The organism is Shewanella alkalitolerans, assembly GCF_019457575.1.
In the GTDB taxonomy this organism is placed as follows: domain Bacteria; phylum Pseudomonadota; class Gammaproteobacteria; order Enterobacterales; family Shewanellaceae; genus Shewanella; species Shewanella loihica.
Map to the genome: position 1 here is coordinate 748614 of NZ_CP080422.1, position 113967 is coordinate 862580.

The following is a 113967-nucleotide window of genomic DNA, read 5'->3' on the forward strand; positions in this document are numbered from 1 at the left end:
AACCCCCTATCAACACGAGTGGCTGGCGGATTTCTATCTGCTCTGGTCCTTGGCCAGAGCGGGCAAAGCCGAGACCCTGGCCTGGCAGCAGTATCACAGGCGTAACCTGGAGGTGTTTGAGAGCGTGACGGCCATCTCTCACTGGTCGACCCCTATGCTCGCACAGCTTCTGGACAGGTACAGCTGGCAGGCACTTGGGGCATTTGAAAATTTCGATTCGCTTATCGACGCCATCTACCCAGAGCTGGTCCAGTATGATCAGGAGACGGTCGATGAGTTTGCCAGCCTGCTCCACTGGCTGTTCGGCGCCGCGAATCAGGCTAAATTACCCCAGTATATGTTTTGGCGGAGATCTGAGATGGGGGCGTTTATCCGCCCGACCCTGAGGCAGCTAATGGGTGAACAGGCCGCCGATACCTGGATGACGGAGCAGGCGATGCAGGGAGAATAGTCGGCTAGTTTGCGATGCTAGAAAATAAAAAGGAGCCAGAGGCTCCTTTTTTTGCTTATTGCTTTCGAGGTGGACGGCGTTCGCGCAGGACGACATCTGGATGAAAGTCGATATCACCTTCGTCGTCAATGGTAGCGAGTTGATCTTCCTGTTTGGCGATAGCGGTACTCGTCGTTGGGGTTTGCCTCACAAAGAGCAGCTGATAACCAAGTTTCGCTAAGGTGTAGAAGGCGAATCGCTGCGCCGTCGTCAATCTGTCCCAATGTTCGTTAGCGTGAGCCTGAGAAACGCGCCTATCCTCGAAAGATAGCAGTCCATTATTTAGCACTTGAGTTTGCATTTTCAAAGCCTCTTTAGGAAACGCTAACATTGTTACATGATGATTATATAATCAGATGTTAATCCAATATGCAAGCGATTCACCCGGCCAAAGCGCGGCCTCTCAGGCTAAGTATAGCCGAAATGTTTAGATAACTTTCCACCAAAAAGCAAGGCGGTGGCGGGTAAAAAATAAACTGCAAACTAATCAATAAGATTTATCTAATTTTATTTTCAACAGGCAATAAAAAAGGCCGTTAAACGGCCTTTTTTTTCGATTTTGTGCGCTTAGTCCGCTTCTTTGAGGGACTGGGTCAGGTCGACAATCGCCTTCTTACCGTCGCCAAACAACATCAGGGCGTTGTCCTTGGCAAACAGCGGATTAGGCAGGCCGGCGAAGCCCGGGCTGAGTGAACGCTTGACCACCACCACGGTACGGGCCTTGTCGACGTTGAGAATAGGCATGCCGTAGATAGGGCTGCCCTTGTCTTCACGCGCCATAGGGTTGGTCACGTCGTTGGCACCGATGACGATGGCCACATCTGTCTGCTCGAACTGAGGGTTGATCTCATCCATCTCGATCAGCTGCTCATAGGGCACCTCGGCTTCGGCCAGCAGCACGTTCATGTGACCAGGCATACGACCGGCAACCGGGTGGATGGCGTAGAGTACCTGGGCGCCGCGCGCCTCCAGTACCGAGGCCAACTCGCGCACCGCATGTTGCGCCTGAGCCATCGCCAGACCATAACCAGGGACGATCACCACGCGCTCTGCGGTTTCCAGCAGCATGGCCACCTCTTCCGGCGAGGAGGAGGTCACCTTACCCGCATAGACCTCGTCGGCATCTACCGTCTCGCCACCTTCGGCCATGACGCCAAAGAGCACGTTAAACAGTGAGCGGTTCATCGCCTTACACATGATCTGAGTCAGGATGATGCCCGAGGCGCCAACCAGAGAACCCGAGACGATCAGTACTGTGTTGCCGGTGATAAAACCTGTGGTGGCCGCCGCGATCCCCGAGTAGGAGTTCAGCAGAGCGATAACCACTGGCATGTCTGCGCCACCGATAGGCACCACCAGGAAGAGACCCAGTAATAGCGATACGGCGACTAAGGCATAGATGAAGGTCGGATTGCTTGGTGTGGTGACCACGGCAACCGTCAGCACCAGGGCGGCGATCAACAGGCTAGCATTGATAAACTTGTTGCCCGGCACCCGGATTGGATTGCCCGAGATCAGCTCCTGCAGCTTAGCAAACGCCACGAAGGAGCCCGACAGGGTGACAGAGCCGATGAGCACGGTCAGACCGATAGAGATCAGCGCCACCACATGGGTTGCCGAATCGGGATCCAGGAAGCTTGCCAGGGCGATAAACAGCGAGGCGCCACCACCGAAACCGTTGAGCAGGGCCACCATCTGCGGCATGGCGGTCACCTGGATCTTGGTGGCCATCACGGCGCCTATGGCACCACCCAGCAAGATACCTGCGATGATCCACTCATAGCTTAAGATGCTCTTATCCAGCAGAGTCACCACCACGGCGATAAACATACCCAGGGCCGACAACTGGTTACCACGCACCGCGGTGCGTGGCTTGGTCAGCCCCTTGATCCCTAAAATAAACAGACTCGCAGCCACAAGGTAGGCGAGATAGATAATCGTCATACTCATGTTGGCTTATTTCCTTTTAAACATGGCAAGCATACGGTTGGTGACCATGTAGCCACCCACAACGTTGATGGTGGCCAGTACCACGGCGATAAAGCCCAGCATATTGACCCAGAGTCCCGCACCTGAACCTGCGGCGAGCAGGGCGCCGACCAGGGAGATCCCCGAGATGGCGTTTGAGCCCGACATCAGCGGGGTGTGCAGGGTCGGCGGCACCTTAGTGATCAGCTCAACCCCAAGGAATACTGCCACCACGAACAGGGTTAGTAGTAATAAAATTTCCATTATTGAGCCTCCTCTGTTGCCGCCAGTGGCGGCAGTGATAACAGGTCGCGTAATCTGGCGTTAGCCACCTCACCCTGATGGGCCACGACTGTGTCGCGGACAATCTCGTCGTCGAAATCCAGGTTTAACTGGCCTTCATTGTCGACGATCAGTTTGAGCAGGTTCTCTATGTTGGTGCCATACATCTGGCTGGCGTGGGTCGCGGCGCTGCCCGGCACATTTGATGGCCCGAGTATGGTAACGCCGTTATGGACAACTGTCTGGTCCAGCTCCGTCAGCTCGCAGTTACCGCCGGTTTCGGCGGCAAGGTCGACAATCACCGTGCCAGGTTTCATGGCATCCACCATCTCCTTGGTGATCAGTACGGGCGCCTTGCGGCCTGGGATCGCGGCCGTGGTGATGACGATATCCTGCTGGGCCAGCACATTGGCCATCGCCTGCTGCTGACGCTTGATAAAGTCATCGCTCTGCTCGGCGGCGTAACCACCCTTGGTCTCTGTGTTCTCGGTTTCCAGATCCAGCTCAACCGGTTTGGCACCTACAGAGAGGATCTGCTCCCGGGCGGCCGGGCGAATATCATAGGCTTCTACCACGGCACCCAGGCGTTTGGCGGTGGCACAGGCCTGTAGGCCGGCGACGCCGACGCCCATGATGAAGGCGCGGGCGGGTTTGAGTGTGCCGGCGGCCGTCATCATCATAGGGAACATGCGCGGCGCCTCATGGGCGGCCAGCAACACGGCCTTGTAACCGGCGATGGTGGCCATGGAGGAGAGGATATCCATGCTCTGGGCGCGGGTGATCCGCGGTACCAGCTCAAGTGCCAACGCGCTGGTGCCTGTTTGGGCCAGGGCGGCGGCATTTTCCGGTTGCGCCAGGGGATCCATCATGCCGATAAACAGCTGCTGGGGCTTTGCCTTGGCTTTGATCTCCTCGAACTGCTCACCCTTGAGGTTGACCAGGGTGATGATATCGGCGCCGAGTACCTCGTCTCTGTTGGCAATAACGGCTCCTGCTTCCTGATAGGCTTGATCGCTAAAGCCCGCAGCGAGACCCGCTCCGCTCTCCACGAGAATTTGGAGGTTTTTTTTGATTAACCGAGTCACATTGGCCGGGATCAACGCAACGCGTTTTTCGTCGGCATGGCTCTCTTTAGGTAGACCTAGTTTCACTGAGAAACCTCTTAGTTGGGGACAGACGTCGTTTGAATTGTTGGCTCGCTATTGTGGCGAGTCTGGACTTAGACACAAGCGCGAATTTTTCATAATCAGCGCTGGTGCACTGGTCGGAGCAAAAAGTTTGCGCCAGACCACAAAATTTCATTTCAAATTCTGTGGTTAAGGGCACAGCTTAAGCAAATATCGCTCACCACTCTCACTTTTGTAGCTCAAATTATGACCTTTGCATATTCCAAAAATGAATTAAAAATTAGATTTTATTCTTTTTTGCTTTTCTCTTAAGCCACTAAGCTAGGCTAATTACACTGTTATAGGGCCGTCTTCCATGCTGTTAAAAGAGCTTTCATCACTGGCTTCTCCTCTGTCTGCGACGCAGGTGGATAAGCTTAAGCAACTCACCGCTGAACTCAACGCCGTGCAACTCGCCTGGGTAGGCGGTTACCTGTCGGCCACGGCCGAACTGAGCGGCGTGGCCGGCGAGGTGCAGCAAGCGCCCCAGCAGACTATCACCATTCTCTACGGCAGCCAGACAGGTAACGGCCGCGGTATCGCCACCGAGCTGGCAGAGAAGGCGCAGGCCCAGGGCTATAGCGTCAATCTGGTCTCTATGGCCGACTACAAGACGCGCCAGCTCAAGCAGGAGACACTGCTGCTTGCCGTGGTGAGCACCCATGGTGAGGGCGAGGCGCCGGACGACGCCATCGAGCTGCACAAGTTCTTGGCCTCTAAGCGCGCCCCTCAGCTAGACACCCTCAACTACGCCGTATTGGCGCTGGGAGACTCCAGCTATGAGTTCTTCTGCCAGACGGGTAAAGATTTCGATGCGCGCCTGAGCGCACTGGGCGCCAAGGCGATTGTGCCGCTCACCGAGTGTGATGTGGACTACGAGAGCGCGGCCAGTCAGTGGCAAGAAGCCGTGCTGGGCGCGGTCAAGCCACTGGTGGGCACCGGCGCCAGCGTGGTCTCCATCGGCAGCGTAAGCAGCACAGTCAGCAGCTCAGCCTTCAGCAAGCAGAAGCCCTACAGCGCCGAGCTACTGGTGAGTCAGAAGCTCACCGGCCGCGATTCGGACCGCGACGTGCGCCATGTGGAGATAGACCTTGGCGAGTCTGGCCTGAGCTATAAGGTGGGTGATGCCCTGGGCGTCTGGTTCAGCAACAGCGATGCCTTAGTTACTGAGATCCTTGAGGGCCTCAAGTTAGACGGCGAGGCAGAGGTGACTCTGGGTGACGCGACCTTAACGTTGACCCAGGCGCTGAAAGAGAAGCGCGAGCTGACCCAGCTCTATCCTGGCCTGGTACAGAACTGGGCGCAGCTGAGCGGCAACGAAGCGCTACAGGCGATCAGCGAAGACAGAGAGCAGACCCGCCAGTTTATCCTCAAGCATCAGCTTGCCGACCTGGTGGCCAAGTATCCTGTGGATATCGGTGCCTTCCAGCTGGTGGAGCTGCTGCGTCCAATTACCCCAAGACTCTACTCTATCGCCTCGAGCCAGTCTGAGGTGGAGAGCGAGGTACATCTGACCGTGGCCTTGGTGGCAGATGAGCGCGACTCGGGCACCCGCTTTGGCGGCGCGTCCCACTTCCTGGCAAGCGCCGAGGAAGGCACCGAGGTCAAGGTCTATGTGGAGCCGAACAATCACTTCCGTCTGCCGGAAAACCCAGACACGCCTGTGGTCATGATTGGCCCTGGTACAGGTGTGGCGCCGTTTCGTGCCTTCATGCAGGAGCGTGTGGCCCAAGGCGCCCAAGGCGACAGCTGGCTCTTCTTCGGTAACCCGCACTTCGAGCAGGATTTCCTCTATCAGACCGAGTGGCAGCAGTATCTCAAAGATGGCGTGTTGACCCGCTTAGATTCCGCCTTCTCGCGGGACCAGGCCCACAAGATCTATGTGCAGCATCGCATCCTGGAGCAGGGCGAGACCTTGTGGCAGTGGATCGAGCGCGGCGCGCATCTCTATATCTGCGGCGACGCCGAGCGCATGGCCAAGGACGTGCATCAGGCGCTGATCGAGGTGATCAAGCAACATGGCGGCAAGAGTGAAGAGCAGGCCGAGGCCCTGCTGGAAAGCCTGCGCAGCGACAAACGTTACCAGAAAGACGTTTATTAATTGAGACAGGCGCCAGTCGCCGACAGATTAACTTGCATGGGCAGAGCCGGTGCAAAAGAGACAATAGGGCAGCAGCCATGAGCGACCAGAAATTATCAGTAAACGAGTACCTAAAGACCGACAGTAACTACCTGCGCGGCACTATCGAAGAGGGGTTAGACACCTCGCTGACCGGTGCCTTCAATGACGCGGATCAGCAGCTGATCAAGTTCCACGGTTTCTACCAGCAGGATGACCGCGATCTGCGGAACGAGCGTAAGGAGCAGAAGCTAGAGCCTCTCTACAGCTTCATGCTGCGCGCCCGTGTGGCCGGTGGTGTCTGTACGCCCAAGCAGTGGCTGGGGGTGGATAAGATCGCCTCGACCCTGACCAGCTCCAACAGCATTCGTCTGACGACCCGCCAGACCTTTCAGTACCACGGTATCCCTAAGCGTAACCTCAAGACGCTGATCCAGGATCTGGACAGAGAGGCGCTGGACTCTATCGCCGCCTGTGGCGACGTGAACCGTAACGTCATGTGTAACCCTAACCCGGTAGAGTCCAAGCTGCATCAGCAGGCCTACTACTGGGCCAAGAAGCTGTCGGACAACTACCTGCCACGCACCAAGGCTTACGCCGAGATCTGGCTGGGTGACGATAAGGTGGCGGTGAGCGAGAGCGAAGAGGTGGAGCCTGTCTATGGCAAGACCTATCTGCCCCGTAAGTTCAAGATGGCTGTGGCCGTGCCGCCGGATAACGATGTGGATGTGTACACCAACGACCTTGGCTTCATCGCCGTGGCCGAAGATGGCGAGCTGGTAGGCTTTAACATGGTGGCCGGTGGCGGCATGGGCTCGACCCATGGCGAAGTCGCGACCTTCCCGCGTTTGGGTGATGACTTTGGTTTCATCAAGGCCGAAGACTGCCTTAAATTTGCCGAGGCCGTGCTTAAGGTGCAGCGCGACTGGGGTAACCGCTCAGATCGTAAGCAGTCGCGCCTCAAGTACACCATAGTCAAGCATGGTTTTGAGGCCTTTAAGGCAGAAGTGGAGCAGCGCGCCGGGGTAAAATTTGAGCCTAAGCGAGAGGTGGTGATCGGCGATCGCGGCGATCGTTACGGCTGGATCAAGGGTGTGGATAATAACTGGCACCTGACCCTGTTTATTGAGGGTGGCCGTATCAAAGATCTGCCGGGACAACCGCTGCAGACCGGCCTGCGTGAAATTGCCCTAGTACACAAGGGTGATTTTCGCATGACGGCCAACCAGAACATCATCATCGCCGGTGTGGCCGAAGAAGATAAGGCGCAGATCGAGGCTCTTGCCCGCAGTCATGGCCTGATGGGTAAGTTGATAAGCCCGACTCGTGGTCATTCCATTGCCTGTGTGGCGCTGCCGACCTGTGCCCTGGCGATGGCCGAGGCCGAGCGTTACTTCCCAGATTTCATGACCAAGGTGGAGGCACTGCAGGAGAAGCATGGCTTCCTGGAGCAACCGATAGTGATCCGCATGACGGGCTGTCCTAACGGCTGTGCCCGTCCCTTCGCCGCCGAGATTGGCCTGGTGGGTAAGGCGCCTGGACGCTACAACCTCTATCTGGGGGCGAGTTTCGAGGGTACGCGCCTCAATAAACTCTACCGCGAGAACATTCAGGAAGCCGAGATTCTGGCGGCCCTGGACGAACTGTTTGCCCGCTACGTCAAAGAGCGTGAAGCTGGCGAAACCTTTGGTAACTTCACCGTGCGTGTCGGCGTGGTGAAGGCGGTTATCGATGCCGCTAAGGATTTCCATGGATAATTCAGTGATCTCTGCCCAGGCGCTGCAAGCATTGCTTAGCGCGCCCAAGGCGGAGCAAGACGCCGAGCTGGCTCGAGTCAACGCCTTCCTGGCGGGACTCACGCCCGCCGAGCGGGTGATCTGGGGCCTGGCTTACCTGCCGGGCACCCATGCGCTGTCGTCGAGCTTCGGTATTCAGGGGGCCGTAATGCTGCATCTGGTCACCCAGGTACAGCAGGATATCCCGGTGATCCTCACGGACACTGGCTATCTGTTTCCGGAGACCTATCAGTTTATCGATGAGCTGACCGAGCGACTCAAGCTCAATCTTAAGGTGTACCGCGCGCCTATGACCAGCGCCTGGCAGGAAGCCCGTTTCGGTCGCCTGTGGGAGCAGGGGCTGGATGGCCTGGAGCAATACAATCGCCTCAACAAGGTGACTCCTATGCAGACGGCGCTCAAGGAGCTGGAAGTAGGCACCTGGTTCGCGGGCCTGCGCCGGAGCCAGTCCAGCACCCGTGAGGATCTGCCGATTCTGGCGATCCACGGCGATCGCTACAAGTTGCTGCCGATCCTGGAGTGGAGTAACAAGGATGTGCATGAGTATCTCACCAAGCATGACCTGCCATACCACCCGCTGTGGGAGCAGGGCTATGTGTCGGTTGGCGATACCCATTCGAGTCGCCCGCTGGAGCTGGGGATGACCGAAGAGGAGACCCGCTTCAACGGCCTCAAGCGCGAGTGTGGCCTGCACTATGAGATCTAATGCTGCAGCGAAATTCGCTGCACTAGCGGTTTGATTCATTAGTACTTTTTTCTGATTTGTGCACTTTTTTTACACAGGGTTATGCACAGATCGGAAATTTGAACTATAGTGGTAAGTTCCCGTAGATGGTTTTGGATTGTTGTCTGTATCGGATCCCACTTGGATCCAGTCGCTTTCTCTTCCTCTTTGATGCGACAGGCAGAGCCGCCGACAAGATCGAAACCCAACTCGCTTGGCGAGAGCTAGATGTTTGATTGGTCTGCTGGCGCATGCTAATTAATAGCCATAGGCCCTGGATAGTCCGCTGCGGCTATCCAGGGATATCCCCGCTAATCTTATTTCCCTTTTTATTCATCTATATAGTAATATCGACCCCATTCTTTTCTTATACCAATCAAAGTAAGTCATTGATGGGTATTACGTGCTTGCCAGCTTGGGATAGGCCCGACTGCCGCGCGAATTAACAGGGAGTTTAGTGAATGAAGAAGGCATTAGTGGCGGCGGCGATCCTTGCCATAGGCGCGGGAGGCTACTGGGCGATGCAACAGACGCCTAAGTCGGTGGATAATCAGGTATTGGCCTATGTACCTGCCGATACACCGCTATTTTCCGCACAGTTTGAGCCTTTTCCCATAAAGGACTATATCGACGCGCTTCCAGAGGCGCAGAAGCAATATCCCGTAGAGATGAAGACCCTGCTGTCTGAGGATGATGATCCCAGAGCCCAGTTTATCTTCAGAGTGTTGGAGCGTTACTTCGACGCCTCTAAAGATGGCCAGCAGCTGATCGATACCTTCGGCCTGCCCGAGAAAATCACCAGTTATTTTTATACCCTAGGCGTATTGCCCGTGATCAAGCTGGATATCGCCAATCCAGATCATCTTTGGGCGGTGCTGGATAAGGCCGAGGCTGAAAGCGGCCTGACCCACACGGCGAAGCAGCTGGGCGAGGTTAAGTACCGTGCCTATCGTCTTACCGACGAGGGCGAGAACGAACGCGTTGATCTAGTGTTTGCAATCGACAAGGGCATGCTGACACTGACTCTGGAAACCAGCTTCCTCGAGCCTGAACTGCTTGAAACCGCTCTGGGGCTTAAGCCGGTACAAGACTCGCTGGCCAAGGCTGGCACGGTCGATGAGATCATCAAGAAGCACGGCTTTAAAAAGGACAGCGTCAGCTATATCAATCATCAGGAGTTAGTGAAGGCGATCACCACCCTGGATGCTAACCAGATGGCGCGTCAGCTGACCAAGATATTTAAGTTGATTCATGATGATCCCTTCGTTGAGCTACGCTCTCAGGCCTGTCAAAGCGAGCTGGCCGGCATCGCCGCCAACTGGCCACGCACAGTGATCGGTTATACAGATTTCGAGGTGAAGAACAAGCGGGCCAAGATAGGTTTTAGCACTGTTATCGAGAGCAATAACCAGGTGATCCTCGGCGCCCTGAGTCAGATGCGCGGCTTTATTCCGGCCCATACCAAGCGCATAGACGCTGGGGTGTTCTCCATGGCCCTTGGTTTGGATGTGAATCAGTTTGTGCCTAGCATCTCTAAGATTTGGGATGATCTGCTTACCCCAAGCTATCAGTGTGAGCCGCTGGCGCAGCTACAGGGTGAAATGGAAGGGCTGAGCCCGGCCATGCTCGGCATGTTTACCGGTATGGCCAACGGCGTGAAAGGGGTCTCCTTCTCGCTGCTGGATTACGCCCTGGAGCAAGATACCCAACAGATCTCCCTTAAGGATCTCGACGCCATCGCTACCCTAACGGCGGACGACCCGGCGACTCTGTTTAACATGGTGAAGCCGTTTGCCCCCGAGCTGGCCAATGTCAATCTGCCTAGCGACGGTAGCACGGTCGATCTCGGCGCAGCGCTGCAACTACCGCCATCCCTCGGGGTGCGGGCGCAGATGGCGCTTAAGGGTCAACACCTGACCATCTACACGGGCGAAAAGAGCCAGGCGATCGCCGATAAGCTTGCCGATGAGAAGCCGACGGCGAATGGCCTGTTTTCTATGACAGCCGATTACGCCAAGCTGTTCACCCCAGCCATGAACCTGATGGCCATGAGCGGCGAGCCTATTCCTGAGGAGCTGGAGGCGCTGAAAGACTATCGCACCCAGCTGAAGGTCGGGATGGATATCAATGCCAAGGGCATAGTCATCGACAGCCTGGTGGAGACCCGCAACGACTAAGCGTCATTCATCGTCGCAAATAAGTCATTGCACATAAGCCATAGCAAATAAAAAGCCCCGAGGCCTGAGCGCACGGGGCTTTTTTATCGCTACCTTTTGACTTACTCGGCCTTGGCGATGCCTAAGGCAGCCAGGTTGGCGGCGATATCTTCGGCGGCCGTCTTAGGATGAATGTCTTCATCTATCTTGAGTATGGTGCCATCCTCGCCTATGTAGAAGGTGACCCGGCTGGCGACGCGCACCAGATTGAGCACGTCATAGGCCTTGGCGGTCTCCTTGGTGGGGTCACTGAGCATAGGGAAATCGGCCTTCTGCTCCGTGGCAAACTTCTGATTGTCTTCGAGATCATCGACACTGGCCATCATGTATACGGCCTTGTACTGACGGATAAGATCGCCTTTCTCCACCAGAGATTTGCACTCAAGCGTACAGCCTCGGGTATTGGCCATGGGGTACCAGGCCAGTACCAGGGTCTGTTTGCCCAGGTAATCGCTGAGCTGATAATAGTGGCCGTCGGTGGCTTGTAGGCGGAAATCTGGCGCCTTGTCGCCCACCTTGAGATCGGTGGCGTTGGCCTGTGCGGCGAGAAGTAGGCTCAGGCCGAACAGGAGTCTGGTGACTAACTTATTCATGTGTGGTCCTTTTAGTGAGTTGGCTGTGTTAGTTGTAGGCTTGGTTATATTAGCTGCTTGTATTAGTTACTTGTATTAGTTACTTGTATTAGTTACTTGTATTAGTTGAAGTCGGCGCCTGGCTATTTGTATCCGGCGCAAACAGGGCGATCAGGTTTTCCCAAGAGACGGCGTCATCCAGCGGCTGCTCGATATCCGGCTGGGTCGGCACCCCCGACAGCGCCTTGCCCGTGGCGTCATATACCTGGGTGGCGTTGAAACTTATCTTAAAGCCACTGTTTGGCAGGGTGAGCTGCTGCTGTCTGCCATATTCCCCCCGCGTCGCCTCACCCACCACTAAAGTGTCTGGCCAGGTCTTGGCGAAGTGGGCTACCCATTGGCACTGCTGACGACAATCTGGGCCAATCAGCAGCATCAACTTACCTCGATTAGGGCGGGGAAGATACGACCAGGGTAGGCTGGCCAGGTGCCAAAACTTGGCCTGCCAGGGGCTAAAAGAGGGTTCCTCTTCGGGCAGGTGTGGGCGTAGTAGTTCCAGCTGTAACTGCTCCGCCTGACTCAGGCTAGCGGGTGGCAGGAAGCCTAGGGGCTTGAGGTAATCGCTGCGCAGATTAGGCCCCTTCTTGTAGCGCGCCACCGCCTGCAGGGAGTCTGGCCAGCCCGCCAGTAGCGGCGGTCTAATGTCCGGGCTGAATGCCTGGGCCAGCATTTTCAGCAGCTCATCGCCCGCGCCATGAGCCTGGCGCAGATCCAATATGGTGACAGGGCTGGTCAGCGAGCGCTTGAGACGCTGCCCGAGGGGGTTGCCTGGATTGAAGCTCGACAGGTCATGGAGGCTAAACACCCCTTGCAGGTCGGCACTGACCTGCTCATTGTCATTGCTACTTAGCGCCTGAGGTGGCTGGCTGGTCAGCGCCAGGTTAACTTGGTGGCCGTTGCCCTGCTCGTCGGTCAGGGTGAGGCGACAGTGCTCGCTGGGCGCCAGGCCTATCTCGCGCCTGAGCATGGCGATCATCTCAAGATACTTTGCCTGTTCGCTTACCATGTTGGCTAGGCTGGGGGGCAGAAAGGCTTGGGTGGCTGCTACCCAGAGGGCGATGGGCAGGCCATCGATATGGGTGATAAAGGGCGCCTCACTGTCCAGCGGGCGATTGTCCTGGGTCAGCGCCAGCCATTTATCGTCTAACTTGCGCAGCTTGATCGGCAGATAGGCCTGGGCGGTGACATCCTCGAGCCGGGCGCTGGGATCGTCAATGGCCGTCAGTACCTTAAGCAGTTGCTGGGCAAATAGCTGACGCTCACCGCCCAAGGGCAGCTGGCCCCGGGCCTTGCTGATCTGGGTCTCCAGGCTCACTAAGCGCTGGGGGGAAGCGGCCGCGCTGGCGGAATACTGGCTGAGATGCTGTTGCAGATAGTTAAGATCCGACTGCATCTCCCGCGCCGAGAGCTGCGGCTTGGGCGGCTCCTCGCGCAGGGCGATCACCGTCAGCTGAATACAGCTCAGCAGCATGATGAGGCCGAAGCCATTGATGATGCTCTGGTGTCCGAATTTCATTCTGCTTCCTAATGCGAGCGGCGAGCATAGCGCGCCGCCTATGGTTAGAGAATGTCGTTTATCGCGAAGCCTATGCCGATCCGCTGGGTATGGGCGTTGTAGTCGATGAGACTTTCGCCATAGCCATTAAAATATTGCGTATAGAGACGCAGATTGCCAATGATGGGATAGCTCCAGGTAAACTCCACCGCGCCGCGGTTAGGGCTCTCTAGGTTGTTGCGCAGCATCAGCGAGAACCTGTGTTTGTCTACACCATAGACCCCCATGAGCTCGAAGTTGCCCATGTAATCCAGGATATCCGGGTTATCGTCTCCCTTGGGTGAATCGGGCGTCTCTTTCTCATCTTCGGGAATCCGCCACCACACCTTGGCGGCGAGGGCGAAGGGGCCGCTATCGAACACCATGGTGCCATAGATACGGTTCCAGCTGCGGGAGAGGGAGCCTGAATTGCCGTTGGACTGATGCACGGCGCCGACGCCCCAGAAGGAGTTGGTCAGCGGGCCTATCTGCCAGTCGTTGTTGAACAGCATGAAGATCTCAGGCTCATGGTTGGTTTCGCGAAATGGCGAGGAGATATCCTTGTTATACACCTGCCAGTAAGACTGGTTGGTGTAGGCGAAAAACAGGTGGCCGTTGTCGCCGAACACGTTGTACATCAAGGGAAACTTAAAGCTAATCTGAAACTTGGCTTCCAGGTTGTCAATTTCCGAGTTGTTCTTGGACAGTTTCTCATCAAAGGGATCCCTATTGGGTGAGCTGTTATAGGTCACGGGCAAGATGTAGTTGACCTTGTGCGGTGTGATCACGAACGGCCTCTCCGAGGTGGCCAGCTCATCTTCGACGCGCTGGTCCAGTAGCGAGCTATCCTCTGTGGTTTTCTTCTCTTCTGTGGGCTCGGCGCCCAGGCAGGTTGCAGGCAGTGAACATAGGGTGATCAGGGGAAGCCATTTAAGGTATTGGGTGGTTTGCATCCTTGTTTCCTCTCGTGTCGCAAGCTTAGCGCGTCGTCTCCAATCTAGGCTATGTTGTAACATTTGCGCCAGCCGCGCGCACCTATTTTAATTCTGTCTACTTGATTTGTTTCATGAAAATTTCGCCAAACCCCACTAATAACTAAAAAGAATAAAACCTAATAAACTTCTATTTTTTATGGAATAAGAATGACGCTATATTAACCTCATCACTATTGTATGAGATGCGGATATGGAACTATTTACTCTACCCGGGCAACAGGCACAGGGCAAAGTCTGGCTTGTGGGCGCCGGTCCTGGCGACATTGAGCTATTAACGCTCAAGGCCTACCGCATCCTGAAGAAGGCCGATGTGGTCTTGTTCGACGCTCTGGTGAGCGATGAGATTTTGGCTTTAGCGCCGAAAGAGGCGGAGCTGATCGCCGTGGGCAAGCGCGCCGGTAAACACAGCGCCGCCCAGGAGGAGATCAACCAGCTGTTGGTGACCAAGGCTTATACCCGCAAGAATGTGGTGCGTCTCAAGGGGGGCGACCCCTTCATCTTCGGCCGTGGTGGCGAAGAGCTGGAGACCCTGGTAGAGGCCGGGGTGGAGTTCGAGGTGGTGCCTGGCATCACGGCGGCCAGCGGCACCTCTGCCTACGCAGGTATTCCCTTGACCCACAGGGATCACGCCCAGGGAGTCACCTTTATTACCGGTCACTGCAAGTTAGAGAGTCGTCCCATGGACTGGCAGTCCTATGCCAACAGCGCCAATACGCTAGTGGTCTACATGGGGATCCTTAACGCCGCCAGCATTCAACATGGACTTATCTCGGCCGGGCGTTCGCCCAAGACGCCGGTGGCGATTGTCTCCAAGGCAACCACGTCGGCTCAGCAGCGCTTTATCGGCACCCTAGGTGAACTGGCGGAACTGGCAGCCGATCCGGCACTGGAGATGCCAGCGCTGATGATCATAGGTGAGGTGGTTGGCCTGGGCGATAGCCTGCACTGGTTCAATCCAGAGACCAGCCCTAAGACCCTGGATGCGGCGCTGAAACAGTCGCTAGGTCAGTAATCCATTTTTCAGTAATCTTCTTTTCAGTAGTCTACTTTAAAGTCTTTCTTAAATAGTGCCTGCAGCGCGCGGGCATACTCTTCATCTGCCTTGGGGCGCACCAGCTGCGCCAATTCGTCGCCGGTCGGCGTCAGTCGATAATAGCTAAACACTAAGTGCCCGTGCTTGGGCGTCAGCGTCATGCGCTTGCCCGACAGGGTAAAGCTGATGGGGTTCTTGGCGTTGAGCTGTCCCGTCTCAAACTCGCTCCTGTGCAGCAGACCCGCATCCACCAGGGTGAGCACTGAGGAGTAGGGCAGGCCAAACTGCGACAGGGCGATCTGGGTGGTATCCGTCTTGCGAAACAGCTGCCCTATGCCGCCGGCGTGACGAAAGCCGATCACCAGCTTGAGTTTAGATTCGTTGTTGAAGGTGACAGCCATTCCCAGGGCCTTCTCGAACATCTGCGCCTCTTTGTGGGTCAGCTGCTTCAGGGTCGCCAGGCTCCTGAGGCTAAAGCTACCTGGGCTGGTGATCTCGTTGGCCAAGATCCGTCCCCACAGGGCCTGCATGTTACGGTTGTGGATCTGCTCCGCCAGCTGAAAGAACTGGTGAATCCAGTCGGGGTCGAGATCCGCCCCGGTCACATCCGATGGCGTGTGGGAGAGGGCGATGGCGTAGATGTTTTCCAGGTTAGCCTGATACTGGCTGGCGAGCTTGCGCAGACGATGGTCCGAGCGCTCGGCCACAGAGGCCTGAGAGGGACGGTAATCCTCGTCGCTGCCCAGACCGATCAGGCGCCCAAGCAGCAGGGCCTTGCGGCGGGCAGATACATCGGGTTGATTGGACCCTGAATTGGATAGCTTAACGATCTCGGCCATAATCTTTTCTTGTGAATAATCTTATCTTGTGTTGCTTTATCGTCCGATTCTATCTGAATTTCGCCCTAGGCCCTAGCTCCAACCCCTAGCTTCAGGCGTTGGCCGGCCAGTTGACATGCTTGTCCTGGGCCGGATGGCGCGGAATGTTGAAGGCTAGCACCAGTGAGCAGAGGGCGAAGCCTGCCCCGATAAAGAACACCCACTTATTGGAGTAGAGCCAGAGCATCCCCAGCAGCGCTGGGATCACCACGGCCGCGATATGGTTGATGGTGAAGCTGACCGACATGGTGGCGGCGATATCCTTGGGCTCGGCGATCTTCTGGAAATAGGTCTTGATGGCGATGGCCATGGCAAACAGTAGATGATCCAGCACATAGAGCACCGCCGCCATCTCGGCCTGCTGGACGAAGGCGTAGCTGGTGAAGATCACTATCAGACCCACATACTCTATCATCAGGGCGTTGCGCTCGCCGATGCGGCCGATAAAGCGGCCAATGGCGGGGGCGAACAGCAGGTTGACCACATAGTTGATCAGGAAGAGGGCAGTGATCTGGCTGACGCTATAACCAAACTTCTCCACCATCATGAAGCCGGCAAACACCATGAAGATCTGTCGGCGCGCGCCGGAGAAAAAGGTCAGCAGGTAGTAGAGCCAGTAGCGTCGTCTGAGGATCACCTTCTTGTGCTGCACCTCGCCCTGGGGAAACTGCGGGAAATAGAGGGTCAGGGCGATCACCATCAGCAGCCCGAGTCCACCTATGATGGCGTACATCCACTGATAATCTAGCTGTAAATAGGTCATCACCACCCAGATGCTGCCATAGCCTGTGAGGGCCGCCGCCGAGCGCCAGGCCAGCGCCTTGCCCATGAAGCCCGCGGTGTCGGCCTTGTCGACCCACTGCAGGGTGAGGGACTGATTGATGGTCTCGTAGTAGTGAAAGCCCACCGACATGAGTATGGTGGTCAGGTAGAGGCCCAGCACCTGAGGGAAGAAGCCTGTAATGCCCACCCCTATGGTCAGCAGGGCGAGGGAGACCAGGGCGAAGGTCTGTTCCCTGAGCAGCAGTAAGATGAAGATGGCGGTAAAGGCCAGAAATCCGGGTACCTCGCGCAGACTCTGTAATATGCCTATCTCGGCGCCGGTAAAGCTGGCCCGCTCGATGACGAAGTTATTCAGCAGCACCTGCCACACAGAAAACACCAAGGACATCACGAAGGTCATCAGCAGTAAGAGGGTTTGGGGGTTCTTCTTTAACATTCCATTGGCTTCCAGTCTTTCCCGGGGCGATCAGTCTACCCCATAGCTTGGGCGGCACAAACTGGTTTCAATCATTACGCCCTAGCATGCTTTGTCATCAATTTGTTATTAACAAATGTAAATTGTAATGCAAATTATTCTCATTTGAAATATTGTGCCCGCAATTTAATGGGGGATGCTGTTTATTCAGCATGGAGAGAAGATGACACTGAAATTAACCACCTTAGGGATGGCTATCGCTGGCTTGCTGGCGGGCAATGCCTATGCCGACACTCAACTAAATAACACAACCAATACCGCCACCAATACCGCGACCTTAGCCGAGTCGATCGCCAGGCAGGAGCAGGCGCTTATCCAGCTGAAAAAGGAGCTGGCCCAGCTTAAGGCGCAGCAGGCCGACAAACAGGCAGAGAAACAGGCCGAGCAACAGATTGACCGGCAGGTGCTGACCAAGGCGGTACAGGAGCAGGTTGCCCTGGAGGTCGCTAACAGCCCCTGGAGCCGGTTCAAGTTTGAATCCTACGGTAGCATGAATTACACCAGCGACGAGTATTTCGATAACGTGCAGGACACCTCGCCCGAGCGTCGCGGCCGTCTGGATCTGGAGCGGATCGTCACCGAATTTGGCTATCAGTTCAACGACGAGTGGGACATGGAGGTGGAGATCGAATATGAACATGGCGGCACGGGCAGCGCTCTGGAATATGACGGTTTCGACGAGTTCGGCGAGTTTGAGTCGGAGGTCGAAGCCGGCGGCGAGGTGATGATCGAGAAGGCCCAGCTCAGGTATCGCCCGAGTAAGGCCTTCGGCATCAAGTTCGGTAACATACACCTGCCCGTGGGGCTTTCCAGTGTGCTGCACAAGCCTAACCAATACCTGACCGTACTGCGTCACCGCAGCGAGGCGGCCATGTTGCCTGCCGTGTGGAACGAGACGGGTATCGGCATCTTCGGCGACCTGGGAGATTTTCATTATCAGGCTCAAATAGTTAGCGGCCTCAACTCTGAGTATTTCCGCACTTACGACTGGATAGCTTCGGGCCATCAGAAGCGCTTCGAGCACGTCAATGCCGACGAGCTGGCCTATGTGCTGCGCCTGGATTACGGCAGCTTCAAGCAGCCAGGCCTGGCCCTGGGCGCCGCCTACTACTATGGCAACACCAGCGGTAATCGCCACAAGAGCAACAAGCTGGCCGGTGACGGCAGCGTGAGCCTGCTGGCGCTGTCCGGTGCTTATGTGGACGGCCCCTGGATACTGCGCGGACAGTACCTACAGGGCACCCTGGATGATGCCGATGCGATCACTCAGGCCAACAAGACCACCCCAGGCCTCAAGCCGGGTAACTTCGCCCAGCTGGGCAGCAAGGCAGAGTCCTTCTTCGTCGAGGCGGGGTTGGATCTCAACCACTTCTTCTCTGTGCCGCTGACTGTGTTTGCCAACCTGGATTACGCCAACCCGCTGAGCGAGGTGGAAACCGGTACGGCCACCAAGCGTTATGAGAACACCTGGACCAGTGTCGGCATCAACTACTCGCCGATCCCCGAGATAGTGATCAAGGCCGAGGGCGGCCTGCATCAGGTGGCGGTGGCTGCCATCCCGGATACCCATTTCTTTGCCCTGGGCGTGGGCTATCAATTCTCGCTCTAATGGCCGACAACTTTGATTTTTATGGAGAGACAGATGAAACAATTTAAATATGGCGCGATCGCATTGGCACTGATTTCGGCCCTGGCGGCCTGTGGTGGTTCGGGCAGCGATGAGCCCGAGGTGGTGGTGCCCGAAACAGGTTTTAGTTTCGATGCCGACGCCCTGATCGTCAACCTGAGCGACGAGGTGATCGTCAAGGGTTACAGCACATTGGCGGATCGCGGTGAGGCGCTGCTGCAGGCTACCCAGACCCTGGTTGCCACTCCGACCCAGGCAAATCTTGAGGCGGCGCAGTCGGCCTGGAAGGCGGCCCGTCAGCCCTGGGAGCAGGGCGAGTCACACATCTTCGGCCCGGTAGACTCTCTGGGGATCGACCCACACCTGGATAGCTGGCCGCTGAACACCACAGATCTTAAGACGGTTTTAATCAACAGCAGCGGCTTCGATGCCGAGACCATCAAGGGCTGGAACGATGACGTGCAGGGCTTCCACACCATGGAGTTTCTGCTGTTCGGTGACGGCATAGACGACAACGTCAAGCAGATCGACGAGCTGACCGCCAATGAGCGCGACTATCTCATGGGACTGGCCGAGGTGTTTCGCGACTACACCAAACAGCTGGCCGATGCTTGGCTGGTCAGCCATGACGGCCAGAGTGGCAAGGCCTATGGCGAGTTGCTGAAATCGCCGGGCGTCGATGGCAACACCTTCTACAGCTCGCAGGTGGGCGTGTTGGAGGAGCTGATCAAGGGGATGATCGGCATAGTCGACGAGGTGGGTAACGGTAAGATCGCCGACCCCTTCGGCGGCTCGCTGGCCAGCGCCGACACCTCAAAGGTGGAGTCGCAATACTCTTGGAACTCGCTGACCGACTTTAGCGACAACATCATAGGGGTGCGCAACGTCTATCAGGGCGAGTTCACCGGCGAGGCCGACAAGCAGGGGATCATCGACTTCGTGCGCGCCGCCGACAGCGAGCTGGCTAGCCGGGTCGCCGCCGAGATAGACGCTGCCATCTTGCAGATCCGCGCCATCGAAGGCACAGACAAGATGCCGTTCCGTCAGGCGATAAAAGATGAGGCGGGCCGCGAGCGCATCCAGAAGGCGGTCGATGCCCTGGCTACCCTGCAGGCGAGCCTGGAAAATCAGGTGTTGCCGCTACTCAAAGAGTGGAAGGTATAAGGCCAGTTAAGAAGAGAGCCCAGGCTCTCTTTTTCTTTTCTATATAACCTCATAAAAACAAAGGCTAAATGGCAAGAGGCCCATTTAGCCCGACTGCAATAAAGTGTGATAAAGATGATGAATTGCTTAACCAAACCCTCCGCCCTGTTGGCGGCCTTGACCCTGGCACAGACATTGGCCTTGACCGGCTGTGGCGGCTCGGGTGATGAGATAGAAGTGCCAGAGCCCGAGAAGCAGTATCCCGACTATACCCAGGTGACGGCATTGGGCGGTGACACCACCACCTTCGATGCCTCGAGTTCGGGCCACGGCTACTCGACGCCGGCGCTGAATCTCAACCAGGCGCAGCTCGCCCAGCACCTAAGCGGTGACCTGAATTTTGAGACCGCCTTTACCACGGCGCCCAACGAGGATCATCCCGAACTCGATGGCCTGGGGCCAGTGTTCAACAACGCCGACTGTAACTCCTGCCATCAGCGTGACGGTCGTAACTCGACGCCCATAGTGCCCGCAGGGCAAGCGCGCATTAAGCTCGGCTCCGAGGCGGGGATCTTCCTGCGTATCAGCAAGGCCCCGGATCAGCCCTGCCTGCAAGGTACGCCTGAGAACAACTACTGCGCGCCTATTCCTGTGCCCAACTTCGGCACTCAGCTGTTTCACCGCGGGGTGCTTAAGGCCAGGGAAGACTGGCAGCAGAACCTGTTCGGCGGTCAGGCGGATGTCTACCTCTCCTACGAGCTAAAGACGGTAACCTATCCCGACGGCACTGAGGTGACGCTCAAAAGGCCACTGTTTGCGGTGGAAAATCCCTTCGATGCGCCGGGTGAGAGCCTCAACAGCAGCAACGTCACCTCTGAGCTTTTGCAGGGCGATGTCTTGATGGGCTGGCGTAACGGCATGCCTGTGTTTGGTCTTGGGCTGCTGGAGGCGATTCCCGAGGCGAGTATTCTGGCGCTGGTGGATGAAAACGATGCCGACGGCGATGGCATCTCAGGACGGGCAAACTATGTGTTCGACGCCGTCAAGGCGCAGCGCGGCGAGAGCCATCCCGTCTCTTTGGGACGTTTCGGCTGGAAGGCCAACACTCCCAGCGTACGGGTGCAGTCATTGGGCGCGCTGCGCGGCGATATAGGGATCACCAACCCCCTGTTTCCCGAGGAGAGCATAGCGGGCACCAGCATGCATGACAGTTACCTAACCCGCACTGGGTTTATCGATACCGGCAGCGGCGTCGACGGTGAGCCAGAGGCGAGCGCCGAGTTTAGCGACGACGTGGTCTTTTACGCCGAGACCCTGGCGGTGCCAGCGAGGCGCCAGGTGGATGATGTTAAGGTGAGGGAAGGGGCGCGACTGTTTGAACAGGTCAACTGCAGCGGCTGTCACCAGCCCAAGTTTGTCACCAAGACTAGCGGTGAGATTGGCGGCCTGCCCATGATAGATGCCCTCAAGGGGCAGACCATCTATCCCTTCAGCGATATGTTGCTCCATGACATGGGGGAAGGCCTGAGTGATGCTCGTCCCGACTTCCTGGCCAGCGGCAGTGAGTGGCGCACTCGACCGCTGTGGGGCATAGGCCTGACCCAGACGGTCAATCCCCAGGCGGGCTTCTTGCACGATGGCCGCGCGGCGAGTGTGGAGGAGGCGATCCTCTGGCATGGCGGCGAGGCCCAGGCCAGTACCGATAAGTTCATGGCCCTGACCCAAGCGGAGCGCTCGCAACTGCTGGCTTTCGTGATGTCCCTCTAAGGGTAAGAAAGACGATGAGGAGCGCGGCCTAGGCCGCGCTTTTTTATGACAAAATATATCTAGAAGGCAATTTGTGACCTCGGTAAACTTAAGCCGGATTTTGCCCTTAGTCCTCGTGATCTGTTTCAATTAAATATTGCCCGATTTCCCCTATCATGGTGCTATAGCAAGAATTAAGTCGACTTAGGGGCCTTCGTGAGCAAAATATTAATCATCTATTCCAGTGTGCATGGGCAGACCCGTAAGCTGTGCGATTTTATGCAGCGCGAGCTCGAGGCGCTGGAACATAGCGTCACCTGCGCCAGCATAGACAACCCGCCAGCCCTGGAAGGGTTCGATAAGATAGTCCTGGGCGCTAGCATTCGTCACGGCAAGCACAATCCCAGGGTGTATGACTTCATTCGCGAGAACATCAAGGTGCTGCAGGAGAAGGCCAGCAGTTTCTTTTCGGTAAGCTTAGTGGCGCGAAAGCTCGCCAAGAATACCCCGGAGACCAACCCGTACATGCAGGCGTTTCTGGCTAAGTCGCCCTGGCAGCCAAAGCTCTTAGCGGTGTTTGGCGGTAACCTGGATTATCAGGGTTATAACGCCCTGGATCGCAACATCATACGTTTCATCATGTGGATCACTAAGGGGCCGACTGCGCCGGATACCAAGGTCGAGTACACCGACTGGGACAAGGTGAAGCACTATGCCCAGCAGGTCGATGCGCTCTAGTATTGCGCGCTTTCGTAAAGTTCAAGCGTCAACATAGCGTGAGTCATATCAAGAGGACAGCAAGATGAAGACACTGACCAAGCTGCGCGAGGTGCTGGAGACCTATCAGCATCTGTTTGTCATCCTGTTAACCCTGTTTCTGGTGGGCACCAGCGGCTGGCTCATGATGGGGCGGGCGCTGCGGGCCAACGCCTCGGTCTGGGATATCCTGCATGTCTACCTTGGGCTGCTGGCGGGGATCTTCTCGGTCACCATGTTGGCGATCAACCTGATGCGCGGTCAGTGGCGACAATATTTTCCCTATCTGGTGGGCGACTTTACTCAGCTGAGTAACGATGTATGCGGCCTGAAGCGTGGCAAGTTGCCCCTGGCCGGTGGCCGCGGCCTGTTTAGCGTGGTCGAGGGGATAGGCATGCTGCTGTTTGTGGCGGTATCCGTTACCGGCCTGATGTGGTTTATCACCCAAGGCAGCAGCGAGGCCCTCAACTGGCGTAGCTATCATCACAGCCTGGCCCACGGTTTCATCGTCTTCATGGTGATCCACGCCCTGTTTGCCCTGTCGCACCTGCTGGACTTTATTCGCCGCTAGGCCAGGGCTCTAGGTTAGAGTTAGGCAAGTGTTAGCGCCCGCGAGAGTTTAAGCACCGCAAGACAAGGTCAGAGTTGATCACTCCTCATCGACCAACTGCTCGATAAACCAGTTGCCCGCCTGGCCCAGTCCCTCCTGCCAGATGAGATCTATGGGCCAGTGATTGCCCTGCTTACCATAATCGAAGTTCAGATCCTTAAGCTTGCCCTCCTCGATGAGCGGCTGGGCGAGCGCCTGTGGATACATGGCAAAACCACAGCCCGCCAACAGTAGCTCCCGCAGCTGATAGAAACGCTCGACGGTCACCAGCTTGCTGGAGTAGCGCATCACCTCGAGGTAATGGGGCAGTATGATGTTGCCCGCAGGCGGCATCAATTGGTGATGGTGATCGAAGTCTTCCAGTTCGGGGGCACTCCTTAGCTGTGCCAGTGGATGCTGGGGGGCACTCACCAGCAGCCATTTAATACGGCTGATGGTTTGTATGTTGACCCCCCTGAGGTTTGCCAGGCGATTGGGTGCGATGATGATATCGCACTGAAGATTCTGCCAGTCCAGGGTCTCCGCCTCGACTATGTTGATTTCCAGATCTGGGTAGCGCGCCGCCAGCTCGCCGATGAGCCGGGTGTATTCGGGGTAACAGGTGTAGGGATGCAGGCAGATGGAGAGCTGGCTCTCTATCCCTTCGCTCATCATCTGTGCCTGGCGCTCCATGGCGATAAGCTTGGGCAGTATCTCCAGCGCCTTCACATAGAGGCGTTTGCCCTCCTGGGTGAGCTGTGGTTTCTTACCGCCATGGCGCTCGAACAGGGTCAGCTCCAGATCAAACTCCAGATGTTGTATCGCCTTGTTGACCGCGGCGACGCTGACCCCCAGCTCCTTGGCGGCGCCGGAAAAGCTGCCAAGCTGGGCTACGGACACAATGTATTGCAATCTCTCTGTGGTGATGATCATCGGCGAACCTTTAACTTTAGGTTGATAGTTCTTAGCGTAGCACTTTTTTCGCCTTTGGTACGATTAACCCGTCAACGAATCAACATCCTTAGTTACGGAGATTGTTACCATGAAAAAAGTACTACTAAGCACCACTATCGCAGCCCTATTTGCCACTACTATGGGCGCCGCCATAAACGCCGAAGCCTGTTCTCGTCTGGTGACAGAGACCCAATACGGCACTATGTTAATGCGTACCGCAGACTGGGTGAGCACTGCCCCCTTCGACGGTCACATGTCTGTCTTCCCAGTCGGCACCGAGCGCACCATGCGCGGTCAAGTTGCCGAGTACCAGCAGGCCATGACTAAGTGGCAGACTAAGTACCACACTCTCTCTATCGAAGAGCATGGCGCCTTCAGTGGCTTGTCGGGTCAGACTTCTAACGAGAAGGGACTCAGCGTGATGGCACTATCTCAGCATGACAGCGAGCCTTATCTGAGCCAGCACAAAGATAATGGCGCGCCAGCGGTTAATACCGCCGACGTAGTGAGCTTTATCACCGAGCGTTATGCCACCACCGCCGAGGTGAAAGCGGCCCTGGATAATGGTGAGTTCCAAATCGCCTGGGCCTCTGCGCCAAATGGTATGGAGCACGCTGCGCCACTGCACTACTCTGTGGTCGATGCCGACGGTAACATTATGCTTATCCAACTGGTGAAGGGCGGTGAGCAGAAAATCTATCTGGGTGATGCCGAATCGGATCTGCGTGTCAAGACTAACGACCCGCTGCAGGAGAAGCACAGAGAGTATATGCAGCAGTTCGACCTTAAGGATCCTAGCGTTGCTACTAAGATGCCTTGGAGCATAGGCGGCCTGGAGCGTAACTCACGCCTGCTGGCCATGTCGACTCACATGGACTTAGAAGGGCTGAGCTACACAGAGACAGTTGCTCGTCAGAAGGGCACCTTCGATGCGGCGGCGCTGGTGCCATTTGGTGTGCAGGACCCTAAGACGGGCGAAGACTACCCAAGCTTCTTCAGCATGCAGTACAACCTGGATAACGGTGATATCTGGTTCCGCAGCCTGATGAGTGGCAAGGAGGTCAAGTTTAACCTGGAAGACACCAAGCAGTTCAAGACGCCAATGCATGCCGATATCATGGCTCAGGTAGATAAAGGCGCTCAGACCATCACCTGGTCTAAGATGTAAGCTAGGCGAATGCCTTAACAAAATGGGTTTAAAAAAGCGCGGCTTAGGCCGCGCTTTTTTTTATCTGCTCCTATGGCTAGTTGCCAGCTTGGGCGGCCGCCTCAGGTTCCTTTGCGGGGGCATTGCTAGGCGCCTCCTCTGAGCGCTTCTCATCATCCGTGCCCGTCTCATCAGTCAATTCCGTTTTATCGGTTGATCCCATCTCATGGTGCAGCAGGCTGAGCAGCAGGCCACCAATAATAATGGCGATACTGATAGAGATAAGGCGCACCAGCTGGGCATAGAGGGCATCGGATCCTATGTGGGTGATGATTTGATACACAAGCACCACAAAGTTGGTAAACAGCAGCTGATAGATGGCCTGGGGAGTGGCTCGCCTGATGGCAAAGCCCGCCAGTTGCAGGCCGCAGAAGATGGCCATTCCCAACACTACCCAGGTCGGCAGACCAAAGGCAAAGGTCAACATCACGGGGAAGGTGAAGAGGATACCTATGGCCGTGGTGATCAGACGATTCTGCTTGAAGCTCTTATGCTCCTTGGGATCCGCCAGCTTGATCATGCTGCCTATGGTGATAGCAATCAGCATGCTCTGGGAGCTGCCGATGCCGATCAGCGCCGCGAGTACTATGGTCATGGCGGTGGTCTTAAATAAGATGGTGCCCATATGGGTGCTGCTGCCATCGGCCTGGGTCTCATCGGGCAGTATGTCTTGCTCGTCGCCGGGAAACAGCAGGAAACTCAGATAGGTGAGGATCAGTGCCAGCACCGCCGATTTCATCAACAACCAGGGCAGCACCTCGATGGGCGCCTGCATCTGCTTACTCATGATGGTCATGATGATCACCACGATCAGCATCAGAGTGGCGAGCAGATCTTTGCCGTCGTTGTGGCTGCGATAGAAACTCCAAAACAGTAGCGACCAGCAGAACAACAGGTAACCGCTGGGGGAGTCCAGCAAGAGTCCGCCGATAAACACCAGCCCCAGGCTGACAAACAGGACGATCAGCAGCAGCTTGAGCATCAGGCTCAGGGGCGGACGCGAGGGCATCAGGGTGAGAAAGATCACCATGAACATGGGCGCCAATATGGCTAGCGGCGCCGCCTGGGACCAGAGGTAAAACAGCAGCGCTAGCGGGCCGAATACCAGGCGTATGATAGGGTTGGCTGGGCTATGAAACATAGGTCCAGATACTCACTATCTGCATCCAGATGCCGGCCAGGAACTCGCCTATGCTGCTCTGTTCTGTGTAGAAGGCCACTGTGGCCTGAGAGCCGTAGCGAATATTGCCTGGCGGCTTGGTGCCGGTGAAGACTATGTTGACCGGGTAGCGCTGGGCCTTGATGCCGTTGCTGTCTGCGGTGAGAAAACCTGTATTCTGGTCGATATTGTTGCTGCCGCCCGTGCCCCAGCCTATGCTGTCGACCTTGCCTTCTAGCACTCGTCCCGGCAGGGCGTCGAGGACTATCTCCACCTTGTTGCCCACCTTGATATGTTCCAGCGAGTTTTCTCTGACCAGGGCCGAGATCCACACGCCCCTTGGATCGATAAAGGTCAACATGGGCGAGCCGACGTTGGCGCGCTGTCCCAGGGTGAGCTGAAGGTTGGTGACCACGCCCTTAGAAGGGGCCTTGACCTGAGTCTTTTGCAGATCCAGCTGAGCCTTCTCCAGGTTTGCCATGGCCGCGAGGATCTGCGGATTGTCCTGACCCGCCGGGCCCAGGGCCTGTCTGGCCTGCACTAACGAGGCCTCGGCCGCTTCGAGATTCGCCTGGGTTCTGTCTCTGGCCTCGATGGCGTTATCCAGCTCTGCCTGGCTGAGTACTCCCTGTCCGGCCAGCTCGCTGACGCGCGCGGCCTGCTCCTTAGCGTTGTTGCGCGCCGCGATGGCATCTACCACCTTAGCCTGAGCCACCTCTACCGCCGCCGTGCTGGCACCGATATTCTGCCCCGCCAGCGACAGATTGGCCTGAGCCGATTGCAGGGCGAGACGATAGTTGCGCGGATCGATCTGAAACAGGGGCTCGCCGGCCTCGACGATCTGGTTATCTCTGACGCTCACCTCTGTGATGTTACCGGCGACCTCTGAGGCCACCCTTACCAGATAGGCATGCACCCTGGCATCGCTCGTCATGGGCGTTACCCTGTCGGCCCAAAGGCTATAGAGCCAGACCGCTAAGATTAAGCCTATGATGTAAAAACTCATTTTCCGTGATGATTGTTCCGCAGCAGACATGCCTTCGCCTCGATGAATAGAGATTGTTTCATGGTAAACCTCGATCCTGTTACCAGCAAGTAACAAGTCTCGTTTTAGTGGTGTTTCTATGACCTAGGTATCTAAAAAGGCGGGGAAAGTGGGCTAGCCTGATTTAGCCTAGGTCTTGGCAAGCTTATTGTGAAGGGCTAAGAGCAGAGCTAGGCATAGCCTGCTTTGCAGAGCATTGCGAGTATGTTAGCTTGGGAGCGTATCGCCATGGCGAGCGGATAAACGTCTTCGTCGGTGCGTGCAGGGAATGGGTCAATTCATGGAAGGCATCTGGGATCTCTCCTGGCAAATACACTCCTTCAGCAGTCTAGATTTACCGACATTGCCTAATGTTTTTCGCTAAAAAAATTAAAGGATTAATTAGATATGCCTAGATTGAGCAAGGTGAATTTGCTGTTTCTAATCGGCCTTGGCGGCTGCCAGGCCTCCCTTAACGGTATCCCTCCTATGCCCGAGGTGATCGAGCTAGCCGATGGAACCTATAAGGTGTTTGTTGCCCACCCCAGTAAGACACAGGTGGTGAAAACCTCTAAAGGATTCATGAATAAGATATGTAGTGATAAGGGACTGAGTTACGACATCATCTCTGAAAATATCGAGATGACGGGTGAAGCCATCGACCAAACCAAGAAATCTTCCTCTGTATCAGTCTTGGGCGTGAGCCGCACCGAATCAGAATATGAAACTAAACATATGCAGGAAGGGGAGGTGCATTTCAAGTGCGTCCCTGAGGATGAAGCGGCCTCAAGCCTGGTGCATCGCACGACGCCTTGAGCTGGTGCCTTACAATTAGCGCTTTAGTAAACGGATAATGCCAGAAATAATAATAGGAAAATCAAAATGTCAGGGAATATCTTTAAGTTTAAAGACGCGACGCAGTTAACCCACTGGGTACGCTACATGCTATATGCCCAGATAGTGGTTGCGCTAATTGCCATCGGCTCCAACTATCTGGAGTATCAGCTGCTGATGGACTATATCTCGGGGGACTACATCTCAGAGGCCCAGGCGGTTGCCGATGGTGAGGCCAACGATATGCGTCAGCTCGTGGTGGGTGTGCTCTATCTATTGGTCTTTATTGCCTCGGGCGTCCTGATCCTCAAGTGGATATACAGGGCGAACTTCAACGCGCGTCAGCTGGGCGCCACTGATATGAACTTCACTCCTGGCTGGTCCATCGGCTATTTTTTCATTCCCATCTTCTGCATCTGGAAACCCTATCAGGCGATGAATGAGATCTGGCAGGCGAGCCATGATCCCGAGAACTGGAGTTTGAGCGGCTTCAACTCCAGCATCAGCCTGTGGTGGCTACTATGGATCGTCAGTAATGCCCTGGGTCAGGTGGTATATCGATTAACAGATAAGGCAGAGGAGTTACAAGATTTCATTAATCTCAACATGCTAGCTCAAGTATCAGAGGTTTCCACTATCTTATTGGCCTTCGCTACCCTAAGTGTGATTAACACTATTTACCGGGCACAGACCGAGGCGTTGGCGCGGGGGGAGCAGCAGGCCTATCAGGGGGCGCATCAGGTGGTTGTCGGCTAACGCCACAAGGTTAAAGCCAGTGCGATTAATAACAACGAGAAACAAAAAAGGCGCCGTAGGGCGCCTTTCTTATGTCATTTTGCCAAGCTTATTTGTGCTCGACGGCCAGGTAGTTGATTAGATCGATCAGCTCACCCAGGGTGCGGATCTGGCTTAGGTTGACCGCGTACTTATCGTTAACGATAAAGGTGGGCACACTCTGAATGCGGAACTCACGTTGCTGGGCGCGCCACAGGTCGAGCTTGCCACTGACCGTCTTACCATCGGCGATCTCGTCATACTTGCTGATATCGATCCCCTGATCGGCGAACACCTTCTTGATGTCGTCGCGGGTATTAATAGCAGGTTTCTCATGGGCGCTATGGTCATGATCATGGCTGTGTCCGTGGCCGCCTTGCTCGCCCTGAATGGCGCTAAACATGGCGTGGACCATCTTGTCTTCGACGCCCAGCTCCTGGATCACCCCAAGTGAGCGCATTACCTCTGTGCCTATGTCTGAGTTCATGAAGTCCACATGCTTGCTGTCGAAGCTCACTCGCTTGTCCAGGTTAGCCTTGATGTCTCCCAGGAACTGAGTCTCCATGTTGAAGCAGTTGTGGCAGTAGAAGGAGTAGAACTCGGTCAGCTTAGGGCTGGCACTGGGGGCCTTGTCAGACACCGTCATGAAGTGTTGCCCCTCGACAAACTGGGCGGCAAAACTGGTGAGCGGCGCCACGGCTAGGGTCAGGGCGAGTGCGATATGTTTAATCATGATGATCCTTAAATTGATAGCGTCGTTGTGCAATCAATGGCTAACGTCAATCGACAATAGGGTTAGCCTAAATGCCAAAGCTTAATTATGACTGAAGGCGTGGTGAGAAACAGGGGCCAGAGTGTGACCTGAGCTGAAGTTCTGAGTATTGTCTGTCGGTAGAAAGGGCGGATCTGTGACGGGGCTAGCGCGACTCTCTCAGTGTCTGCCAGGCCTCGCAGACCCGCTTAAATTGAGTGGCGTCGCCGCCGTCACGGTCGGGGTGCCATTGCAGGGCCAATTTTCGCCACTGCTTGCGTATCTCTCTGTCGCTGGCGTCTTGGGGCAGCTCGAACACCTCCAGCGCCTGACGCTTGGGCAGGGCGTTGTGGCTGGTGCCGATATAGTCCTCATAGCGCTGCCAGAAGGATTCCAGCATCTCCTGAATGATATCCGGGCAGGTGTCGTAGTGCTGCCAGTCCTGATAGTAGCTTCTTAGGGCGTCATCCTGACTCAGCTGGCTATCTAAATTGCTGGGAGGGATGCGAAAGATCTGTATCTCCATCGCCCTGACCTGCAGGTAGCTGCCGGGCAGTAGCATGGCCTGTAACTCGAACAGGGCGTTCATCAGCAGGAAGTTCTGCTTAAACAGGGCCTTCTGTGGGTCTGTGTCCAGCGCGCGCATCAGGCCTTTCTCTTGTAGGGCGGCGGCCAGGTGATGCACCTTCCAGCTACGGTTGCTGCGCTGCAGCAGGGTGAGAAGCGGCCAGATGAGCGGGTTATCGCCTTTGATGGCGAAGCATTGGCTGGACGATGAGGCGTCTTGCAGCCTGGCGGCTGTCGGGGTCGATTTGGCAAGAAGCATACAGAGAGTCTCATCCGTGACTGGCGATAATTTCTACTATGACAATGGAGAAAATAGAACGCAAGTCTTATTGGTTAAGCCTGGGCTTGTCGGGCCTGCAACCAATGAAAAGGCGATGCATGGCATATGCATCGCCCTATGGCAGATCATGAGTTGAGACGCTTAGATCTCGGTGAAGAGCGTCTCGATAGGCAGGCGCGACTTAGGCAGCTTGGCATTAAAGTCATCCTCGCTGTGATAACCCAGGGCCACCACCACAGAGGCGGCGTAGCCTTTGGCCGGCAGCTCCAACACCTGGTTGAGCTTAGTGGCGTTGAAGCCTTCGATTGGTGTAGCGTCGATGTCCAGCAGGCTGGCGCCCAGCAGCAGGGTGCCCAGCGCCAAGTAGACCTGCTTCTCCATCCAGTGCTGGCTGTCTTTCAGCTCGATTCTGTGCATGTTGGCGAAGAAGGAACGTCCGTTGTGCTGGCCCTGTTTGGCGGCTTCGTCGGCGAAACGGCCATCCGCATCTTCCTGCTCGAGTACCTTTAATAGGTGGGCCTCATCCATGTTGGTCTTAGTGCAGAGCACCAGCACGTGGGAGGCGTTGAGGATCTTGGCGGTGTTGAAGGCGAAGTCGCTGGTGGCCTCGGCGATCTGCGCCTTACCTTCCTCGGTCGAGGCGAGGACGAAGTGCCAAGGCTGTGAGTTGGTCGACGATGGGCTCATGCGAAGCAGCTGCTTGATCTCCTCGATCTTGTCGTCGGCGATCTTGCGGCTTGGGTCGAATGCCTTAGTGGTGTAGCGCTTATTGGTGTAGAAACTGAGTTGTTGCATGACAAGCATCCTGTAATTGAGTCGATTCTTTATGTCGAGAGTGAGGCTGATTCTACGTGACTCTTTCACCGATAAAAACAGAGGAAAGTCACATATACTTTCAAAAATATATTGATAATAGGCGGTCGCCAGTCTGCAGAGGCCATTATGATCGCGAGGCATAACCCTTAGCGATTGCTCAACGGATAACAGTCGCATAAGTGAAGCTAATTACCTGACAAAAAAGATGATTTATGCTTAACTTTCAGAGCTGTCATCTTGAGTCGAGCGCTCCGCCCGACTCGCCTACGCCGGAGAAGAAAACATGGCTTTTCGAATCGATTCATCCATCATCGCCTGGCCCCTGATGGGGGCATTGTTGAGTGCGCCCGCCATGGCCTTGGACTGGCGCCTGGGCATAGGCGGACACGACTACTATGTGGATGAGGCCGACTCCCACACCTTAGGCGCGGGAGTGAGTATTGGCCTGACTCATCTTACCGAGAGTGAGATCAAGCTTACCGGCGAGCTGAATATCTTCGTGGATCATGATGTGGACGAGCTCGACCCCGACCATATTCCCGTCTGGTTTAGCTCTTACTACAGTGCCAGTGGCGACCTCTTCTCGCTATCCCAGCATTCTCGCCTCTTTTGGGACATAAGCCTGGGGGGCAAGCGTAATACCGTCAGCTCGGTGGAGAAACAGGTCAGGCTGTTTCCGGCCCTGGGTTATGGCTATCAGAGAGAGGGTTTTCAGGCCGACGTTAAGCTGGGAGGCGGTTACTACTTCCTGGAGATCGACGACGATGTGCCGCGCATGCGTGGCTATGACAGGGAAGATTTCCAGAATAAGACAGGCGCCTATACGCTGGCCGCGGTGACCCAGTTTGCCCTGGGCAAAGATTTCGATCTGAGCCTGGCGGCGCAGCAGTGGCACGATGGCAGCGATTGGCTGGAGAACCAGCTGGAGGCGCGCCTCAGCTATGATGCCGACCATTGGTCCTCTAAGAGTCAGCTCGTCTTCAGCGTGAAATATAACGAGTATAATCTGGATCCCTATGCCAGGGTGCCCGTGGACTCGCCGGACTATTTGCCGATCCTGCCCTGGAACAAAGATCTCTTCGTCAGAGTCTATTTCGACATGCCCTGGGGTTAAGCCTGGCTGCGCGTGAGACAGGAGATATGCGTAACTGTGCTAGCGGCAGGGCTTTTCTACTCATGATGGCTTTGCCGCGAGTAAGGGCTTTGCCGCTAGTATAGGTTTGGCCGTTAGTATAGGTTTGGCCGTTTGTATAGATTTGGCAGTTAGTAGAGGCTTAGAGGAGGGGACGTGACCCAAACGTCAGCAGCGGCGGGCCAGATACGAATCGCCAGTTTCAATTTGTACAACTTCATCGCGCCGCCCGACGCCTATTACGATTTTAATAACATCTACACTCAGGCCCAGTGGCAGCAGAAATGTGACTGGATAAGGCGCTACCTGGCGAGCCATGACCCCTGCGTCATCGGCTTTCAGGAGGTGTTTTCGATAGACGCATTGCAGGCCCTGCTGGCCGAGGCAGGCTATCCCTATTTTGTCACCGTCGACACGCCCGAGGTCAGCGACGACTTCATCTATCGCCACCCAGTGTTGGCCCTGGCCAGCAAGTACCCCATCCTTAGCTATGAGGCATGCGATATCGATCAAACGGTCGCCAGCCTCATGGGTATTGCCCCTGGTTTTCAATACAGCCGCCTGCCCTTGAGGGCGACCATAGCGCTGCCGCATCTTGGCCCCTGCGACTGTTATCTGGTGCATTTTAAGTCCAAGCGGGCTCAGTTTGAGCCTGAGCAGGCAATGACCCCAGACCCCGGGAGCGAGCCTGCCGCAATGGGGGCTCAGAGCGATGGCCTGACCATTGAGAAGCGTGGAGCCCTGTTTGCCATCGAGGCGGCGGCCAAGTGGGCTTCATCGCTGATACGCGGCAGTGAGGCGAGTCTGCTGCGAGTCGCCATCGCCAGGCGCCGTATTGATACCCGCTACCCTGTGATCCTGATGGGCGACTTTAACGATAGCCTGGCCGGTGGCGTGTTGTCGGCGCTGGTGAGCGAGGATAGTCGCCTGCTTGGGGGCTTGGGTGAGGAGGCGTTTCAGGACTATCGCCTGCAGGATGCCTACCTGCTTCATGAGCGCTCCGAGTACAGCCCAGCGTCGGTGGCGCGGGTCCCGACCCACTATCATCTTAATCGCGGCGAGGTGATCGACTATATCCTGCTCTCCATCGAGTTCGATCCCCATAATCATCAGTGTCTGGCACAGGTGAGTCAGTATCACACCTATGATAGCCACCTGATCAATCCGCAATATGATCGCGACAGCCACAGCACAGATCACGCCCCCGTGATGGTCAGCCTCAAGATCAGGGAATAGGGCGAGGTCCAAAGAGGCAAAATGTGGGCTATATTCTTGTTTTACTTGTGGGATTAATTAACACTATCGGCTATATTTTGCTCAGACTAGGTGGTGAGGCCTAAAGCAAAGATTCTAGTTTAGCGTTTAACGCTTTGGGCCTTAGTCGGGTTATCGGTACGCACTTACACACGCTGGGAAGGGAAAGTTATGGACAATGAAGCCAAGGCGCAGCAGCGCAAAGAGTTTATCGGTAATATGACGGAGTCGGCGATTCGCATCGGCCTACTCGCCATCTTAGTGATCTGGACCTACGACATAGTGCGGCCCTTTATCGTGCCGGCCCTGTGGGGCGCCATCATCGCCGTCGCCCTGATGCCGTTAACCCACAGGCTGGAGCGCATGTTAAAGGGTCGTCGTGGCCTGGCAGCGACCCTTATCGCCCTGGTGGGGATCGCCCTGTTGGTGACCCCTTTCGTGGTGGTCTCGGGCTCCATCTTCGAGGGGGTATCCAACACCCTTAAGGTGCTGCAGAGCGGCGAGATCCACCTGCCAGAGCCGACCCAGCGGGTGGCGGAAATTCCCATCATAGGCGAGCGCCTGTTTGAGGTGTGGCATAACATCGCCAGCAACCTGGAGAAGGCGATATTGCACTTCCTGCCGGAGATCAAGGCGGGCTTCTCGGCGCTGGCCGGAGTGATAGGCAGTAGCCTGGCCACCCTGGTGATGTTTATCATCTCGCTGCTGATCGCGGCCGGCTTCATGGCGAACTCAGAGCAGTGCGCCGCTGCCATGAGTAAAGTGGCGGTGCGGGCTGTAGGCCCCAATGCCCACGCCTGGACCAGTCTGACAGCCGCCACCATACGCAGTGTGCTCCTCGGGGTGGTCGGTGTGGCCTTCATCCAGGCCATGCTGATCGGCTCGGCCCTGTTTGTCTTCGGCCTGCCCGCCGCCGGACTGCTCACCTTGGTGGCCCTGTTTCTGGGGATCGCCCAACTGCCGGCGCTGATCATAGTGCTGCCCCTTATTGGCTATGCCTACTCCTCCATGGAGGGTACCTCGGCAACCATCTTCAGCGTGTGGATCTTCCTTGGAGGCATCTCTGACAATATCCTCAAGCCTATCTTGATGGGCCGGGGCGTGGATGTGCCCATGCCAGTGATACTGATAGGTGCCATCGGCGGCATGCTGTTTGCCGGGATCATCGGCCTCTTCCTGGGCGCCGTGGTGCTGGCCATCTGGTATGAACTCTTCATCGCCTGGCTAAATGGCGGTGAGCCCGAGGCGGTGTTGGCTCAGGCGGAGACGCCTGAGTCACAGCGCGACGCCGAGACGGCGGAGTAGGTCTATGCTGGATGCCGTCTGCCGGGTCGAGGGCCAGGTCGAGAAAACCTATTCGGTATTTACCTTTCAGCGCCTCAGCGAGCAAGAGATAGAGGCGCTGCGCCAGCAGCTCTATTGCCCCGTGTGTGACGGCAAGGCCTATTTTCGCAAGGCCTCGCGTGACGGCAAGGCCGCCTGTTTCGGCTCTCGCTATCATCAGATGGACTGCAGCGAGTTTAATCCCTCGGCCAGTCGCAAACAGGAGGAGCAAGATGCCCTGGAGGTGAATCAGCAGCTGCTGGAGAGTGACGCCCTGAAGATAGACTTCAGCATGCCGTCCAGGCGTAAGAGTCAACCAGCGCAGCAGGCTCAGGCCGAACAAGCTCAGGCCAAACAAGCTCAGGCCAAACAAGAGCCGGTGGATGGCGTACAGAGCCCCAAGGGGAGTTATCATGTTAACGCCGAGTCTAAAGCCGAGACTAAAACCGAATCTGGGCACTCGCCGAAGAGGGAAACAGAACCTAAGATAGCCACCCAGGGGCTACAGAAACTTCTCCACAGCCTGCTGCGGGGCAGCGATCTGGCCAGCTCAGATCTCTGGGTCTATACCGACGACAAGTATCGCTGGCGGGCCAAGAACCTGTTCGTCAACTTTGCCGAGGCCGAGCCCAACGAGCGTCACGCGCCACGCATGTATTGGGGCACCATCTCCCACGCCGACAAGGCGCTGCTCTGGCTCAATCCCGCCGACTGTAAGGATGTGGGCATCCCCATCGAGGAGGTGAAGGATGAGCTGTGTAAGAAATACGATATCCAGCAGCGGGAGGATCTCGACGGGGCAGGCATCATCCTCTTCGGCAAATGCTTCTGGAACAAGGACAAGACCCGCAAGATCATCCAGTTGTGGAACAAGGACCTTAGCCGGCTGCATCTGGTGAAGGCCGAGGATTAGGAGGCGTTTTGCATTGCAAAGCGCATTTTCTTGGCGCCGCCTGAGCTTTCCCCTCTGCTAAGCACCGCTAAATCATATTAACAACCCCTGCCGATTGAACCACTTGAGTGGCTTTCTCATGGATTGGTACGCCTTATGCTCAGCTAGGTTATCGAACCAGGTACCTCGAGTATGAGGATAAGGAGTCGGCGATGAGGTTATGCAATCAAGCTCCCCTGCTGGGATTTGTGGTCAACCGGACCCTGTATGCCAGCAGCGAGGCCTACCGGCAACGTATCGACTATATCTGCAAGTTAATGCGCCTGGCGGGCGCGGACAGGGGCCAGGCAGATTGCGGCCGTGCAGATAAGGGCCGCACCCGACGCGAGCGCCAGGCCTGCCTGATAAAGCGTTAGAGCTGTGAGGTGACTCTGGCTATTCGTCGGGCCAGTAGGGTATCGCCCCACTGAAACAGGCCGAGCCCCGCCAGCACCAGGCCGGCACCTATCATCAGGGTCTGGGAGATCTGCTCATGATTCACCATTGCGCCCAGGGCCATGGCAAATACCGGGGTGATCAGCGTGACCAGGGCGACTGTGCTGGCATTGAGGTGCTGCAGAATATAGAAGTAGCCGATGAAGCCTATCAAGGAGCCGAAGATCCCCAAGTAGAAGATGGCGGCGATGGAGCGCGTCGACCAGGTCTCCACCGGCAGGCTGGCATCGAATATCAACCAGGCCAGGGCAAACAGTGGGGTCGAAAACAGCAAGGCGCCGACCGTGCTGGCGATGGGGTGAATCGCTAGCTCAACTGTCTTGATCAGCACGCCGCTGAGGCTGAAGAGAAATACGGCAAAGAGGATCAACACCAGGCCTATCCAAGTATCGCTGCCCAGGGCGAGCTTGGCCGAACAGACCACGCCAAGGCCGCAGAATGCCAGAATGAGCGCCATGATCCGCATGGGGCTGAATTTAGGTTCGTTTAGCAGCCTTTGTGCTAACAGGCCTGATACCAGCGGGGAGAGGCCGAACAGCAGCGACATGGTGCCCGAGGCCAGATAACGGGCGGCAAAATAGCTCAGCAACATGCCGCCCACTATGCCTATGGCCGAATAGGCGTAGAGCTTGAAGGCGGTGCGATGCCAGGGCAGGCGTATGCTGCTAAAGAGGATGATCAGGCTGCCAATGATCAGGGCGATCACCATGCGCGAGAGTACCGCCATGGTGGGATGCACCGTCTCGCTGCTCCAGACGATCCCCAAGGGGGTGGTGGACCAGATGAGCACCACGGCCAGAAACGAAACAGGCACCAGGCGCGGCAGTTGAGCGGCGTAGGCTTGAGTAGGGGAAGACATGCTAGCAGGGCCCTGGTACAAAAATAAGCAAAGAGTGATAGAGGCGATTTTGACCCAGTTCGCACCGGAAAGCTATGGTCAAGTGTGGCCTTGAGAAAAATTTATGATGGGCGGTTTATGGTAAAAGGCTAAAGGGGGATGACGGCCGAGTCGGATCTTTGGTATCGACTCATTTCTTGGTGTCAAACGCAGGGGCTTAATAAGTCAAAAGGGGCATTGCCCTTTAGCATATGCCCCTTTTGTTGTTGGCGTTTGTATGACCCTTTGCCTTTCTTGGGTTTCTCGACGCGCATCTTAAACAGTTCGCTGGTGACTATCGCCTTTAAGGCGTTGTCCTTGATGACGCCACGGCCGCTCTCGTGGGGAGCGTGCGCGTTGCGGCGCGATTGTTTGCTCATGGTTGTTCCTCTTACTATCTCTGTTAAACCTGTCTCTGTTTGTCGTGCCTGACTCTTTCAGGCGGCGCAAGATTACTTCTTGATTGCTTAAAAAGCAAACAGTATTTTATCACAGATTAGCAAATAATGTTTTATTCTTTAATTCAGTAACTTATGCCTAACTGTATTGGGTGAAATAGGGTTGGCCCCTGCCTCAAAGGAGAGGACAAGGGCCAACATCAAAGCTTGCTAGATATCTGCCAGTTCGTGGCGATAGGGGATGGCGCGCTGGGCACCGGCGCGGGTCACCGAGATGGCGGCGGCGCGGTGGGCAAAGGTGACCGCCTCCTCGACAGACTTTCCCTCGCCAAGGGCCACCATGAGGGCGCCGTTAAAGGTATCGCCGGCGGCGACCGTGTCTACAGCTTTCACCTGAACGCCAGGGATCAGGGCGCAATAGTCCTTGGTGCTGAGCAGGGCACCTTGCTTGCCCAGGGTGATGATCACCGTCTGCGGCCCGAGTTGATGCAGCATCTGCGCCGCCATTCTGGCGCTCTGCTCATCGGTCACCTCTATGCCTGTGATGGCTTCGGCCTCTGTCTCGTTGGGGGTGATCACATCCACCAGGCGGAACAGATCTTTGCCGATCACCATGGCCGGCGCCGGGTTGAGTATGGTGGTCACACCGTGCTTCTTGGCGTGCTTTAAGGCATCCAGCACAGTCACCGCCGGGGTCTCCAGCTGCACCAGCAGATAATCGGCCTTTTCGATCAGCTCAAGATGGGGCTCGAGCGCCTCGGGGGTCAGGGTCGCGTTGGCGCCGGCTGAGACGCCTATGATGTTCTCGCCTTTATCGGCGACGAAGATCATCGCAGTGCCCGTGGGTTGATCGTCCGTATAGGTGATGCCGTCGGGCGCGATGCCATCTTGCTGCCAGGCCTGGGCCATTGCCTGACCTATGGCGTCCCGGCCTAGATGACAGATGAAGTCGACCCGGGTCTCGTCCTGGCTAAGGCGTGCGGCGGCCACCGCCTGATTAGCCCCCTTGCCGCCGTGTTCCAGCCTATAGCCGCGACTCATCAGCGTCTGTCCGGGGCTGGGCAGGTGTTCCAGGTTCATCACATGATCGGCATTGGCACTGCCGAGGATTAACAGTCTGGTCATAGTGTCCTCTCGCCTGAGGGGAGGGCGAACCCTCCCTGGGCTATTAATTATAGGCGCTGAGGCAGTCGACTATCAGGTCGACGAAGCCTTGGCGATCTAAGTCAAACAGCACAGTGGCGTTAGGCGCCTTGCCGGTTAGCTGATAGCGATCCACTACTGTCATCCCTTGGGTATGTTCCCCCTTGGTCTCGACGCCGACCCAGCACTCTTGGGCGGTGAACAGCTCAGGTTTTAGCAGCCAGGCGATGGTGCAGGGATCATGCAGCGGCGCGCCGGTGAAGCCCCATTTAGGATCTCTGTGGTAGATCATGAAGAAGTCCAGCAGCTCGGCGACACACTGGGCCACAGGGTTGGGGATGGCGCGGATCCGCTCGATATCCTCATCCATGATCTGCGCCTCGTGGGTCACGTCCAGGCCGCACATGGTGATAGGAATGCCCGACTTGAACACCATATCGGCCGCCTCTGGGTCGACGAAGATGTTGAACTCGGCGGCTGGGGTCCAGTTGCCAACCCCTGCGGCGCCGCCCATCAGCACGATACGCTCCACCTTGCTGTGCAGCTCGGGATAGTTGGCGATAAACAGGGCGATATTGGTCAGTGGCCCGGAGGGTACTAAAGTCACGGGTACTGCGCTCTGACGCACCTTCTCGGCCATCAGCTCGATGGCGTTTTGCGTTAGGGGATCAAAGCTGGGATCTGGCAGCTTAGGGCCGTCGAGGCCGCTCTCGCCGTGGACGTTGTCGGCGATAATCAGCTTCCTGGCCAGGGGCTTCACCGCGCCGCCGGCTACCGGCATGTCGGCTCGATTGAGCAGGGTCAGGATGCGCAGGGCGTTGTTGAGCGTCTTGTCCGGCGTCTGGTTGCCCGCGCTGGTGGTGACCGCCAGCGGATTGAGGCGCTCGCTGCTCATCGCCAGGATCAGGGAGATCGCATCGTCATGGCCTGGGTCGCAGTCGAGAATAATCGGGGTCGCCGTGGCGAGCGGGCGGATGGCTTTTGGAGAAGCGTTTGCTGCGTGAGAATGTGAGGCAGCGTTTGATTGAGTCATGGTCATGCTCCTTTGATTGACACCTGTGGCAGAGTAACACGCTTTAGGTGCGTGTCATCTTTGAGATGAAAATTTGTGATTAAGCAGACAAAGCATGTCTCTGGCCGCAAAGATAAACTGAAACCGGCTCAGTGGCTTATCTATGTGGGGCTTATCGACATGCCGGCTTATCGAAATGGCGGCTTATTGAGTTGCTGGTTAATGGGGTTAGCGGTTGTTCGGCCTTTTTGAGTTGCAATCCCGCCTTCGAAGATTAATTGAGCATGGCCTTATTAATTAAGCGCTTTCGCTGCATAAGCTTAATTTGCAAGGTGTGCGAAATTAGCGCATTCTATTTTGCTTATATTGTTGTTTATCAATGGTTTGTGCTGATTGCGTTTGAGGCCGAAAAATTATTTATCGCCGGATAACTATTTCTGATTGACTCAGTCTCCAATGCAGATTATTTTGCGCCCGATGTTTTAGCTGGGGTACAAAAATAAAGGCATGGTTCGCTAAGGGCGAACGTCGTTATGTCCATAATAAAGCAGCAATTAAGCGTATAAACTTTGGGGTTTTACGCCGAGTAAAATGAGTTTGCCGTATCGGCTCAATTTTAGAAGGACCTTAAGCCATGTCTGACGCGACAGCCTTAAGTCTTATCCCACCTGTGGTGGTCTTGGTGTTAGCGGTTTGGCTACGCCGTCCAATCCTTTCGTTAATCATAGGTGCCTTAGTGGGTCTGGTCTTGTATCAACCCGATCAGGTGCTGAATAACTTCTCCGATATCTCGCTCTCTGTCATGGCCGATGAAACCATAGGTTGGTTGATTCTGGTGTGTGGCGGTTTTGGCGCCCTGATCGCCCTCCTGGTTAAGACGGGGGGTTCTATGGCCTTCGGTCGCCATGCGCTCAAGTATGCCAAGGGGCCTAAGTCATCTCTGCTGATGACCTTTATCCTGGGCGTGGTGATCTTTATCGATGACTACCTCAATGCCTTGACTGTGGGTTCGACCATGAAGTCGGTGACCGACAAGTTTAAGGTGTCGCGGGAGATGCTGGCCTATGTGGTGGACTCAACCGCCGCGCCCATCTGTGTGCTGGTGCCGCTATCGACCTGGGCCGTCTTCTTCGGCGGTTTGTTGGTGGACAACGGCGTGGCGGGCGAGGGCCAGGGGATCAGCGTCTATATGTCGGCTATTCCCTACATGCTCTACGCCTGGTTGGCGGTGGCCATGGTGCTGCTGGTGATCCTGGGCATAGTGCCTGCTTTCGGTCCGATGAAGAAGGCGCAGCTGGCGGCTTTGGCGGGTAAACCGGCCAAGGCGGTCGATGCCATCGACGAGGTGCAGACCTCGGATGATTACAGCGTCAAGGCGATCGAAGAGGAGTTTAAGCATGCCGATAACTTGGGCAAGCTGCATAACTTCATGGTGCCAATAATCTTGCTGGTGGGCTTTACCGTCTACTTCGATATCGACGTGCTCAAGGGGTTGATCGCCACGTTGGCGGTGACCCTGCCTTACTATGGCGTGCAGCGTCTGATGCCGCTATCAGAGATGATGGAGCAGATGCTCGACGGTTTTAAGTCTATGCTGCCAGCCATTGGCACGGTTATCGCAGCCTTCGTGTTTAAGGATGTATGCGATAAGCTGATGCTGCCGCAATACGTGATCGGTAACCTGAGCCCCTTCATGACCTCTCAGTGGCTGCCGGCCGTGGTCTTCCTGACCATGTCGATTCTGGCCTTCGCCACTGGCTCTAGCTGGGGGATCTTCGCGGTGTCTATCCCTATCGTGATGCCACTGGCACAGGCGGTGAATGCCGATATTCCTCTGGTGATCGGCGCCTTGCTGTCGGCCTCATCCTTCGGTAGTCAGGCCTGTTTCTATTCAGACTCTACCGTGTTGGCGGCCCAGGGCTCAGACTGTAACTTGGTGAGCCATGCGGTGACCCAGCTCCCCTACGCCCTGCTGGCGGCGGGACTGACCTTTATCGGTTTCCTTATCTTGGCCTAAGTCAGTAAGAGAGATGCAAGAGAAAGGGGCGTTGACTAGTCTAGTCAACGCCCCTTTTGATTAACCCATAGGGTGACTACAGGTAATCTAACTTTTTTATTCCTTCACGCTACACGCTACATACGACACTCGGACTTAGAACAGTGAACTGTTCAGCCAGAGATGCACCAGGATACTGGCGACGTAGCCCAGGGCGATCACCGGTGTCCACTTGAGGTGGCTGGCGAAGGTGTAGATGCCGCGAGCCTGTCCCATCAGGGCCACACCGGCGGCGCTGCCGATAGAGAGCAGGCTACCGCCCACACCTGCGGTCAGGGTCACCAACAGCCACTGGCCAAGAGCCATCTCAGGGTTCATGGTCAGCACGGCAAACATCACAGGGATGTTATCTACGATTGAGGAGAGTACACCCACGGCGATGTTGGCATAGGTCACGTCCCAATGGGTATACATGGCCTCGGAGACCAGGCTGAGGTAGCCCATGAAGCCCAGGCCGCCGACGCAGAGCACCACGCCATAGAAGAAGAGCAGGGTATCCCACTCGGCGCGGGCGATGCGGCTGAACACATCGAAGGGCACCACGTTACCCAGCTGCTCCAGGCGCTTGAGGTTGTTGTCGCGCTCCGCCTGCTCTTTGGCTTTGAGCACCGCCTTGGGGAAGCTCTTACGCAGGTAGAAACCGAAGAACTGCAGGAAGCCGAGGCCCGTCATCATGCCCAGCACGGGTGGCAGACCCAGCACGCTATGGGTGCAGACGGCGGTGGCTATGGTGAGCAGGAACAGGCCGACTATGCGTCTGGCGCCGCGTTTCATCATCACCTTCTCCTCTTCCGCCTCCTGTACCTGATTGACGATGAAGGCGCTCATAATCGCCGCCGGCACCAGGAAGTTAACCAGGGATGGGATAAAGAGATCGACGAACTGCTCGAAATGCACCACGCCTTTTTGCCATACCATCAGGGTGGTGATATCGCCGAAAGGACTGAAGGCGCCGCCAGCGTTGGCCGCCACCACTATGTTGATACAGGCCAGGGCGATAAACTTCTTGTTGTCGCCGCCCACCTTCATCACTACGGCGCACATCAACAGGGCCGTGGTCAGGTTATCGGCGATGGGAGAGATAAAGAAGGCCATGAAGCCGGTGAGCCAGAAGACGGTGCGCTGACTAAAGCCCTTGCCCACCATCCAGGCCCGCAGGGCGTCAAACAGGTTGCGCTCCTCCATGGCGTTGATATAGGTCATGGCAACCAGCAGGAAGAGCAGCAGCTCGGCATACTCCAACAGGTTGTGTTTGAAGGCGGTCTCGGAGAGTTCCGACATGCCATGCTGCACATAGATGTAACCTATGATGCCCCAGATCAAACCGGCGGCGACCAGCACTGGCTTGGATTTGCGCAGATGCAGCACCTCTTCACCCATCACCAGCAGATAGGCCAGGACGAAGATCACCACGGCGACATAGCCGGCGCCGGTGGCGGTGAGATCTAACAGCTGCCCATGGGCCTCGCCACTGCTGGCAAAGACAGCCGGGCTAAACAGTGCGGCCAAACATATAACTAAGCTTGCTAAGGTACTGGCAAGGTTGCCAAAGTGGGGCTTAAGGTTTCTCATTAAGTATTCTCTGTGTTAGGAATAGCTTAAAAATTACCACAGCTTTCCTGCTGTAAATTTTGATGCGCCTCAAGTTTATGTGTATTAGTTACGGCTAAGTCACATAAAATTGACAAAATTATGTATGAAAAATAAATATTTACCTACAAAGTGGTAATAAACCTATCATCAGAATTGTGACGATTGCGCGTTTTGCGTTGTTAGAAACTTAGCACAGGATCACGCTTTTGGCGCCTGCGGATGCTGCTGAATTTACATAAAAAAAGAGGACCCTAGGTCCTCTTTTTGTGTGGTTTATCTCAGGCATTAGGCCTTGATGCTGCCAAATCGCCCCGCCTGATAGTCGGCGATCGCCTGCTGGATCTCTTGCTCAGTGTTCATCACGAAGGGGCCCATGTGCACTATCTTCTCGCGAATGGGTTGACCGGCAAACAACAGGGCACCTGCGCCTTGCTCGCCCGCCTTAAGCGCGATGAGCTGCTGGCTATCGACAACCAGATATTGCCCCGCGCTATAGACTTTCTCAGGCGCCGCCTGGCTGACTATCTCTCCCTGATAGAGATAGAGGCCGACATATTCGCGTTCATGCAGATCCAGCTGGGCCGAGCCATTTGACGCGAGCATGAGATCGGCAATCTTGCCTGCACCTGCCAAGGTTTGAATCGGCGCCTCGATGGGATCGGTCCCCGTTAGCTGCCAGCTGCCGGCCAGGGCGCGCAGCTTGGCGCCGCTGTCGTTTTCGGTTTCGGGCAGTGGCTCATCTGTGCTGTCGCGATAGATGGCGGGACGCATCTTCTCCTTGGCGGGCATGTTGAGCCAGATCTGGAAGCCGTGCAGGCCATCCTGGGCGTCGGCCAGGGGCATCTCAGAGTGCACCACGCCGCTGCCGGTGCTCATCCACTGCACATCGCCTGCCTTGATCGCCTTGACGTTCCCCAGCTGATCCCTGTGCTCGAAGCCGCCCTTGCGGATATAGGTAAAGGTCTCTATGCCGCGGTGAGGGTGGGGCGGGAAGCCACCAATATAGTCGTTGGCGTCGTCTGACTTGATCTCGTCCAGCATCAGGAAGGGATCGAAGCGGGTATTCATAAAATCGGCCACACGGCGGATGTTGACGCCGTCGCCATCCATAGCCGGGCGGGCGGTAAATTGGCTGATCACTTTCATCTTTAGTACCTCTTGATTAGGAACCGCCTGGTGCTGCTTCAGTACTGCATTAGCGCTGCTTAAGTGTAGCTGGCGGGAATGGGATCAGCCTATCACTGGATTAATCGAACGAATATCGCTAAATACCGCATATTAGATTCTAAAAAATAGGATGATTAGCCGAGTTGTTGCTAGGCAATTGGCTAAGGCCGAGTGAGGGTTTTATCAAGAATAAGATTGGTAATCCTTGTTTTTGTTATCAAAATTTAATCTCTCTGTACAAAATCATCATTGGCCTGTGTTAGTATCCGCGCTTGCCTAGCTTCCCCCATTATTGTCTTGTGGTGGCGAGCCTGTTATTTGTTACCGGAGCCTGGATATGGATGTTAATGACAAAGCCGCCTTTGATGAGGGCAAGCGTTTTCCCCGTTTAGACAATAGGGAGCTGGTAAAGACCAGTTTCTGGATCAGCCAGATCTTCATGATCATCGCCACGGTTGCCGGCGTCTATCTGGCGGCTCAGGAGGGGTTGTCTCAGGCGATCACCTTCGATAATCTGACCAACAAACAGAACAACTATTACCTGCGTCATGCCCTGTATGACGAGGTGCAGGACAATGTCGGCATCATCAACGAGTACGCCGAATTTATCGCGGGTAAGGCGCCTTTTGACATCAAGAATCACAGGCCTGCGCTGGCCACCTTCGTGTGGGAGAATATGCGCTACTCGCCCTATACCCTGGAGACGCCGCCTCAGCTGCTGTCGCAGACGCGGCGCTTCTACCTGCAGGTGAACGATATCATCGGTAAGATTGAGGGGCGTGTCTATGGCGCTAAGTATGGCGGCGACCTGCTCAAGGCCCAGACCAAAGCGATGAGCGATGACACCCTGCCTGCATTGAAGGCTAACTACACTGCGCTGGCCGATGAGCTGAGACGCAACGACATCATAGTAGATTAGGAAAGGAACTCCCCATGACCAATATCTGTCCGGGTTGCCACGATGGGCGACTGAGAGTGTTTAAATTTCACGGCGAAGAGGTAGATTGCTGCCGCCAGTGCGGTGGCCTCTGGTTCGAGAATGGTGAGCTCAACGCCGCCCTGTCTAAGGCCGATAATGGCGACGATAACGTGCGCATCGAAGAGACCCTAGGCGATCAACTGGGGATCTCCAGTCGCTGCTGCCATCGTTGTGATATTGCCATGCAGCGCTACCATCTAATGGCTGGCTATGAGATTGAGGTGGATCTGTGCCACGGATGTAGCGGCATCTGGATCGATGAGCATGAGCGCACCAAGGTGGTACAGTCGCCCAAGGTGCGCCAACTGCTGGAGGAGTTGAACGGTAGCATCAGCGTCAAGACCTGGCTGTTCCAGTTCCTCTCTAAGATGCCAGTGGAGTTTAACCTCAAGCCTAAATCGACGCCCCTGGTGACCTATCTGCTGCTGGCGCTCAATATCCTGATCTTCTTCGCCTATGGCTTTAACCTGAGCACCACAGATATGGTGTTTGAGAACTTTGCCATGCGTTCCAACGATCTGCTTGCAGGACACCATCCCTGGAGCCTGGTGAGTCATATGTTTCTTCATGGTGACATCATGCACCTGGCGGGCAACATGTATTTCCTCTATGTGGTGGGGGATAACCTGGAAGATGTGCTGGGCCGCACTAAGTTTTTCGCGCTCTATCTCCTGTGTGGCCTGGCGGCTGCTGCGGCGCAGATCGCCGCCGATCCTGGCTCCGGCATCTATATGGTAGGCGCCAGCGGCGCCATCGCCGGCCTGTTCGGCATGTACCTCATGTGGTTCCGCCATGCCAGCCTGACCTTCATGTTTGTGGTGTTTCAGAAGAAGCTCAGTCCTATGGCCTTCTTCGCTATCTGGCTAGGCTTCAACATCTTCGGTCTGGTGATGGCCGGTCAGGGCGTGGCCTACTGGGCCCATATAGGTGGCTTCGTGATGGGACTTATCCTGGGCGTGACCCTAAAGACTCGGGTGATGAATAATAACCCTATGCTGGCGCTGCTCAACGAACCTGAGGTGAAGATCGCCCGCTAGCTATCTCATGGTGATTTAAGACCCCGTCTGTTGATGGGGCTTTTTTATGGGCGCGTTTTTTGTGGCTGAAACTTAAGCGAAAAAGCCGGGTCTAAGCTGTAGGCTTAACGAGTTATGGCAGGCTGGTATTCCCGCCATACTTGGATACAATGTAATCAAACCAACAGCGAGAGCGAGAGATAAATGTCCAGAGCGAAAATCTTGATCATAGATGACGATCCCGTCTGCACCGGGATATTACTCGCCATGCTGGGGGACGACTATGACGTGACCTCGGTGAACTCGGGGAGCGGTGGCATAGAGGTGCTGAAATCCCTGACGCCGGATCTCATCCTGCTGGATATCACCATGCCCCACGTCAATGGCTATCAGGTGATCCAGCATCTTAAAGGCAGCGAGGAGACCGCCAAGATCCCCTTGGTGGTGATAAGCTCGCTGGCGGAGCAGTCGGACAAAGACTTTGCCCTCAAGCTGGGGGTGGATGACTATATCACCAAACCTGTGATGCCAGATGCGATTCAGGAGATGATAGAGGCCTATCTCTAACCCATATTCAGGCCTCTGTCTCGATTAGATCTGCATGCCTGCGCCTTTTATCTATCGACTTTTTTCTCACTAGACAGGCCAGACTGGGCTGAGCTATCTTATGGCGGCAACAAGGATGTCACCGCCTGGTCGACCGACCATCACCGGCTCTTCACATCACCGATTTTTCACATCAATAAGGGATTAATGATGAAAGCAACACTCTTACTACCACTGTTTTTTATCCTCACCAGCGCCCAAGGCACCGAGCTGCCCGACAACGCCCCCTATGACTTGGCTAGCATGGAGGTGGACGTCGATAAATTTATCGAGATGAATGTCTCGCATATGAAAGCCGGCGGCGACTTTACCGCCATGGAGCAGGTATCTGGGATCGACCGCGGCAAGCTGGAGCGTGGTTACCGCAGCGCCATGAAGTTCTGCTTCGATAAATATGAGCAGATGACAGAAGAGAACGCCGAGGCCTTGTCCAACTGTTTCATCGACCAGACTGCCACAGAGGTTGGCGTGACTAATCAGCAGTTTTACGCCTGGCTGGATGAGCTCGACCGTCAAGACGCTGCCAATCCTGACTCCTTGGATGCCATCTTCGATGAGATGGATAGGGTAAGCGAAGCCATCTATGCCCTGCAGGATAAGCCAGAGCGCAGCGCGGCGGATGAGGCGCAGCTCGAGGCGTTAGAGCGTCAGCTTCTCGAACTCACCGAGAAGCGTGACCGGGTACAGGCCGAGGAGACAGGGGCGGTAGCCGCTGAGATGGAAGCCATCTTCAAGCGCAAGTAATCTGGTAGTAAGCTTTTACAGAAAAGGCTCAGTACTGTCAGAGACAGGCTGGGCCTTTGTTTTGAGTGCAATTTTGGTCCGCTATTTTCCAAGAGCAAGCTTGGCATAATCGGGAAGTATTACAGCGTAGATTTTCTAGTATGGATTTGTTACGGATGACAAACTCAAATCAAGGAGATTGCGATGAAAAAAACAATTGCACGCTGCCTATGCTTAACCGCCCTCTATTGCGTAAACCTCCAGGCGACTCAGCTATATGTTTGTGATAATTGTACTCAGACGAAACTTAACGCCCTGATAGAGATACATGTGGAAGCGACTCATTCCCTAGAGACGAGTGGCTCTGAAATAAGTGGCGCTGAAAAAAATGCTTATGAGAGTCTGGTTGTCCTGGACAGAGAGAAGGCGACGGCGACCGAGTTCAGGCTGCGCTACGCAGAAGATAGTCCGGCGACCGCTTCGGCCCCCTATGTTGTCGAGATTAATAGCGACAAGCCACATCTGCTCGAAGCCGCTAGCGCATTGGCCGAACTCAAGGCCATCAATTTGCAGCTAGCCAAACAGGCAAAGCAGGGCATTAAATTGCCGCCAGATACGGGGTTTATCACGGTTGCCGACGCCTTAAGGGAGACCGCCGATTTTGAGGGCGTTCTAGCGACCGACTTAAGTAGCGCAGATCTCTCAAGACTCAATGAACGGGTCACCCGGTTGAGTCATCAGGTGCAACGACTCGGTAATGCGCTCGGTTTTAGCTACCGAAATGTTGCGACCATCTTGGGGCTTTTGACGCAAGAGCGTTCCTGGGTCGTCAGTTTATCAGACTCCTCCCAAATCCTGGTCGATATCCGTCTAAAGGCATTCGATGATCAATTGCGATTAGCCTTCAAAGCCATTCCCGAACTGGCAAGAGACAACCTAGGTAAACGAGTGCCGCTTTCTGAGATAGCCAGTGACGGTTATGGTTTCGGTGGAAGTCTGGCTCAGGCACAGAGTTACGCCGAGCTGATGCGAGGCATGGGGATCGAAGGTTCGGTTCCTAACAAGCACGGCAAGATCTACTGTACAGTTACCAAGCAGGCAGGAGCCCGGCCGGATAAGACCAGCTATGGCTTCGCCTGTAACTAGGGGGTAACAAAGGCTCGGTACTGAATTTGCCTTCAGTCCGAGCCTTTGTTGTTCTTCTGCTGTTAGTCTAACTTAGCGCTAGCCCAGCCTAACCTCTTGCGATGGTGATATCGGCTATATGGCCATGGGCGGTGGCCTTTAGGGCGCCCTGTAACATCTCGGCGGCTTCGTCTGCGCTCATGAAGCTGGAGGTATCGAGAGACTTACCGCTGCTAGGCCAGAAGCCTGTGTCCATGCCGCCGGGATAGACGGCGATGATCTTCATCGGCTTGCCCTTGAGTTCCAGACGCACCGACTCGATAAAACCGCGTACCGCCCATTTCGCCGCGCAGTAGGTCGACTCCCCCGCCTTGGGCTGCTGGGCCGCCGTCGACATCACCACCACCAGATGCAGCGGCGTGTCCTGATAGCGTTTCACCAGTTCGCGTACCAGCAAGATGCTGGAGGTGACGTTGTTCTGCATCAGCTTGTGGATCTCATCGGCCTGCTGCTCGGCGATGGGGCCGAAGTAGCCGCTGCCGGCGCAGTGAACCACTGTGTCGAGTGCGGCGCCGCCGCTCATGGTCGCCAGGGTATCGAGTAATGTCGCGACGCCCTGCTCATCACAAAGGTCGGCCGCTAGCGGGTGCAGATTCGTTGATGCTTGTGCGACGCCGGCCAGTCGGGCCTGGTTGCGACCCGAGATCATCACCTGCTCGCCGAGATCCGCATATCGCTTGGCCAGGGCGGCCCCCAGGCCGCTGCTGGCACCGGTAATTAATATCATGATTCATTCACTTAGAAGCTGTGTTAGGTCGACCTATTATGCCGCAACTGGCTCTCGATGCCAGTGGGCGGATTCTTGTAATTGGGATGAACGTGAACCTGGACAGAAAAAAGGGAAGCTGCAGCTTCCCTGGCAAGAGGGCGCTAGTGGATGCTCTGATAGCTGAATCTCAGGTGTTTTGCGTCTTTGATCAGCTTGATGAAATCTTCCCGGCTGAGCCTGACCAGGCTGGTGTGATCGCCAGCCTCTAGATAGAGCTCCTTGGCCTCGATCAGCAGGTCGTCATAGATGGTCTCGATATTGTAGGCCGCGCCGAGGGAGGGGATGGCGCCATGTTCGCAATCGTCAAACATCTGATAGACGGTTTGCTCCTTCACCAGATGCAGATCGCGGTTGAGCTTGTCGCCCAGTGCCTTGAGGTTGATCTTATGATTGGTGGGTAGCACAGCCATGACCCTGCGTCCCTGATGATCCTCCAGAATCACCCCCTTGGCGACTTGGGCGGGGGCCAGCTGGGCGGCAATCGCCGAACTGATAGAGTTGTGGCTGTGGCGGTGCAGCACTATCTCATAGTTCACTTCATGTTCCGCCAGGTAGTGATTTAAGCGGTTTGAAATACTCATATACTTGCCTCGTTAACGTTGTGAAACGTTATCGCTAAGTATAGTTCAGCCAGGCCCCAATGCTGGCTGAGTGCACTTTTCACCGCTGACTTAAGGCCGTTTTTCTGCTGACTGAGCAGCGCTTTTCATCGATTAAGTCACCCGCCGAGCCTGGCTTGCCGATCAGCTAAACCAGGTCTTGAATTTGCTCAACAGCGAAGGGCGATAGAAGGGCTCAAGCTTCTTCAGGCAGAAGTCGCTTATCTCATCATGTTTGTCACTTCTTAGCAGGTAGGGGCGTATCTCCCAGCCATGAAGCTCAATCTCTCTATGTAGGTTGCGGCAATCGCTGCGAATGCGGCTGAAATCATCGCTAATCCTGTCTCCCTCCAGGGTGAGCGCCAGGGTGAAGACGCTGTCTGTGCCGCCGCGGCGGATATCCAGTTCGCATGACTCGATGAAATAGCCCGCCTTGACGCTGGGGTAGTTAGCCAATATTTGCCGCACCGAGCCAAACATGGGCAGCCCATCATCAAGAACCTTGCCCAGCAGCAGGAGCTGATTGCCCTGGGGGAGTAGCGCCATGTCGGGCAGCAACATATAGCGGATCTCATCGCTGCTGACGACTTTCGATAAATTGCTATTGGGGTTAAGCGCCATATCCATCTGGTTGGTCAGCAGCAGCTGAAATGCCTGAGGCGCATCTATCTCTATCTGGCCGTGAAATTCTGTGTCCTCCGCTTCCATAACTGCCTTGGCCTGATCGACCGCCTCCTGGGAGGTAAACAGCGGGACGAAGTAGTGCACCTGATCATCGCTGACGGGAATGTGCCATTGCATGATGGAGAGCTCTGTGGTGCCATCGGACTGAGGCGTTTCTTGGCCATCGCTCAGCAGGTAGAGCCTGGCCTTGATTAGCTGCTCATAGAAAGTGTTGGCGCAGCTGTTGTCGTTTAATGCGGCTTGCAGGGCGGTTTCGAGGGCGTTGCTCGGGGTGAGTGTGACTTCCATTTTCTTAAATCCTTGTTGCCAGCTGGTAGAGACCAGACATCCTGGTGAGTGGGCATAGTAGATCAAGGTGTTAGCTGGGTCTAGGGGGAGTGGGGGCAAACCTCGTTTGAGATTCTATTCCTCACACGTGGGGGAGTTGGTCTGGCGGCTGAAGAAAGTCGTGGGTTTTCATCCCATATCTTGGAATGTGCGGCCTGACGGCCTAGGTAAGTCGTGGAACTCCGTTCCACACCAGGGCAAGAGGGGGATCTCCAGCAATCCCCAAATATATCCCTATATAAAAGCCAGTTCGGCATCCCTGCCTCTCGTTCGTAAGCACAATCATCAAAGATGATTATTCACCTTGCATCTCCCCGTGCCGTCCCAGACGAAGTTAACTGCATTGGTTAGGAGCCTCATACTCCAATGAAAATCGCCTAACGACTCGGATGGGACTCCTGTCCCCCCGAGCCTTAGCCATCGTCCATGATGGCTATACGGCATTTTCATCTACGCATTTCGGCTCTGGCATCTTGCTTCGCTCTATCTTCTGCATCCATGCAGTCGTCGGCAACTTCGATGGGGATTTGTTGTAGCCACGACCTGTATTGTTGTTGCTAGTACCTTCGCTGAGATGGTTGTGCCGATCTTTTCGAGGCGGTGTGGGGCAGAGGTTTGTCGGGCTATGGTCAGAACTGTGATTTTCGCCACTAAAAAGGTCTAATTATTTTCGATTAAGATAATCGTTTTTATTCGATATATGCTTTTAGCATCTTGCTTCTAATATATTCCTGATGACTAAATAATGCCCTGGAAATTTAGCCTTGCCGCTTGCTGTCTCTTTTTTGTTTTTTGCGGCTTGGCGAAATCCACTCTGGGCTGACAACAGGCTTCGCCTCGGCGAAGCGTAATTAACCTGAAGGAAGCTAACCATGAAAGGTAAAACAGTAAACAAGCAAACGCTCGCGGCGTTAGTGAGTGCCTTGTTGGTGTTTAACCCTGCCGTCGCCGATGAGCAAGAATCCGCACAGATGACTAAGCCCAAAGGGGCTACTGCCACTGGCACCGCCAAAGCGTTTCAACCCAAGAGCAAACAGTTTTGGTGGCCCGATCAATTGGATCTTTCCCCGCTGCGGGATCACGACTCCCGCTCCAATCCCTACGATGAGAGTTTCGACTACGCCAAGGCCTTCAACTCGCTGGATCTCGACCAGGTAAAAGCCGATATCGACCAGCTACTCACCCAATCGCAGGATTGGTGGCCAGCCGACTACGGCAACTATGGTCCCTTCTTCATCCGCATGACCTGGCACAGCGCAGGTACCTATCGCACCTTGGATGGTCGTGGTGGCGCCGGTGGCGGTCAGCAGAGATTCGAGCCGTTAAACAGTTGGCCCGATAACGCCAGCCTGGACAAGGCGCGCCGCCTGCTCTGGCCGGTGAAGCAGAAATATGGCGAGGCGCTCTCCTGGTCAGATTTAATCGTGCTTGCGGGCAACGTCGCCCTGGAAAACATGGGATTTAAGACATTTGGTTTTGCCGGTGGTCGTAACGACGACTGGGAGCCAGACATGGTCTACTGGGGACCGGAGGTCGAGATGCTCGCCAGCGATCGTGAAGACAGAGATGGCAAGCTGCAAAGGCCGTTAGGCGCCACCCACATGGGACTTATCTATGTCAATCCGGAAGGCCCGAAAGGGGTGCCAGATCCGCTAGGTTCGGCCAAGAATATCCGCACAGCCTTCTCTCGCATGGCGATGAATGATGAGGAAACTCTGGCACTTATCGCCGGCGGTCATACCTTCGGTAAGATGCACGGCGCCCACAAGCCGAAAGATTGCCTGGGGGCAGAACCTGCCGCGGCAGGCATCGAAGCTCAGGGGCTGGGCTGGCACAACAAGTGTGGCAAGGGCCACTCAGAAGATACCATCACCAGTGGCCTGGAAGGGGCCTGGACTCAGGCGCCGACTAAGTGGACCTCGCTCTATCTGAGTAACCTGCTGACCTACGACTGGCAGCAGACCCGCAGTCCTGCCGGTGCGATCCAGTGGATCCCAACCGACGAGTCGGTGCACAAGGCCGTGCCCGATGCTCATGTCAAAGGTAAGTTTCATGCGCCCGTGATGACCACGGCGGATCTCGCGCTCAAGTATGACCCCGAGTATCGAAAGATCGCCGAGCGCTTCCTGGCCGACCCGGAAGAGTATCGTCTGGCCTTTGCCAAGGCCTGGTACAAGTTGACCCATAGAGACATGGGGCCTGCCCGGAACTTCCTCGGTAAAGAGGTGCCTCAGGGCAGCTTCATCTGGCAAGACCCAATCGATGATAAGACCCAGTCCCGTCTCAGCGCCGGTGATATCAAGCAGCTTAAAAAAGCCATCAGCAAGTCTGGGCTGAGCGTTGCCGAGCGCGTGCGCCTGGCCTGGGCGTCGGCGGCCAGCTATCGTCAATCAGATATGCGTGGCGGCGCCAATGGTGCTCGTATCGCCTTGGCTCCACAGAAGGATTGGGCGGTGAACAACCCAGCCGAAACCGCCAAGGTGCTTAAGACGTTGGAGGCGATTCGCGCCGACTTTAATAAGGGCGCCGGCAAGCGTCAGGTTTCCTTGGCCGATCTTATCGTACTCGCGGGGGCGAGCGCCCTAGAGCAGGCCGCCAAGCAGGCGGGGTTCGAGGTCGCCGTGCCTTTCACCCCAGGACGAGGTGATGCCACACAGGCACAGACGGACGAAAACTCCTTTAGCCTGCTGGAGCTGCATGCCGATGGCTTTAGAAACTACTTCGACGTAAACCACAGCTATAAGTCGCCTACAGAGATGCTGGTGGATAAGGCCGACCAGCTGGATCTGACTGTGCCCGAGATGACAGTGTTAGTCGGTGGCCTGCGCGCCCTCGATGCCAACTATCAAGGGGCGAAGCATGGGGTGTTGACCCAACGTCCCGGCACGCTTAACAATGACTTCTTCGTCAACCTGTTAGACATGTCGACCCTGTGGCAGAAGTCAGATGTCGATGGCATCTATCAGGGACTGGATCGCAGCAGCGGCAAACCTAAATGGACCGCCACCTCGGTGGACCTCATCTTCGGCTCTAACTCTGAACTGCGCGCGGTCGCCGAGGTTTATGCCTTCGATACCTCAAAGCAGAAGTTTGTCGATGATTTCGTCGCCGCCTGGGTCAAGGTGATGAATATAGATAGATAACAGGGGAGTGTCGGTCTGATGACCGTTGTAAGTCGTGGGGTTATTTCTTTCCCTTTGGGAGGCGATGCCTCACGGCTTTCTTATGTATTGGTTCAAACTTTGTTTGGATATTAATTTAACATCGTGGGATTCCATCCCATTGTTATGAGGTGAGTCGGTCTAGTGACCGAAGAAAGTCGTGGGATTCCATCCCACACCCGGGCAAGAGGGGGATCTCCAGCAATCCCCCTCTTGCATCTCCCCTTGCCGCCCCTGACGAAGTTACATGCATTGGTTAGGAGCCTCATACTCCAATGAAAATAGCCTAACGACTCGGATGGGACTCCTGTCCCCCCGAGCCTTAGCCATCGTCCATGATGGCTACACGGCATTTTCATTTGCGCATCCCGGCTCTGGCATCCTGCTTCGCCCTAACTCCTGCATCCATGCAGTCGTCGGCAACTTCGATGGGATTTATTGTAGCCACAACCGTATCTTATTTTTTGTTAATTCAGGTGTTACTTAACTATTTGTTATAGTTGATATTGAAAGACAAAAGTATGCATTGAAAGCGCTAGACTTGTTTCTATTGTGTATGTATTTTAAACAGTTGTGGAGTCTATAAAAAGGACGGCATTTGACCTTCTTTTTTCTTCTATGTTTCAGTGATTCTAAGGATGGAGTAGATGCAAAGTGGAAAGTTAATATGGCATGTGGCTTGCGATGAGTCTGGAGTGGATGGCCAGAAATACTATGGTTTTGGTTCTCTCTGGATGAAATATCAAAGGCGTGGTGACTTTATTAGGAAGGTTAGAGAACTGAGGGAATTACACAGTTATTACAATGAAATAAAATGGCAGAAAGCTCATAAAAAAGATGTAGCTAATTTTTATGAAGATCTTATTGACATGTTTTTCAAACATCAATGGTTAGCCTTTCATTGCATCATTATTAGAAAGGGATTGGTTGATAAGACTTTTCATGATGGAGACTATGATTTAGCGATGCGAAAGCATTTTACTAAATTAATAGAGGTTAAAGTTAAAGCAATTCAAAAAGCACACCCAAATAGAGTATGTGAGTTTAGAGTAGAAGTTGATCCACTTCCATCGAGATATCAAAAGGCTGATGAGGCTTTCCATAAGGTTGCTAATAATATGCTGAGAAATGATTTTGGTGGAAAATTGCCTATTACTTCAGTGGTGACTAAAGACTCTAAAGATTCAGAACATATTCAAATAGCTGATTTTATTTTGGGAGCAGTTATGAGTGCCTTTCAAGGTAAGGCCAGTTCGCCAGCAAAGTTAAAAGTTGCCTCTAATATAGCAAGCTATTTGGGATGGGACTCATTAGGTTATGATACTAAACCAACTGAACGGAAATTTAATGTCTGGTATTTTTATGATAAAAGACAAGGGGCTAGAGAAGTAGAAACTAAAGATGTCAATTTAAGGTACCCTTTAGAGAGAAATTAGTTTTAAAATTCTACTTGTGGAGGTTTTAACTTATTTTTGGGTACCGATTTCTATGTTGGCTACTATCATTCCCTTTTGCCTGGGTATGGGTTGAAGACTCACGACTTATTTCGGCCATAAGGTCGTATGGAGTAATGAAGCTCTGCCTGACCGAAACCTGACTTAAGCCTTGAATTTCTATAAGCTGTTCTTTTCCTGTTTTGCATTAAGTGTTGAGTTGTATCTATATGGATTCATTTACCTGTAAGGTGATGAGTAGGTATTAAATAGGAAGGTTTTATGGCTAAAGGACCAGAGAGCAAAAGGCTGACCAGCATAGGGCTAGCATTTTATATTGCTATGGTGAGCATCATTTTATCTGGGCTAATATGTTCTAGCCTGTATCCCAGCTCGTTTTTGGGCATCATTACTCAAAGTCTTCTAAATTCTGTAGTTTATGCTCTAGTCGTGGCGACCCCCTTCATTGTTCTTGAAAGGTATTTAGCACAAAAAGGTATCTTGTTAGCGATCAATGACCAGGGTGACTGACCCTTCAGAATAGGTTAGATGCTACAACAAGTCCCCATCGAAGTTGCCGAAATACGCAGATGAAAATGCCGTGTGGCCATCATGGACGATGGCCAAGACTCGGGGGGACAGGAGTCCCATCCGAGTCGTTAGGCGATTTTCATTGGAGTATGAGGGCAAACAACTTCGTCTGGGGCGCCGAGGGATTTCCAAAAGGGGAACAGGCGCTTTTCCCCTTTTGGTCGGGTGTGGGTTGAAGACCCACGACGTTATAAGGCCGCAAGGCCGCATGAGTTAGTGAGGCGAAGCCTCTGGACTCAAGTTCAAACGAAGTTTAAACAATCACAAGGAGTCTATGTGATGACTCCAGATCACTTCCCGTTAAACATCATAATCGAGTACTGGCGCCAACCAGCGCTCTGTCTCCTCGACACTCATTCCCTTACGTTTGGCGTAGTCCTCCACCTGATCCCGGCCGATATTGGTCACGCCGAAGTAGCGCGACTGAGGGTGGGCGAAGTACCAGCCGGAGACGGCGGCGGTCGGAAACATGGCATAGCTCTCGGTGATCTTGAGATCTATGGTCTCGTCGGGCTTTAGCAGCTCCCACAGCAGACCTTTCTCTGTGTGATCCGGGCAGGCGGGGTAACCTGGGGCTGGGCGTATCCCCTTGTATTTCTCGCGGATCAGCGCCTCGTTATCCAGGTTCTCGTCGGCGGCATAGCCCCAGAACTCCTTACGCACCCGCTCGTGCATCCGTTCGGCGAAGGCCTCGGCCAGACGGTCGGCCAGACACTTGAGCATGATGGCGCTGTAGTCGTCATGGTTGGCCTCGAAGCGGGCCACATGTTCGTCGATGCCGTGTCCTGCGGTGACGGCGAAGCCACCCATGTAATCGGCGACGCCAGAGTCTTTCGGCGCGACGAAGTCGGCGAGACAGAAGTTGTCGTTGCCCACACGTTCTATCTGCATCCGCAGATGGTGAGTGGTCATCTCAACCTTGCTACGGCTCTCGTCTGTGTAGATCTCGATATCATCATAATTGACCGTGTTGGCCGGGAAGAGGCCGATGACCGCCTTGGCCGTGAGCCACTTCTCATCGATTATGGTCTTGAGCATCGCCTTGGCATCTTGATAGAGCTTGCGCGCCTCTTCGCCTACCACCTCGTCATCGAGGATCTTGGGGAAGTGGCCGTGTAGCTCCCAGCTGCGGAAAAATGGCGTCCAGTCGATGCGATCGACCAGGTCTTCCAGCGGATAGTCGTCAAACACCTGTCTGCCCAGTTGATTCGGGACAAAAGGCGTATGGGCGTTCCAGTCTTGCTGGCAGCGGTTTTCCCGTGCGGCCTCCAGGGAGACGATCTGCTTGCGCTTGGCCTGTGAATTACGTTTGTCGCGCATCACCCGGTATTCCTCGTAGGCGGCATCTATGGTCGCCTGACGGGTTTCCTTATTGATCAACTTGGCCACCATGGGCACGGCGCGCGAGGCGTCGGCAATATAGATGGCGCCCTCGGGGGCGTGGGGTGCGATTTTCACTGCCGTGTGGATCTTGGAGCAGGTAGCGCCGCCTATGATGGAGGGAATATTCAGCCCCGCCTTGTGGAAGGCTTTGACGTTGTGCACCATTTCATCCAAGCTCGGGGTGATAAGCCCCGACATGCCTATGATATCGACATTTTCCGCCTTGGCGACCTCTATGATCTTCTCGACGGGCACCATGACGCCGAGGTCCACCACCTCGTAGCCGTTACAGGCCAGCACCACGCCGACGATGTTCTTGCCTATGTCGTGCACGTCGCCTTTAACCGTCACCATGAGGATCTTGCCGTTGGATTCGCCCTCGACTTTTTCCGCCTCTATGTAGGGGTTGAGGTAGGCCACCGCCTTCTTCATCACCCGCGCCGATTTCACCACCTGTGGCAGGAACATCTTGCCCGAACCAAACAGGTCACCGACCACGTTCATGCCATCCATCAGCGGGCCTTCGATCACATCCAGCGGACGGCTGGCCAGCTGGCGCGCCTCTTCGGTGTCCTGGTCGATAAAGTCGGTGATCCCCTTGACCAGGGCGTGCTCCAGCCGCTTGTTGACTGGCCAGCTGCGCCACTCGAGATCTTCCTTCTTGGCGCCCGTGGCACCGTCGCCACGGTACTGCTCGGCGATCTCCAGCAGTTGTTCTGTGTTGTTAGACCCTTCCACAGGGCAGGGCAGGTTCTGCACCACGGCCTCTACCCTGGCCTTAAGCTCAGGGTCAATGTCGTCATAGATCGCCAGCTGCCCGGCGTTGACTATGCCCATGTCCATCCCCGCCTGGATGGCGTGATAGAGGAACACGGCGTGGATCGCCTCGCGCACCGGGTTGTTGCCGCGGAAGGAGAAGGAGACGTTGGACACGCCGCCGGAGATCATCGCATGGGGCAGGGTACGCTTGATCTCGCGCGTAGCCTCGATGAAGTCCACCGCATAGTTGTCATGCTCGTCGATGCCGGTGGCGATGGCGAAGATGTTGGGGTCGAAGATAATATCTTCCGGCGGGAAGCCCACCTTATCCACCAATACTCGATAGGCGCGGGTACAGATCTCTATCTTGCGCGCCATGGTGTCGGCCTGGCCAACTTCGTCGAAGGCCATGATGATGGCCGCCGCGCCGTAGCGCTTCACTAGGGTGGCTTGCTCGATAAATTTGGCCTCGCCCTCCTTGAGGGAGATGGAGTTCACCACGCCCTTACCTTGAATGCACTTGAGCCCGGCCTCGATCACCTCCCACTTGGAGGAGTCGATCATGATGGGTACCCGGCTGATGTCGGGCTCGGAGGCAATAAGGTTGAGGAACTTCTGCATCACCTCGACGCCGTCCAGCATCCCCTCATCCATGTTGATATCGATGATCTGGGCGCCGTTTTCCACCTGATCCCGAGCGACCGACAGCGCCTCTTCATATTCGCCTGTCTTGATCAGGCGCAGAAACTTGGCCGAGCCGGTCACGTTGGTGCGCTCGCCCACGTTCACAAACAGGGAATCGGCATCTATGGTCAGCGGCTCCAGTCCCGACAGGCGACAGGCCACCGGCAGATCCGGCAGCTGGCGGGCGCTATGCTTGATGACGGCGGCGCGGATCGCCTTGATATGGTCTGGGGTGGTACCGCAGCAGCCACCTATGATGTTGAGCAGGCCTTCCTCGGCCCAGGGACCGATCACCTCGGCCATCTGCTCCGGGGTCTCATCGTAGCCGCCAAACTCGTTGGGCAGGCCGGCGTTGGGGTGCGCCGACACATAACACTCGGCGATCTTCGACAGCTCCTCCACATAGGGGCGCAGCTCCTGCGGCCCCAAGGCGCAGTTGAGGCCGATGGAGAGTGGCTTCACATGGCGTAGCGAGTTGTAGAAAGCTTCTGTAGTTTGACCCGTGAGTGTGCGGCCCGAGGCATCGGTAATTGTGCCCGAGATCATCACCGGCAGACGCTGGCCCAGCTGGTCGAACAGGGTTTCGATGGCAAACAGCGCCGCCTTGGCGTTGAGGGTATCGAAGATGGTCTCGACCATGATGATGTCGGCGCCGCCCTCGATAAGGGCCTGGGTCGACTCGATATAGGCTTCTACCAGGTCGTCGAAATGGATATTGCGATAGCCAGGGTCGTTCACATCTGGGCTGATAGAGCAGGTGCGGTTGGTGGGGCCGAGCACCCCGGCCACATAGCATTGACGGCCGGTTTCGGCGGCCACCTCGTCACAGGCGGCGCGGGCGAGGCGAGCGCCTTCAAGGTTGATCTCCCGTGACAGCGACTGCATCTCATAGTCGGCCATGGCCACCTGGGTGGCGTTGAAGGTGTTCGTCTCTATGATGTCGGCGCCCGCCAGCAGGTAATCTCTGTGGATCTGCTTGATTAACTCGGGCTGGGTCAGCACCAACAGGTCGTTGTTACCCTTGAGATCGCAGGGCCAATCGGCAAAGCGTTCGCCGCGAAAGTCGGCCTCCTCCAGCTTGTGGTTCTGGATCATGGTGCCCATGGCGCCGTCGAGGATCAAAATTTCCTTATTGAGCCGCGCGCGGATCGCGTCGTTAATCTGCCTTACGTTTCGAACAGGGGATTGGGTCGCCATAACTTTCACCTACTTCAACTGACCTATTGCCTAAACTGCCGCGTCTATCGATTTGACGTGCTATTTTTATTTTGGATGTATAAACGTATGGACGTCTATACTAATCGACTTATAATACCCAGGGCAAGTCAAAAGAGTATAGGGGAAGGTGCGAACAGGTCCCATCTGCTCTGCGTCGGCTTACAGACCTAGATGCAAGGCGTGGTTCGCAGCAAATGGCCCAAGTCCTTTGTAAGAAGCACAACACAGCAGATAGGCCTGTAAGCCACGCCCTTAGGTGCTTTCACAGCAACCGGCTCTCTGCGTTATCTGACTTAGACAGGCCCCGGCATGCCCTGCGTCAGACGCCTTGAACGCCAATTGCTGTGTAAGCCAGAGTACCATGAGGACTTATTCGCAACTTCCCTAAGCTTAAATCTGGTTTGGCTTCGAGGAAGAATGGCGGCTAAGCCGCGTTCCCATGGCAAAAGGCTCTCCCCTTGATAGTGGGTGAATCTGAAAGTTTTTCAATGCCTTATTTATCTTTCATTGCCAAGGGATACTTCCAGAGAGTATCCTGCTAACCTTCTAGATTTTAAAGGTTTAATGCTGCAGTTATGACGCAAACGACACTCTATTTGATGCGCCACGGCGAATGTGAAGGCGGCAATCTGCTGCGCGGCCATAGCGATCAACCTCTCACAGAGATAGGCTTCGCCCAGATGCAGCTGGCCTATGCCAAGCTGCCCCAGGCGGTGGACAGGGTGATCAGCTCGCCGCTCAAGCGTTGCCGTGTATTTGCCGAGCACCTCACCGCTAAGAATCAGGTGAAGGTGGCCCTAGATGCCGGACTCAAGGAGATCTACTTCGGCCGTTGGGATGGCCAGCCTATCCCTGAGCTGCATGCCGATCATGGCGAGGAGCTGAGCGCCTATTGGCGGGACCCTTGGGCCAATCCACTGCCCGAGGGGGAGCCCATGGCTGAGTTCGAGCAGCGTGTCGACGAGGTGGTTGAGCAACTGGTGCATCAGCATAGTGGTGAGGCCTTGTTACTGCTCACTCATGGCGGGGTGATACGTCACCTGATGGCCAAGGCCCTGGGGGTAGAGCACGCCGTAGGCTTCTATACTCGGCTGAGTCTGGACTATGGCAGTGTGGTCAAGATAAGTCACTATCGCGACAAGGCGGGAGAGGGCTACTGGCGTCTGCACTGGCATGACGCCGAGTGAGTCTGGCCTTGTGTCGGCGGCAAAATTTAGCATAATAACCGGGCGCAGGGACCGCCTGCGCCGGGAGTATGGTGTCGAGATCGCCAAGGCGATAACTCGGACTTAATAGGGAATTGGGGAAGGCTTTGTGCCGCTAGCCCAAACTGTGCCCGCAACTGTGAGTGTGTTACCTAGTTGAACCCGACCTGGTCGCCACGAGTCAGGATACCTGCCTACTCTCTAACCACTATCTCAAGCGGGTGACTTGAGGGAGCCAATAGATGAAGAATACCTCGGGGCCGAGTCTGGCCCAAGGGCGAAGGCGCCTCGGCGTTATTCCCCGGAGGGCGCGACCTTGAGCGCCCCTAATCAGCCATCACAAACAGAATCACTCCTGTCTCACGGCGCCAGTGACGGTGCTATTTTAGGTAAAGACACAGGTGCTGGTGCAGCCATCGGCGATGGCGCCTGCGTGCGCCCGGCGCTGTCGGTACGGGATCTCAGCTGGCGCTGCGGTGAGCGCGCCATCCTCTCAGGGGTCAAGCTGGATCTGCTAGAGGGTAAGATGCTGGGGATCATAGGCCCCAACGGCGCCGGCAAGTCCAGCCTGCTGCGCTGCCTCTATCGTTTCCTCACCCCTAGCAGCGGCGAGATCCAACTGTTTGGTCAGCCAATCGCCAGCCTGAGCGCCAGGGCCTTTGCCCGCGAGGTGGCCGTGGTGCTGCAAGACACGCCTCAGCATTTCGACATGACCACGGCCCAGCTGGTGGCATTGGGGCTCACGCCACACAAGGCCGCCTTCTCCATGACCACTAAGGCTGACCGCCTGGCGGTGAGTCAGGCCCTGGAAACCGTGGGGCTCAAGGAGCGCGCCGGACAGACCTACGCCTCCCTGTCCGGGGGCGAGAAGCAGCGGGCGCTGATTGCCCGCGCCATAGTGCAGCAGCCTAAGCTATTGATCCTCGATGAACCCACTAATCACCTGGATATCCGCTATCAGATCCAGATCCTCGAGCTGCTCAAGGCCCTGGGGGTGACTGTGGTGATCTCGATTCACGACCTCAACCTCGCCAGCGCCCTGTGCGATCAGCTTCTCTTACTGGATCAGGGGCACGCCGTGGCCCAGGGGTCGCCCAAACAGGTGCTGAGCGAGGCGCAGATCGCCAGGGTATTCGGCGTCTGCTGTCAGGTATCGCCCCATCCCCAACATGGCAATCCGCAGATCAACTATTTCTATGGCTATCACCTTCACAATGCTGACCAGAGTGCTCAGCATGGCAATGGACTGGGTGACCAGGCCTTTGAGGCGAAGGAGGCTAACCATGACGAGCGCTAGCCTGAGTCTGGGAAGAGGCTATAGTCCGCTGAAATACCTGGCCTTCGTCTGTCTGGGACTGTTGACCCTGGCGACTCCTGTGCTGGCGGTGAGTTTCGGCGCGGCGCAGATAGGCGTCGCCGAGGTGCTTGAGGTGCTGCTGGCCAAGCTGAGCGGCGCCGATCCCGGCGGCGTGACCGCAAGAATATTGATTGAGCTGCGCCTGCCGCGCATCTTGCTGGCCTTCATCGCCGGCTTCGGCCTGGCCCTGGCGGGCGCCGTGTTGCAGACGGTGACTCGCAATCCCCTGGCCGACCCCTATCTGTTTGGCATCTCATCGGGCGCCAGTCTGGGGGCGGTTGTGGTGATCACCCTGCTGGGCGGTGTCGGCGGCACTTTGGCCAGTGTCGGCCTGCCGCTCGGCGCCTTTATCGGCGCCAGCCTGGCGGTGCTCATGGTGCTGGCCCTGTGCGGGCGGGATTTGAACACCCAGATAGAGCGCATGTTGCTCTCCGGGGTGGCGATCTCCTTCCTGTTTGGGGCGCTGGCCAGCCTGATGCTCTATTTCTCCGGGCCGCAATCGGCCGCCTCTGTGCTGTTCTGGAGCCTGGGCAGCTTTGCTAAGGCGAGCTGGCAGATGCTCTGGCTGCCCTGGCTGCTGGTGTTGGCGGCGAGCGCCATTTTGCTGCTGCTCAAGCGGCAGATCCTCGCCATTCAGGCGGGGGATGAGACCGCCCACACCCTGGGCATTCGGGTGCAGCGCCTGCGTCTCGTCAGCCTGCTGCTCTGCTCGCTGATCACCGCCGTCCTGGTGGCCAACTGTGGCGGCATCGGCTTCGTCGGCCTGATGGTGCCCCACATGGTGCGCCTATTGCTGCCCGGGCGTTTCGCCCTGCTGCTGACGGCCTTGGTGGGCGGCCTGTTTATGATCTGGGTGGATGTGCTGGCGCGCTGCCTGCTCAGCTATCAGGAGCTGCCGGTGGGGATCATTACGGCTGTGATAGGCAGCCTCTTCTTCCTGTTTATCCTGGGCGGCAAGCGTAGCAACTAGCCCAGGTCCCCTATGTATTGAAGGAAAGGTGTATGGAAGGAAAAGCGTATTGAACTATGCCAGCAAAGAAGGTGTGGATTGCAATGAATCGAGAACGAGGGCGAGCGATATGAGGTACCAGTATGTTTGAAGTCACTGTGGTAAGTAGCGAGTTCGATGCCAAGATCCAGCAGAAGATAGACACTAAGACCAAGCCACTGGGCGCCCTCGGCGCGCTCGAGACCCTGGCGATGACTATCGCCAGGGTGCTGGGTCCAGACAAGCCGCAGATAACCAAACCAACCCTCTTGGTGTTTGCCGGCGATCACGGCATCGCCGCCTCCGGCGTCTCCATCGCGCCTAGCGAGGTGACTACCCAGATGGTGATGAATTTCCTCAAGGGCGGCGCGGCCATCAATCTGTTCTGTGCCCAGGGGGGGATCACCATGGAGGTGATCGACTGCGGCATCGCCCAGGAGATTCATGATCAGCCTAAGCTTATCAACCACAGGCTGGGGGCCGGCACAGGTGCGATTCATCGCGAGCCCGCCATGACCCTGGGGGCGGTCAAGCAGGGCTTCGCCATGGCCAGGGAGCGGGTCGCGCTGCATCACGGCCGCGGCTGTAACCTGATCGCCTTCGGCGAGATGGGCATAGGCAACACCAGCTCGGCGGCGGCCATCATGGCGGCGCTGATGGGGTGCGAGGCGGCCGAGTGTGTTGGTCGGGGCACAGGCATAGATGCCGCCACCTTGGCACGCAAACAGCTGCTGGTGGAGCAGGCGCTGCATCTGCACCGCGAGCAACTTGACGACCCCTATGGCGTGCTGGCCTGCCTGGGTGGCTTCGAGATAGTGCAGATGACGGGCGCCATACTGGCGGCGGCGGAGCTGAAGATGCTGGTGCTGATCGACGGCTTCATCGCCACGGCGGCGGCGCTGGCGGCGGTGACTATCGCGCCCCACGCCCGGGACTATATGATCTTCGCCCACGAGTCTGGCGAGCGCGGCCACAAACTGATGCTGGAGCATCTCAATGCCCAGCCGCTCTTGTCCCTCGGACTGCGTCTTGGTGAGGGAACCGGGGCGGCGCTGGCGGTGCCCCTGGTGCAGGCGGCGGCCAAGTTTTACAACGAGATGGCCTCCCTCGAAGAGATGGGCATTTCGATTTAGCGGCAATAGCAATCTAAGGAACCAAAAGGGAAAGCGCGAAGATGTTTGCCAGAGAGTTAAACCTGTTTTTTATCGCCATGGGCTTCTTTACCCGGATCCCCATGCCGACCTGGGTGAAGGTCGACAATGAGAGGCTCAATCAGGCCAGCCGTTACTTCGCCTTGGTCGGCGTGCTTGTCGGTGGCCTCTGCGCCCTGGTCTATAGCCTGGCGACTCAGGTATTGCCTATCAGCGTCGCCATCTTACTCGCCATGCTGGCCGGGCTACTGCTCACCGGCGGCTTTCACGAAGATGGCCTGGCGGATACCGCCGACGGATTCGGTGGTGGCTGGCAGGTGCAGGATAAGCTCACCATAATGAAAGACTCGCGGGTTGGCACCTATGGCGTGCTCGCCCTGGTGATGAGCCTGCTGTTCAAATTTGTGCTGCTCAGTGAAATTGCCCTGTTCGATGGCGATCTTGTGATGGCAGCCTTAGTGGTGGGCCACTGTCTGAGCCGTATGGTGGCGGCCTCCTTAATCTTCACCGAGACCTATGTACGCGATGACGACAGCAGCAAGAGCAAGCCCCTGGCCCAGTCGCAGACCCCAAATGAGCTGGGCATTTTGCTGCTGACGGGCATCCTCACCCTCTGGCTCAGCGGTATCGCCTCGGCGCTCTCCCTCTGTCTGGTGTTGCTGGCGGCGCGCCAACTGCTGGTACGCAGTTATCGCCGTCAGATTGGCGGCTATACAGGCGATGTGTTGGGGGCCACCCAGCAAGTGATCGAGCTGCTCTGTTACCTGTTTATCCTGGTGATCAGCCTATGATGCACCTGGTTCTAGGCGGCGCTCGCAGTGGCAAGTCTCGCCATGGCCTTTCCCTGGTGGCCGATTATGTGGCAAGGGGTTATGAGTGCCTGTTTGTGGCCACCGCCCAGGGGCTGGATGAGGAGATGCGCGCGCGCATCGCCCGCCACCAGGATGAGCGCCGTGAGGATGGTTTGTCCTGGCAGACCCTGGAGTGTCCGCTACACTTGAGTGCTTGTATCGAAACTCACGCCAGGGAGAAACGAGTGATCTTAGTCGATTGCCTCACCCTCTGGCTCACCAATCAGTTACTCGAGGGCGATGACTGGCCGCTCGCCAGGGCGGCGCTGCTGCGCGCCCTGGAAACTGCGCCCGGGGCTGTCGTGCTGATCAGCAATGAGGTGGGCTGCGGCGTGGTACCGGCCGACCCCTTGAGTCGCCGCTTCGTCGACGAGGCGGGTTGGCTGCATCAGGCGATAGCTCAGCGAGCCCAGCAGGTGGTCTTGGTCACCGCCGGTCTGCCGCTGATCCTCAAGGATGAGACGAGCCAGGGCGCCAAGGAATAGGAAGAGAAGCCAATGACACCAGATAACTTAAGTAATCAGTGCAATCCGAGCAAACAGGGCGAGCAGGGCAATAGCAATCAAGAGGCTGCTGGCAATATCTTGATGGTGCAGGGCACCACTTCGGATGCGGGTAAGAGCACCCTGGTGGCGGGCCTGTGCCGCTACTTCGCCCGTGAGGGGCGCAGGGTGGCGCCCTTCAAGCCGCAAAACATGGCGCTCAATAGCGCGGTGACCCTTGACGGCGGTGAGATAGGCCGCGCCCAGGCGCTGCAGGCCGAGGCCTGTTACCTTGCGCCCCACACAGACTTCAACCCCATACTGCTTAAACCCAACTCGGACACCAGCTCCCAGGTGATAGTGCAGGGCAAGGCCCTGTCCCACATGGAGGCCCAGACCTATTTTGGCAAAGACAGCCAGGGGTATCGCACCAAGGCGATGGCGGCTGTGCTGGACTCGCTGTCACGCCTGGAGCGGCAGTATGAGCTGATCTTGGTGGAAGGGGCGGGCAGCCCGGCGGAGATCAACCTGCGCGAGGGGGATATCGCCAACATGGGCTTCGCCGAGGCGGTGGACTGCCCGGTGATCCTGATCGCCGACATCGACAAGGGCGGGGTGTTCGCCCATATCGTCGGCACCCTGGCGCTGCTGTCTGCATCGGAGCAGGCCAGAGTCAAGGGCGTGGTGATCAATCGTTTTCGAGGTGACATCTCCCTGCTTAAGCCTGGCCTGGATTGGCTCGAGGCCAGGATAGACAAGCCAGTGCTGGGCGTCTTGCCCTATCTTAACGATCTGCATCTGGAGGCCGAGGACGCCCTGGATGCCCGCCAGGTGAGCAGTGGCAACACCCGCTTTCGGGTCTTGGTGCTGGTCTTTCCCCGCATCAGCAATCACACAGATTTCGATCCTCTCAGGCTGCATCCGGATATCGACTTTCGCTATCAGCAGGTAAACGAGGCCTACGACGGTCAGGCAATTGATGCCGATCTCATCATACTGCCCGGCAGCAAGAGTGTGCGGCAGGACCTGGCCACCATGGTCGAACAGGGCTGGGATCGCGCCCTTAAGCGCCACCTGAGATATGGCGGCAAGGTGATCGGCATCTGTGGTGGTTATCAGATGTTGGGGCTGGCCATCGAAGATCCCCAAGGGGTCGAGGGCGAGGCCGGCGACAGCGATGGCCTGGGGCTGCTGCCCATAGTCACAGAGCTGACCCCTAACAAGCGTCTGGCTAAGGTGACAGGCACGATAAAACTGGCGGGTGATAGTGCAAGCATAGCAGGCTATGAGATCCACTGTGGCCGCTCCACGCTGTTATCTAAGGCGACCAAGCCCCTCACCCTGACGAGTGACGAGGGTAATCGGTTTAACGAGGGCTGCCTGTCCCATGATGGCCAGATCCTGGGCAGCTATCTGCATGGTCTGTTCGACAGCCCTGAGGCCTGTGCGCTGCTCCTTGGCTGGGCCGGGCTCAGCAACGCGGCCGCCGTCGATCCCGAGGCGATCAAACAGGCACAGTTAGACCGCCTGGCCGATACCCTGGCCGAGCATCTGGACATGGCGAGGCTGAGCGCCATCCTCGCCGAGACGCCACTAAGGCGCCCAAACAAGAATAATTAAAGGAGAGAAGATGAGCGTGGACAAGCAGGCGGAAAACCAAGCGGAAAATCATAAGGCCGAGCGTCATAAGGCGCGCCAGCAGAAGGTGAAGGAGGCGGTGGACGCCAAGATCGCCAAGGCCCAGACAGAGAAGGGCGTGCTGCTGGTGATGACGGGCAACGGCAAGGGCAAGACCACGGCGGGTTTTGGCAACATCACCCGCGCCGTCGGTCATGGCAAGAAGGCGGCCGTGGTGCAATTTATCAAGGGCAACTGGCCCTGCGGCGAGCGCGCCGTGCTGGAGAAGGTGGGGGTCGAGTTTCATGTGATGGCCACCGGCTTTACCTGGGAGACCCAGGACAGAGAGAAGGATACCCTGGCGGCGCTGAGCGCCTGGGAGGCGGCCGAGACTTTGCTTAAGGATGACACCATAGACATAGTGCTGCTGGACGAACTCACCTACATGGTGAGCTATCACTATCTGGATCTGGACAGGGTGCTGACGGCACTTAAGAATCGTCCGTCCATGCAGCATGTGATCGTCACGGGGCGTGCCTGTCATCGGGCGATTTTGGAGCTTGCGGATACGGTGAGCGAGGTGCAGCCCATAAAGCATGCATTTGAGAGCGGCGTTAAAGCCCAGCTTGGCTTTGACTACTGATTTCTGCCTGTTTGCTCCTGTGGCGGTATTGTCTGCGCCGGCTCACCCAATCACATACTCATGTATGCTCATGGGCTGAGCCAGCTGGACGGCTTAGCCACAGAATCAAACAGTTTGAAATGAAGGATATGGGCTTCATGACGCAATTTAGATTTCTGCCTGTTTGCTCCTGTGGCGGTATTGTCTGCGCGGGCTTAGCCACAGAAGCAAACAGATTGAAATTCTCCTGCGGTGATCGGCTGGATAGATATTAATAAAGGGAAAATGAATAGATGAAGATAAGGGTTAAGCTGTGGCTGTTGTTGGCCTTGTTGCTGTGTGTGCCTGGGCTTAAGGCGGCGCCGGCGAAGCGGATCATCGCCCTGTCGCCCCATGGGGTGGAGATGCTGTTTAGTATCGGGGCGGGGGAGAGTGTGGTTGCGACCACAGATCATGCCGATTTTCCCGATGCGGCCAAGGCTATCCCGCGGATCGGCGGCTACTACGGCATACAGATAGAGAAAGTTATCGAGCTCGACCCGGATCTGATTGTCATCTGGGGCGGCGGCAACAAGCGCGAGGATATCGAGCGCCTGACTCAGCTGGGTTATCCCATCTATGACAGCGACCCTAAGACGTTGGAGGCGGTGGCAGACGATCTGCTGGCGCTGGGCAAGCTGACCGGCAAGGAGCGCGAAGCGGAGCGAGTGGCCGAGCAGTACCTTATAGGCCTAAAGGCGCTCAGCAAGGAGAACCGGGCCAAGGCGCCGGTGCGGGTCTTCTATCAGCTCTGGTCAGTGCCCCTGATGACGGTGGCCGAGGGTAGTTGGATAGAGCAGATCATCCAGGTCTGCCACGGCGAGAATGTGTTTAGCGACGCGGGCAACGAGTATCCCCAGGTGAGCCTGGAGGCTGTGCTGCTAAAGCAACCTCAGGTGATATTGCAGAGTCAGGACGAGGGTAATGTGCGCGGCATCGACTGGTCTGCCTGGCAGGAGATCCCGGCGGTGAAGCAGCGCCACATCTATCAACTGGATGCCGACCTCTTGCATCGGGCGACCCCAAGGGCCATCTTAGGGGTTGAATCTTTGTGTAAGGCCTTGGACAAGGCGAGATAAACACAAACTAAAACTAAAGCTAAAACAATGCGCTAAATAATAAGGAGATAAATGATGACTATGCTACTGGCCTGCCTACTCTTTGCCATGTTGCTTCCCTACTTGGCCAAGGTGCCCGTGGCCATGGCGATGGCCAAGCAGGGCGGCTATGACAACGCCTATCCCAGAAGCCAGCAGGCTCAGCTGACCGGCTTCGGCGCCCGCGCCTTGGCAGCACATCAGAACGCCTTCGAGTCCCTGCTGATCTTCGCCGTGGCGGCGCTGACCGTGATCGCACGGGACAAGGTCGACGACACAGTTGGTCTGTTAGCCCTTGTGCATGTGCTGGCAAGATGTGCCTATCATCTCCTCTACCTGCTGGATAAGAGCACCTTGCGTTCGCTTTCCTGGTTCGTGGCCATTATCGCCGCCTTCGCCATCTTCGCCCGGGCGTTTTAACTCCTTCCTTAATGCCCATTCAGTGGGTTTGCCATGAGCGCAGCCCTTTACCCTCAGTGGTTGGGGCCGACGCTTACTAGCTCGCTAATCTTCCAAGCGTTTTAACGCTCTACCCGGCTTTCTCCTATGTCCGTACTTTCTCATCTGTCCGGCTTTCCTCATATGCGGACACTCGGGGAAAATGACCGGACACTTTTGCGGGTGTCCGCGGACACTTTCATGGGAGGTCTAGCGGACATCTTCATCTAAATCATTGAAAATTAGTGAATATAAAAGTTGGCACGGCAATTGTAATCCTAATGGGCAGAAATCGACTCGGTCGAGTAACGGACACTGTTAGGGATAAACAATGATTAAAGATACCAGCGCACAAGATAAGCAAGTTGCCCCCAGCCTGGGACGTCGCATCAAATGGCCTGTCACTATCGGCGCAGGCGTTCTCCTGGTTTCTGGTCTGGTGTGGGCCAGCGTCAGTGGCAGCAGCGTGAGCGAGTCTATCGACCGTAGCGAGCTGCGTTTTGCCACTCTGGAACGCGGCACCTTAGTGCGTGATATCGCCTCTACCGGCAAGATAGTCGCCGCCAACGCCCCTATCCTCTACGCCCCAGAGAAGGGCACGGTAACCTTAATCGCCAACCCGGGTGACAAGGTGGAGCAGGGCCAGGTGGTCGCCACCATAGAGAGCCACAGCCTGACCAACAACCTCAAGCAGCAGCAGGCGCTGCTGGAAGGGATGCAGAGCAGCCTGGAGCGTGCCCGTCTCGATGCCCGTCGCGATCAGCTCAAGGCGATACAGACCCTGGACATGGCCAAGGTAGATCTCGAGGCGGCGGATCGCGAGAGTCGCCGTGGCGACCAGCTGATCGAGTCCAGCCTGATCTCTAAGATAGATTATGAGAAGAGCAAGGATGAGCTGCACAAGGCCAAACTGCTCTACGCCCACGCCCAGCAGGAAGCCGAGCTGATGAAAGATACCTTGAGTTTTGAGCTGAAAAATAAGGCCTCAGAGGTGGATCGTCAGGCCCTGGTGGTCGCCGAGCTTGAACGCCAGGTGGCGGCGCTGAATATCACGGCTCCCGTCGGCGGCATCATAGGTAACTGGCTGACGGAGCAGAAGGCCCGTATCGGTCAGAGCCAGCCCATATTGACAGTAGTGGATCTCAGCGCCTTCGAGGCCGAGCTGGCGGTGCCAGAATCCTACGCCGACGAGCTGGGGATTGGCATGGATGTCGAGCTTAACTTCGGTGGCCAGCTGGTGATGGGTAAGCTGTCGGCCATCTCTCCCGAGGTGCGTAACCGTGAGGTGACTACCCGAGTGCGCTTCGAGCAGCAAGCTGCCCTGCACCTGCGTCAGAACCAGCGTCTGTCGGCCCGCGTCCTATTGGAAAACCGTCCCGACGTGCTCATGGTCAAGCGTGGTCCCTTCGTCAACAGTGGCGGCGGCACCCTGGTCTATGCCGTCAAGAACGACCTGGCCGAGCGCACCGAGATCCAACTGGGTGCCCGCAGCATGAGCCACATAGAGGTGGTCTCGGGCGGCGAGGTTGGCGATCAGTGGATCATCTCATCCACCGACGCCTTTAAGAACGCCGAACAAGTATTGATCCGCTAAGGAGCTAAGCGATGAAGACCCTGATGATAAAGCTGCATCCAGAACGAGTGGTCGCAGGACTGGCCTTACTGCTCCTGCTGGTGGCGACTCAGGTCTATACCCAGGATGCCTCAGATTGGTTTCTGCTCGGGCTCAACATATTAGAAGCGACCGGCATGCACGGGCAGCCGGTCGATAGTAACCAACTTCCCGACGTCGCCAGAGTTGGCGGTGATTTAACTCAATGGTTATTGGCCCGATTGTCCTAGTTAGTCCGGGCATAGGTGTAATAGCAAACTGAATAACGCGATACAAAAACAAAGGATACAACCCATGTTAACGATGAAAAATATCAACAAGGTGTTTAAAACGGATTTGGTGGAAACCCATGCGTTACGGGATTTCAATCTCGAGGTTAAGGAAGGTGAGTTTGTCGCCGTCACCGGGCCGTCTGGCTCGGGTAAGACGACCTTTCTCAACATCGCCGGCCTGCTAGAAGGCTTTACCAACGGCGAATATCATCTGGACGATGTCAACATCTCTAACCTGAGCGATAACAAGGCGGCCGCCATTCGCAACGAGAAGATAGGCTTTATCTTTCAGGGCTTTAACCTGATCCCAGACCTTAACCTGGCGGAGAATGTCGAGGTGCCGCTGCGCTATCGCGGCTTCAACGCCAAGGAGCGTCAGCGCCGCGTGAAGGCCGCGCTGGAGCAAGTGGGTCTGGGGGCACGTATGAAGCATCTGCCATCACAACTTTCCGGTGGTCAGCAGCAGCGTGTGGCGATTGCCCGCGCCCTGGCTGGCGAACCAAGATTTCTCCTCGCCGACGAGCCAACAGGTAACTTGGACAGCCTGATGGCTCGTCAGGTGATGGAGCTTTTAGAAGAGATCAACAAGGCGGGCACCACCATCATCATGGTGACTCACGATCCCGAGTTGGCGCGCCGCGCCCAGCGCAACATTCAGATCGTCGACGGTCAGGTGTGTGACTTCACCCTGTACCAGGGCGGTCAGTCGCACCTGGTCGATACGGCCGAAAAAGTGGCCAGCTAAGGAGAGCAAGCATGTTTCTATATTACGTCGATCTCGCCTGGCGCAGCATACGCAAGACGCCGATTCTGTCGCTGCTCATGGTGCTGGCCATCTCTGTGGGAATAGGCATCACCATCACTACGCTGAACGTCTACAGCATGATGGCCTATAACCCGGCCGGCGAGCGCTCCGAGCAGCTTAACGCGATTCAGCTCTGGTCACAGGGCCCGGATTCCTGGGACGACTTTCATCGCCTGGTCACCTATCAGGATGCGATGAACCTGCGTAAAGGCAATGTGGCTAAGGCCCAGGCGGCCATGTTCCGTAGCGGCATGGCGGTGCAGACAGACGATCCTGAGGTGTTGCCAAGGTTGCAGGGCATCAGGGTAACGGATGGCGACTTCTTTAAGCTTTTTGAGGTGCCCTTTGTCTATGGCAATCGCTGGGACAAGGCGGTGGATCTCGACCCTGCCTATCAGGCGGTGATCGGCGAGAAGTTAAACCAGAAGCTGTTTGGCGGCGAGAATAGCGTCGGCAAGACCATCTACCTCAACCGTAAGCCCTATCAGGTGGTGGGTGTGATCGGCGACTGGAATCCTCAGCCTAAGTATTACGATCCGACTAGTGGCGCCTTCGCCAAATCGGAGCAGATCTATATTCCATTTTCGCTGGCGGCAAACGAGGAGTTTAGCGTCTGGGGCAACTCGTCGGGTTGGAAACATGAGCCGATGAACAACTATCAGGACAGGTTGAATTCGGAGAAGGTGTGGTTGGAGTACTGGACCTATCTGCCGACGAGTGAAGATCGCGCCGCCTACAAGAGCTATCTGGCCAACTATGTAGAGCAGCAGAAGGAGCTGGGCCGTTTCACCGATAACAAGTCACCTGTGGATTCAGTGCTCATGTCTGACGTCGCCGACTGGTTGGAGCGCAGCCATGTGGTGCCTGAAGATAACAAGATTCTGGTGGGACTGAGCGCCTTGTTCCTCAGCGTCTGTCTGGTGAACATCCTTGGCCTGATGCTGACCAAGTTTCTCAAGCGTGCGCCCGAGGTGGGTGTCAGACGAGCCATCGGCGCCAGCCGGGCACAGATCTTCTCTCAGTACATGGTGGAAGTAGGGGTCATCGGCCTGTTTGGTGGCCTGGTGGGACTCTTGTGGGCCTGGGGCGCCCTCTATGCCCTGTCGGCACGCTTCGGCGTCGCCGAGGGACTGACCCATCTCTCCATGAGTATGTGGTTGATCACCCCCACCATCGCCGTGGGTACCGCGCTGCTGGCCGGACTCTATCCTGCCTGGGTGGTGTGCCGCACTAAACCAAGCGTCTACTTGAAGAGCCAATAAGGGATTGAAAATGCTTAACATTAAACCAATTTTTAGCAGTTTGCTCCGCAGTAAGAGTGGCCCGGTATTGCTGCTGGTGCAGATTATCCTGTCGGTGGCCATAGTTGCCAACGCCAGTTTCATCATCCATGAGCGTCTCGAGATGATGCAGCGTGACTCTGGGATTGCCGAAGAGGAGGTGTTGACCTTCAGTGTGTTTAACTTCGATCCCAGCATAGATATCGAGCAGCAGAACAAGATAGATCAGCAGATCCTGCGCGGTTTGCCTAACGTGCAGGCGGCCACCTCCACTAACATGTTGCCCCTGAGCGGCAGTGGTTGGTCGAGTGCCCTTAACCTGGGGCCAGATCCTGAGACGGCCAAGTCGACGCCACAGTTTGCCATGTACCTGGGCACAGAGCATACGGTTAAGACGCTTGGGCTCAAGCTCGTCGAGGGGCGTAACTTCTACGCCGATGAGATCAATAAGAGCGTCAACGATCCCGGTAAGCTGGCGATCATCTCCAAGGCGTTTGGTGAGGCGGTATGGCCGGGAGAGTCGGCCATCGGCAAGCTACTCTATATCGATGACGAGCAGCTAGAGGTGATAGGCGTGGTGGAGAAGTTCCAGGGCGCCTGGGTCGACAGCGACGATTTGGAATACAGTGTGATCCATAACGTCGATTTTGCGGGTTATACCTACATGGTGCGTGCGGAGCCCGGCCAGCACAAGGCGCTGCAAGATGCCATCACTAAGGCCTTGATGAAGGAGAATCCTAACCGGGTGATCGACGATTTTCAGTCTGTCGCCGAGGTGAAGAAGCGCTCCTACCGAGATCATGAGCTGATGATAACCGTGCTTTCCATGATGGTGGTCCTGCTGCTGCTGATCACTAGCCTGGGTCTGACCGGTATGGTGATGTTCAACATCCAGCGCCGCACCAAGCAGATAGGTACTCGCCGCGCCCTGGGCGCGACCAAGGGGGATATCCTCAGCCTCTTCCTGGTGGAGAACTACCTCATCTGTCTCTCGGGTGGGATATTAGGGGCCAGCCTGGCGGTGCTGCTGGGGCAGCAGCTGATGAAGTACTATGATCTGCCGCAGCTCAACCTGCTCTACCCGCTAATGACGGTAGTAGGCATGATGCTGGTGACCACAGTGGCCGTGGTACTGCCGGCGCGCAAGGCGGCGAACATCTCGCCGGCCATGGCGACTCGCAGCGTCTAAGCCTGGTCTTTAACTCACGGCGCTAAACAAGAGACACCGAAAGCGTTTGCCCTTTTCATCGGCGGCGCTTTCGGTTAGTTTGTTGCTCTGCAAGTAAAAAGTTAATAAGAATATATGGATACGATTCTCATCGTCGACGACAATCAGGCAGTATGCAGTGCGCTCTCCCTGATGCTCGAACTCAATGGATTTAAGACCCTAACTTGTTTCTCCCCGGAGGAGGCACTGGGCCTGGTGGCCGAGCAGGAGATCGCCCTGGTGATCCAGGACATGAACTTCACCCAAGACACCACCTCGGGCGAGGAGGGCAAGCGCCTGTTCTACGATATCCGCGCCTGCCAGCCCCAGCTACCCATCATACTCCTGACCGCCTGGACTCAGCTGGAGCTGGCGGTGGAGCTGGTGAAGGAGGGGGCCGCCGACTACATGGGCAAGCCCTGGGACGACGATAAGCTGCTTAACAGCGTCAACAACCTGATTTCACTCCACGCCCTGTCGCGGCAGAATTCGCAGCTGGCCCGCTCCGAGCATCAGCGGATGTCGGCGATCAAGGATGCCGATCTCTGTGGCATCGTCTTCGGCAGCGGCGCCATGCAGCGCTGTATCGATCTGGCGCTGCAGATAGCCAAGTCCGACGTATCTGTGTTGATCACCGGCCCCAACGGCGCCGGTAAGGACAAGCTGGCGGACATACTGCACGCCAACTCCCCCCTCAAACATAAGCCCTTCATCAAGGTGAATATCGGCGCACTGCCGATGGAGCTGCTGGAGGCAGAGCTGTTTGGCGCCGAGGCGGGCGCCTTTACCGGGGCCAACAAGGCGCGCATCGGCCGCTTCGAGGCAGCCGACGGTGGCACCCTGTTTCTCGACGAGATAGGCAACCTGCCGCTGTCGGGTCAGGTGAAGCTGCTGCGGGTGTTGCAGACCGGCGAGTTCGAGCGTCTGGGCAGCCATCAGACCCGTAAGGTCAAGGTGCGGGTGATCAGCGCCACCAATGCGGATCTTGCCGAGGATATCGCCAGCGGTCGTTTCCGCGAGGATCTCTTCTATCGCCTCAATGTGATCGAGCTGGCCTTGCCGCCTCTCAATCAGCGCCAGGACGATATCCTGCCCCTGGTGAATCACTTCATCGGTCAGGACTTTAGCCTGAGTAAGCCGACCCAGCAGGCGCTGGTCGGCTACCCTTGGCCGGGCAATGTGCGCGAGCTGGAGAACGCCTGTAAGCGGGCGGTGATCCTGGCCGCCAGCCCCACGCTGACCATGGCCGATTTTGGTTTAAAGCCTGTGAGTGGTTTAAAGCCCGTTAGCGGCTTAAATCCTGTGAGCGGCACACCATCGACCAGCTCGGTTTCTGCACCTAGCCCGGTAGCGTCGCAACAGGCTCAGGAACAGAGACAGAAACCTCGTTTCGCGGAGCAAGAGGCGGAAACTGACAGAGCACCCACGGTTGATTCAGCTAGCCGCGGTGAGCCGACAGGGGCCGATATCGAGCTGGCCCTGGCGGAGTATAATGGGGTGATCGCCCGGGTGGCCAAGTCCCTGGGACTGAGTCGTCAGGCGCTCTATCGCCGCATGGAAAAGTTTGGGATTGAGAAATAATGCCGACGCTGCGCACTAAGCTCATCTGGGGCAATGTGATGGTCAGTCAGCTGGCGCTGGCCCTGTTCATCCTGCTGCTAAAGATGCTGGCGCCCGAGCTGTATCAGGAGGTGGCGCCTGAGCTGATAGTTGCCTGCCTGCTGCTGTCCGGCGGCTTTGCCTGGCTGCTCAGCCGCTGGCTGACCCGGGGGCTGTCGACTAGCCTCAAGGCATTGGAGGTGGGGCTGCTCAACATCAAAGACAATGATTTCAGCGTGAACATTCCTGTGACGGGGGACAGCCAGCTCAAGGCGCTGGCCAGTCTGTTTAACGAGTCGGCGGCCGTGCTGCGCCGCGAGCGTCAGTATATCTATCAGCGTGAGCTGCTGCTGGATAAGGTGATCCAGAGCTCGCCTAACGTCATGGTGCTGCTGGACGATCGCCAGCGCATCATCTACGCCAACGACGCCGCCCGCCACCTGTTTGCCCAGGGGGCGCGCATTGAGGGCAGCATGTTAGATGAGTTGCTGAACGGCGTCAGCGAGGAGCTGGCCGGTGCGGTCAACAATCCCAAGGGCGGACTGTTTACCCTGGCGAGCGTGGAGGAGGGCGGCGAAGATGAAACCTGGCATCTCTCCCGTGGACGCTTCCTGCTCAACGGTCAGTATCACCACCTGATCCTGCTCAAGCAGATGACCCGTGAGCTCAACCGTCAGGAGGTGGCGGTATGGAAGAAGGTGATCCGCATCATCAGCCACGAGCTCAACAATTCGGTGGCGCCCATCGCTTCTATGGTCAATTCGGGCCGCAAGCTCACCGAGCCTTTGGATGACCCTAAGCTTAAGCTAATCTTCGACACCATAGAAGACAGGACCAGCCATCTGAGCCAGTTTATCTTCAATTATGCCCGCTTCGCCAGGTTGCCCCTGCCCAAGAAGAGCGAGGTGGATTGGCATAAGTTAGTGACTCAGCTGGCCGAGCATTTCCGCTTCAGTCTGGTGGGGGAGCTGCCTCGGCGCTGCGGTTATTTCGACCTGATTCAGCTGGAGCAGGTGCTGCTGAACCTACTCAAGAACGCCCATGAGTCGGGCTCGCCCGAGGAGTCGATAAGCCTGAGCGTCAAGGAGCAAGGCCTGGCCGATGGCAGTGACGGGGTGACTATCGAGATAACCGATGAGGGCAGCGGCATGTCGCCGGAGGTATTGACCCAGGCGCTGCTGCCTTTTTACTCCACCAAGCAGTCGGGTACCGGCCTTGGCCTGCCCTTGTGTAGGGAGATCATCGAGGCCCATGATGGCCGTATCAGTCTGCATAACCGTGAGCACAAGGGGCTGCTGGTGCGGATCTGGCTGCCTTATGATCAGGCTCAGCAGCTTGGGCAGGTAAGCGCCTAAACAAGCTGCTTAAGCAAGAATTTTAGAAACAAGAACACCGCCAACAGGCGGTGTTTTTGTCTCTGGCAAAGCCGTGTACTAACGCTGTTAGTCTTCCACCTGCCAGTCGATGGTTTCGCCGGCGCGGATCGGCACTACGCCTGTGTCACCCAGCGGATAGGTGGCGGGCACCTCCCAGCTGCGTTTCACTAGTGTGATGCTGTCTGTGTTGCGCGGCAGACCGTAGAAGTCAGGGCCGTTGAAGCTGGCGAAGGCCTCTAATTTGTCTAAAGCGCCCACCGATTCGAACGCCTCGGCGTAGAGCTCGATGGCGGCGTGGGCCGTGTAAGAACCGGCGCAGCCACAGGCAGCCTCTTTACGATCCTTGGCGTGGGGCGCCGAATCTGTGCCCAGGAAGAACTTCTTGCTGCCACTGGCGGCCGCCGCCAGCAGGGCCTGCTGATGGGTGTTGCGCTTGAGGATAGGCAGACAGTAGAAGTGCGGACGAATACCACCGGCCAGCATATGGTTACGGTTGTAGAGCAGGTGATGGGCCGTGATGGTGGCGGCCACGTTGTCGGAGGCGCCCATGACGAAATCCACCGCATCTTTGGTGGTGATATGTTCCAGCACTATCTTGAGTGACGGGAAGTCGGCAACCACCTGCTTGAGGGTGTTGTTGATGAAGGTGGCCTCGCGATCGAAGATGTCGATGCTCGAATCTGTAACCTCGCCGTGTACCAGGAAGAGCATGCCCACTTCCTGCATCGCTTCCAGCACAGGGTAGATGTTCGTCACATCAGTGACGCCCGAGTCGGAGTTAGTGGTCGCGCCCGCAGGGTAGAGCTTGGCGGCAACCACCTTGCCCGAGGCCTTGGCGGCGCGGATATCCTCTGCCGTGGTGTTGTCGGTGAGGTAGAGCACCATCAGCGGCTCGAAGTTGGTGGTGCAGACCGCCTTGATGCGCTCATAGTAGGCCAGTGCCGAGTCGACATTGGTGGCCGGTGGCACCAGGTTAGGCATGATGATGGCGCGGCCCATGTAGCGGCCAGTGTCTCTTACGGTATCGGTCAGCACGTCACCATCGCGTAGGTGAACATGCCAGTCGTCGGGTCGGGTAATGGTTAATTTGGTCATCGAGGACTCTTTCTTTTGCGTGGACTGGCTGGATCTTATGTGGCTGGCCAGGGACTGTAAAGGGCTATCTTAGTTCTGACGTAGTAATAGAGGTGGACAATATTTAATAAAGTCTTGCTCACTTTGCCATCGAGATCACTGTTTTTATCATTCGCTTAGATTTTTCTAATAAAAGGAATTTGCATGTAATAGCGAATGTAATACACTTTCGGCCAAGGTTTGTTTAGTGCAGTAGGAGAAGCATTGAGATGAAGAAGATACTGATCATTGGCGGCGTCGCGGGCGGCGCATCCGCGGCGGCAAGGGCGCGTAGACTCAGCGAAACTGCTGAAATCATTATGTTTGAGCGCGGCGAGTATGTCTCCTTTGCCAACTGCGGCCTGCCCTATCATATCAGTGGTGAAATCGCTCAGCGCAGCGCCTTAGTACTGCAGACGCCAGAGAGCTTCAAGGCAAGATTTAATGTCGAGGTACGGGTTAAACATGAGGTGGTCGCCATAGATCGCGCCGCCAAGTTGGTGACCGTCAGACGACTGCTCGATGGCAGCGAATATCAGGAAAGTTATGACACACTGCTGCTCAGCCCCGGCGCGGCGCCAATCGTGCCGCCGATCCCGGGTGTGGATAATCCGCTCACCCACTCCCTGCGCAACATTCCCGACATGGATAGGATCCTGCAGACGATTCAGATGAACAATGTCGAGCATGCCACTGTGGTTGGCGGTGGCTTTATCGGCCTGGAGATGATGGAGTCACTGCATCATCTGGGGATCAAGACCACTTTGCTTGAGCTTGCCGATCAGGTGATGACACCTGTGGATCGTGAGATGGCAGGCTTTGCCCATCAGGCAATCCGTGACCAGGGCGTAGATCTGCGTCTGGGTACGGCCCTGTCAGAGGTGAGCTATCAGGTGCAGACCCATGTGGCCAGTGACGCCGCCGGTGAAGACACGGCCCATCAACACATCAAGGGGCACCTGAGTCTGACCCTGAGTAACGGCGAGCTGCTGGAGACAGATCTTTTGATCATGGCCATCGGCGTGCGTCCCGAGACTCAGCTGGCCCGCGATGCCGGGTTAGCGATTGGCGAGCTTGGTGGCATTAAGGTCAACGCCATGATGCAGACCAGCGATCCCGCCATCTACGCCGTGGGTGACGCCGTCGAAGAGCAAGACTTTGTGACCGGCCAGGCCTGTCTGGTGCCGCTGGCGGGCCCGGCGAACCGTCAGGGCCGTATGGCGGCCGACAACATGTTTGGCCGCGAGGAGCAGTATCAGGGTACCCAGGGTACGGCGATCTGTAAGGTGTTCGATCTCGCGGTGGGTGCCACAGGTAAGAACGAGAAGCAGCTCAAGCAATCGGGTATCGCCTTCGAGAAGGTCTATGTGCATACCGCCAGTCACGCCAGCTACTATCCCGGCGCCGAGGTGGTCTCCTTCAAGCTGCTGTTCGACCCGGTTAAGGGCACCATCTTTGGCGCTCAGGCCGTGGGTAAGGATGGTATCGACAAGCGTATCGATGTGATGGCGGTGGCCCAGCGCGCCGGCATGACGGTCGAGCAGCTGCAGCACCTGGAGCTTAGCTACGCGCCGCCCTATGGCAGTGCCAAGGATGTGATCAATCAGGCGGCCTTCGTGGCCAGCAACATCATCAAGGGCGATGCTACACCGATCCATTTCGACCAGATAGACAATCTCAGCGAAGATCAGCTGCTGCTGGATGTGCGTAACCCTGGCGAGCTGCAGAATGGCGGCCTAGAAGGCGCGGTTAACATTCCCGTGGATGAGCTGCGCGATCGCATGCATGAGCTGCCAAAAGATAAGGAGATCATCATCTTCTGTCAGGTGGGTCTGCGGGGCAACGTGGCCTATCGTCAGCTGGTCAACAATGGCTACCGTGCCCGTAACCTGATCGGCGGCTACCGCACCTACAAGTTCGCCAACGTGTAAACGCTTTATTGATAAATGATTTAGTAATAGATAGGCGGGGCATCTTGCCCCGTCTCTTTCCCTTTGCGACAGATGAAAGAGGTACTCGATGTTTTCATCACTCGCTATCGCCCTGTGCGGTGGTCTCTTGATTGGCTTGGCGGCAAGCCTGCTCCTGGTGGTTAACGGCCGCATCGCCGGTATCAGCGGTATTATCTCTGGCGCCCTGTGGCGCCGCGGCTCGGGCCTGTTTGGCTGGCAGTTCTATTTTCTCGCGGGTCTGGTGCTCAGTGGCCTGCTGCTGGCCGAGCCTTTCAAGGCCTGGCTGGCTATCGAACCTGTGGTGCTGAGTGAACTTGGGATAGCCGCGCCGACCCTGCTGCTGTCGGCGCTACTGGTGGGACTCGGCTGCAGCCTGGGTAACGGCTGTACCAGTGGCCATGGCATCTGCGGCATAGGCCGTCTGTCGCCGCGATCCATCGCCGCGACCCTGGTCTTCATGCTGGTGGGCGTCATCGCCGCCGTGCTGCTGAACTAGGAGGGGCCATGCGTAACCTATTTGCCTTACTCTCGGGCCTGTTGTTTGGTGCCGGCCTGCTGCTCTCTGGCCTTGCGGATCCCGCCAAGGTGCTCGCCTTCTTAGATATCAGCGGCGTGGTCAACGGCCATTGGGACCCTAGCCTGATGCTGGTGATGGGCGGCGCGCTTGGGGTCTATCTGCCCGTCTATCTGCTGTGGGTAAAACCCAGAATGGCGCGCAATCAAGGCCCTGTGCTGGACAGCCAATATCATCTGCCTAGCAAGACCCGTATAGATGGGCCGCTGATCGTCGGCGCCGCCCTGTTCGGCCTGGGCTGGGGAATGCTCGGCATCTGTCCCGGGCCTGCCGTGGTCAATCTGGCGAGCCTGGATCCCATGGCGCTGGCCTTCATGGCGACCATGGTGCTGGGGGCTTACCTGGGACGCTTGATAAGCAGGATGATCGCCCGCAGGTTGCCAGGGCCGGTTGAAGCCTAAGCGGCTTATTTTTATGTAAAAGTGCTTGGCAGTATCACGCTTTGATGCTTAGCTAGTAGGCAGAAGTTAGGCTGGATCTATATGGCGATTACTTTAATTCCTGACACGAGTGATGACAGGAGTGACGGCATGAGTATTAGCATGAGTTCTGGCCAGCTACCCTGGTGGAGGCTGCTATGCACTCGTTTCTGTTTCGACAACCCTTTGCTACGCTGGCGGCGAGCCGATTTGCTGTTGCATTAGCGATTCCGTTAGCGGCTTTAATTCAGTCAGGCCTGCGCCATGGCTGAGATGTCGCTTTCGCTCCTCCTCATCATATTCCTGGCTATCGGCCTGATAGCCGTTGCGGCATGCATGCTTGTTCTGCGCTTTATCCGCAGGCGCCGCGGCGTCGACTTTTCTGCCCTGGAAAACTCTATCGAGGATGGTCTGATCCTTATTGACGAACAGGCGAAGATCTTGGCTAATAACACCCAGGCCGCGGCCTTGATGAAGGCCGAGGGGAGTGACCTCTCTGGGCAGCCCCTCAGCCTCTGGCTCAAGGATTCCAGCGGCGAGCAGCTGCAGGTGTTTGCCGATCGTCAACTTGGCACCAGCCTGAACCTAGGCCATGAGATCTTAAGCTTTACCCGCCTGGCCCGTGAGCCCAGGGGGCTGCTGCTCTTGGTGCGTCATCACAACCTGGAACAGGACATTCGCCAGGATATCGCCCGTTATCACCACAGCCAGTATTTCGCCAAGATAGGCACCTGGGACTGGCAGGTGGGCACAGACACCCTCTATTGGTCCGATGCCATCTTCGGCATCTTCGGTTACAAGCTGGGGGAGGTCACCCCTAGCTATGAGTTCTTCTATTCAAGGGTGCACCCCGAGGATCGCGACAAGGTGAAGGCGGGAGAGGCGCGCTGCATCGCCACCGGCGAGAACCATGACGAAGAGTATCGCATCCTCTGGCCCGATGGCTCTGTGCACTGGGTGCGCGAGACGGGCAACCTGGTGAAGGATAGCGATGGCCAGCTGCTTAAGATGGTGGGGGTGGTGCGCGATATCACCCAGGAGAAGGCGCTGCACCATAAGCTCGAGCATATGGCTCACCAGGACCCCTTAACCGGACTGCCCAACCGGCTGCAACTCGAGCTGCGTCTGAGTGAGGCGATTCGCGCGGCGTCGCAGAGCGGTGGTCGCCTGGGGCTTATCTTCATCGATCTCAATCAGTTTAAGGCGATCAACGATAGCCTGGGGCATCAGGTGGGGGATCGCGTCTTGATGACGGCGGCTACCAGGCTGCAGAGCCTTAAGGGGTCAGAGGACCTAGTGGCCCGCATCGGCGGCGACGAGTTTGTGATGCTATTGCCCCAGTGGCCAGCTGATAAGCCGTTAGATGAGGAGGCGACGCGTCTGGCCGAGGCGCTGTTTGAGCGATTCGCTGAGCCTGTTATTCAGACCGGCAGGGGAATAGCGGCCAGCATAGGTTTCGCCATCTATCCGGATCATGCCGGCCACATGGATGCGCTGCTGCATGTGGCCGATCAGGCCATGTATATCGCCAAGGGGCGCGGCGACAACCAATATCATCTGGGACCGGATCACCGCATGGATCTCGGCCACCGTCTGGCCCGTTAAGGGGGATGAGTCCCTGTCCTGTTAGCCTCGAGCGGTTTCCAGCGCCGGGCTAATTGCGGGCTCTGGCTGGCGACGCAGGAACAGGGCGTAATACCAGGTCAGCGCCGAGAACCAGGAGATGGTGAGGGTCCAGACATCGTGGGAGATGAAGTGGGCGCCCCTGAGCTGCTGGGCAATGCCGAAGGTGAGCCCCAGCAGCAGACCGAAACCAAGGCCGAACCAACGATAGCGCGGTGCGTAGGCCAGTGCGAAGAAATAGAGCGCCACCCAGGCATAGCCGCCGCTGGAGTGACCGGCGGGGAAACACTGACCCGGCGAGTTGGCATCAAACTGACCCGAGAACAGCGAGAAGTAATCCGCGCGGCCACCGAAGATCTTCAGATGCCAGGGGCAGTCCAGGTGTACGAACGACTTGCCCAGCCTCACCAGCAGCACGCTACTCAGCACGCTCATGAAGAGAAACACCAGGCCTCTGCGATAGCTGGCCAGGGCGGGTTTCTTATAGCTCAGTCCCAGTAGGCTGAGGACGGTGACGCCAAGTAAGATCACTAAGTTACGACCGCCGACATGGATCAGATTCTCCGTGACCCAGGCGTTGCGTAGCGGCCAGCCATCGACGCCGCCCTCGAGACGAAACAGCCACTGACCCAGGGCGATATCCAGATGAAATAGCTCTATCAGGCTGACGGCCAGCAGGAAGCAGACGGCGGGCAGCATGAGATGATAGCGCCAGAAGGCGGGTGAGCTAGCAGTGTCTAATGACTTAGCAATCGACATAGAAAAGTGTCCCATCGGCACCTAAAGTCTGGTGCAAAGATAAAAAATTCAGGCTAGGACAAGAGTCTAGGGGGAGGGGCGTGAATTATATGTGAATTACCCGGCCCCATGGGGGGCTGGGGCCTAGGATCGGGATTTAACTGTGTCGCTCAGGTGTAAGATTTAGCTGTGGCGCTTAATCTGTTAGTTGGTTTGGCTCGAAAGTCGTATTGCTTGCCAGTCGAATTTAGCCGCTAGCTGGGCTGGTTGGCAGCGGCCTTGATCGCCTCGGCCAGCGCCAGCACGCCGTTGGTGCGCGATGGGCTCAGCTGACCGCTCAGCCCCAGTCGGTCGAAGTACTCGTGTAGATCTAAGGCGGCTATGGTTTTCTTATCCTGCCCCTGCACTGCGGTGAGCAGCAGGGCGATCAGTCCCTTGACGATGCGGGCATCGCTGTCGGCCAGGTAGTAGTGTCTGCCGTCTATCTCTCTGTGATAGAGCCAGGCGTTGCTCTCGCAGCCTCTGACCTGGGCCGACTCTTGTCTCAGGTCTTCATGCAGCGGCGGCAGGCGTTTACCCAATAGCATGAGGGCGCGGTAGCGCTCCTGCCAGTTGGCGGCCTGGGTGAAGCCTGGCAGTATCTCCTGGGGATCCAGAATTAGGCCGGTAAAGGCCTCAGTGGATGGGCTTGGCTTGTTATCATTCATTTGGACATTGTCTCATACATTTAAAGCAGCAGCTCTTTTACCGATTTTAGCGCCTGGATGAAGCGATCGACATCTTCATCATTGCTATAGACGCCGAGGGAGGCGCGGCAGCAGCCTGACAGCCCTAGGGTCTGCATCAGGGGCATGGCGCAGTGATGGCCGCAGCGCACGGCGATCCCCTGCTGATCCAGCAAGATCCCTACATCCTGGTGATGCTCGCCGGTGAGGTTAAAGGCCACGGCGCCGATATTGTCCTGGTGGGCACCATAGAGGCTGATGCCACCCAATGCCCTGAGCTCATCCTGAAGACGGTTTAGCAGGGCCTGTTCATGGGCCCTGAGTTCAGCGCGGGGCAGGGACTGGATAAAGTCGATGGCGGCCCCCAGACCTATCACCTCTGCGATGGGCGGCGTACCGGCCTCAAGACGGTTGGGCAGGATATTAAATGTGGTGCCTTCGAAGCTCACCTGCTTGATCATCTCGCCGCCGGTGAGCAGGGGCTCGAGCTTGTCGAGCGCTTCATAGCGGCCATATAAGATGCCTATACCCGTCGGGCCATACATCTTGTGGCCGGAGAAGAGGTAGAAGTCGCAATCCAGGGTCTGCACATCCACCTCGAGATGGGCGATCGCCTGGGCGCCGTCGATAAGCGTCAGTGCACCTACCGCCTTGGCCTGAGCGATCATCTCTTTAACCGGATTGACCGTACCTAGCACGTTGGACACATGGCTTAGGGCGACGACACGTGGACCTCGTTGCAGTAGTGCTTGATAGGCCAGCTGATCCAGGCGCGCCTCTGGGGTCAGCGGAATAGGCAGTATCTCGGCGCCGGTTTGCTTGGCCAGCATCTGCCAGGGCACTATGTTGGCGTGGTGGGCGGCGCTGTCTAACAGGATCAGATCCCCTGCCTTTAGCTGGCTGGCCAGCCCTAGGGCCACCAGGTTGATCCCCTCCGTGGTGCCATGGGTAAAGATGATCTCTTCGCGACGGTTTGCCTTAATGAAAGCCTTCACCTTGTCGCGCACCGCCTCATATTGGCTGGTGGCGCGGGCAGACAGTTGATGGGCAGCGCGGTGCACGTTGGCATTATCCGCCTGATAGTAGCGGCTCATGGCGTCGATCACCCCTTGGGGTTTCTGACTAGTCGCGGCCGTATCCAGATACACCAGCGGATAGTCGCCGAGTGACTGGGTGAGGGCGGGAAACTGGCTGCGCAGCTGGCTTAATTCCATCGATTGGGTCCGTCGCGTGGTTCAAACAAAAAAGGCGCTCAGATCTTGGGAGATCTCAGCGCCTAATGCAAGTTCAATTAGCCTTTTAGGGCATCTCTACGGATTTAAGGGCAGGGAATGCGGTAGATGGCCGCCAACTCGTCGATTCTGCCCATCAACTCGTCGCTCAGGCTGACCGAGGTGCTGTCGATATTCTCTTTCAGCTGCGCTAGGTTGGTCGCGCCTATGATGTTACTGCCGACGAAGCGGCGGCCGTTGACGAAGGCCAGCGCCATCTGCGCCGGGCTGAGGTTGAACTCCCGCGCCAGCTCCACATAGGCCTGAGTGGCATCCAGTGCCATCTGCGAGCCTGTGTAGCGGGCGAAGCGCTTAAACAGTGTGAGTCTCGCCCCTTCTGGCCACTGGCCGCCTATGTATTTGCCACTCAGGGCGCCAAATGCCAGTGGCGAGTAGGCCAGCAGTGGCAGCTCTTCCCTGTGGGCAATCTCAGCCATACCCACCTCGAAGCTGCGGTTAAGCAGGTTATAGGGATTCTGCACGCTGATGATGCGCGGCAGGCCGTGCTTCTCCGCCAGCTGCAGATACTTCATCAATCCCCAGGGGGTCTCGTTGGAGACGCCTATGTAGCGGATCTTACCCGCCTTGATCAGATCGGCCAGGGCCTCCAGGGTCTCCACTATGGGGGTGAGCTTCTCATCATCCTGCTGCTCATAAAAGAGCTCGCCGAAGAAGTTGGTGTTGCGATCCGGCCAGTGCAGTTGATAGAGATCTATGGTCTCAATCTGCAAGCGCTCCAGGGAGTCGTTGACCGCCTGGTGGATGTTGCGCCAGTCCAGCGCCATGTTCTGGCGGATATAGTCGCTCTTGCCGCCGGGGGCCGCGACCTTGGTCGCGATAATGAGATCGTCACGCTTGCCCCTGGCCTTGAGGTAGTTACCCAGGATACGTTCGGTCTCGCCCTGAGTCTCGGCCTTGGGCGGCACGGGATACATCTCGGCGGTATCGATAAAGTTGATGCCTTGTCCGATGGCGTAATCGAGCTGCTCGAAGGCCTGGGCCTGGGTATTCTGTTCACCCCAGGTCATGGTGCCCAGGCAAATTTTACTGACGTCTAAGCTGGAATGGGGGAGTCTTGTATAGTCCATTCAAATCTCCAGAATGCGCAAGGATTACCCCTGAGGCTAGCAAGCTTTCTTAGGAAACACTAGATAAATTACTTCATGGTGAAGTAACAAAATATCTCAATGATTTGCTTGAATTTTTAATGGCTAAAGTTTAATCAGCATGGGCATTTCACAGGCATCGTGACCCGTGTTGCCAAGGGGGGCATCCAGGTGCTCGAAGCCGAGTTTCTCGTAGAGGCTGACCGCCTCACTCAGGCAGGCGGTGGTTTCCAGATAACAGTGGCTGAATCCTTGGCTGCGGGCAAACTCAAATGCCTGCAATGCCATGCGTTTGGCAAAGCCCTTGCCTCTGAGTTTTGGGTCGAAATACATCTTCTGTAGCTCGCAGACCTCATCGTGGCCCGGTAGGGGAGCGATCCCCACGCCGCCCAGCACCAGTCCCTTGTAGTCGACCACCCAGTAGTGGGCCTTGTCGGCTTGATAGACGCTGTAGAGATCGTCCAGGGTCGGGTCGGCGACGCTGTAGCCCTTATCCGGTGTCAGGCCATATTCGGCGGAGACGTTGCGGATCACCCGGGCGATATGGGGGTTATCCTCCTGGGTGAGACTGCGGATAGTGTAGCCCTGCTGGGCGCTGGCCAGATCCATGGCGCGGGTATATTGGCGTAGGCTGGCTTCCAGCTGGGCGATCTGCTCGGGCGAGAGTTGGGCCAGGATCTCCTGGTACATCTTGTTCTGTTGCTCGTTCAGGCTGTTGAGTTGGCGTTTGCCCTGAGCCGTGAGTTGGCACAGCGAGCTGCGACTGTCTCTGGGGTTGTTGCGACTCTTGGCAAAGCCCTTATCACACAGCTGGCTCACCGCGCGGCTGGCATTGGACTTGTCGATATTCAGCGCCAGGGCCAGCTGCTTTATCGACAGCTCCTGGGTGCTGAGTTCGATCAAGGCGTGGGCCTGCACCGGCGACAGCGGCTGATCGCCGCAGGCGGAGTTGAGCATGCCCAGTTGCCTCACCAGTTGCCTCGACAGGCTGCGCAGCGACGAGCAGGTCTGGGGCAGTTCGACGGCCTGAGCGAGACTGGCATCATCGAGCATAGAGGGGCAAGATTGTGACATGGTTAAGATCCGAGTGAGCTATATAGTTGCGATATACATCTAACTTAGATCCCTAAAAAGAGAAATGCAAGTTTTTGCTAATGTAGATAAATTCAGCAGGCTCATCTGGGTTAGCCTGCCTTCTCCTGCCGCCTAATCAGCCAAAGATCTCCGGATTGAGCAGCGGCGCCATCGCCAGCACGATCGCCTGGGTGTAGACGCTCTCGCGACTGGCCTTGCCTTGGGTAAAGAGGCCGATGGCACCTCCCTTCTGCTTGATGTTGACCGTGTTGAACAGCCTGTCCATCACATCGCCAAGCTCCTCACCGGCCACCAGGGCATCATACACCGGGGCGGGCAGCGGCATCTGCGCGCTGCGACCTATGCTCAGGCTGCCTCGATGAACGATGGCCATATAGGCGTAGGTGGCCGCGCCGTGGTCGAACAGATCGACGCCACCCTCCATGGCGATATAGAGATCCGCCGTAAGGCGCTCATCGCTCTTGCCTTGCTGCTCGCAGTAGCGGGCGCGGTTGATGGCACCTTCGCGAGTCTCTGAGTCCGTCATCGGCTGGGCGGCGACTCCAGAGGGGGCGTGCATGCCCTGGCAGAGGATCTCGGCGTCTGGAAACAGCAGGCAGAGGGCGTTGCGGGCCGCGCCTATCTTGACCGGATTGGTCGAACCGACCGTGATACGAATGGTGGCTTGTTGGCTAAGAGCGCTGGGCATGGGTATTCCAAAAGTGAATGAATCGACAGGGCGCCATTTTGCCATAAAGCGCCTCGGGATGCATGGGCGCGCAAGCGCAAGGCGCGGCGCAACATTTAACCTAGCGGATGTGCGCAAATGGCATCTTATCGCGGCGAAACAGGGCTAAGCGGCAGGGCGGCCGCCATAGCGCCGGGTTAACAGATGTAAAAAAGGGTAACGCGCTTGTGATGTCTAGGTTCGCTTTGGTTAGCGTGAGATTGCCGTTATGAAAATTTACAACACAATAAGTTAGATTCGGCTCACAAAGCCGATTCATTCTGAAAATTCATTACAAAAAGAGGTGTCAGATCAATTTCTCGCGTCCTGCCTGCTATATGCTACGCCCGAATTTTAGTCGTGCTCGCCAGGCGGAAAAACGCCGCGGGGCGGGGCGTCGAAACACTCAGATGCTAGGGCATCGATAAGGTTATTTTATGCAAAACGAAGCGACAATCTCTGATGTAAACCTCGCGCAGCGCCAAGGTTGGACTCGCAGCGACACGACCTGGATGTTGAGCCTGTTCGGCACCGCCGTCGGCGCCGGTATCCTGTTTCTACCCATCAATGCCGGCATGGGCGGTTTCTGGCCCCTGGTGCTGATGGCCGTGATTATCGGCCCCATGACCTACCTGGCCCACAGAGGCCTGTCTCGCTTCGTCTGCTCCTCTCAGCGTCAGGGCAGCGATATCACCCATGTGGTTGAGGAGTATTTTGGTGTCGGCGCCGGTAAGGCGATCACCTTGCTCTACTTCTTCGCCATCTACCCCATAGTGCTCATCTATGGTGTGGGCATCACCAACACGGTCGACAGCTTCATCGTCAACCAGTTGGGCATGGCCTCGCCACCACGCTTCCTGCTGTCCGGCATCTTAGTACTGGGCATGATGTCTGTGATGGTGTCTGGCGAGAAGTTTATGCTCAAGGTGACTCAGCTGCTGGTGTATCCGCTGGTGGGGATTCTGGCCTTCATGTCACTGTACCTGATCCCAAGCTGGAAGATGGATGCCCTGATGGAAGTGCCTGCCGCCGGTGAGTTTCTCGGTACCGTCTGGCTGACCATCCCAGTGCTGGTATTTGCCTTCAACCATTCGCCGGCCATCTCCCAGTTCTCGGTATCGCTGAAGAAGCAGTACGGTAGCAACGCCGCCAAGAAGGCCGATGTGATCCTGCGTAACACCAGCATGATGTTGGTGGGCTTCGTGATGCTGTTCGTCTTCTCTTGCGTACTCTCATTAAGTCCGGCCCAGCTGGCCGAGGCCAAGGCGCAGAACCTGCCGATCCTCTCTTATCTGGCCAACGTACATGCCAGCGGCTTCGTTAGCTATTTCGGCCCCATCATCGCGGTGATCGCCATCGTCTCCTCATTCTTCGGTCACTACCTGGGCGCCACCGAAGGCCTCAAGGGGATCATCACCAAGCAGCTGCGTAGCAGCAACAAGGAAGTGTCGGACGCCAAGATCGACAAGTTTATTCTCGGCTTCATGTTCCTGACTATCTGGGGCGTTGCCGTGATCAACCCGAGCATCCTGGGGATGATCGAGGCCCTGGGCGGCCCTATCATCGCCGCGATCCTCTACCTCATGCCTATGTATGCCGTCTACAAGGTGCCTGCGCTCAAGGCCTACCGTGGTCGCATCAGCAACATCTTGGTGATCCTGGCAGGCTTGCTGGCGATGACGGCCATACTGTTTGGCATGCTCTCTTAATCGACTCATGTTACGCCCGGCGACTCTCTGCCGGGCGAATCTAAGTGGAAGCATTTATGGTTAGCGCATTTGATATTTTTAAGATAGGTGTGGGTCCCTCCAGCTCACACACTGTCGGGCCGATGAAGGCCGCCAAAGGTTTTGTTGACGATCTGCGTCAGCGTGGAGAACTGCTGAGCATCACCAGCGTCAAAGTGGATATCTATGGCTCCCTGTCGCTCACCGGCAAGGGCCACCATACAGATAGCGCCATCATCATGGGGCTGGCGGGCAACAGCCCTGAGACGGTAGATATCGACCTGACCCCTGAGTTTATCCGTCAGGTGGCCATGACCTCCTGTTTGCCACTGGGCACGGAAGGGCATGGGGTCGATTTTCCGCCCGAGGCCGTGGTGTTTCACCCCGAGGCTTTGGCGCTGCATGAAAACGGCATGACGTTGAGCGCCTATGTCGGTCAGCAGTGTGTCTATCACAAGACCTATTACTCCATCGGCGGCGGCTTCATCGTCGACGAGGAGCATTTTGGCATGACGGCCGCCAACGAGGTGGTCTTGCCCTATCCCTTCGCCAATGCCGAGGAGCTGCTGGTTCTATGCCAGGAGACGGGCATGAGCATCAGCGCCATCATGATGGCTAACGAGCGGACGCTTCACAGTGAGGCCCATATAGCCGAGGGTTTCGAGGCGGTATGGCATACCATGAAAGAGGCGATCGAGCGCGGTTGTCACACCGAAGGTGTGTTGGCCGGGCCATTACGGGTGCCACGTCGGGCACCGGCGCTGTTCCGTCAGCTGGCTACCGGTGAGCGTCTGTCGGCGGATCCCATGATGATCGTCGATTGGGTCAACATGTTCGCCCTGGCGGTGAGCGAAGAGAATGCCGCCGGTGGCCGGGTGGTGACTTCGCCCACCAATGGCGCGGCGGGGATCATCCCGGCCGTGTTGGCCTATTTTGACAAGTTCATTCAGCCGGTAGGCCCTAAGGAGTACAGCCGCTACTTCCTCGCCGCTGCGGCTATTGGTGGCCTGTATAAGCGCAACGCCTCTATCTCTGGCGCCGAAGTGGGCTGCCAGGGTGAGGTGGGCGTTGCCTGCTCCATGGCCGCCGCCGGACTGGCAGAGCTGATGGGGGGGAATCCGGCTCAGGTCTGCATCGCCGCCGAGATCGGCATGGAGCACAACCTAGGACTGACCTGTGATCCTGTCGCCGGTCAGGTGCAGGTGCCTTGTATCGAGCGCAACGCCATCGCCTCGGTGAAGGCGATCAACTCGGCGCGTATGGCGCTGCGGCGCAACAGCGAGCCCAGAGTTAGCCTGGATAAGGTGATTGCGACCATGTATGAGACAGGCAAAGATATGCATGTGAAGTATCGCGAGACCAGTCAGGGTGGCCTAGCGATCAAGGTTACCAGCATCTGCGCCTAAGCTCTTGTCTGAGCAATTGGCTTAAGCCAATAAAAAACGCCCAACGGGGCGTTTTTTTATGTTTGGTTATCGGCTACTTTTCTTCATACATCAGGTAGTAGCTCTGCTTCATGCCGAGGGCCTCGTAGGTCTTCTGCGCCTTGTGGTTCTCCTGCTCCACATAGAGTCTGAAGCTGGCGGCGCCGCCATTATCCTCGGCTATCTGTTTCACCGCCTCATACAGCTTGCCATAGATCCCCTGACGACGATTCTGCGGGCGAATATAGACGCTCTGGATCCAATAGTAGTCCTTGGCGCGCCAGTCGCTCCATTCGAAAGTGACCATGAGGGAACCCAAGATTTCGCCGGCTTCCTCGGCGACCAGGTAGAAGCCGCGGGCGGGGTTTTCAAGCAGCGTCTGTACGCCTAGGGTGAGGGTCTGTTGATCTAGGCTGAGCCCCTCGGTTTCGTTGGCCATGGCCTGATTAAACTGCACCAGTGCGGTGAGATCCGATTGTTGGCCTTTTCTTATTTGCATTATCGCCTCCTTAAATTTGGCCATACTCTAGCATGCTTCATGGCCAAGCGAAGCTAAGCCAGGGCAGAATTTTTTCGATTGTCTCTTAGACTAAAGTCTAGCTCTGCTATGCTTTGAAGAAGGGAGTGCTAAGTGTCTATGGGGTGAGGCGATGAGTGATTCTGACCAGAATGATCTTACTAAACTCAATCAAAATCAGCGTGATAGCTTGGCGCTTGGCCGGGAGCAGGAGGCGGTAAATCATCTGCTGCATTTTCTGCTGACCCTGGTTACCCTAGGTCTCTGGGGCCTAGTCTGGTGGCACCTTATCCTAAAATCCCAGGGCAAGGCGGAGCGGCTGTTTCATGGCTTCGACGACGCCTACTGGAGTCACCTCATCGAGCGCGAACAACCCCCTGCGGCCCTGCATACCTTCAGGGTCGATGCCAAACAGGAGTCTGCCTACTTCGAGGCCTGATGGGGCCTCTCTTGATATGAATCACAGCTTACTCCAGGTTTATCTGATATTATCCCCGTCCCATTTGCGTCTGCCGTCTGCTGCGTTGCTACTTGCTCCGTTGCGACAGGCTCCTCTGTCATAGGGCGGCAGGACGAAACCACTCTCGCGATTCAAGGTTATTAATGATGCGTCAACAAACCTCTTCTTGGCTGGGCCGTGCCTGGTCTGGCTGGATGTCTGTGCCCCTGTGGCTACAAATCCTTATCGGTATGCTGCTGGGTATCTGCGCCGGCCTGGGCCTGGGCGAACAGGCGGTGCTGCTTAAACCAATCGGTACGCTTTTTGTCAACACCATCAAGATGTTGATTGTCCCCTTGGTGTTCTGTTCCCTGATAGTGGGGGTGACCTCTATGCAGGACACCGCCAAGATGGGCCGCATCGGTTTTAAATCTTTTGCCTTCTATCTGGGCACTACCTCAATCGCCATCACGCTCGGTCTGGCCGTGGGTCATATCATGCAACCCGGCGCCGGACTGGCGATGACCTCGGCAGAGAGTCACAACGCGGTGAAAGAGGTGCCTTCTATCATGGAGACACTGATCAACATAGTGCCAACCAATCCTATCGCGGCGCTGGCCAGCGGGCAGATCCTGCAGGTGATCGTCTTCGCGGTGGCCCTGGGTATCGCCCTGGTGTTGATCGGCGACCATGGTAAGCCGGCCATCAAGGTGTTCGAGAGCCTTGCCGAGGCCATGTATAAGCTGACCGACATGGTGATGAAGCTGGCGCCATATGGGGTATTTGGCCTGATGGCCTGGGTTGCCGGTGAATATGGCATGGATATGTTGATGCCGCTGATCAAGGTGATTCTGGCGGTTTATATCGGCTGTGCCCTGCATATTATAGGTTTCTACAGCCTGGTGTTGACTTTCGTGGCTAAGCTCAACCCCATGCAGTTTTTCAAGGGGATCAGCAACGCACTGGCGGTGGCCTATACCACCTCGAGCAGCGCCGGCACCCTGCCTGCCAGCATGAAGTGCGCCAGCGAATCCCTAGGGATCAACAAGAAGATCTCAAGCTTCGTGCTGCCCCTAGGCACCACCATCAACATGGATGGCACCGCCTTGTATCAGGGGGTCACGGCGCTGTTTGTTGCCCAGGCTTTTGGGATCGACCTCACCTGGGTCGACTATATCACCATCATTCTCACCGCGACCCTGGCCTCAATTGGCACTGCCGGGGTGCCGGGTGCCGGTCTGGTGATGTTGACCCTAGTGCTGACCACTGTTGGCCTGCCGCTGGAAGGGGTGGCGATCATCGCGGGTATCGACCGTATCTTGGATATGGCGCGTACCGTAGTGAACGTTTCCGGGGATCTGGTGGCTACCACAGTGATCGCCAAGTCTGAAGATGAGCTGGATCTCGAGCACTACAACGCCGATGCCGAGCAGAGCCAGATACTGGCAGAGCGCCTGGATAGCTAGTGTTAAATAGCTAGTTTTAAATAGCCAAGCCGAGTTTTCGACACAAAAAAACCGCCAATCAGGCGGTTTTTTTATGTCGGCAATAGCGCTTACTGCTTGCTGAGGACCAGCTGGGTTTCGCCGTCAGCGTCGCTGAGCAGCAACTTGCCTTTGACCAGTTTGGCCTGGGTGACCTGAGACATGGCCTGCATGACATTGCGCTCCTGCTGCATCAAGGCATCAACACAGGCTTTCATCGTGCTACCGGCGGGGGAGAGGCTCAGGGCCTGACCGTCCAACTGATACTGGCCGAAGAACTGGTTACAGCTGTTGTTGCCGCTCAATGCGCCATCTTCGGCAAACACCAGCTGGGCCGGGCTGTAGTCGATGACGGCTTTACCCTGGGCGGCCTCGATATGCCAGCTACCTAAAATATCCAGATCCTCGCCGCCTGTGAGGGATGCGCTTTGACAGGCAGATAAGCCGAGCAAGGTACCGGCGATAAACATAAACTTCTTAAACATGGGGAAACTTCCAATTCTGTGAGACTGATATTTTGACAAGCTTACGCCTAATTAAAAAGCCTTATTCGGGGTTTTTCCATGATATTTTGTTCATGGTAAGCTGTTTCCACTGTTGGCCCAGCTGCTTCGACGACAAACTAGGCTGACGACAAACTGTGCCGACGACAAGCTCTGCTGAAAGGGGAAAGACGAAGCTATGATGACAGGATTAAAACTGGCCCACTGGTTGGGACTCGCCATGGTGCTTGCCGGCCTTGGGATCTATGGCCTGACCTCCTGGACCGAGCAGATCCAGGGGATACTCTTGGTTTCAAGCCTGATAGGCCTGGGGCTGGTGATGATGTCGCCTTTCCCCATAGTGCTCTTTTTTCAATGGGCAAAGGCGCAGGATCAGCCCCAAGATGCATCTGAGTGCGAGAGCCAGCGCGAGAGCTAGCGCAAAACTTAAGATTTGACTTGCCCTAGGCCTTTACGCCGCCTTGCCGTTTCAGCTCTCGGTTGGCATGTAGATTCTGTCTCGCCGCCTCCACCATGGGCTCGATGGCAAGATGTGTTGTGGGGGTGAAGAAGCTTACGCCTATGGCGATCTCCGCCTTGATCTCTTCCTTGGCGATCTGCTTGAGCAATCGCTTGGTGAGAGATTCGAGATTGGCCTGACTGTCGACGAAGGCCAGTATGGCAAACAGGCCATCTTCGATGCGCGCCGATACATCGGCGTCACGCATATTATGGTGTATCACCCGGGCTAACTGCCTCAGCCCCTGACTCTGTTCCATCACTCCCTTATAGGAGGTCATGTCCTGCAACAGGACGATACCCGCATGGGAGCCGAAGCGGCGACTCAGGCTCAGCTGCCTTGGCGCCATCAGGTTGAAGCCATAGGGGTTGAGCATACAGGTGAGATCGTCCTGTACCGACATCATCTGAATCTGCTGCATCAAAAACAGGTGCTTGAGCTCTGCCTGGATCAGCGCCTTGGCGTTTTCCATCAGGGGCAGGAGTCGCTGAAAGTGTTTGCTGCGCTGGCTGTCGCAGATCAGCATGACGCCGAAGGGTTGACCGTCTGACCAGTAGAGGGGGAGGGCTAGCAGGCTGTTAAAGCGCGCCAGGTGACTCTTGGGATCTAGGCTCTTGGTCAGATCCAGCAGGCCGTAGGCGGTGTGGTTCTTGAGTGCCTGGGTGAGGCTGGCATCATGAAACTGAGTGCCGGCATAGAGATTGAGATCCGTGTGCTGACGACTACAGACCACCTGATACTCGCCGTCGATAAACTGCAGCACTAGGCTGGCCTGGGCCTGATAAAATTCATTAAGTAGATCAACTTGTTGCTGCCAACGTGGCAGGGTAATGGCGGGGTGGTCGGCTTCCCTGAGCCAAAGGCTGGTATCGGCGCATTCTAATAGCATAGTAGTGCTCGCTTATTGTTATTATTAATTTGCATAACTCGCTAGTTGCTGTGGGGTCAGCCGAAAGACTGACGACACAAAGTATTTACATCATACTCAAAAATCATATGTTGTGAGAATGTAAATTTTCAATTTTGCGAGCAAAATCTGTTTTTTCGTTTTTCGAAGTTAACTTCTAAAGCCTGCCTCTAATGCCAGTTTCTAGCGCCAGCCTCTAGCACTAGGCCTCAGTCTCAATTTCATCATCTTTCTGCTGAGACTTGAGTTGCTGCTTGGCCTTCTCCAGCATGGGCGCCAGCTTGGCCGAGGAGTCAGGGGCGAAGAAGGAGTGGCCCGAATCCAACTTGAGGCGATCGTTTTGTTGTAGCAGCAGTTTCTCGACCCTGTGGCTGATGTGGTTGAGATCCCGCTCGGTATCCACAAACACCAGTACCACGAACTGGCTGTGGCTGTAGTGGGCGGCGATGTCGGCGGTGCGTATGGTGTCCTGAATGATGTTGCCCAGCAGGCGGATATGCTTGTCCTCGATTTCGTCGATCAGCGGCGGATTGGGGTAGAGCTCGAAGAAGAGGATGCCGGCATGGGCACCGAAGCGACGGCCCAGGTTGAGCTGTCGCGGCGCCATCATGATGAAGCCATAGTGATTGAGCATGCCCGTGTCGCGATCCCGCATCGACAGCGACTCGATGCGCTGGCTCTGACACAGGAGTGCCAGGTCCTGTTGCAGTAAGATCTGGAAGGGCTCCAGCATAAAGGCGTTGGTGCTGGCGGTCTCCTTGCTAGCCGGATTGATCACACACAGACAGCCGAACACTGTGCCGTCGGGCCAGAGGATCGGTCTGGATAGCATGCTGCTGGCGGTGGCGAGATCTTTGGGAAGCTCGGCGTTGGACTCCCGGCTCAGATCCAGGTTGACCCCTTCGGGTTGACTGTTGGACAGGCGGGTGAAGAGCTCGAATTTCTCGTTATACAGGGTGCCGGAAAGAAACCTGCGGGTATCGTTGATGGAGCTGACGATGATCTCAAAACCCAGGTCGGTCTGCTGGGCGACAAAGGCGACATCGGCTTCGAAATAGCGTTTCATCAGTTCGCACTGATGCATCCACCTGACTAAGTTGATTTGCGCGTTATCGTTTTCAAGTATACTCACACCCGTGTGAATGTTTTCCGGCAGCATGATCGGCTCTAACCTATTGGTGTTTCAGGTGTGTTAAGTGTGGTAGTCGATTAGCTATTTTGCAAATAACCCGAAGATTTAAGGGGATATTCTTGTTTCTTCACAGCATAGTGAGTCCGTCATGGTGATCCGTCTGGCAACCCGCGCCGACCTTGATGCCATCGCCGCCCTGGAAGCGAACCAGTGGGAGGCCGAGCTTGCCCCAGATCAGCGCGGCGGCATGATGACGGGCCAGAGTTTTAGTCGCCAGCAGTTAGATAAGCTGATCCAGAATCATTGGTTGCTGCTGGCCGAGGTTGGCGGTGAGATTGTCGGCTATGTGATCGCCGGTCGCTGGCCTTTCTTCGGTGACTGGCCTCTGTATCGTTATCTCTTGAAGCGACTCGAGGCAGGCCGTTTCGAGATAGACCGTTTCGAGATGGGCAAGGGCATAATCAGTGTTAGCAACAGCTGTCAGTATGGTCCCATCTGGATAGCGCCGTCCCAGAGGGGGTCTGGCCTGTTTGCCGAGTTGGTGGCCAAGCTCAAGAAAGAGGTGGCACCTCAATATTCCTACATGGTTACCTTTATCGCCGAAGAGAACGAACGTTCATTCGCCGCCCACACCCAGAAGGGGGGCATGCAGGTGCTGGACTTCTTCGAGTTCGATGGCCGCGGTTACTACCTGCTGGCGGTCGATACCGCAGGCGCTGTCTAGGGGAGGGCGACCTTATGACGAGCAATAATACCGAGAGTGGCATGAATGAGAGCAAGATGGCCGAGAGCAAGATGCAAGGCTTCCCACCGCGTCTCGCCCAGCTGCTTGAGCCCTATGCTGGCGTCAGCCTTAGCGCCCTGGATAACCTCAAGCTGCTCAAAGCCTTGGCGGACCAATCGGCGCTTAGCTGCGAGTGTCTCGAGCTCAGCGGTGAGCCCCGCGCGGTCTACGTCGCCAAGTGGGACGAAGGCTGGTTTGATTGCGGCTTTAGTAATGCCTACAGCGCCGAGATAAGGCCTATGACGCCGCCATCAGAGACGCAGTTGGCGACGGCCAGTAAGGTTGAGGTGCCACTGTTAAATGCGCAGCAGCTGAGTTTCATGTGCATGCAGTATGCCCATTTCGATCATTGTTAGCCGGGATTGAAGATATTGAAACAGAGAAATGGAGGCAATATGTCAAGGATGAGTCGTTTGTGATGGTGAGAACCTTTGCCCTGCTGGGCGTGTTATTCAGTGGTTTCCTGGTCTGGCTGATCGTCAGCGCCGATGCCGGGCGCACTAACCCCTTGTTTGAGCTGGCCCACTCTTTGCCCTATGGCGATAAGCTGGGGCATATGCTGCTGTTTGGCACCCTTACCCTGTTTGCCAATGTTGGCAGCAACTTCAGGCGCGTCTCTGTCGGGCGACTTTCTTTAGGGCGGCAGTCGTGTTGGGGAATGAGACCCTATCTGGGGGCTGTGGTGGTGGCGCTTGTGGTGATCATCGAGGAGTGCAGTCAGCAGTATTTTCCCAGTCGCACCTTCGATGGCTATGACCTAATGGCCGATGGGGTCGGCATCATGCTCTTCAGCATGGTGAGCCTGTATCTTGAGAAGCGATTCTCTACTGGCAATGATATCTCTAGTCGCAATTAATATATCTCATTGACCAAGATACAAAAAAGCCGCCAAAGGGCGGCTTTTTGCTGACTGGCAAAACCAATCTTACAGCTTAGCGTCTGCGCGCAGCGCTTCAGCCTTGTCGGTGCGCTCCCAAGGGAACTCGTTACGACCGAAGTGACCGTAAGCCGCAGTTGCCTTGTAGATAGGACGGGCCAGGTCGAGCATTTCGGTCAGGCCGTAAGGGCGCAGATCGAAGTGTTGACGAACCAGGCCGATAAGCACTTCTTCAGAGACCTTGCCTGTGCCGAAGGTTTCGACGCTGATAGAGGTTGGCTCGGCCACACCGATAGCGTAAGAAACTTGGATCTCACAGCGATCCGCCAGACCGGCAGCCACTATGTTCTTTGCCACATAACGGGCCGCATAGGCCGCGCTGCGGTCAACTTTTGATGGGTCTTTACCCGAGAATGCGCCGCCGCCGTGACGAGCCATGCCGCCGTAGGTGTCGACGATAATCTTACGACCCGTCAGACCACAGTCACCCATAGGGCCACCGATAACGAAACGGCCGGTTGGGTTGATGAAGAACTTGGTCTCCTTGTTCAACCACTGTGCCGGTAGCACAGGCTTGATGATGGTTTCCATCACACCTTCGATCAGATCAGACTGGCTGACGCTATCGCAGTGCTGGGTAGAGAGAACCACGGCGTCGATGCCGACGATCTTGTTGTCTTCGTAGGCGAAGGTCACCTGGCTCTTGGCATCTGGACGTAACCAAGGCAAGGTGTTGTCTTTACGCACTTCAGACTGACGCTTCACCAATGCGTGAGCATAGGTGATAGGGGCTGGCATGAGGACGTCAGTTTCGTTGCTGGCGTAACCGAACATCAGGCCCTGGTCGCCGGCGCCTTGCTCTTTAGGATCGGCGCGATCGACACCCTGGTTGATGTCTGGAGACTGCTTACCAATGGCGTTGAGTACCGCACAAGAGTCGGCATCGAAGCCCATGTCTGAGTGGGTGTAGCCGATCTCGCGAACCGTCTTACGGGTTAGCTCTTCAATATCGACCCATGCAGAAGTGGTCACCTCACCACCTACCATCACCATGCCGGTTTTGACGTATGTTTCACACGCCACACGTGCCTTAGGATCTTGCTCTAAGATCGCGTCGAGTACCGCATCAGAAATTTGATCGGCGATTTTATCTGGATGACCTTCTGAGACCGACTCAGAGGTAAACAAGTGCTTTGCCATAATGGAAAAATCTCGTCTTTAAACAATTTGAATGTGTAGAAGTATCTACATCTAGACGGCCATTTTAGTGGAAATCAGATCGGATGACACCCTTTTCGATGAAAATTGTGGAGTAAAACCGGGTAAATATTCTAATGCTTCGGATGAGTTTAAATAAAAGTGCAACTTAAAATATTGTTAATGTTGAATTTTTATTGTTGTTATAAGGCCGCGATTTTTTATTGCCAAAGGATCGCTCCGGCCAGTTAGATGAAGATCGCGGCGAGTCGGGTCTGCCTGCTCACTCTTATGCTCGCAAATTCGGGCGAGGTCTGGGCTCGAGGTCTGGGCTCGAGGTATTAGCGGCCAGGCGAGGTTTTGCCTGGGGTCATCTTGAGTGTCACTGAGGTGCACTTTTTCGCGTCTAGATGGATTTAATCTAAGCTAAAGGGCGAATTTTATTTGCGTCCCATCCACGAGTAGGGGAAAATATGCCCCCATTGTTGCCCGCAAAATCGGCCCGCAAAATCCCCAACATTCAAATCAGCAGGAGAGAGCATGTCATCTCGTAAAGAACTCGCAAACGCTATCCGTGTGTTAAGTATGGATGCCGTTCAGAAAGCCAACTCTGGTCACCCAGGTGCGCCATTGGGAATGGCCGATATCGCCGAAGTGTTGTGGAATGATTTCCTGAAGCACAACCCGAACAACCCAGAGTGGGTCGACCGCGACCGTTTCATCCTTTCAAACGGCCACGGCTCTATGCTGATTTACTCTCTGCTTCACCTGACGGGTTATGCACTGCCGATGGATGAGCTGAAGAACTTCCGTCAGCTGCACTCTAAGACGCCGGGTCACCCTGAATATGGTTACACCCCAGGTGTTGAAACCACTACAGGTCCACTGGGCGCGGGTATCAGCAACGCCGTAGGTATGGCGATTGCCGAGAAGACTCTGGCGGCACAATTTAACCGTCCTGGCCATGATATCGTTGACCACTACACCTACTGCTTCCTGGGTGACGGCTGTCTGATGGAAGGTATCTCTCACGAGGCCTGTTCATTGGCGGGTACCTTAGGTCTTGGCAAGCTGATTGCTTTCTGGGATGACAACGGCATCTCTATCGACGGTCACGTCGAAGGCTGGTTCACCGACGATACCGCCAAGCGTTTCGAATCTTACGGCTGGCATGTGATTGCCGGTGTCGATGGCCACGACAGCGATGCTATCCGCAAAGCAATCGAAGAAGCCAAGTCAGTTACCGATAAGCCAACTATGATCTGCTGCAAGACCATTATCGGTTTCGGTTCACCAAACAAGTCTGGCAGCCACGACTGTCACGGCGCACCACTGGGCGATGCTGAAATTGCGGCGGCTCGTGAATTCCTGGGTTGGGAACACGGTCCATTTGAGATCCCTGCAGACGTTTACGCGGGTTGGGATGCTAAAGAAGTGGGCGCGGCCAACGAATCTAGCTGGAACGAGAAGCTTGCTGCCTATGAAGCCGCTTACCCAGAACTGGCTGCTGAATATAAGCGCCGCGTGATCACTGGCGAACTGCCAGCCGATTTCGAAGAGAAGGCACAGACCTTCATCAAAGAGTGTCAAGAGAAGGGCGAGAACATCGCCAGCCGTAAGGCATCACAAAACGCTATCGCGGCCTTCGGTGCTATCCTGCCTGAACTGCTCGGCGGCTCGGCTGACCTGGCCGGTTCTAACCTGACCCTATGGTCTGGTTCTAAGGGCATCCAGGAAGATCCAGCCGGTAACTACATCTACTACGGTGTGCGTGAGTTCGGTATGAGCGGCATCATGAACGGTGTGTCGCTGCACGGTGGTTTCATCAACTATGGCGCGACCTTCATGATGTTTATGGAATATGCGCGTAACGCGGTACGTATGTCTGCGCTGATGGGCATTCAAAACATCTTCGTTTACACCCACGACTCTATCGGTCAGGGTGAAGATGGCCCGACTCACCAACCGGTTGAGCAGCTGGCTAACCTGCGCATGACACCAAACATGATGGTATGGCGTCCATGTGATGCGGCGGAAACTGCCGTAGCTTGGAAGATGGCTATCGAGCGTCGTAACGCGCCGACTTCACTGGTATTCAGCCGTCAGGGTCTGCCTGCACAGCCACGCAGCGAAGAGCAACTGGCTAACATCGCCAAAGGTGCTTATGTGTTGCAAGATTGCGCCGGCACGCCAGATCTAATCCTGATCGCAACCGGTAGTGAGGTGCAGCTGGCACTGGATTCGGCTAAGGCGCTGACCGAGCAAGGTAAGGCGGTACGCGTGGTCTCTATGCCATCTACCGACGTGTTTGACGCGCAAGACGCTGACTACAAAGAGTCTGTACTGCCTAAGTCAGTCACTAAGCGTGTGGCCATCGAAGCGGCTCACGTCGATTACTGGCACAAGTATGTCGGTTTCGACGGCGCCATCGTTGGCATGACCACCTTCGGTGAGTCTGCTCCAGGCGGCGCGCTGATGAAGCACTTCGGCTTCACCGTTGAGAATGTGGTTGCCAAGGCAAGCGCTATTCTCTAAGGCCTAGCGCCTGCAAAAGGGCATAGGGCAAGCAGTTGCTCTATGCCATGATGACTCGGCTTATCGATAACGATAGGCCGTTGTCGCATCAAGAAAGCCTATCTCAGGACGGTGTTAGGAGTAGAAGCACTTAATGATTAAAGTTGCTATTAATGGTTATGGCCGTATCGGTCGCTCGATTCTTCGTGCTCTCTATGAGTCAGGCAAGCGGGATCAGATCCAGATTGTCGCCATTAATGAACTCGCCAACCCCGAAGCCATGCTTCATCTGACCCAATACGATACTACCCATGGTCGTTTTCAGTCTCCCGCGTCACTCGACGCCAATGTGATGACCATAGGGGATGACCGTATCCAATTGCTCCATGAGGCCGATGCCGAGAAGCTCCCCTGGCAATCCCTGGATATCGATATCGTGTTCGAGGCCACGGGCGCCCTCATCGACCGCCAGGCCTGTGAGGCCCATATCAGGGCGGGCGCCAAACAGGTTCTGATCAGCCATCCCTCATCCGGCGACGTAGACGCCACAATCGTCTACGGCGTGAATCATCAAGATCTTAAGGCCGAACATAAGGTGGTCTCTAACGCCTCCTGCACCACCAACTGCCTAGTGCCCATTATCCAGGTGCTGGACCGCGCCTTTAAGGTGCGCAGCGGCGCCATCACCACCATCCACTCGGCGATGAACGATCAGCAGGTGATCGATGCCTATCATGACGACCTTAGACGCACCCGTGCCGCGGGGCAGTCGATCATTCCGGTAGATACCAAGCTGGCCAGAGGGATCGAGCGGATCTTGCCCGAGATGAAGGATAAGTTCGAGGCGATATCTGTGCGCGTGCCGACAATTAATGTGACTGCAATTGACTTATCGGTCACCTTAGATAAACGTGTCGATATCGATACAGTGAACCAGGTATTATCTCAGGCGGCAAATGGCTCATACCAAGGGGTTGTGGGCTATACTAATGCGCCATTGGTATCGTGCGATTTTAATCATGATCCCAGATCCAGTATCGTCGATGGCACCCAGACCCGGGTGAGCGACGGCCATCTGGTGAAGTTGCTGTTGTGGTGTGACAACGAGTGGGGCTTTGCCAACCGTATGTTGGACACCAGTTTAGAGATGATAAAGGCCGTTAGAGCCTGATTTTAAAGATTTTAACCTATGGCCGGTGAAGCGTCCCGGCGGTGGGTAGCCCAGTTTTGCTTTAACTTTTATTTTTAACTTTAAACTTAAGGAAACGTGAAATGGCGATTATCAATATGTCAGCGTTAGATCTTCAGGGCAAGCGCGTGCTTATCCGTGAAGACCTCAATGTCCCGGTCAGCAATGGTGTGGTCACCAGCGATGCGCGTCTGCGTGCCTCTCTGCCAACCATCAAGCTGGCGCTGGAGAAAGGCGCGGCCGTGATGGTGATGTCTCACCTGGGTCGTCCGACCGAAGGCGAGTACAACAGCGAGTTCTCTATGCAGCCTGTTGTGGATTACCTGGAGAAGGCGTTGGATTGCCCGGTACGCCTGGCTAAAGACTACCTGGACGGCGTAGAAGCCAATGTCGGTGAAGTCGTGGTGTTCGAGAACGTGCGCTTCAACGTGGGCGAGAAGAAGAACGACGAGGCGCTGGCCAAGAAACTGGCTGCCCTGTGTGACGTGTATGTGATGGACGCCTTCGGCACCGCACACCGCGCCCAGGCATCGACTCACGGTGTTGGCCTGTACGCCCCTGTGGCCTGTGCCGGTCCACTTTTAGCCGGTGAGCTGGAAGCCCTGGGTAAGGCGATGGACAATCCGGCGCGTCCGCTGGTGGCCATCGTAGGCGGTTCTAAGGTGTCGACCAAGCTGACTGTACTCGAGAGCCTCTCTGGTATTGTCGATCAGCTCGTCGTGGGTGGCGGTATCGCCAACACCTTCATCGCCGCAGCCGGTCATAACGTAGGTAAGTCGCTCTATGAAGCGGACCTAATCGATGAAGCCAAGCGATTGGTAGCCAATGCCCAGAGCCGTGGCGGCGACATCCCTGTACCGACCGACGTCGTCGTGGCGAGCGAGTTCAGCCCAACGGCGAGCGCGACCCTCAAGGCGGTCGATCAGGTGGCGGATGAAGATATGATCTTCGACATCGGCCCTGATAGCGCCGAGGCCCTGGCCGAGATCCTCAAGAACGCCGGCACCATAGTCTGGAACGGCCCGGTAGGTGTGTTCGAGTTCGACCAGTTCGGTGAAGGCACCAAGCGTATCGCTCAGGCGATCGCCGACTCTTCTGCCTTCTCTATCGCGGGCGGTGGTGACACCCTGGCGGCGGTCGACAAGTACGACATCGCCGATAAGGTCTCTTACATCTCTACCGGTGGTGGCGCCTTCCTGGAGTTCCTGGAAGGTAAGGAACTGCCTGCTGTGGCTATGCTGGAAAGCCGCGGCGAATAAGTAAAAAATAATTAGTATTATAAGAAACCGCCGATAGTCGGGTCGCAAGGAGTTCGCGCCCCGGTTGTCGGTATCAAAATCTGTCCAAACGATAGTGACCTAGGTGGCTAAACGGGCCCAGCCCGATTACCACCCTATTATTGGAGTTAAAAATGGCCTTAATTTCCCTACGTCAACTGCTAGACCATGCCGCAGAGCACGGATACGGCGTTCCCGCGTTCAACGTTAACAACCTGGAGCAGATGCGCGCCATCATGCAGGCGGCAGAAGCTACAGACAGCCCGGTTATCGTTCAGGCGTCAGCCGGTGCGCGTAAGTATGCTCGTCCTCAGTTCCTTAAGTATCTGATGGCGGCGGCGCTCGAGCAGTACCCAGATATCCCTGTGTGTATCCACCAGGATCACGGTACTCACCCTGACGTGTGTCAGCGTTCTATCCAGCTGGGTATGTCTTCAGTCATGATGGACGGCTCACTGATGTCAGACGGTAAGACACCTGCTTCATACGAGTACAACGTCGACGTGACCCGTAAGACGGTAGCCTTCGCCCACGCCTGTGGTGTGTCGGTAGAGGGTGAGATCGGCTGTCTGGGTAGCCTGGAAACTGGCCAAGCCGGTGAAGAAGATGGTGTTGGCGCCGAAGGTATCCTGAGCGAAGATCAGCTGCTGACCACGCCGGAAGAAGCGGCGCGTTTCGTAGCCGACACTCACGTAGATGCCCTGGCCATCGCTATCGGTACCAGCCATGGTGCCTACAAGTTTAGCCGTAAGCCTACCGGCGACGTGCTGCGTATCGACCGTATCAAGGAGATCCACGCACGTATTCCTAACACCCACCTGGTCATGCACGGTTCTTCTTCTGTACCACAAGAGTGGCTGGAAGTGATCAACCAGTATGGCGGCGCCATCCCTGAAACTTATGGTGTGCCACTGGAAGAGATCGTCGAAGGTATCAAGCACGGCGTGCGTAAGGTTAACATCGACACCGACCTGCGTCTGGCCTCTACCGGTGCGGTACGTAAGTTCCTGGCGGAGAACCCAAGCGAGTTCGACCCACGTAAATTCCTCAAAGCCTCTATGGATGCGATGGCAGACATCTGTACCGTTCGCTACGAAGCCTTCGGTGCGGCGGGCATGGGTTCTAAGATCAAGCCTAAGTCACTGCAGGCCATGTATAAGGCATACCAGTCTGGCGAGTTAGATCCACAGGTGAACTAATTCGGTCTGACGACCCAATATGAAAAAGGCCCGCCAATTTGGTGGGCTTTTTTTATGGTAAAAACGCCACAAAGAGTAAGGACTAACTCTCGCCCTTAGCTGAGCTGTTAGTTCAAAATGCTGGAAAGGCAAGCGCAATTTTCATTTCTGTGCGCCGGATGATACTATTGCGCCAATTTTTAAGGGACTTAGATAAATAGGTAAACAGATAATGAAAAAATTGCTGACGGCTACGGCCATCCTGATGGCGGCCCCTTTTGCAGCGCACGCGGGCGCCGATTTCGTTAAGGGTGACAGAACCTTTGCCGCCGACGCCGAACTGGGTGCGACGGTGACTACGGGTAACACAGAGACGACCTCTCTCAAGGGCCGTCTGGACATGAAGCACGAGCTGGGTAACTGGGAAAACCAATATCTGCTGGAAGCCCTCTACAAAGAGGATAGCGGCGAAGAGACGGGTAAGCGCTACTACGGCCTGGTACAGGGCAACTACAAGTTCAGCGACGTGAACTATATGTTTGCCAACGCCAACCATGAGATCGATCCCTTTACCGGTTTCGATTCTAAGTCAACGATTTCTGCCGGTTATGGTCACAAGTTTGTCGATACCGAGAAGACGACCTTCGCCGTCGAAGTGGGTCCGGGTTTCCAGTACAAGCGTCTGGACGATGAGAGCGCCGCCGAAGCGGGTTACGACACCGAAGAGAGCTGGGTGGCTCACGGCGTGATGAACTTCGAAACCGAGATCACTGACAACTCTAAGTTTAAGCAGCTGTTTGTGGCCGATTACGGCGAGAGCCTGGAAGGTCGCTCTGAAACCTCTATCACGGCGAATATCGTTGGCGCCCTGGCGATGAAGTTTGCCGTTATCGTGCGTTACAACAGCGAGCCGCTGGATAACAAGAAGAGCACAGATACCGAAACCAACATGACGCTATTGTACTCTTTCTAATAGGGTTTTTATTGGACTTAAGAGACGCCTTTAGGGGCGTCTTTTTTTTGTCTGAAATCAGCCTGAAATTAAGCCTAAACGGGCTTAAATCTGTATCGGGATGTATCATAATTATTCAGATAATTTAATGGGTTATGTGCTGATTGTCACGAAAGTTGCCCGGGTAAAATGTCACACTAACAACCAGACGCTAGCCTTAACAGGCGTCGCGATATTTGTGTAATTCCCCCATAAGTGTGAGACCCGGATGCAGATAGGTTGCTGTTGGTTTGAGCCGTCCCAGTCGACGCTGTCGAATCAGGACAATGACACCAGCTGGCTTATGCCAGGTGCGGAGTTTGCCGTGCTTAAACTATTGACCGAGCATCGTGGTCAGGTGATGTCCAATGCCGACCTGTTGGCCTGCCTACCCGAGGATGACGCCAACATGGCGCGTCTGGTGCAGGCGGTGGATCGTATCCGTTTCTTTCTCGGCAGTCCGTCGGGCAAGTTACTGGAATCGGTGGACGATCAGGGCTATATACTGCACAGCAAACTTTCACCTCACCGCGAGCTGCTGGGTAACGGGCCTATCCGCCGCATGACCAAGCAGCAATACATACTGCTGATCTCTCAGCTGCTACTGCTGTTTCTGCTCATCTATTCAGTGTTTGAGCCCTTCAACTATCTGCCCTCGTTAGCCGAGATCATCGGCGAGCAATAACCCCTTCTTCTATCTATGGCCGTGTCCCGCTTGCTGGGCAGGTTTAGCGCTGGTTTAGCTTTGATTTAGACTTAGGCTTTATTTAGCTGACGGCTCTCTGCTGTTGCCGAAAGAGTCGCAAAAGCGGGCATAAAAAAAGGGCCACACGCTAGGTGATGGCCCTCAAAGTGGTGCAGTGGGTTAAGTGGAGGGGAGCAGAACCAGTTCGTTGGTCGCCTTGGCACCTTTGATCTCGATACCAACCTTGTATTCCTTCACTGAGCCAGGCGCCGTGTTGGCGTCCCAGTCCAGATCCGTGGCATCGAAGCTGTATTGACCCTTGTCTGTCTCTTGCAGCACACCCTGGCAGTCGCCGGCGGCGCTGTCGCATGAGTAGCTTTGGGTCACGTGCCAGTGTTTCCACGCCTTGGCGTTACGTGAGGTGGTGGAGCTGTCAGGGAAACCGAAGTAGACGATACGGTAATCCGTGGCATTGGTGATGGCCAGGCCGGCGTCATCCTTCAGGGCGAAGTTGAGTGTGCCCGTCTCGCCGTCAAACTCGGCCAGGGTCAGGTTGATGGCCAATGCCTCACCGGCATCTATGGTGTCGGCAACTGGTGGCGGAGTGATCTCGCCGCCGTTGTCATCATTGTCATTGTCGTCGCTACCGCAGCCGCCGCAGATAAGCGCCGTTGCCAGTAGGGCTGTTAATAACTTCTCATTCATGACCTGCTCCTTTAGTTAAAGTGGCCGGTATGGCAAGTCGTACATTCCATGTCAGACTTCACGCTGGCGGCGCTGCCCATGGTGCTCTCTACGCCGTGACAGCTTTGGCAAGCTTGCGCCTCGCTCGAAGGCTTTGATTCAGGCAGGGCAGAGATATCTTCGCCCTTGTAGGCACGGTTAAGTAGCTCGACCACATGGTAGGCCACAGAAGCTGACAGACGCTTACAACGCTCACCCTTCTGGCTGAAGGTAAAGCCTGAGGCCTTAGACCAGTTACTGATAGAGGAGTGACACAGAATGCTGTTGGCAACAGATGACTTACCCACAAGTGCCGTCTTCTCGGCGGTAGAACCGATACCGGCGACGAACTCGTCGCTGGAGAAAGGCAGCTCGGTCACTTCGTAGTAGCGGAAAGAGGCGCCGATCACCGCGGCGTTTTGGCCATTGATGTCGTCGAGTATGTTCACCAGCATACCTGTGGCGTTGTTGTTACCACACACTGTGCCCTGACCCACGATACCGGCCCAGCCATAGCCGGCCAGTGCGGTCGGGATCGTTGCAAACTTGGCGGCGTCGGCGCTTTCAGAGTTGGCCAGCATGGTGACTAGGGCGTGAAACACCTGGTGCATACAGCCGCCGCCTGTCTCGTAGGCGAGCTTGGCCGTTGCCATAGGATCCAGGGGGACATACTTGAGCTTCTCACCCAGTTCCAGTTTGTAGTTACCTTGTTCGTCGGTGGCGGCGAAGGCCGATGTGCCCATTAGGGTTGCGCCCGCCGCGGCGGTGCTGATGCCGATGATTTGGCTAAGTGCTTGGCGTCTATTGATGGTCATGACAATGTCCTCACTTGGATAGATGTTATTTTTGTTGTTGGCGTGGTTAAAGGGATACGCCGGTTTGAACTTGAGGCCAGTGTGGTCTGGATAGATTGCAAATAGTGTGACCTGGGCTGGATGAAGCTTGGGGCTGGGCGCGCATCTGCCTGCGCCGATTTTTTCGGCGCCTTGTATCGATTTAATTAATTAATACCTCTAGCCTTCATCGTCGTTATGCTTTGCGATGTGAAGCTGGTCACTCTATTTGTAGCATTCATGTTAATTCGCGAGGTTTCAGCCAGGGATAAATATTGGGGCTTAGTGGATGAAGAAGGGGGCTGGGATCACAGAGCGCATAACTCCCTAGCTTTTGTAAGGGTATTTTCTAGATGACTTTCGAGGAGATAGAGGGGATCACAGATTTTTTTGCTGGGTTTGCATAAGCTTATGCACAGCGAAATGAAAGAGTAACCAAGATGCAACTGGGTGATTGCCGATTCGACAGACATGCAGGCGTGCTCACCAATGAGTTAACGGGTGAAGAGTGGCATCTACCGCGCGCCGAGCTGCAGGTGTTGCTGCTCCTGCTGGCCAATAGCGACAAGGTGGTGGCTAAGCGCGTCTTAGGGGCGGGGGATGACGAGCATCCACCATTAAGCGATTCGTCGGTGGCGCGGGCGGTATTTATGCTGCGCTCCTTCCTCGGCCCGCTGCATGAACACATGATAGAAACCGTCAAGGGCAAGGGCTATCGCCTGCGCCTGGATAGCGGCGTCCCCTCGTCTGCGCATCATACCGATAACGCCTCGGCAAGCGGCGAACTCCATGGCCTAGGTGAGCGGATCGAGGCTGTGCTGGCCTGGCTGTTTGGTAAGCGTCATCGCTGGATCAAGCTGTGGATTGGGCTTATCGTCCTGCTGCTGGGGGCGCTGGTCTCTCTGCAGCTCTTCTCCTCGGTCAACTTCGAGGCGCAACATACCGAGCCCTATCTGCGCCATGGCATCACCTTGGAGTCGGGGCAGAAGGTGATGTTTATCAGCTATGCCAAGTCCAAGACCAATAACACCTCGCTGCTGCGCCTGTCGGAGAAGATGTCCCAGGCATTCGAGCGCTGCGAGTCCTCGCCCTGGAAAGAGGTCTATATGTCGCTCTCCCACGATAAGCAGGTGTTTAACATCACCATGCGCGGCGAGCGGATGGGGCAATCTCTGGTGCGCAACCTTAAGCTAACCGATTACAGGCAGCAGAAGGTGTTTATCTCCGAGGCCTGGTTTAAAGAGGTATCTTTGTGTGAATAGAAAGGTGCTGTGGGCGATCAACATTATCGTGCTGGGGCTGCTGGCGATTAGCATCACCATCAGCTATCGCTACCTCAATCCCAGCGAAACCCTGATGCTCAGCTGTAGCTCTGAGCTGTTCGACCGCCGCGACGACGCCCAGGCGGAGGGGCGCCACTATCTCCTGGTGGATATCATGGCCAAGAAGCAGCAGGCGCAGATCAACTATCGCTACTTCAATCTCGACGGCACCTCGGCGGGGATCATACGCATGCAGGGCAAGTACCTAGAGTTCGATGAGGCCAACGGCCGCTATAACTTCTCGGTTGATACCAAGGAGGAGAGCGGCGCCGAGTCGACCGAGGCCATGCCGAGACACATGCAGTACCTCTCCTATATCAGCTCCTTTAACTTAGACAGCAAGGGGATGCACAATCTCTCTATCGAGCCGCTGGAATTAGATCCCCATAGGGACTATGCCGTGGTATTGTTCCAGCCGAGTAACACCGTCTGTGGCTGCCGTATAGTGCAATAGCCGCACTTGGGCTATACTCAGGATGTGCATTTCTAAATTACTGAAATAATTCTATTATTCTGAGGTTTTGTGTCTAAGGTTAATATCAAGCAGGAAGAGTCGCTGTCGATCAAGTTTACCCATCAGATGAAGGTGGGCGACCATAGACGGCTCGACCTCTATTTCTTTCTGCCCAAAGAGATGGGGATCAATCCCCAGAGCCTTGACGAAGAAGAATATTATCACGCGGCCATCGCCGGCCGGCGCTCCTATTACTCCTCCGGGCTGCATCTGCCCCTGGTGCAGGGGCGTTTCGTCAGTCAGAAGAAGCGGACCGTCGAGGAGTTCAGGCTCTACCTCAACCTGTTTGCCTACCAGTTTGCCGTGGCCATCGAGACCGACAGCAAGGAGCTGGCGCAGGTGGAGGATGTGGAGCAGTTCTACGCCTCTCTCAAAGATCTGAGCGAAATCGTCACCCAGCTGCTGAAGAAGTTTCGCCGTAATGAGCCCAGCGATCCTAAGTGGAAGCACTACTTCGAGAACGCCGACAACTACCTCTCCTGGTTCTGCGAGCAGCGCCTGTTGAAACTCATGTCCCACGCGCCCCGCAGCAGCGATTACAGCGAGGTGGTGGAGGAGGTGATCAACCTGTGCCGCAGCGAGAACAGTTACCGCGACAGTAAGAACTACAACTCTTCCCAGACCCAGAGCGACCCAAACCGCATCTCCAACAAGATGTTGCTGCTGCGCCGCCTGATCCAGCAAGGGGTAGTGTTAAAAGAGGAGCAGAAGCGTCTCGGCGTGGGCCTGAAGAAGATGACCACGGGCATAGCAACCGCCTTCGTGATGCTGGTGGTCTCGTCGCTCATCATCAAGGCCCAGGGCATCTTCAGCGGCCTCACCATGGCCCTGGTGTTCACCTTGGCGGTGATCTATGGTTTTCGTGAGATCTTCAAGGAAGATATTCGCAACGCCTTGTGGCGGGTGATCCAGAAGGGCCGTCCTCGCTGGAGCCGCATCCTGCGTGACACTACCAGCCAGGCGATGATCGCCAAGCAGCACGTGTGGATCGATTTCGTTAAGTCTAAGGATCTCCCCGAGGAGATAGACGAGATATTGAAGCGCCGCCACAGCCAGAACAAGCTGGACGCCGACATACTTCACTATGGCATCAACTCGCGTATCGCCAGCAAAGACTTTCTCGCCGGCTACTCCACCATACAGGAGCAGGTGAA

105 protein-coding genes and 1 riboswitch (2 of these 106 running past the window's edge) are annotated in these 113967 nt (G+C 56.0%); of the genes, 66 read left to right on the top strand and 39 right to left on the bottom strand.

The genetic code is table 11. From position 1 onward, the window contains the following. Positions 1 to 451 carry the 3' portion of a hypothetical protein gene (locus tag K0J45_RS03370; protein ID WP_220044242.1) on the top strand. The gene continues 386 nt to the left of window position 1, outside the view, so only the last 451 of its 837 coding nucleotides appear in the window; its start codon lies beyond the left edge, outside the window; its stop codon occupies positions 449 to 451. Between the two features lie 55 nt (positions 452 to 506). Here the strand turns inward: K0J45_RS03370 and K0J45_RS03375 are convergent, their stop codons facing one another. The 4 genes from K0J45_RS03375 to K0J45_RS03390 form a co-directional block, all read right to left on the bottom strand. Then, positions 507 to 791, bottom strand: a complete 285-nt coding sequence (locus K0J45_RS03375) for a hypothetical protein (RefSeq protein WP_049766562.1) — start codon at positions 789 to 791, stop codon at positions 507 to 509. A 266-nt stretch (positions 792 to 1057) separates the two neighbouring features. Beyond that, positions 1058 to 2440, bottom strand: coding sequence for an NAD(P)(+) transhydrogenase (Re/Si-specific) subunit beta (locus K0J45_RS03380; RefSeq protein ID WP_011864468.1), 1383 nt, complete (start codon positions 2438 to 2440; stop codon positions 1058 to 1060). Positions 2441 to 2446: 6 nt separating this feature from the next. Next, on the bottom strand, positions 2447 to 2722 hold the full coding sequence (locus K0J45_RS03385; protein ID WP_220044243.1) for an NAD(P) transhydrogenase subunit alpha part 2: 276 nt from the start codon (positions 2720 to 2722) through the stop codon (positions 2447 to 2449). After that, entirely contained in the window at positions 2722 to 3891 is a 1170-nt protein-coding gene (locus K0J45_RS03390; RefSeq protein ID WP_011864470.1) for a Re/Si-specific NAD(P)(+) transhydrogenase subunit alpha, read from the bottom strand. Before K0J45_RS03390 ends, K0J45_RS03385 begins: the two co-directional genes overlap by 1 nt. Before the next feature lie 331 nt (positions 3892 to 4222). Here K0J45_RS03390 and K0J45_RS03395 point away from each other — a divergent pair, with 331 nt between their 5' ends. The 4 genes from K0J45_RS03395 (at position 4223) to K0J45_RS03410 (ending at position 10722) form a co-directional block, all read left to right on the top strand. Continuing rightward, a complete protein-coding gene (locus tag K0J45_RS03395) occupies positions 4223 to 6007 on the top strand; it encodes an assimilatory sulfite reductase (NADPH) flavoprotein subunit (RefSeq protein ID WP_220044244.1) in 1785 nt (594 codons plus the stop codon). A 77-nt stretch (positions 6008 to 6084) separates the two neighbouring features. Then, complete coding sequence (gene cysI / locus K0J45_RS03400; RefSeq protein ID WP_011864472.1) at positions 6085 to 7782, top strand: assimilatory sulfite reductase (NADPH) hemoprotein subunit; 1698 nt, start codon at positions 6085 to 6087, stop codon at positions 7780 to 7782. Beyond that, positions 7775 to 8527 carry a phosphoadenylyl-sulfate reductase gene (locus K0J45_RS03405; RefSeq protein WP_258406164.1) on the top strand — a complete coding sequence of 251 codons (753 nt, stop codon included), beginning with the start codon at positions 7775 to 7777 and terminating at the stop codon, positions 8525 to 8527. The genes cysI and K0J45_RS03405 overlap by 8 nt, the downstream gene beginning before the upstream one ends. Before the next feature lie 479 nt (positions 8528 to 9006). Beyond that, positions 9007 to 10722: a hypothetical protein gene (locus tag K0J45_RS03410; protein ID WP_220044246.1), complete on the top strand. Its 1716-nt coding sequence runs from the start codon at positions 9007 to 9009 to the stop codon at positions 10720 to 10722. Between the two features lie 101 nt (positions 10723 to 10823). Here the strand turns inward: K0J45_RS03410 and K0J45_RS03415 are convergent, their stop codons facing one another. The 3 genes from K0J45_RS03415 to K0J45_RS03425 all read right to left on the bottom strand — a co-directional run bounded on the left by K0J45_RS03415 (position 10824) and on the right by K0J45_RS03425 (position 13880). Further along, entirely contained in the window at positions 10824 to 11354 is a 531-nt protein-coding gene (locus K0J45_RS03415) for a peroxiredoxin family protein (protein WP_220044247.1), read from the bottom strand. Positions 11355 to 11442: 88 nt separating this feature from the next. After that, positions 11443 to 12909 carry a S41 family peptidase gene (locus tag K0J45_RS03420; protein WP_220044248.1) on the bottom strand — a complete coding sequence of 489 codons (1467 nt, stop codon included), beginning with the start codon at positions 12907 to 12909 and terminating at the stop codon, positions 11443 to 11445. A gap of 44 nt (positions 12910 to 12953) precedes the next feature. Continuing rightward, positions 12954 to 13880 carry a phospholipase A gene (locus tag K0J45_RS03425; protein ID WP_220044249.1) on the bottom strand — a complete coding sequence of 309 codons (927 nt, stop codon included), beginning with the start codon at positions 13878 to 13880 and terminating at the stop codon, positions 12954 to 12956. A 232-nt stretch (positions 13881 to 14112) separates the two neighbouring features. Between K0J45_RS03425 and cobA the strand changes: the two genes are divergently transcribed. Further along, positions 14113 to 14934: a uroporphyrinogen-III C-methyltransferase gene (gene cobA / locus K0J45_RS03430; RefSeq protein ID WP_220044250.1), complete on the top strand. Its 822-nt coding sequence runs from the start codon at positions 14113 to 14115 to the stop codon at positions 14932 to 14934. 23 nt (positions 14935 to 14957) lie between these two features. Here the strand turns inward: cobA and K0J45_RS03435 are convergent, their stop codons facing one another. Then, positions 14958 to 15794, bottom strand: a complete 837-nt coding sequence (locus K0J45_RS03435; protein ID WP_011864479.1) for a TIGR03899 family protein — start codon at positions 15792 to 15794, stop codon at positions 14958 to 14960. 91 nt (positions 15795 to 15885) lie between these two features. After that, on the bottom strand, positions 15886 to 17052 hold the full coding sequence (locus K0J45_RS03440; protein ID WP_220044251.1) for an MFS transporter: 1167 nt from the start codon (positions 17050 to 17052) through the stop codon (positions 15886 to 15888). A gap of 202 nt (positions 17053 to 17254) precedes the next feature. Here K0J45_RS03440 and K0J45_RS03445 point away from each other — a divergent pair, with 202 nt between their 5' ends. The 5 genes from K0J45_RS03445 to K0J45_RS03465 all read left to right on the top strand — a co-directional run bounded on the left by K0J45_RS03445 (position 17255) and on the right by K0J45_RS03465 (position 22934). Continuing rightward, positions 17255 to 18700, top strand: coding sequence for a porin family protein (locus K0J45_RS03445; RefSeq protein WP_220044252.1), 1446 nt, complete (start codon positions 17255 to 17257; stop codon positions 18698 to 18700). Positions 18701 to 18733: 33 nt separating this feature from the next. Further along, complete coding sequence (locus K0J45_RS03450) at positions 18734 to 19882, top strand: imelysin family protein (protein ID WP_220044253.1); 1149 nt, start codon at positions 18734 to 18736, stop codon at positions 19880 to 19882. Between the two features lie 114 nt (positions 19883 to 19996). Then, positions 19997 to 21628 (top strand): di-heme oxidoredictase family protein, encoded by a 1632-nt coding sequence (locus tag K0J45_RS03455; protein WP_220044255.1) that lies wholly within the window; start codon positions 19997 to 19999, stop codon positions 21626 to 21628. Between the two features lie 195 nt (positions 21629 to 21823). After that, positions 21824 to 22345, top strand: coding sequence for a menaquinone-dependent protoporphyrinogen IX dehydrogenase (hemG, locus tag K0J45_RS03460; protein WP_220044257.1), 522 nt, complete (start codon positions 21824 to 21826; stop codon positions 22343 to 22345). 64 nt (positions 22346 to 22409) lie between these two features. Further along, entirely contained in the window at positions 22410 to 22934 is a 525-nt protein-coding gene (locus K0J45_RS03465) for a cytochrome b/b6 domain-containing protein (protein ID WP_220044258.1), read from the top strand. A gap of 78 nt (positions 22935 to 23012) precedes the next feature. Here the strand turns inward: K0J45_RS03465 and K0J45_RS03470 are convergent, their stop codons facing one another. Next, positions 23013 to 23885, bottom strand: a complete 873-nt coding sequence (locus K0J45_RS03470) for a LysR family transcriptional regulator (protein ID WP_220044259.1) — start codon at positions 23883 to 23885, stop codon at positions 23013 to 23015. 109 nt (positions 23886 to 23994) lie between these two features. Between K0J45_RS03470 and K0J45_RS03475 the strand changes: the two genes are divergently transcribed. Then, the gene (locus tag K0J45_RS03475; protein WP_220044260.1) at positions 23995 to 25074 is read left to right on the top strand and encodes a linear amide C-N hydrolase; all 1080 of its coding nucleotides are present in this window, start codon (positions 23995 to 23997) and stop codon (positions 25072 to 25074) included. Between the two features lie 76 nt (positions 25075 to 25150). Here the strand turns inward: K0J45_RS03475 and K0J45_RS03480 are convergent, their stop codons facing one another. Together K0J45_RS03480 and K0J45_RS03485 are read right to left on the bottom strand one after the other, a co-directional pair. Then, positions 25151 to 26254 (bottom strand): DUF2955 domain-containing protein, encoded by a 1104-nt coding sequence (locus K0J45_RS03480; RefSeq protein WP_220044261.1) that lies wholly within the window; start codon positions 26252 to 26254, stop codon positions 25151 to 25153. After that, positions 26244 to 27206 (bottom strand): HlyD family secretion protein, encoded by a 963-nt coding sequence (locus tag K0J45_RS03485; RefSeq protein ID WP_258406757.1) that lies wholly within the window; start codon positions 27204 to 27206, stop codon positions 26244 to 26246. Before K0J45_RS03485 ends, K0J45_RS03480 begins: the two co-directional genes overlap by 11 nt. A gap of 498 nt (positions 27207 to 27704) precedes the next feature. Between K0J45_RS03485 and K0J45_RS03490 the strand changes: the two genes are divergently transcribed. Both K0J45_RS03490 and K0J45_RS03495 read left to right on the top strand, forming a co-directional pair. After that, positions 27705 to 28112, top strand: coding sequence for a hypothetical protein (locus tag K0J45_RS03490; RefSeq protein WP_220044263.1), 408 nt, complete (start codon positions 27705 to 27707; stop codon positions 28110 to 28112). 66 nt (positions 28113 to 28178) lie between these two features. Further along, positions 28179 to 28886 carry a DUF4328 domain-containing protein gene (locus K0J45_RS03495; RefSeq protein WP_220044264.1) on the top strand — a complete coding sequence of 236 codons (708 nt, stop codon included), beginning with the start codon at positions 28179 to 28181 and terminating at the stop codon, positions 28884 to 28886. 88 nt (positions 28887 to 28974) lie between these two features. On the opposite strand, the gene K0J45_RS03500 is transcribed toward K0J45_RS03495, so the two are convergent. From K0J45_RS03500 to nfsB, 3 genes are all read right to left on the bottom strand, one after another. Beyond that, on the bottom strand, positions 28975 to 29637 hold the full coding sequence (locus tag K0J45_RS03500) for a thiol:disulfide interchange protein DsbA/DsbL (protein WP_220044265.1): 663 nt from the start codon (positions 29635 to 29637) through the stop codon (positions 28975 to 28977). A 184-nt stretch (positions 29638 to 29821) separates the two neighbouring features. Then, positions 29822 to 30481 (bottom strand): DNA-J related domain-containing protein, encoded by a 660-nt coding sequence (locus K0J45_RS03505; protein WP_011864493.1) that lies wholly within the window; start codon positions 30479 to 30481, stop codon positions 29822 to 29824. 162 nt (positions 30482 to 30643) lie between these two features. Continuing rightward, positions 30644 to 31297, bottom strand: a complete 654-nt coding sequence (gene nfsB, locus K0J45_RS03510) for an oxygen-insensitive NAD(P)H nitroreductase (protein ID WP_220044266.1) — start codon at positions 31295 to 31297, stop codon at positions 30644 to 30646. Between the two features lie 304 nt (positions 31298 to 31601). On the opposite strand from nfsB, the gene K0J45_RS03515 reads away from it, so the two are divergent. From K0J45_RS03515 to K0J45_RS03535, 5 genes are all read left to right on the top strand, one after another. Continuing rightward, entirely contained in the window at positions 31602 to 32432 is an 831-nt protein-coding gene (locus K0J45_RS03515) for a hypothetical protein (RefSeq protein ID WP_220044267.1), read from the top strand. Positions 32433 to 32606: 174 nt separating this feature from the next. After that, positions 32607 to 33686 carry an endonuclease/exonuclease/phosphatase family protein gene (locus K0J45_RS03520; protein ID WP_220044268.1) on the top strand — a complete coding sequence of 360 codons (1080 nt, stop codon included), beginning with the start codon at positions 32607 to 32609 and terminating at the stop codon, positions 33684 to 33686. A 189-nt stretch (positions 33687 to 33875) separates the two neighbouring features. After that, complete coding sequence (locus K0J45_RS03525; RefSeq protein ID WP_220044269.1) at positions 33876 to 35009, top strand: AI-2E family transporter; 1134 nt, start codon at positions 33876 to 33878, stop codon at positions 35007 to 35009. Between the two features lie 4 nt (positions 35010 to 35013). Then, positions 35014 to 35940, top strand: a complete 927-nt coding sequence (locus K0J45_RS03530; RefSeq protein ID WP_220044271.1) for a hypothetical protein — start codon at positions 35014 to 35016, stop codon at positions 35938 to 35940. Between the two features lie 191 nt (positions 35941 to 36131). Next, entirely contained in the window at positions 36132 to 36335 is a 204-nt protein-coding gene (locus tag K0J45_RS03535; RefSeq protein WP_220044272.1) for a hypothetical protein, read from the top strand. Here the strand turns inward: K0J45_RS03535 and K0J45_RS03540 are convergent. From K0J45_RS03540 to rihA, 4 genes are all read right to left on the bottom strand, one after another. Next, the gene (locus K0J45_RS03540) at positions 36332 to 37273 is read right to left on the bottom strand and encodes a DMT family transporter (RefSeq protein WP_220044273.1); all 942 of its coding nucleotides are present in this window, start codon (positions 37271 to 37273) and stop codon (positions 36332 to 36334) included. The two genes, K0J45_RS03535 and K0J45_RS03540, sit on opposite strands and share 4 nt — an antisense overlap. 182 nt (positions 37274 to 37455) lie before the next feature. Beyond that, positions 37456 to 37671: a ribosome alternative rescue factor ArfA gene (locus tag K0J45_RS03545; protein WP_220044274.1), complete on the bottom strand. Its 216-nt coding sequence runs from the start codon at positions 37669 to 37671 to the stop codon at positions 37456 to 37458. Positions 37672 to 37899: 228 nt separating this feature from the next. Next, positions 37900 to 38814, bottom strand: a complete 915-nt coding sequence (gene rbsK, locus K0J45_RS03550) for a ribokinase (RefSeq protein ID WP_220044276.1) — start codon at positions 38812 to 38814, stop codon at positions 37900 to 37902. Positions 38815 to 38857: 43 nt separating this feature from the next. Further along, positions 38858 to 39865 carry a pyrimidine-specific ribonucleoside hydrolase RihA gene (gene rihA, locus K0J45_RS03555; RefSeq protein WP_258406758.1) on the bottom strand — a complete coding sequence of 336 codons (1008 nt, stop codon included), beginning with the start codon at positions 39863 to 39865 and terminating at the stop codon, positions 38858 to 38860. Between the two features lie 613 nt (positions 39866 to 40478). On the opposite strand from rihA, the gene K0J45_RS03560 reads away from it, so the two are divergent. Then, positions 40479 to 41861, top strand: a complete 1383-nt coding sequence (locus tag K0J45_RS03560; RefSeq protein ID WP_144199540.1) for a Na+/H+ antiporter NhaC family protein — start codon at positions 40479 to 40481, stop codon at positions 41859 to 41861. 135 nt (positions 41862 to 41996) lie between these two features. Here the strand turns inward: K0J45_RS03560 and nhaD are convergent, their stop codons facing one another. Further along, a complete protein-coding gene (nhaD, locus tag K0J45_RS03565; protein ID WP_220044277.1) occupies positions 41997 to 43472 on the bottom strand; it encodes a sodium:proton antiporter NhaD in 1476 nt (491 codons plus the stop codon). Between the two features lie 306 nt (positions 43473 to 43778). Continuing rightward, positions 43779 to 44639: a pirin family protein gene (locus K0J45_RS03570; RefSeq protein ID WP_220044278.1), complete on the bottom strand. Its 861-nt coding sequence runs from the start codon at positions 44637 to 44639 to the stop codon at positions 43779 to 43781. Positions 44640 to 44997: 358 nt separating this feature from the next. On the opposite strand from K0J45_RS03570, the gene K0J45_RS03575 reads away from it, so the two are divergent. The 5 genes from K0J45_RS03575 (at position 44998) to K0J45_RS03595 (ending at position 49130) form a co-directional block, all read left to right on the top strand. Further along, positions 44998 to 45579 carry a hypothetical protein gene (locus K0J45_RS03575; protein WP_220044279.1) on the top strand — a complete coding sequence of 194 codons (582 nt, stop codon included), beginning with the start codon at positions 44998 to 45000 and terminating at the stop codon, positions 45577 to 45579. Positions 45580 to 45593: 14 nt separating this feature from the next. After that, positions 45594 to 46676 carry a rhomboid family intramembrane serine protease gene (locus K0J45_RS03580; protein WP_220044280.1) on the top strand — a complete coding sequence of 361 codons (1083 nt, stop codon included), beginning with the start codon at positions 45594 to 45596 and terminating at the stop codon, positions 46674 to 46676. Positions 46677 to 46859: 183 nt separating this feature from the next. Then, entirely contained in the window at positions 46860 to 47222 is a 363-nt protein-coding gene (locus K0J45_RS03585) for a response regulator (protein WP_144199530.1), read from the top strand. Between the two features lie 186 nt (positions 47223 to 47408). Further along, on the top strand, positions 47409 to 48005 hold the full coding sequence (locus tag K0J45_RS03590) for a hypothetical protein (RefSeq protein WP_220044281.1): 597 nt from the start codon (positions 47409 to 47411) through the stop codon (positions 48003 to 48005). Between the two features lie 309 nt (positions 48006 to 48314). Then, entirely contained in the window at positions 48315 to 49130 is an 816-nt protein-coding gene (locus K0J45_RS03595; protein WP_220044282.1) for a hypothetical protein, read from the top strand. Between the two features lie 88 nt (positions 49131 to 49218). On the opposite strand, the gene K0J45_RS03600 is transcribed toward K0J45_RS03595, so the two are convergent. The 3 genes from K0J45_RS03600 to K0J45_RS03610 form a co-directional block, all read right to left on the bottom strand. Continuing rightward, positions 49219 to 49896 (bottom strand): SDR family NAD(P)-dependent oxidoreductase, encoded by a 678-nt coding sequence (locus tag K0J45_RS03600; RefSeq protein WP_220044283.1) that lies wholly within the window; start codon positions 49894 to 49896, stop codon positions 49219 to 49221. 143 nt (positions 49897 to 50039) lie between these two features. Continuing rightward, on the bottom strand, positions 50040 to 50519 hold the full coding sequence (locus K0J45_RS03605; protein ID WP_011864513.1) for a YbaK/EbsC family protein: 480 nt from the start codon (positions 50517 to 50519) through the stop codon (positions 50040 to 50042). A gap of 162 nt (positions 50520 to 50681) precedes the next feature. After that, positions 50682 to 51509, bottom strand: coding sequence for an SseB family protein (locus K0J45_RS03610; protein WP_220044284.1), 828 nt, complete (start codon positions 51507 to 51509; stop codon positions 50682 to 50684). 911 nt (positions 51510 to 52420) lie between these two features. On the opposite strand from K0J45_RS03610, the gene katG reads away from it, so the two are divergent. The 3 genes from katG (at position 52421) to K0J45_RS03625 (ending at position 56673) form a co-directional block, all read left to right on the top strand. Further along, complete coding sequence (gene katG, locus K0J45_RS03615; RefSeq protein ID WP_286670308.1) at positions 52421 to 54691, top strand: catalase/peroxidase HPI; 2271 nt, start codon at positions 52421 to 52423, stop codon at positions 54689 to 54691. Between the two features lie 665 nt (positions 54692 to 55356). Next, on the top strand, positions 55357 to 56145 hold the full coding sequence (locus K0J45_RS03620) for a DUF3800 domain-containing protein (protein WP_220044285.1): 789 nt from the start codon (positions 55357 to 55359) through the stop codon (positions 56143 to 56145). A gap of 279 nt (positions 56146 to 56424) precedes the next feature. Continuing rightward, positions 56425 to 56673, top strand: a complete 249-nt coding sequence (locus K0J45_RS03625; RefSeq protein WP_220044286.1) for a hypothetical protein — start codon at positions 56425 to 56427, stop codon at positions 56671 to 56673. A gap of 360 nt (positions 56674 to 57033) precedes the next feature. On the opposite strand, the gene metH is transcribed toward K0J45_RS03625, so the two are convergent. Next, positions 57034 to 60756, bottom strand: coding sequence for a methionine synthase (gene metH / locus K0J45_RS03630; RefSeq protein WP_220044287.1), 3723 nt, complete (start codon positions 60754 to 60756; stop codon positions 57034 to 57036). A 596-nt stretch (positions 60757 to 61352) separates the two neighbouring features. Here metH and K0J45_RS03635 point away from each other — a divergent pair. From K0J45_RS03635 to K0J45_RS03715, 17 genes are all read left to right on the top strand, one after another. Next, positions 61353 to 61964, top strand: coding sequence for a histidine phosphatase family protein (locus tag K0J45_RS03635; RefSeq protein WP_220044288.1), 612 nt, complete (start codon positions 61353 to 61355; stop codon positions 61962 to 61964). A gap of 51 nt (positions 61965 to 62015) precedes the next feature. Then, a riboswitch (cobalamin riboswitch) is annotated at positions 62016 to 62194 on the top strand. A gap of 104 nt (positions 62195 to 62298) precedes the next feature. Further along, a complete protein-coding gene (locus tag K0J45_RS03640; RefSeq protein WP_220044289.1) occupies positions 62299 to 63279 on the top strand; it encodes an ABC transporter ATP-binding protein in 981 nt (326 codons plus the stop codon). Then, complete coding sequence (locus tag K0J45_RS03645; protein WP_220044290.1) at positions 63266 to 64309, top strand: FecCD family ABC transporter permease; 1044 nt, start codon at positions 63266 to 63268, stop codon at positions 64307 to 64309. Before K0J45_RS03640 ends, K0J45_RS03645 begins: the two co-directional genes overlap by 14 nt. 122 nt (positions 64310 to 64431) lie before the next feature. After that, entirely contained in the window at positions 64432 to 65460 is a 1029-nt protein-coding gene (gene cobT, locus K0J45_RS03650; RefSeq protein ID WP_220044291.1) for a nicotinate-nucleotide--dimethylbenzimidazole phosphoribosyltransferase, read from the top strand. 41 nt (positions 65461 to 65501) lie between these two features. Then, positions 65502 to 66269, top strand: coding sequence for an adenosylcobinamide-GDP ribazoletransferase (locus tag K0J45_RS03655; protein WP_220044292.1), 768 nt, complete (start codon positions 65502 to 65504; stop codon positions 66267 to 66269). After that, positions 66266 to 66814 carry a bifunctional adenosylcobinamide kinase/adenosylcobinamide-phosphate guanylyltransferase gene (gene cobU, locus K0J45_RS03660; protein ID WP_011864522.1) on the top strand — a complete coding sequence of 183 codons (549 nt, stop codon included), beginning with the start codon at positions 66266 to 66268 and terminating at the stop codon, positions 66812 to 66814. The genes K0J45_RS03655 and cobU overlap by 4 nt, the downstream gene beginning before the upstream one ends. 12 nt (positions 66815 to 66826) lie before the next feature. Then, on the top strand, positions 66827 to 68431 hold the full coding sequence (locus K0J45_RS03665; RefSeq protein WP_220044293.1) for a cobyric acid synthase: 1605 nt from the start codon (positions 66827 to 66829) through the stop codon (positions 68429 to 68431). A gap of 10 nt (positions 68432 to 68441) precedes the next feature. Then, positions 68442 to 69071, top strand: coding sequence for a cob(I)yrinic acid a,c-diamide adenosyltransferase (gene cobO, locus K0J45_RS03670; RefSeq protein WP_220044294.1), 630 nt, complete (start codon positions 68442 to 68444; stop codon positions 69069 to 69071). Positions 69072 to 69343: 272 nt separating this feature from the next. Beyond that, a complete protein-coding gene (locus tag K0J45_RS03675; protein WP_220044295.1) occupies positions 69344 to 70168 on the top strand; it encodes a cobalamin-binding protein in 825 nt (274 codons plus the stop codon). A gap of 54 nt (positions 70169 to 70222) precedes the next feature. After that, entirely contained in the window at positions 70223 to 70606 is a 384-nt protein-coding gene (locus tag K0J45_RS03680; protein ID WP_041406383.1) for an MAPEG family protein, read from the top strand. A 349-nt stretch (positions 70607 to 70955) separates the two neighbouring features. Next, positions 70956 to 72218, top strand: a complete 1263-nt coding sequence (locus K0J45_RS03685) for an efflux RND transporter periplasmic adaptor subunit (RefSeq protein ID WP_011864527.1) — start codon at positions 70956 to 70958, stop codon at positions 72216 to 72218. Between the two features lie 11 nt (positions 72219 to 72229). Beyond that, positions 72230 to 72466, top strand: coding sequence for a hypothetical protein (locus K0J45_RS03690; RefSeq protein WP_220044297.1), 237 nt, complete (start codon positions 72230 to 72232; stop codon positions 72464 to 72466). A 64-nt stretch (positions 72467 to 72530) separates the two neighbouring features. Continuing rightward, positions 72531 to 73253, top strand: coding sequence for an ABC transporter ATP-binding protein (locus K0J45_RS03695; RefSeq protein WP_011864529.1), 723 nt, complete (start codon positions 72531 to 72533; stop codon positions 73251 to 73253). An 11-nt stretch (positions 73254 to 73264) separates the two neighbouring features. Beyond that, positions 73265 to 74575, top strand: a complete 1311-nt coding sequence (locus K0J45_RS03700; RefSeq protein WP_220044298.1) for an ABC transporter permease — start codon at positions 73265 to 73267, stop codon at positions 74573 to 74575. Positions 74576 to 74585: 10 nt separating this feature from the next. Continuing rightward, the gene (locus K0J45_RS03705; protein WP_220044299.1) at positions 74586 to 75782 is read left to right on the top strand and encodes an ABC transporter permease; all 1197 of its coding nucleotides are present in this window, start codon (positions 74586 to 74588) and stop codon (positions 75780 to 75782) included. 114 nt (positions 75783 to 75896) lie between these two features. Next, positions 75897 to 77381 (top strand): sigma-54-dependent transcriptional regulator, encoded by a 1485-nt coding sequence (locus K0J45_RS03710; protein WP_220044300.1) that lies wholly within the window; start codon positions 75897 to 75899, stop codon positions 77379 to 77381. After that, on the top strand, positions 77381 to 78754 hold the full coding sequence (locus K0J45_RS03715) for a sensor histidine kinase (RefSeq protein WP_220044301.1): 1374 nt from the start codon (positions 77381 to 77383) through the stop codon (positions 78752 to 78754). Before K0J45_RS03710 ends, K0J45_RS03715 begins: the two co-directional genes overlap by 1 nt. A gap of 87 nt (positions 78755 to 78841) precedes the next feature. On the opposite strand, the gene pyrC is transcribed toward K0J45_RS03715, so the two are convergent. Beyond that, positions 78842 to 79870, bottom strand: coding sequence for a dihydroorotase (pyrC, locus tag K0J45_RS03720; protein ID WP_220044302.1), 1029 nt, complete (start codon positions 79868 to 79870; stop codon positions 78842 to 78844). A 248-nt stretch (positions 79871 to 80118) separates the two neighbouring features. On the opposite strand from pyrC, the gene K0J45_RS03725 reads away from it, so the two are divergent. The 4 genes from K0J45_RS03725 to K0J45_RS03740 all read left to right on the top strand — a co-directional run bounded on the left by K0J45_RS03725 (position 80119) and on the right by K0J45_RS03740 (position 84438). Beyond that, on the top strand, positions 80119 to 81819 hold the full coding sequence (locus K0J45_RS03725; RefSeq protein WP_220044303.1) for an FAD-dependent oxidoreductase: 1701 nt from the start codon (positions 80119 to 80121) through the stop codon (positions 81817 to 81819). A gap of 88 nt (positions 81820 to 81907) precedes the next feature. Then, positions 81908 to 82336: a YeeE/YedE family protein gene (locus K0J45_RS03730; protein ID WP_220044304.1), complete on the top strand. Its 429-nt coding sequence runs from the start codon at positions 81908 to 81910 to the stop codon at positions 82334 to 82336. 8 nt (positions 82337 to 82344) lie between these two features. After that, the gene (locus K0J45_RS03735; protein WP_220044305.1) at positions 82345 to 82815 is read left to right on the top strand and encodes a DUF6691 family protein; all 471 of its coding nucleotides are present in this window, start codon (positions 82345 to 82347) and stop codon (positions 82813 to 82815) included. Positions 82816 to 83097: 282 nt separating this feature from the next. Continuing rightward, the gene (locus K0J45_RS03740) at positions 83098 to 84438 is read left to right on the top strand and encodes a diguanylate cyclase domain-containing protein (protein ID WP_220044306.1); all 1341 of its coding nucleotides are present in this window, start codon (positions 83098 to 83100) and stop codon (positions 84436 to 84438) included. 21 nt (positions 84439 to 84459) lie between these two features. On the opposite strand, the gene K0J45_RS03745 is transcribed toward K0J45_RS03740, so the two are convergent. The 6 genes from K0J45_RS03745 to yjjX form a co-directional block, all read right to left on the bottom strand. Continuing rightward, positions 84460 to 85215 carry a phosphatase PAP2 family protein gene (locus tag K0J45_RS03745; protein ID WP_220044307.1) on the bottom strand — a complete coding sequence of 252 codons (756 nt, stop codon included), beginning with the start codon at positions 85213 to 85215 and terminating at the stop codon, positions 84460 to 84462. Between the two features lie 233 nt (positions 85216 to 85448). Further along, entirely contained in the window at positions 85449 to 85901 is a 453-nt protein-coding gene (locus tag K0J45_RS03750) for a SufE family protein (RefSeq protein WP_220044308.1), read from the bottom strand. A gap of 20 nt (positions 85902 to 85921) precedes the next feature. After that, positions 85922 to 87133, bottom strand: coding sequence for a cysteine desulfurase (locus K0J45_RS03755; RefSeq protein WP_220044309.1), 1212 nt, complete (start codon positions 87131 to 87133; stop codon positions 85922 to 85924). Positions 87134 to 87237: 104 nt separating this feature from the next. Then, positions 87238 to 88278, bottom strand: a complete 1041-nt coding sequence (locus K0J45_RS03760; protein ID WP_220044310.1) for an NADP(H)-dependent aldo-keto reductase — start codon at positions 88276 to 88278, stop codon at positions 87238 to 87240. 123 nt (positions 88279 to 88401) lie between these two features. Next, the gene (locus tag K0J45_RS03765; RefSeq protein ID WP_258406378.1) at positions 88402 to 89370 is read right to left on the bottom strand and encodes a bifunctional helix-turn-helix transcriptional regulator/GNAT family N-acetyltransferase; all 969 of its coding nucleotides are present in this window, start codon (positions 89368 to 89370) and stop codon (positions 88402 to 88404) included. A gap of 136 nt (positions 89371 to 89506) precedes the next feature. Next, positions 89507 to 90079: an inosine/xanthosine triphosphatase gene (gene yjjX / locus K0J45_RS03770; protein WP_220044311.1), complete on the bottom strand. Its 573-nt coding sequence runs from the start codon at positions 90077 to 90079 to the stop codon at positions 89507 to 89509. A 455-nt stretch (positions 90080 to 90534) separates the two neighbouring features. On the opposite strand from yjjX, the gene K0J45_RS03775 reads away from it, so the two are divergent. Then, on the top strand, positions 90535 to 91806 hold the full coding sequence (locus K0J45_RS03775) for a serine/threonine transporter (RefSeq protein ID WP_011864545.1): 1272 nt from the start codon (positions 90535 to 90537) through the stop codon (positions 91804 to 91806). Positions 91807 to 91862: 56 nt separating this feature from the next. Beyond that, entirely contained in the window at positions 91863 to 93230 is a 1368-nt protein-coding gene (locus K0J45_RS03780) for an L-serine ammonia-lyase (RefSeq protein ID WP_220044312.1), read from the top strand. A 73-nt stretch (positions 93231 to 93303) separates the two neighbouring features. Here K0J45_RS03780 and K0J45_RS03785 read toward each other — a convergent pair whose 3' ends face one another. Beyond that, on the bottom strand, positions 93304 to 93747 hold the full coding sequence (locus tag K0J45_RS03785) for a GNAT family N-acetyltransferase (RefSeq protein ID WP_220044314.1): 444 nt from the start codon (positions 93745 to 93747) through the stop codon (positions 93304 to 93306). Positions 93748 to 93898: 151 nt separating this feature from the next. Between K0J45_RS03785 and K0J45_RS03790 the strand changes: the two genes are divergently transcribed. Both K0J45_RS03790 and K0J45_RS03795 read left to right on the top strand, forming a co-directional pair. Next, positions 93899 to 94204 carry a DUF4234 domain-containing protein gene (locus K0J45_RS03790; RefSeq protein WP_011864548.1) on the top strand — a complete coding sequence of 102 codons (306 nt, stop codon included), beginning with the start codon at positions 93899 to 93901 and terminating at the stop codon, positions 94202 to 94204. A gap of 167 nt (positions 94205 to 94371) precedes the next feature. Next, entirely contained in the window at positions 94372 to 95670 is a 1299-nt protein-coding gene (locus K0J45_RS03795; protein WP_041406394.1) for a dicarboxylate/amino acid:cation symporter, read from the top strand. Positions 95671 to 95759: 89 nt separating this feature from the next. Here K0J45_RS03795 and K0J45_RS03800 read toward each other — a convergent pair whose 3' ends face one another. Further along, positions 95760 to 96173, bottom strand: coding sequence for an META domain-containing protein (locus K0J45_RS03800; RefSeq protein ID WP_220044316.1), 414 nt, complete (start codon positions 96171 to 96173; stop codon positions 95760 to 95762). A 196-nt stretch (positions 96174 to 96369) separates the two neighbouring features. On the opposite strand from K0J45_RS03800, the gene K0J45_RS03805 reads away from it, so the two are divergent. Beyond that, positions 96370 to 96609, top strand: coding sequence for a hypothetical protein (locus K0J45_RS03805; protein WP_220044317.1), 240 nt, complete (start codon positions 96370 to 96372; stop codon positions 96607 to 96609). A gap of 25 nt (positions 96610 to 96634) precedes the next feature. Here K0J45_RS03805 and K0J45_RS03810 read toward each other — a convergent pair whose 3' ends face one another. Together K0J45_RS03810 and K0J45_RS03815 are read right to left on the bottom strand one after the other, a co-directional pair. Continuing rightward, on the bottom strand, positions 96635 to 97579 hold the full coding sequence (locus tag K0J45_RS03810) for a GGDEF domain-containing protein (protein ID WP_220044319.1): 945 nt from the start codon (positions 97577 to 97579) through the stop codon (positions 96635 to 96637). Positions 97580 to 97799: 220 nt separating this feature from the next. Next, positions 97800 to 98756, bottom strand: a complete 957-nt coding sequence (locus tag K0J45_RS03815; RefSeq protein ID WP_220044320.1) for a nucleotidyl cyclase domain-containing protein — start codon at positions 98754 to 98756, stop codon at positions 97800 to 97802. Positions 98757 to 98877: 121 nt separating this feature from the next. On the opposite strand from K0J45_RS03815, the gene K0J45_RS03820 reads away from it, so the two are divergent. The 3 genes from K0J45_RS03820 (at position 98878) to K0J45_RS03830 (ending at position 100369) form a co-directional block, all read left to right on the top strand. Beyond that, positions 98878 to 99453 carry a GNAT family N-acetyltransferase gene (locus K0J45_RS03820; protein ID WP_220044322.1) on the top strand — a complete coding sequence of 192 codons (576 nt, stop codon included), beginning with the start codon at positions 98878 to 98880 and terminating at the stop codon, positions 99451 to 99453. Between the two features lie 14 nt (positions 99454 to 99467). After that, positions 99468 to 99869: a hypothetical protein gene (locus K0J45_RS03825; RefSeq protein WP_220044323.1), complete on the top strand. Its 402-nt coding sequence runs from the start codon at positions 99468 to 99470 to the stop codon at positions 99867 to 99869. A gap of 62 nt (positions 99870 to 99931) precedes the next feature. Next, the gene (locus K0J45_RS03830) at positions 99932 to 100369 is read left to right on the top strand and encodes a VanZ family protein (RefSeq protein WP_220045212.1); all 438 of its coding nucleotides are present in this window, start codon (positions 99932 to 99934) and stop codon (positions 100367 to 100369) included. A gap of 69 nt (positions 100370 to 100438) precedes the next feature. On the opposite strand, the gene metK is transcribed toward K0J45_RS03830, so the two are convergent. Beyond that, positions 100439 to 101590, bottom strand: a complete 1152-nt coding sequence (gene metK, locus K0J45_RS03835) for a methionine adenosyltransferase (protein ID WP_011864557.1) — start codon at positions 101588 to 101590, stop codon at positions 100439 to 100441. A gap of 537 nt (positions 101591 to 102127) precedes the next feature. Between metK and tkt the strand changes: the two genes are divergently transcribed. From tkt to K0J45_RS03865, 6 genes are all read left to right on the top strand, one after another. Then, the gene (tkt, locus tag K0J45_RS03840) at positions 102128 to 104122 is read left to right on the top strand and encodes a transketolase (RefSeq protein WP_220044324.1); all 1995 of its coding nucleotides are present in this window, start codon (positions 102128 to 102130) and stop codon (positions 104120 to 104122) included. Between the two features lie 133 nt (positions 104123 to 104255). Next, entirely contained in the window at positions 104256 to 105272 is a 1017-nt protein-coding gene (gene epd / locus K0J45_RS03845; protein WP_144199445.1) for an erythrose-4-phosphate dehydrogenase, read from the top strand. A gap of 101 nt (positions 105273 to 105373) precedes the next feature. Then, on the top strand, positions 105374 to 106549 hold the full coding sequence (locus tag K0J45_RS03850; protein WP_011864560.1) for a phosphoglycerate kinase: 1176 nt from the start codon (positions 105374 to 105376) through the stop codon (positions 106547 to 106549). Between the two features lie 152 nt (positions 106550 to 106701). After that, positions 106702 to 107766: a class II fructose-bisphosphate aldolase gene (fba, locus tag K0J45_RS03855; RefSeq protein WP_011864561.1), complete on the top strand. Its 1065-nt coding sequence runs from the start codon at positions 106702 to 106704 to the stop codon at positions 107764 to 107766. Between the two features lie 211 nt (positions 107767 to 107977). After that, the gene (locus tag K0J45_RS03860; RefSeq protein ID WP_011864562.1) at positions 107978 to 108718 is read left to right on the top strand and encodes a DUF481 domain-containing protein; all 741 of its coding nucleotides are present in this window, start codon (positions 107978 to 107980) and stop codon (positions 108716 to 108718) included. A 247-nt stretch (positions 108719 to 108965) separates the two neighbouring features. Beyond that, positions 108966 to 109421: a winged helix-turn-helix domain-containing protein gene (locus tag K0J45_RS03865; RefSeq protein WP_011864563.1), complete on the top strand. Its 456-nt coding sequence runs from the start codon at positions 108966 to 108968 to the stop codon at positions 109419 to 109421. A 180-nt stretch (positions 109422 to 109601) separates the two neighbouring features. Here K0J45_RS03865 and K0J45_RS03870 read toward each other — a convergent pair whose 3' ends face one another. After that, a complete protein-coding gene (locus K0J45_RS03870; protein ID WP_220044325.1) occupies positions 109602 to 110126 on the bottom strand; it encodes a hypothetical protein in 525 nt (174 codons plus the stop codon). Positions 110127 to 110137: 11 nt separating this feature from the next. After that, positions 110138 to 110959 carry a cytochrome c3 family protein gene (locus K0J45_RS03875; RefSeq protein ID WP_011864565.1) on the bottom strand — a complete coding sequence of 274 codons (822 nt, stop codon included), beginning with the start codon at positions 110957 to 110959 and terminating at the stop codon, positions 110138 to 110140. A 458-nt stretch (positions 110960 to 111417) separates the two neighbouring features. Between K0J45_RS03875 and K0J45_RS03880 the strand changes: the two genes are divergently transcribed. The 3 genes from K0J45_RS03880 to K0J45_RS03890 form a co-directional block, all read left to right on the top strand. Beyond that, positions 111418 to 112239 (top strand): winged helix-turn-helix domain-containing protein, encoded by an 822-nt coding sequence (locus tag K0J45_RS03880; RefSeq protein WP_220044326.1) that lies wholly within the window; start codon positions 111418 to 111420, stop codon positions 112237 to 112239. After that, on the top strand, positions 112232 to 112753 hold the full coding sequence (locus K0J45_RS03885) for a hypothetical protein (protein WP_011864567.1): 522 nt from the start codon (positions 112232 to 112234) through the stop codon (positions 112751 to 112753). The genes K0J45_RS03880 and K0J45_RS03885 overlap by 8 nt, the downstream gene beginning before the upstream one ends. Positions 112754 to 112822: 69 nt before the next feature. After that, positions 112823 to 113967, top strand: the 5' portion of a protein-coding gene (locus tag K0J45_RS03890; protein ID WP_220044327.1) for a hypothetical protein. It continues 277 nt past the right edge of the window; 1145 of the gene's 1422 nt are visible here — the first part of the coding sequence; it begins with the start codon at positions 112823 to 112825; its stop codon lies off the right edge, out of view.

Excerpts from the sequence above, each read along its gene's own strand:
- K0J45_RS03625 (WP_220044286.1), top strand. The coding sequence starts at position 56,425 with ATGGCTAAAGGACCAGAGAGCAAAAGGCTGACCAGCATAGGGCTAGCA.
- K0J45_RS03760 (WP_220044310.1), bottom strand. The coding sequence starts at position 88,278 with ATGGACTATACAAGACTCCCCCATTCCAGCTTAGACGTCAGTAAAATT.
- K0J45_RS03850 (WP_011864560.1), top strand. The coding sequence starts at position 105,374 with ATGGCGATTATCAATATGTCAGCGTTAGATCTTCAGGGCAAGCGCGTG.
- K0J45_RS03685 (WP_011864527.1), top strand. The coding sequence starts at position 70,956 with ATGATTAAAGATACCAGCGCACAAGATAAGCAAGTTGCCCCCAGCCTG.
- K0J45_RS03740 (WP_220044306.1), top strand. The coding sequence starts at position 83,098 with ATGGCTGAGATGTCGCTTTCGCTCCTCCTCATCATATTCCTGGCTATC.
- K0J45_RS03425 (WP_220044249.1), bottom strand. The coding sequence starts at position 13,880 with ATGCAAACCACCCAATACCTTAAATGGCTTCCCCTGATCACCCTATGT.
- K0J45_RS03680 (WP_041406383.1), top strand. The coding sequence starts at position 70,223 with ATGACTATGCTACTGGCCTGCCTACTCTTTGCCATGTTGCTTCCCTAC.
- K0J45_RS03445 (WP_220044252.1), top strand. The coding sequence starts at position 17,255 with ATGACACTGAAATTAACCACCTTAGGGATGGCTATCGCTGGCTTGCTG.
- K0J45_RS03490 (WP_220044263.1), top strand. The coding sequence starts at position 27,705 with ATGCCTAGATTGAGCAAGGTGAATTTGCTGTTTCTAATCGGCCTTGGC.
- cobO (WP_220044294.1), top strand. The coding sequence starts at position 68,442 with ATGAGCGTGGACAAGCAGGCGGAAAACCAAGCGGAAAATCATAAGGCC.
- fba (WP_011864561.1), top strand. The coding sequence starts at position 106,702 with ATGGCCTTAATTTCCCTACGTCAACTGCTAGACCATGCCGCAGAGCAC.
- K0J45_RS03405 (WP_258406164.1), top strand. The coding sequence starts at position 7,775 with ATGGATAATTCAGTGATCTCTGCCCAGGCGCTGCAAGCATTGCTTAGC.
- K0J45_RS03540 (WP_220044273.1), bottom strand. The coding sequence starts at position 37,273 with ATGTCTTCCCCTACTCAAGCCTACGCCGCTCAACTGCCGCGCCTGGTG.
- K0J45_RS03570 (WP_220044278.1), bottom strand. The coding sequence starts at position 44,639 with ATGAAAGTGATCAGCCAATTTACCGCCCGCCCGGCTATGGATGGCGAC.
- K0J45_RS03730 (WP_220044304.1), top strand. The coding sequence starts at position 81,908 with ATGTTTTCATCACTCGCTATCGCCCTGTGCGGTGGTCTCTTGATTGGC.
- cobU (WP_011864522.1), top strand. The coding sequence starts at position 66,266 with ATGATGCACCTGGTTCTAGGCGGCGCTCGCAGTGGCAAGTCTCGCCAT.
- K0J45_RS03585 (WP_144199530.1), top strand. The coding sequence starts at position 46,860 with ATGTCCAGAGCGAAAATCTTGATCATAGATGACGATCCCGTCTGCACC.
- K0J45_RS03870 (WP_220044325.1), bottom strand. The coding sequence starts at position 110,126 with ATGAATGAGAAGTTATTAACAGCCCTACTGGCAACGGCGCTTATCTGC.
- K0J45_RS03575 (WP_220044279.1), top strand. The coding sequence starts at position 44,998 with ATGGATGTTAATGACAAAGCCGCCTTTGATGAGGGCAAGCGTTTTCCC.
- K0J45_RS03655 (WP_220044292.1), top strand. The coding sequence starts at position 65,502 with ATGTTTGCCAGAGAGTTAAACCTGTTTTTTATCGCCATGGGCTTCTTT.
- K0J45_RS03465 (WP_220044258.1), top strand. The coding sequence starts at position 22,410 with ATGAAGACACTGACCAAGCTGCGCGAGGTGCTGGAGACCTATCAGCAT.
- metK (WP_011864557.1), bottom strand. The coding sequence starts at position 101,590 with ATGGCAAAGCACTTGTTTACCTCTGAGTCGGTCTCAGAAGGTCATCCA.
- K0J45_RS03775 (WP_011864545.1), top strand. The coding sequence starts at position 90,535 with ATGCAAAACGAAGCGACAATCTCTGATGTAAACCTCGCGCAGCGCCAA.
- K0J45_RS03535 (WP_220044272.1), top strand. The coding sequence starts at position 36,132 with ATGAGGTTATGCAATCAAGCTCCCCTGCTGGGATTTGTGGTCAACCGG.
- K0J45_RS03385 (WP_220044243.1), bottom strand. The coding sequence starts at position 2,722 with ATGGAAATTTTATTACTACTAACCCTGTTCGTGGTGGCAGTATTCCTT.
- nfsB (WP_220044266.1), bottom strand. The coding sequence starts at position 31,297 with ATGCAACAACTCAGTTTCTACACCAATAAGCGCTACACCACTAAGGCA.
- K0J45_RS03395 (WP_220044244.1), top strand. The coding sequence starts at position 4,223 with ATGCTGTTAAAAGAGCTTTCATCACTGGCTTCTCCTCTGTCTGCGACG.
- K0J45_RS03590 (WP_220044281.1), top strand. The coding sequence starts at position 47,409 with ATGATGAAAGCAACACTCTTACTACCACTGTTTTTTATCCTCACCAGC.
- K0J45_RS03620 (WP_220044285.1), top strand. The coding sequence starts at position 55,357 with ATGCAAAGTGGAAAGTTAATATGGCATGTGGCTTGCGATGAGTCTGGA.
- K0J45_RS03695 (WP_011864529.1), top strand. The coding sequence starts at position 72,531 with ATGTTAACGATGAAAAATATCAACAAGGTGTTTAAAACGGATTTGGTG.
- metH (WP_220044287.1), bottom strand. The coding sequence starts at position 60,756 with ATGGCGACCCAATCCCCTGTTCGAAACGTAAGGCAGATTAACGACGCG.
- K0J45_RS03765 (WP_258406378.1), bottom strand. The coding sequence starts at position 89,370 with ATGTCACAATCTTGCCCCTCTATGCTCGATGATGCCAGTCTCGCTCAG.
- K0J45_RS03800 (WP_220044316.1), bottom strand. The coding sequence starts at position 96,173 with ATGTTTAAGAAGTTTATGTTTATCGCCGGTACCTTGCTCGGCTTATCT.
- nhaD (WP_220044277.1), bottom strand. The coding sequence starts at position 43,472 with ATGAGAAACCTTAAGCCCCACTTTGGCAACCTTGCCAGTACCTTAGCA.
- K0J45_RS03690 (WP_220044297.1), top strand. The coding sequence starts at position 72,230 with ATGAAGACCCTGATGATAAAGCTGCATCCAGAACGAGTGGTCGCAGGA.
- K0J45_RS03785 (WP_220044314.1), bottom strand. The coding sequence starts at position 93,747 with ATGCAAATAAGAAAAGGCCAACAATCGGATCTCACCGCACTGGTGCAG.
- K0J45_RS03505 (WP_011864493.1), bottom strand. The coding sequence starts at position 30,481 with ATGCTTCTTGCCAAATCGACCCCGACAGCCGCCAGGCTGCAAGACGCC.
- K0J45_RS03755 (WP_220044309.1), bottom strand. The coding sequence starts at position 87,133 with ATGGAATTAAGCCAGCTGCGCAGCCAGTTTCCCGCCCTCACCCAGTCA.
- K0J45_RS03645 (WP_220044290.1), top strand. The coding sequence starts at position 63,266 with ATGACGAGCGCTAGCCTGAGTCTGGGAAGAGGCTATAGTCCGCTGAAA.
- K0J45_RS03410 (WP_220044246.1), top strand. The coding sequence starts at position 9,007 with ATGAAGAAGGCATTAGTGGCGGCGGCGATCCTTGCCATAGGCGCGGGA.
- K0J45_RS03635 (WP_220044288.1), top strand. The coding sequence starts at position 61,353 with ATGACGCAAACGACACTCTATTTGATGCGCCACGGCGAATGTGAAGGC.
- K0J45_RS03735 (WP_220044305.1), top strand. The coding sequence starts at position 82,345 with ATGCGTAACCTATTTGCCTTACTCTCGGGCCTGTTGTTTGGTGCCGGC.
- K0J45_RS03580 (WP_220044280.1), top strand. The coding sequence starts at position 45,594 with ATGACCAATATCTGTCCGGGTTGCCACGATGGGCGACTGAGAGTGTTT.
- tkt (WP_220044324.1), top strand. The coding sequence starts at position 102,128 with ATGTCATCTCGTAAAGAACTCGCAAACGCTATCCGTGTGTTAAGTATG.
- K0J45_RS03530 (WP_220044271.1), top strand. The coding sequence starts at position 35,014 with ATGCTGGATGCCGTCTGCCGGGTCGAGGGCCAGGTCGAGAAAACCTAT.
- rihA (WP_258406758.1), bottom strand. The coding sequence starts at position 39,865 with ATGACTCAATCAAACGCTGCCTCACATTCTCACGCAGCAAACGCTTCT.
- pyrC (WP_220044302.1), bottom strand. The coding sequence starts at position 79,870 with ATGACCAAATTAACCATTACCCGACCCGACGACTGGCATGTTCACCTA.
- K0J45_RS03725 (WP_220044303.1), top strand. The coding sequence starts at position 80,119 with ATGAAGAAGATACTGATCATTGGCGGCGTCGCGGGCGGCGCATCCGCG.
- K0J45_RS03495 (WP_220044264.1), top strand. The coding sequence starts at position 28,179 with ATGTCAGGGAATATCTTTAAGTTTAAAGACGCGACGCAGTTAACCCAC.
- K0J45_RS03420 (WP_220044248.1), bottom strand. The coding sequence starts at position 12,909 with ATGAAATTCGGACACCAGAGCATCATCAATGGCTTCGGCCTCATCATG.
- rbsK (WP_220044276.1), bottom strand. The coding sequence starts at position 38,814 with ATGACCAGACTGTTAATCCTCGGCAGTGCCAATGCCGATCATGTGATG.
- K0J45_RS03380 (WP_011864468.1), bottom strand. The coding sequence starts at position 2,440 with ATGAGTATGACGATTATCTATCTCGCCTACCTTGTGGCTGCGAGTCTG.
- K0J45_RS03815 (WP_220044320.1), bottom strand. The coding sequence starts at position 98,756 with ATGCTGCCGGAAAACATTCACACGGGTGTGAGTATACTTGAAAACGAT.
- K0J45_RS03820 (WP_220044322.1), top strand. The coding sequence starts at position 98,878 with ATGGTGATCCGTCTGGCAACCCGCGCCGACCTTGATGCCATCGCCGCC.
- K0J45_RS03610 (WP_220044284.1), bottom strand. The coding sequence starts at position 51,509 with ATGGAAGTCACACTCACCCCGAGCAACGCCCTCGAAACCGCCCTGCAA.
- K0J45_RS03780 (WP_220044312.1), top strand. The coding sequence starts at position 91,863 with ATGGTTAGCGCATTTGATATTTTTAAGATAGGTGTGGGTCCCTCCAGC.
- K0J45_RS03715 (WP_220044301.1), top strand. The coding sequence starts at position 77,381 with ATGCCGACGCTGCGCACTAAGCTCATCTGGGGCAATGTGATGGTCAGT.
- K0J45_RS03455 (WP_220044255.1), top strand. The coding sequence starts at position 19,997 with ATGATGAATTGCTTAACCAAACCCTCCGCCCTGTTGGCGGCCTTGACC.
- K0J45_RS03525 (WP_220044269.1), top strand. The coding sequence starts at position 33,876 with ATGGACAATGAAGCCAAGGCGCAGCAGCGCAAAGAGTTTATCGGTAAT.
- K0J45_RS03515 (WP_220044267.1), top strand. The coding sequence starts at position 31,602 with ATGGCTTTTCGAATCGATTCATCCATCATCGCCTGGCCCCTGATGGGG.
- K0J45_RS03545 (WP_220044274.1), bottom strand. The coding sequence starts at position 37,671 with ATGAGCAAACAATCGCGCCGCAACGCGCACGCTCCCCACGAGAGCGGC.
- K0J45_RS03605 (WP_011864513.1), bottom strand. The coding sequence starts at position 50,519 with ATGAGTATTTCAAACCGCTTAAATCACTACCTGGCGGAACATGAAGTG.
- K0J45_RS03825 (WP_220044323.1), top strand. The coding sequence starts at position 99,468 with ATGACGAGCAATAATACCGAGAGTGGCATGAATGAGAGCAAGATGGCC.
- yjjX (WP_220044311.1), bottom strand. The coding sequence starts at position 90,079 with ATGCCCAGCGCTCTTAGCCAACAAGCCACCATTCGTATCACGGTCGGT.
- cobA (WP_220044250.1), top strand. The coding sequence starts at position 14,113 with ATGGAACTATTTACTCTACCCGGGCAACAGGCACAGGGCAAAGTCTGG.
- epd (WP_144199445.1), top strand. The coding sequence starts at position 104,256 with ATGATTAAAGTTGCTATTAATGGTTATGGCCGTATCGGTCGCTCGATT.
- K0J45_RS03860 (WP_011864562.1), top strand. The coding sequence starts at position 107,978 with ATGAAAAAATTGCTGACGGCTACGGCCATCCTGATGGCGGCCCCTTTT.
- cysI (WP_011864472.1), top strand. The coding sequence starts at position 6,085 with ATGAGCGACCAGAAATTATCAGTAAACGAGTACCTAAAGACCGACAGT.
- K0J45_RS03435 (WP_011864479.1), bottom strand. The coding sequence starts at position 15,794 with ATGGCCGAGATCGTTAAGCTATCCAATTCAGGGTCCAATCAACCCGAT.
- katG (WP_286670308.1), top strand. The coding sequence starts at position 52,421 with ATGAAAGGTAAAACAGTAAACAAGCAAACGCTCGCGGCGTTAGTGAGT.
- K0J45_RS03415 (WP_220044247.1), bottom strand. The coding sequence starts at position 11,354 with ATGAATAAGTTAGTCACCAGACTCCTGTTCGGCCTGAGCCTACTTCTC.
- K0J45_RS03675 (WP_220044295.1), top strand. The coding sequence starts at position 69,344 with ATGAAGATAAGGGTTAAGCTGTGGCTGTTGTTGGCCTTGTTGCTGTGT.
- K0J45_RS03705 (WP_220044299.1), top strand. The coding sequence starts at position 74,586 with ATGCTTAACATTAAACCAATTTTTAGCAGTTTGCTCCGCAGTAAGAGT.
- K0J45_RS03875 (WP_011864565.1), bottom strand. The coding sequence starts at position 110,959 with ATGACCATCAATAGACGCCAAGCACTTAGCCAAATCATCGGCATCAGC.
- K0J45_RS03500 (WP_220044265.1), bottom strand. The coding sequence starts at position 29,637 with ATGATTAAACATATCGCACTCGCCCTGACCCTAGCCGTGGCGCCGCTC.
- K0J45_RS03375 (WP_049766562.1), bottom strand. The coding sequence starts at position 791 with ATGCAAACTCAAGTGCTAAATAATGGACTGCTATCTTTCGAGGATAGG.
- K0J45_RS03470 (WP_220044259.1), bottom strand. The coding sequence starts at position 23,885 with ATGATCATCACCACAGAGAGATTGCAATACATTGTGTCCGTAGCCCAG.
- K0J45_RS03810 (WP_220044319.1), bottom strand. The coding sequence starts at position 97,579 with ATGCTATTAGAATGCGCCGATACCAGCCTTTGGCTCAGGGAAGCCGAC.
- K0J45_RS03665 (WP_220044293.1), top strand. The coding sequence starts at position 66,827 with ATGACACCAGATAACTTAAGTAATCAGTGCAATCCGAGCAAACAGGGC.
- K0J45_RS03600 (WP_220044283.1), bottom strand. The coding sequence starts at position 49,896 with ATGATATTAATTACCGGTGCCAGCAGCGGCCTGGGGGCCGCCCTGGCC.
- K0J45_RS03485 (WP_258406757.1), bottom strand. The coding sequence starts at position 27,206 with ATGACGAGCGATGCCAGGGTGCATGCCTATCTGGTAAGGGTGGCCTCA.
- K0J45_RS03440 (WP_220044251.1), bottom strand. The coding sequence starts at position 17,052 with ATGTTAAAGAAGAACCCCCAAACCCTCTTACTGCTGATGACCTTCGTG.
- K0J45_RS03560 (WP_144199540.1), top strand. The coding sequence starts at position 40,479 with ATGTCTGACGCGACAGCCTTAAGTCTTATCCCACCTGTGGTGGTCTTG.
- K0J45_RS03710 (WP_220044300.1), top strand. The coding sequence starts at position 75,897 with ATGGATACGATTCTCATCGTCGACGACAATCAGGCAGTATGCAGTGCG.
- K0J45_RS03475 (WP_220044260.1), top strand. The coding sequence starts at position 23,995 with ATGAAAAAAGTACTACTAAGCACCACTATCGCAGCCCTATTTGCCACT.
- K0J45_RS03865 (WP_011864563.1), top strand. The coding sequence starts at position 108,966 with ATGCAGATAGGTTGCTGTTGGTTTGAGCCGTCCCAGTCGACGCTGTCG.
- K0J45_RS03880 (WP_220044326.1), top strand. The coding sequence starts at position 111,418 with ATGCAACTGGGTGATTGCCGATTCGACAGACATGCAGGCGTGCTCACC.
- cobT (WP_220044291.1), top strand. The coding sequence starts at position 64,432 with ATGTTTGAAGTCACTGTGGTAAGTAGCGAGTTCGATGCCAAGATCCAG.
- K0J45_RS03830 (WP_220045212.1), top strand. The coding sequence starts at position 99,932 with ATGGTGAGAACCTTTGCCCTGCTGGGCGTGTTATTCAGTGGTTTCCTG.
- K0J45_RS03450 (WP_220044253.1), top strand. The coding sequence starts at position 18,734 with ATGAAACAATTTAAATATGGCGCGATCGCATTGGCACTGATTTCGGCC.
- K0J45_RS03790 (WP_011864548.1), top strand. The coding sequence starts at position 93,899 with ATGAGTGATTCTGACCAGAATGATCTTACTAAACTCAATCAAAATCAG.
- K0J45_RS03805 (WP_220044317.1), top strand. The coding sequence starts at position 96,370 with ATGATGACAGGATTAAAACTGGCCCACTGGTTGGGACTCGCCATGGTG.
- K0J45_RS03745 (WP_220044307.1), bottom strand. The coding sequence starts at position 85,215 with ATGTCGATTGCTAAGTCATTAGACACTGCTAGCTCACCCGCCTTCTGG.
- K0J45_RS03480 (WP_220044261.1), bottom strand. The coding sequence starts at position 26,254 with ATGTTTCATAGCCCAGCCAACCCTATCATACGCCTGGTATTCGGCCCG.
- K0J45_RS03750 (WP_220044308.1), bottom strand. The coding sequence starts at position 85,901 with ATGAATGATAACAAGCCAAGCCCATCCACTGAGGCCTTTACCGGCCTA.
- K0J45_RS03700 (WP_220044298.1), top strand. The coding sequence starts at position 73,265 with ATGTTTCTATATTACGTCGATCTCGCCTGGCGCAGCATACGCAAGACG.
- K0J45_RS03795 (WP_041406394.1), top strand. The coding sequence starts at position 94,372 with ATGCGTCAACAAACCTCTTCTTGGCTGGGCCGTGCCTGGTCTGGCTGG.